This window comes from Novosphingobium sp. TK71, assembly GCF_055361505.1.
Window position 1 is genome coordinate 3,244,419 of the sequence record NZ_CM143962.1, and the last position, 109,767, is coordinate 3,354,185.

Below are 109,767 nucleotides of genomic sequence, written 5' to 3' on the forward strand. Positions count from 1 at the left end.
CAGGTTCAGCAGAATTCGTTCAGGTTTGTACGAGTTTGTATGAACTCAGCACACCTTTTCCGGTCGGCGTTTTCGGCCTGCCCCATCCTGCTCCTCGGCTCGGCGCAAGACCGGCAACTAAAGCGGCGCTCCAGTCTTCGGGGAAGGCAAGACACGAATAGTGACAGGGATATTATCATGAAAACGCTACGCTTTCTCACGTCGGCGGTGAGCCTCGCCGCTGCCGCCGCGGCTCTGCCCGCCATGGCGCAAGAGGATGCCGCCGCGCCGATGGCGACTGACACGCCCGCACGCAACAGCCATTTCGACGGTCCTTACATCCAGGCCTTCGGCGGTCTTTCCGCTCGTGGAAACGATCGCGGCGACAGCCTGCGTTTCGATACCGATGGCGATGGCCGCTACGACAACACCGTGAATACGGCGGGCGGCGCCAATGCGTTCAGTCCGGGCTTCTGCAATGGCCGTGCGCGCGGCGCCACTCCGACGGATGGGTGCCGCAGTGACAAGGACGGTGCGGAGTACGGCGTCCGTTTCGGATATGACAAGCGCATGGGCAACTTCGTGCTCGGCGGCCTGGTCGAGGGCGTCAAGAGCGAAGCAAAGGACGCGACCTCCGGCTTCAGCACGACGCCGGCGAGCTACTCGATCCAGCGCAAGCTCGACTACGGTGTCTCCGGTCGTCTGCGGGCAGGCTATACGCCCGGCGGCGGGGCGCTGTTCTATGTGACCGGCGGCGGCGGGATGGCCAAGATCGACCATCAGTTCCAGACCACCAATGAAGTGAATTCGTTCGATCCGCAGCGCAACAACAAGATGGTCTGGGGTTGGCAGGCCGGCGGTGGCGGCGAGATCATGGTCGCCCGCAATGTCAGCCTCGGCCTCGAATATCTCTACAATCGCTACAACGACAACAAGTACAATGTCGAAGTGGGTCCGGGCACTGCCCCGGCAACCAATCCATTCCTGATCGATTCGGGCTCGACCCGGATCAAGGGTTCGGACAAGAACTTCGACTATCACTCGCTCCGCGCGACCCTTGGCTTCCAGTTCTGACCATCTGACGAGATTGGGAGAGAGCCGAAAACGGCAACGGGCGGCAACCTCGCGGTTGCCGCCCGTCATGTTTCCGGATCCGGCTTTCAGATCCTGTTCGATCCCGGCACCAGGGCGCCGAGAGATCAGGCGTCCTTCTTGCGGCTCTGCTTCTTGCGCTCGTTCGGGTCGAGGTAGGCCTTGCGCAGACGGATCGACTGCGGGGTCACTTCGACCATTTCATCGTCGTCGATGTAAGCGATCGCCTGCTCCAGCGTCATGACGCGGGGCGGGGTGAGGCGGATGGCGTCGTCCTTGCCGGTCGAACGGAAGTTCGTCAGCTGCTTCGACTTCATCGGGTTCACTTCGAGATCGTCGGGCTTGGCGTTTTCGCCGATGATCATGCCTTCGTAGATCTTTTCCTGCGGCTTCACGAACAGGATGCCGCGATCTTCGAGGCTGTTCAGCGCGTAGCCCACGGCCTCACCGGTGCCGTTCGAGATCAGCACGCCGTTCTGGCGGCCTTCGATCGGACCCTTGTGGCTGTCGTACTTCTCGAACAGGCGGTTCATGATGCCGGTGCCGCGGGTGTCCGAGAGGAACTCGCCGTGGTAGCCGATCAGGCCGCGCGAAGGAGCCGAGAAGGTGATGCGGGTCTTGCCGGCGCCCGAAGGACGCATGTCGGTAAGCTCGGCCTTGCGGCGCTGCATCTTCTCGACGACCGTGCCCGAGAATTCGTCGTCCACGTCGATCACGACGGTTTCGTACGGTTCGGTGCGGCCACCCTTCTCGTCCTTGCCGAACAGCACGCGCGGACGGCTGATGCCCAGTTCGAAGCCTTCGCGGCGCATCGTTTCGATCACGACGCCCAGCTGAAGTTCGCCGCGACCGGCCACTTCGAAGCTGTCGCGGTCGGCCGATTCGGTGACGCGGATGGCGACGTTGGTTTCCGCTTCGCGCATCAGGCGGTCGCGGATCATGCGGCTGGTGACCTTGTCGCCTTCACGGCCCGCGAGCGGCGAGTCGTTGACGGCGAAGCGCATCGCCAGGGTCGGCGGATCGATCGGCTGCGCCTGGATCGCGGTGGAAACCGAAGGATCGGCGATGGTGTTCGACACGGTGGCCTTTTCGAGGCCGGCCAGCGCGATGATGTCACCGGCGCGGGCTTCTTCCACGGGAACGCGGTCAAGGCCACGGAACGACAGCACCTTGGTGGCGCGGCCGACTTCGATGACCTTGCCGTCCATGTCGATGGCGCGGATCGGATCGTTGACCTTCAGCGTGCCCGACTGGACGCGGCCGGTGAGGACGCGGCCCATGAAGTTGTCGCGATCAAGCAGGGTGGCGAGGAACGAGAACGGCGCGTCCTGATCGAGGTCAGGGGCCGGAACGTGCTCGACGATCTTTTCGAACAGCGGGGTCAGGTTGCCTTCGCGGGCATCCGGATCGTAGCTGGCGTAGCCGTTGCGGCCCGAAGCGTAGAGGGTCGGGAAGTCGAGCTGTTCGTCGTTGGCGTCGAGGCTGACGAAGAGGTCGAACACTTCGTCCAGCACTTCGGCGTGACGGCCGTCGGGACGGTCGATCTTGTTGACGACGACGATCGGCTTCAGGCCGAGGCCGAGCGCCTTGCCGGTGACGAACTTCGTCTGCGGCATCGCGCCTTCCGACGAGTCCACCAGCAGGACGACGCCGTCGACCATCGAGAGGATGCGTTCCACTTCGGCGCCGAAGTCGGCGTGGCCGGGAGTGTCGACGATGTTGATGCGGTAGCCGTTCCACTCGATCGAAGTCGGCTTCGCAAGGATGGTGATCCCGCGTTCCTTTTCGAGGTCGTTCGAGTCCATCGCACGTTCTTCGATGCGCTGGTTGTCACGGAAGGTGCCGGACTGGCGGAAAAGCTGGTCGACGAGGGTGGTCTTGCCATGGTCGACGTGCGCAATGATCGCAATATTGCGCAAGGGAAGCGGGGCTGACATGCAGTGCCTATCGGTTCGAGGAGTTGGCCAGCAGCGCATGCTGCGCCGCAAAATTGGCGCGCCCTTACCTGATATGCGCGTTTGCGGCAAGCGCTGAGCCGATGCGCGCAACCGTTGCCTGTCTGCCACAGCTGCCCGGAAGACCTGCCGGAACCCTTTTGAGTGATTGTTCAGGCCGCACAAATCGCCTAATGTCCTCCCTGTAATCAAGGCGAGACGGCGCGAACAAAAAAAGTGCCGCCGCATGGAGAGAGGAATGCCGAGGCTCCCCCACACAGGGCGTTTCGCCAGACCTGGTTGAACAAGAATCCAGTCGTGCCTTCTGGGCGCGGCGGCGCGTTGCCGGCTAAAGCTCGGAACGCGAAAGCGCGGTCCTGAGCGGCAGGGAGGAGACGCAAGGGATCGCAAACTCAGCCAGGGGCGCCGGGCTTTGCCTGAGCGCCCCTTTTCCTGTGGCATCTGCCCGGATCGGCTGAAGCGGTCTTTTCGGCAGGTAAACGTGTCATAACATTTGCAATTTTGGCTTCGTCATCGCGGTTTCGATGGCTACGCTGTTTCAGGGCGGCCGTGTCTTGCGGCCGGCAAACATCGTGCTTCGAACAAGGGGATAGCGAAGATGGTGCCATACGGTGGATTCTGGTGGCGGGTTCTCGCCTACTTCATCGATTATTTCATCGTGAACATAGGCATCGGGATTCTCGGCATGTTTACCGGCTTCGGGATCGGTTCGATCATGAGCGGGGGCGCGAACGCCGACATGGCCGCGGGGCTTTCCATGCTGCTGGGGGCCGGCCTCGGGCTCGTCTGTTCCTGGCTTTACTTCGCGGTTCTCGAAAGCTCGCCCTGGCAGGCGACTGTCGGCAAGCTGGCGGTGGGTGTGATCGTTACCGACATGCACGGAAACCGTATCAGCTTCCTGCGCGCGACGGGGCGCTATTTCGGCAAGATCCTGTCGGGGCTGCTCCTCGCGATCGGCTTTATCATGGTGGCTTTCACCGAGCGCAAGCAGGGTCTGCACGACGTGCTGGCAAGCACGCTCGTCTATCGGACCCGCGATCCGCACGAAGTCCGCCAGATCGAAAACAGCGTTTTCGCCTGAACGCTCGATCTGCCGCTGGGGAGGGCTCTACAACTCCCGTAGAGCCCTTGCGGGTTTCGCCCGCAGCAGCGGCAGCGAACCGGCCAGGGCAAAGCTCACGATCAGCACCAGTCCGGCGCCGAGCACGGCCAGGATGCGCGGCCAGTCCGGCAGCCACTCGAATTCGAAGAGCTTGACGATGACCGCCCAGGCCATCGCGCTTCCCGTGGCCAGCGCGATGACTGCCAGCACCCCGGCGATCAGTCCGTATTCGGTGATTTGCAGGAGCAGGAGCTGCCCCCGGCTCGCGCCGAGCACGCGCAGGATCACGTTGTCGTAAGTCCGGCTGGCGCGGGCGGCGGCGATGGCGCCAAGCAGCACGGCCAATCCCGCCAGCACGGCAACAGAAGCGGCGGCGAGAATGGCCAGCGTCATCTGGTCCAGCAGGTCGCGGGCGTCGCGCAGCAGGGTTCCGGTCTCGATCACCGAACTGGAGGGAAAAGCGCGGACGAGCATGGGCAACAGGCCTGCCGTGGCCTTGCCGCGCGGAAGCTCGATGGTGGCGGCAAGGTTGTGCGGCGCATCGGCGATGGCATTGGGCGAAAACACGAGGACGAAGTTGAAGCCCAGCGTATCCCAGTCGATCCGGCGCAGTGCGGCGATCCGGGCAGTGCGCTCCACGCCGAGCAGGCCGACGGTCACATAGTCGCCGACTTTGAGGCCCACGGTCTGGGCGAATTTTTCATCGACGGAAACCAGCGGCTCGCCGCGGTGGATCTCGGGCCACCACTTGCCGGACGTGACGGTGCTGCCTTCGGGCACGCCGACCGAATATGTCAGGCCGCGCTCGCCCTTCAGGGCCCAGGCATCTTCGGGAATTTCCTTCAGGTCGGCCACGCGGGTCATGTGATCCCTGGGGCCATAGGCGAGGATGCGGCCGCGCAGGTTGGGAACCATGCGGACAACCGCTCCGGGGACCTGGGCCTTGACCGTGTCGCGAAATGCCCCGGCCTTGTCCTTCGGAACGTCAAGCACGAAGAAGTCCGGCGCCCGGGCGGGGACGGTCCTGCGGATATTGGCGTCGAGGCTTGTCTGGACGGCAGCGATCAGCACGAAAGCGGAGAGACCGAAGCCCAGCGCGGTGACGAGGGCGCCGGTCTGGGCTCCCGGGCGGTGAAGATTGGCGAGCCCCGCGCGCAACATCGGGTCGCGAGGCCGGGGCAGGCGGGCCGCAAGAGTGCGGATGCCGGTGCCGATCAGTGCCAGCAGTCCGAGCAGGGCGGCGGCTCCGGCAAGGAACCCGAGCGTTACCAGCGGCTGCGCGGCATTGAGCAGCGCCAGCGCGACGATGGCGCAAAGGCCGAGGCATACCGGCAGCAGCCACGCCTTGGAATTGCCTGCAAGTGGAGAGACCCGCGCCCGCATGAGCGCCATCGCCGGAAAGCTGCGTGCCCGCGCAAGCGGCGGGGCAGCGAATACCAGCGCCACCAGCAGGCCATAGGCCATTGCCGTCAGCAATGCTGCGGGCGATATGGTGAAGCCGGTATCGACGGGCAGCAATGCGCCCAATGCCTGTGCCAGCAGCGGCGTTACCAGAACGCCCGCGAGCAGCCCGGCAAGGCTCCCGGCCAGCGCGGCCGCGCCGACCTGAAGCACGTAGATTCTTGCGATGTCGCCGCTGGTCGCGCCCAGCACCTTGAGCGTCGCGATCGAGGTGCGACGGGCTTCGAGATAGGAGGATACACCGCCGCCGATCCCGATTCCCGCGATCGCCAGCGCTGCGAGGCCGACGAGCGCGAGGAACTGGCCCATCCGGCTGACGAAGCGCTGGGTGGATGGCGATGCGGCGTTACGGGTGCGGGTTTCGAAGGCATCGTCTCCGAACTGCTTTGCCAGCGCATCGATCACGATTTCCGGGTCCCGCTGCGGATCGGCGAAGCGGACGCGCGTGGCGCTGCGGTACATCGCGCCTGCCGTGGTCAGCCCCGCGCGTTCGGGAAGATCGAGCGCGGAGATCGCCGAATCGCCCAGTGCGAAGCCTTCGGACAGCTTTTCGGGGTCGCTGGCGATGATGCCGCCGATCCGCTGGTCTACCCCGCCGAGCGATATCCTGTCGCCGGTCCGCGCGCCGAGCCTTGCGGCGGTTCCTTCGGAAAGCCAGACGCTGCCGCGGGGCGGCGCGCCGACCTTGCGGCCGTCCTGAAGCTCCAGCCGGCCATAGAGCGGCCAGTTGGTGTCCACGGCCTTGAGCGCGACAGGTGCCGTCAATTCGCCCTTGCGGGCGATGGCCTGCAGGCGCAGCCCCGGCGAAACCTTGCCGTAGCGGGCAAGTGCCTTGATCTCCTCCTGGGACAGACTGCGCTGCCAGGTCCTGAGTTCGATGTCGCCGCCGAGAACTTCCCTGCCCCGCGTCGTCAATTCGCGGTCGATGGAGCCGGTCAGGGTGCCGATGGCGGCGATCGCGCCGACGCCCAGGAACAGGCAGACCAGCAGAAGCCGCAGGCCCCTGAAGCGGGCGGAAAGATCGCGACGGGCGAGTGTCCATGCCGTTCGCCACGGCAGCGCGCGGTCAGGCAAGGACGGAATCCGTGCCGCGGGCTGCAAGCGTGTCTCTCGCGATCCTGCCGTCAGCCAGTGCCACCACCCGTTCGCAATGTCCGGCAAGGCCTTCGTCATGCGTGATGATGAGCAGGGTCGCTCCCGTCTCGGCGCGGCGGGCGAAGAGCAGGTCGATGATCGTGGCGCCGGTCGCCGCGTCGAGATTGCCGGTCGGTTCGTCCGCGAAGACCAGCGAAGGGCGGGGCGCCAGGGCGCGGGCAATGGCGACACGCTGTTGCTCGCCACCGGAAAGCTGGGCCGGGTAGTGCGAAAGACGGTGGCCGAGGCCGACCGCGACGAGTTCTGCCTCGGCTCGCTCGCGCGGATGGTCCAGCCCGGCAAGTTCGAGGGGAGTCGCCACGTTTTCGAGCGCGGTCATGGTGGGGAGAAGGTGGAAGGCCTGGAGCACGACGCCGATCCGCCCCCGCCTGGCGCGGGCCAGCGCGTCCTCGTCCATCGCCGCGAAATCCTGTCCGGCGATGCTCAGCGAACCGGAACTCGCCCGCTCCAGACCGGACAGCACCGCCATCAGCGAAGACTTGCCGGAACCTGAAGGCCCGAGCAGCGCCAGTGTCTGTCCTTGCGGGACGACGAGGTCGATGCCCTTGAGGATTTCGACCGCGCTTTCGCCGCTGCCGAGGGTGAGGCGCAGGTCCTGCGCACGAATTGAAGGGGCGGGGGGCTGGGAAGGATCGCTCACCTGCACCATATGGGTGGGCAAAGCCCCGTAGTTCAAGGAGAAAGCCTTGCGCGCTCACGCGAAAGTCCTGCTCGTCCCGTCGCTTCTGCTGCCGTTCCTGCTCAGCGCCTGCGACAAGGCGGCGCCTCCCGTGCCCGAGCAGACACGGAGCGCGGTCGATACGTCGCCCTCGATTCCCGTGATGGGACCGGAGCGACCGATCCTCGCCTTCGGGGATTCGCTGCTGGCGGGTTATGGCCTGGATGACGGCGAAAGCTACCCGGACCGGCTCGAACAGGCCCTTCGCGCACGGGGCGTGAACGCGAAGATCGCCAATGCGGGGGTTTCGGGAGACACGACGGCGGCCGGGCTGGAACGGCTCGATTTCACGCTGAAGAGCCAGTCTCCCAAACCGGAACTCGCGATCGTCAGCCTTGGCGGCAACGACATGCTGCGTTCGCTTCCTCCGGCAGAGACGCGCAGGAACCTCGAAGAAATCCTCAAGCGGTTGAAGGGGGACGGCATCCGCATCGTTCTGCTCGGGATGATGGCCGCACCGAACCTGGGCAAGGACTATGCGGCGAACTTCAATCCGATCTATCCGCAACTCGCACAGAAGTATGGCGCGGTTCTGGTGCCGTTCTTCCTTCAGCCGGTGATCGACAAGCCGGACCTCATGCAGAAGGACCATGTCCACCCGACCGCGATCGGCATCGATGCCATCGTCACCGCCACGGTGGACGACGTGGCGGACGCGCTTCCGAAGACTGCGGAGGCAAGTGCCGACCCTAGGTCGTAAACTCATAAACGGAACCATCGAGGCGCCCAAATGGCGAACGGCTTCGGCCCGAGATGGAAGCCATTTGGGCGTCCCTTCGGGATTTACCTTGCGGTGAACTACGTTTGACCAAAATGGCCCAGCGCCGCGTCAGGAAGGATTGAAATATCGACATATTCCAGCGCCTTCCCTTCTGGCGCTGAGCCATTTTGCCTCAAGCCTCGATGGTGTCGTTTATGAGTTTACGACCTAGTCCAGCCGGTGCACCGAACCCGAACTGACTTCCCACACGGCGGCCTCCCGGGCGATGGCATCGAAGGGGGCGAGTTCCGTGCCCGTCAGCCAGACTTGGGCCGATCCGGCGCGGAGACGGTCGAACAGAGCTTCGCGGCGAAGCGGGTCGAGATGGGCGGCAACTTCATCGAGCAGGAGCAGGCGAGGGCGTTGCTCCACACCGCTTTCCAGTAGCTGCGAATGAGCCAGCGTGATCGCGATCAGCATGGCTTTCTGCTCGCCGGTGGAGCATTCGGCGGCAGGCTGGCCTTTTCCTGCCATGGTTACGAGCATTTCGTCGCGGTGAGGGCCGGTCAAGGTGCGCTGGGCCGCGCGTTCGCGGGGGCGCCCATCGCGCAAGGCGCGGGCAAGGGCTTCGGCGTCGATCGGCCCGCCGGGCTGATAGGCGAGGGAAGGCCGCGCGAACGGCGATTCCGGTAGGGATGTGAGGGTTTCCTCAAGCCTTTGCACCAGTTCCGCGCGCGCTGCGGCAACCATTGCACCGGCTTCGGCCAGTTGCGTCTCGATTGCATCGAGCCAGCGCGGGTCGGGCGCGAGGTCGTCCGAGAGCAGGCGATTGCGTTCGCGCAGGGCATTGTCCAGCCGAGTGGCATGGCCGGCGTGATCCGGCCGGACCGCCAGGACCAGACGGTCGAGGAAGCGCCTGCGCGCGCCGGCCCCTTCCACGAAGATGCGGTCCATCGCGGGGGTCAGCCAGCCGATCGACAGCCATTCGGCAAGGCGCACCGCCGGAGCCTCGGCGCCGTTAATCTGCACGACCCTGCGGCCGGGACGTTCGGCCATGATGCCGGTTCCCAGTTGCACGGGTTCCTCCTCGGCCCCCGCCCCGGGCGTTGCCAGAGCGGCGCTTACCGCGAAGCCGCCGTCGAAGCCCTGCCCGGGCATGTCCGCCAGGCTCGCCCGCCGGAGTCCGCGTCCGGGCGAGAGCAGGGAGATGGCCTCCAGCACGTTGGTCTTGCCCGCGCCGTTTTCTCCCACGAGGAGGTTGAACTGAGCCGTGCCTTCCACCGCGGTCTCGCGGTGGTTGCGGAAACGGGACAGGAGGATGCGGTCGAGCATGGTCGCGCCGGACCTACCGGGGCGGGCCGGTCATGCCAAGCGGAAGGCGCGCTTTATTCGGGGGTTGCCGCGGTCTTGCGGGTCTTGGCGAAGGGCGAGAAGTCCACGTTGCTGTCGAACACGTCCACGCCTTCACGCTTTTTGAGCCAGCCGACGACCACGTAGGTCACGGGGGTCAGCACGACTTCCCAGCCCGTCTTGATGAGCCACTGGGTCAGCGCCAGCAGCGCGATGGAATGAGGGGTGAATCCGGCCACGCCAAGGAAGGCGAGCGGATAGAACAGCGCGCTGTCCACGCCTTCGCCGAACACCGTCGATCCGATGGTGCGGGTCCACAAGTGCTTGCCCTGCGTCATGACCTTCATGCGCGCCAGTACGAAGGAATTGACGAATTCCCCCGCCCAGAATGCGCAGACCGAGGCGAAGACGATACGCGGGGTCTGCCCGAAGATCGAATAGTAGGCCGCCTGATTGGGCGCGGTCACCTCCTTGCCGGCGACCGTATAGGTCGCCGAGGCGAGCGCCCATTCGGGGTTGGCGGGTATTTCCACCACGACCACGCTCATCAGTACCATGAACAGCAGTGCGAAGAAGCCCACCCAGATGCAGCGGCGGGCGTTGGCATAGCCGTAAACCTCGGTGAGCACATCGCCGATGATGTAGGAAACCGGGAAGAACAGCACACCGGCGCCGAATGTGACCGGCCCGATGAAGGGGAACGAGACTTCGGCCTGCTTGGCGGCGCCGATCAGGTTGGAGAGCAGCAGGATCACCACGAAGGCGACCAGCATATAGTCGAAATATCGGAAGTGGCGCCGGGCGCCGGCCATGCCGTCGATACGGGAAAGGCCTGAGCCCGAAATGCCGGGGCTTGAAGGGTCTGCTTCGCTCATCGGCTGTGCGTAACCTGCCACTGCAACGTCGCAAAGCACAACTTGCGCCGTCCATGCGGTTTGCGCCGGCGGCGAACCGCGCTATGGGGAGCCGGCGCGCGCCCGTAGCTCAGCTGGATAGAGCACGAGCCTTCTAAGCTTGGGGTCGCAGGTTCGAACCCTGCCGGGCGCGCCAATTCCCGCCAAAGTAGTCATTCCGCGCCGCGTAAGCGCGCTGCCGAGCCGGTGAACCCCTGCTCAGAGATGGCCGGTGCAATAGGCCAGCAGGAGAATGATCGGAATGGGCACGCCTATCAGCCACAAAAGTCCGGAACGCATGGTAGATCCTTTCCCGAGTTGTTGAGGAGATCAACCCGCCGCCGCGCGACTTGTTCCTCGCAAGGAGGCGCTTCGGGGGCTTTTGCCGGGCGCGGCAAGGCTTTAGAGAAGCGGGATGAATCGCCTGCTTTCGCGCCTGAACATCGACCCTTATCTTCTCCTGCTGGTCTCGACGGTGGGGCTGGCCTCGGTGCTTCCGGCGCGCGGGGTCTGGGCGGATGTGGCGGGCGGGGTGGCCGATGCGGGGATCGCGCTGCTGTTCTTCCTGCACGGCGCCAAGCTCTCGCGCGAGGCTATCCTCGACGGGGCGCGGGCGTGGAAGCTGCACCTGACGGTGGCCTGCCTGACTTTCGTGCTGTTCCCGCTGATCGGCCTTGGCGTGAGTGCCATTCCGGGCCTCGAACCCTCGCTGGCAACCGGGGTGCTGTTCCTGACCCTGCTGCCCTCGACGGTGCAGAGTTCGATCGCCTTCACCGCGATTGCCGGCGGCAACGTGGCGGCGGCGGTGTGCAGCGCCTCGTTCTCGAATCTTGCAGGCATTTTCCTGACCCCGGTGCTCACCGCGCTGCTCATCACCGGCAAGGCGCAGGGCTTCTCGACCGATCCGATCGTCACGATCTCGCTCCAGCTGCTGCTGCCGTTCGTGGCGGGGCACCTGCTGCGGCCGTGGATCGGGGGCTTCGTCCAACGGCACAAGAAGCTGCTGGGCTATACGGATCGCGGTTCGATCCTGCTGGTGGTCTATACCGCGTTCGGGGCCGCCGTGCTCGAGGGACTGTGGCAGAAGGTGACGCTTTCCGAACTGGCGCTCATCGCGGTGCTTTCGCTTGGGATTCTGGCGCTCGTGATGGTGCTGGGAAATGTGCTGGGCAGGCTGCTGGGCTTCAATCACGAAGACCGCATCGTCATCCTGTTCTGCGGCTCGAAAAAGAGCCTGGCGACCGGCGTGCCGCTGGCAGGCGTACTGTTTCCCGCCGCGCAGGTCGGCGCGATCATCCTGCCGCTGATGTTCTTCCACCAGATCCAGCTCATGGTCTGCGCCGTCCTCGCCCGAAGGCTCGCCGCCAAGGCCGAAGAGGGGAAGGGCGACGAGGCGCTTTCTCCGGCGTGATCGGGCCTTGCCACTTAAGGGTTGGTCAACCGGTTTGCGCCATAAGCAGACCATGAACCGCCCCTTCCTCCAGCGCCGCGCCGAACGACAGCCGATATCGCTGGCGGCACAATGCCGAGCGAACAATGGTTTGCACGATGGGGGGCTGCACGACGGGGGGGGCTTGCACGACGAGGGCGAGATTTCCGACCTTTCGACCGAGGGATGCTGCGTGCGAATCGCGGCGCCTTTCCTGTGTGTGGGCAGCCGTGTCGTAATCCGGCCCCAGGGTTTGGCAGGCATGACCGGCATCGTGCGCTGGCTCAGCGGCGACTTCGCCGGGATCGAGTTCGATCGCCCGCTCTTCGGCTCCGTGATCGAGCATCTGGTTCGGCTCCACCCCACGTTCGTGCCGGAGCGCCGCGCCATCGGCTGAGCGGTGCCTGGTTCGCCCCGGCGGTATCTTGCCGGGCCTCGGCCAATCTCCTCGTCAGCATCACAGGGCCACGTATCCTCCCCGGGACATAATGTCCGGCGCAAAGCCGGCACCTTCGTCTCTTGGGAGAGAGCCATGGCACATGCACCCGGTCAATCGCCGGATATTCCAAATCATCCGCTTGCCGTCCGCATGGGCGTGATCGCGGGCGTTTCGCACAATCTGGTGATCGGCACCGTGATGGGCTCCTTCGGGATCATGCTCGCTTCGGTGGAGCAACGGCTCGGTGTGAGCGCGGAAGCGGCGGCGGCCGGCATTCCGCTGGTGCTGGTCGGGTCCTGCCTGCTGGCGCCCTTCGTTGGCGTGCTGATGGCCCGGGTGTCGTTGCGGTTGCTTCTTCTGGCGGGCGCGCTGCTGACGGTGGGCGGCTACATGATGCTGGCCTTCACGCAAAGCTATGCTCTCTACCTCGTTGCCTACGGCCTGTTCTTCGGTCCGGCGCTCAGTCTGGCGGGCTCAGTCGGGCCGGCCACGCTCGTCACGCGCTGGTTCCACCGCAATCGCGGACTGGCGCTGGGCGTGGTGCATCTGCCGGTCGCCATCGCGATCATGCCCTGGCTGCTGCATGAGGCGCTCGACAGTTTCGCGCCTGGCACGCTCTATCTTGCCATCGGCCTCGTTGCGGGGGCCGTGATGATCCCGCTTTGCCTGTTGACGATCGACCATCCCCCCGGCCTCGAAACCGCTGCGCCCGTCTCGCCTGACCGTCGCACGTCGGACGGTTCGTTCAGCGTCGCGCAGCTGCTGGCCCGGCCGCGCTTCTGGGCGCTGTGCATCGCGGCGGTGGCGAGCATGACAAGTTCGGTGCTGCTGGGATCGCTTCTGGTGCCGATGGGCGAATCCTGGGGCTTCTCCCGTGCCGAATCGGCGCAGCTCCAGTCGATCATGTCGCTGGCCGGGATCGCGGGGTCGGTGCTGTTCGGCTGGCTTGCGGACAAGATCGGCGGCGGGCGTTCGCTGGCGCTGATCGGCTTCGATTGCGCGCTGCTCTGGGCGCTCCTGTTGCTGCACCCGCCTTTCGCCTTCACCGCCGTTGCGGTGGCGCTGATCGGAATGCATGGCGTCGGCGCGATCCCGACACTGGGGAGGGGGCTTTCCGACGCGTTCGGACAGGCGAGCTACAGCCGCGGGTTCGGCCTCAACTCCCTAATCAGTCTGCCCTTCGTTGCCTTTGCGGTGATCGGATCGGCAAAGGCTTTCACGCTGACCGGCAGCTACGATCTGGCGATCAAGGCGATGGTGGCCCTGTTCGTCCTGGCTATCGCTCTGGGGCTTTACGGGGCAAGTGGCCGCAAGATCGAGGGGCCGAACGCCTCGGCCGCGCCCGAGCCGGCCTGACGGGGCGAACCGGACCGGCGAGGTGCGCGGGGAACCTCGAGCCTTCCCTGCGCACCCTGCAGGTCAACCGCGATCGGCGCTGGCCTTGACCTGGCCCCGCACCGGATAGCCGTGGCCGTCCGGGATCATCAGCCATTCCTCGCCGTCCACCAGCTCTATCCGGGGATGGATGCGTTCGACCGGATGCCGGGCGATGTCCGCCAGCGCATCGTCGTGGTTCGCAAAGCGGGCCAGGCGCTCCAGATTGCGGCGCGTGGGGAATATGACCGAGATTTCCCCGCGATCCGCCATGTCGATGGCGTGGGAGGCGCTGGTCCAGAACAGGCGGGTGTTCTCCGTGGCATCCACGGTAACGTCCACCGCGCCGGTCCCGAGATCGGTGACGAAGAAGCGCGTATCGAAACCCTTGTCCCACGGCGGGCACCAGTGTGCATAGAGCGTGAGCCGCTCAGGCTCCAGCTCCCAGCCGAATTGGGCAAGGACCGGGGCGAGGCGGCCGTCCTTCAGCAGCATGTGCCGTGCTTTCGCCGCAGCCGGTGCGCTTACCGGTTGCCGGACCGCGACCATCAGGCCGGTCTCCTCCAGCGTCTCGCGGATTGCGGCGATGCGCGCGGCGGCCAGTTCGATGGGCGCGTCCGGCATGAGGTTTGCCGCCAGATCGCGGTCGGCCGGATCGACCCGTCCGCCCGGAAAGACGGCGGCGCCGCCGGCGAAGCGCATTTCGCGGGCGCGCTGGACCATCAGCAGTTCAGGCGGTTGTCCGGCTGCTTCCCCTGCGGGCCGGCGGAAGATCACGAGTGTGGCTGCTGGCACCACGCTGGGGCCGTCCGCCGGCATCGGTTCGTTGCTGGGAGTGTAGACCGTCATCCCATGGCATTCGCGCGGGGGGCCATGGGAGGCAAGCGGAATTGTCCTGCCGGCCGGGCGGCAGGATGTGTCGCTCAATTTTACAGTCATGCTGCTGGAGGATGGCCGGCCGTGCAGGGAAATCCCGGAATTTCAAGGAAATCGGGAACTGGCACGGGTCATGCTTTGTTTAAAAGGTACCTCGAGTAGTTTCGACCGAGGCGGGGCCGAAATGTCTCCCGGCCCCGCCTCCCCGAGCATTCGGTTCCCAACATCGCCAGGGCGAAGGCCTGCAACGGGCCGGACAAGGCGCCGGACGCGCGCCATGAACGGCAAAACGCCCGGGGTTTCCCCCGGGCGTTCGGAATGCCTGTTTCGCGGAAGCGCTGGAAGCGCTGGAGGCGCCCGGCGATCAGCCCTGGGTCGCGAGCCCGGTGTCGATGAAGAGCTGGTGCAGTTCGCCAGCCTCGTACATCTCCATCATGATGTCGCTGCCGCCGACGAATTCGCCCTTCACGTAGAGCTGCGGGATCGTCGGCCAATCGGAATAGGCCTTGATGCCCTGGCGGATTTCCATGTCCTGCAGAACATCGACGCTCTCGTAAGGGGCGCCGAGCTGTTCGAGGATGGCGATCGCCCGGCTGGAAAAGCCGCACTGCGGAAACAGCGGCGTGCCCTTCATGAAGAGGACGATGTCGTTGTTCTTTACAATCTCGCCGATGCGGGCGTTGACGTCGGACATTTCAGAGTACCTTCAAACTGTGCCAACAAGTCAGTTGGGAACGGCGGTGGTGAGTTGCAAGGCGTGAAGCACGCCGCCCATGCGGCCGCCCAGGGCTTCGTAGACCATCTTGTGCTGGGCGACGCGGGGCTTGCCCGCGAAGGCGGCGCTGGTCACGCGCGCGGCATAATGGTCGCCGTCTCCGGCAAGATCGGTGATCTCGACCGAAGCATCGGGCAGGGCGGCGCGGATCATGGCTTCGATTTCGCTGGCGGACATCGCCATGGCGGGGTTCCTTTTCGTTCGACTTACGCTTCGCCGAGGAAGGCGCGGCGGGCCTCGACCTGCTTGGCTTCGAGCGCGGCGCGGATTTCCCCTTCCGAAGCATCGACGCCCGCGGCGATAAGGTCGCCCAGCAGCTTGCGGATCACGTCCTCGTCGCCGGCTTCCTCGAAGTCGGCCTGGACCACGGCTTTGGCGTAAGCCTCGGTCTCGGCGGTGGAGAGGTCCATCCGGACGGCCGCCCATTCGCCCAGCAGGCGGTTGCGGCGCGCCTGGATGCGGAACTGGGTGTCGGCATCATGCACGAACTTAGCCTCTTCGGCGCGCTCGCGATCCTGGAAACTCGTCATTCGGACAACCTCGGTTAGGGCTTTATCCTGCCGATAGGGTGCGAAGCGGACGGGGGCAATGCCGATTTGCGTTACCGCGTCCCGGACCGGGTCCGGGACGACGGCCGCGTCACACGGTTGCGGGAGTTTTCGCCAGGAACGGCAGCTCGTTGCGCGCCTTGGCCTCGTGCGCCGAAATGGCATCGCCCTGCGCCATGGTCAGGCCCACTTCGTCGAGGCCGCCAAGGAGGCAGTGCTTGCGGAACGGATCGATCTCGAAGCTGTAGCGGTCCTGGAAGCGCGTGGTGACGGTCTGCGTTTCAAGGTCGATGTCGATCGGATCGGTTTGCGCCACTTCCATCAGACGGTCGATCGCCTCCTGCGGCAGTGCCACGGTGAGGATGCCGTTCTTGAAGGCATTGCCCGAGAAGATGTCCGAGAAGCTCGGCGCGATCACGCAGGTCACGCCCATGTCGAGCAGAGCCCAGGCGGCGTGCTCGCGGCTGGAGCCGCAGCCGAAGTTGTCGCCCGCGATCAGGATCGGCGCGCCCGCGAACTCGGGGTCCGCAAAGATGTTGCCCGGTTCCTTCTTCACCGCCTCGAACGCGCCCTTGCCCAGCCCTTCGCGGGTGATGGTCTTGAGCCAGTGCGCCGGGATGATGACGTCGGTGTCGACGTTCTTGCGGCCGAACGGGATGGCCCGCCCGGCGACGTGGGAGATCGCCTGCATCAATCGGTCTCGGGGGCCTGTTCGGGATGCAGCGGCTTTTCGTTCGCGCGGGCCTTGCGGCGCTTCACGAAGAGCAGGGCAGCGGCGATCGCGGCCGAGCCGATAGCGGCACCGGCGGCGAGAGCGGCCTTGCTGGCGAGGTTGTTTTCGGGATCGTTGGACATGTCGTGCTTATCCTACCAGTTCGCGCACATCGGTGAGCTTGCCCGTCACGGCGGCGGCGGCGGCCATGGCGGGGCTCATCAGGTGGGTACGGCTGCCGGGGCCCTGACGGCCGGTGAAGTTGCGGTTGCTGGTCGAGGCGCAGCGCTCGCCTGCCGGAACCTTGTCGGGATTCATGGCGAGGCAGGCCGAGCAGCCCGGTTCGCGCCATTCGAGGCCCGCGTCGATGATGATCTTGTCCAGCCCCTCGGCCTCGGCCTGCGCCTTCACGAGGCCGGAGCCGGGGACGACGATCGCCCACTTCACGTTGTCGGCCTTGTGGCGGCCCTTGAGCACTTCGGCAGCGGCGCGAATGTCCTCGATGCGGCTGTTGGTGCACGAGCCGATGAAGACGTTCTGCACTTCCACGTCCGTGAGCCGGGTGCCGGGTGTCAGGCCCATGTATTCGAGGCTGACCTTGACCGCGTCGCGCTTGGAGGCATCGGCGAAGTCTTCCGGTGCGGGCACGAAGCCGCCGATCGCCGACGTGTCCTCGGGGCTGGTGCCCCAGGTGACGGTCGGCTGGATATCCTCGGCACGGATCGAGACGGTCTTGTCGAAAGTTGCGCCTTCGTCGGTCGCGAGGCTCTTCCACCAGGCCAGGGCCTTGTCCCAGTCCTCGCCCTCGGGCGCGTAAGGACGGCCCTGGACATAGGCGAAAGTGGTCTCGTCCGGTGCGATCAGGCCGGCGCGGGCGCCGCCTTCGATCGCCATGTTGCAGACGGTCAGGCGGCCTTCGACGGACATTTCCTCGAAGACGTTGCCGCGGAATTCGATGACGTAGCCGGTGCCGCCCGCCGTGCCGATCACGCCGATGATGTGGAGCACCACGTCCTTGGGGGTGATCCCGGCGCCCAGCTTGCCGTCCACGCGGACTTCGAAGCTCTTCGACTGCTTGAGCAGCAGGGTCTGCGTGGCGAGCACATGCTCGACCTCGCTGGTGCCGATGCCGAAGGCCAACGCGCCGATGCCGCCGTGGCAGGCGGTGTGGCTGTCGCCGCAGACGATCGTGGCGCCGGGCAGCGAGAAGCCCTGCTCGGGGCCGACGACGTGGACGATGCCCTGCTCGGCATCTGTGGCGTCGATATAGCGAATGCCGAAGGCGGGCGCGTTCTTCTTCAGCGCGGCAAGCTGCTGCGCGCTTTCGGGATCGGCGATGGGCAGCACATGCCCTGCCGCGTCCTTGCGGGCCGTGGTCGGCAGGTTATGGTCGGGAACCGCAAGGGTAAGATCGGGACGACGCACCGGGCGTCCGGCCACGCGAAGGCTCTCGAAAGCCTGCGGGCTCGTCACTTCGTGGACGAGGTGCCGGTCGATATAGATGAGGTTGGTACCGTCGTCGCGCGTGTCGACGACGTGGGCGTCCCAGATCTTCTGGTAGAGGGTGCGCGGTTTCGTTGTCATGGTGAAAGCGCGATTAGGCGCGCCGGACCCGCAATTCAAGGGGAACCGGCGCGCCTTTTCGCGCAACATTATTCGCTGGGCGATCAACTGGAGCTATTTGCTCAGCGGCGATGACCGTTGCGATCGTTCCGTTCCGCGTGGAGCGCGGCGTGTACGCGATTGATCTTGCTTTCGAGCGTCTGCATCTCGCGGGGGTTCAGTCCGCCGCGCGCGTAGCTGGCGTGCAGGCGCTGGATTTCGGCGGCATCCCGGCGCAGGCCGGTCGCTTCGCGCTGGCTGATCGTGCGGCGCGCGGCGGCGCGGTCGATCTGGCTGCGCAGGCCGGCGATGTCCGAGCGGATCTTCGCTTCGCGATTCGGCGTGTAGCGGGCAGCTTCGTGGCGCGGTGCGGCTTCGGCGATGCCGGGTGCGATGGCCGAGATACCCAGCGCGGCGACGAGGGCGGGAGCGATGAAACGGGCGATCTTGCGCATGGGACTTTCCTTCTCTTTCCGGGTCTTGTTCCGTGCATTCAGATTTAGTGCTGCGAACATGAACGGGAGAAGACTGACACGTCACAGTCCTGTCGGCATTTGTAACTAAGTGTCGCGGCTCTGCTCCGGTAAGCGAGCCGGGCGACCCGAAGGGAGAGGGTAGCCTGAAAGACAAGAAGGAATGCAGGGCAGCCGCGATGGCCCCGCGCTCTCGCGGTTGCATCTGCATTCCGGACAGGCCGCCTGACGCCGGACCTGACCCCCGGGCCCGACGCCGGACCTGACAAGCGCGCGAGGACAGGCTAGAAGCCGGTCCATGTCCATTCTTGCCGCCTGCCTTGTCGTGCTTGCCGCCGCCGCCGCGATGGAATTCGTCGCCTGGGCGAGTCACAAGTATGTGATGCATGGCTTCGGCTGGGCCTGGCACCGCGACCACCACGAGCCGCACGACGGCTTTCTGGAAAAGAACGACCTTTTCGCGCTGTTCGGCGCGGCGATCTCCATCGGCATGTTCGCGCTGGGATCGCCGCTGGTGATGGGCGAGGGGGCTTGGGAGCCGGGGACCTGGATCGGCCTTGGCGTGCTGATCTACGGCGTGATCTACACGCTGATCCATGACGGGCTCGTGCATCAGCGCTATTTCCGGTGGGTGCCCAAGCGCGGCTATGCCAAGCGGCTCGTTCAGGCGCACAAGCTTCATCACGCCACGGTGGGCAAGGAAGGCGGGGTCAGTTTCGGTTTCGTGATCGCGCGGGACCCGGCCGTGCTGAAGCGCGAACTGCGCGAGCAGCGCCAGCGCGGCATCGCCGTGCTTCGCGAGGCCGTGGACGAACGCTGAAGGGTGGGGCTTCTGTCCGCGTACCATGCCGCCGGGCACCCTGTTAATCTGGCGTACACTATCGAAATCGGCGTTTTTCAGGGGCTCGCGCAATCCGGCGCGAAAGTGCCACTATTCGTCTCTGCGCTGGTGGCCGCGCTATTTCCCTGATTCGCAGTCCCGATAAGCGTGGCAGGGTGTCAACGGGAGCTGCGACAGTCCCGCCTCTCCCAAGCTCCGACACGGACACGAACCGGGAGGACATCGCATGAAAAAAGCACTCATCATTCTCGCCGCAGCGGGGGGCATCGCCCTGGCCGGATGCGCGAGCAAGAAGGAATCGCTTCCTCCGCCGCCGCCGCCCGGCGCCGTTTCCGGATCCGTCGCGGCCGACCGCGATGGCGACGGCATCATCGACGGTTACTACACATCCGACGGCATCTATCACCCGAACTACACGCCGCCGCCGCCTCCGCCGCCGCCCGCTCCGACCCGCACCGGTGAACGCGGCTGAGGGCGAAGCAAGCACACGATGAATTTCCGCCAGTTTCCCTGCGGCCAGACCGGGGCCGCGCTGTTCGGCCTGGCCATCCTGACCATCGGTCCGGGCTTGATATCGACGGCTCTGGCTGCTCCGGCCAGAACAGGCGTAAAGGCAGGTGCGGCGAAGCCCGCGTCGGTCAGGGCCACTGCCCCCGGAGCCGGAACCACCGGCGCCGGGGCCATGGCAACGGCGCTGGCGATCCGGCATGAAGCTGGCGGAAAGATCGCGAAGTTCTACCAGGGCCGCGGTTTCCAGCCGGTCTGGGTTAGCAAGGGCCGCATCGGCGCGGATGCACAGGCGTTCCTGCGTTATCTCGACGAGGCGCAACTGGATGGCCTGAAGCCTTCGCGTTATGGCCCGGACAAGCTGCGCGAGGCGATCTGGCAGGCCAATCGCGGCGGTCCGGAGGACCTGGCCACTGCGGAAGTTGCGCTGTCCAGCGCCTTTGCGCGCTATGTGCGGGACATGCGCAAGGCCGGGAACGTGGGCATGACTTATGTCGGCAAGGGGCTCGCCCCGGCGAAGCTGGCTGACGATGCGATCCTGCGGGTTGCGGCGCTGAACGATTTCGGCGCCTATGTCGGCGGGATGGGCTGGATGAGCCCGCATTACCTGCGCATGCGCGACCTGCTGCGCGCCGCCGAAAACAAGGGTGCCGACGAGCGCACGATCGAGGTCGTGCGGCTCAATCTGGAGCGCGCCCGCGTGCTGCCCTCGGCGGCGGTCCGGCATATCGTGGTGGACGCGGCGACCGCGCGGCTGTGGTATTACCAGAACGGCAGGATGGTCGGCACCATGCGGGTCGTGGTGGGAGCCGAAAAGACGCAGACGCCGATGCTGGCAGGCTACATCAACTGGGCGATCTTCAACCCCTACTGGAATATCCCGGACTACCTCACGCGTGACAACGTCGCCCGCAAGATACTCTCCGGCCGCACGCTCAAGTCCATGAACATGGAAGTCCTGTCGGACTGGAGCGCCAATCCGCAAGTCGTCGATCCGGCGACGATCGACTGGCGGGCCGTGCAGGACGGCAAGGTGGACCTGCGCATTCGCGAACTGCCCGGTCCTGCCAATTCGATGGGCAAGGTGAAGTACCTGTTCCCCAACGACGAGGGCATCTACCTTCACGATACGCCCAACCGCGACCTGCTGGTCAAGGAGGACCGCCATCTCAGCAACGGCTGCATCCGCCTCGACGATGCGGAGAAGCTCGGCCGCTGGATGATGGGCAAGGCCTTCGACCGGCACGGCAAGGGGCCGGAACAGCCGGTGGTGATGCCGGCGCCGGTCCCGGTCTACCTCACCTATCTTACGGCCACGGCGACCCGGTCCGGCGTGGCGCTGCTGACTGACGTCTATGGCAGGGACCGGCGCTAGCGCCGCGATCCTATTCGGCGCGCGTCCAGATCCACGGGCCGATCGTTGCCAGCACCGCCGCCGGGATCAGGACCCAGGGCCAGCCCACGGTGAACCAGGTGAACGGGATCGAGGCGCTCATCGCCAGGATCGCGGAGACCTTGCCCTTGCGGCTGATCGCCCGGCGGTCTCGCCATTCGCGCAAGTTGTGGCCGTAATGCGGGTGGTTGTAGAGGCGCTCGGCCCATTCAGGATGGCTCTTGCCGAAGCACGCCGCCGCCAGCAGGTAGAACACCACCGTGGGCATCACCGGCAGGAAGATGCCGATCGTGCCGAGCGCCACGAAGAACAGGCCCGCCGCCATCCACAGAGGGCGGCCGAGCCGTTTCAAGACTGCTGGGTCGCGTAGCGCGCCGCCGTCTCGCGGATCAGCGCGATCATGTTCGGCACGCCCTGGGTGCGGTTGGACGAGAGCTGGTTCTTGAGGTCGAACGGTTCCAGCGCGGCGGCGATGTCGGTTTCCGCCACTTCGGCGGCGGGCTTGTCCTGCACGGCGGAGATCACCAGCGAGACGATGCCCTTGGTGATCGCGGCATTGCTGTCTGCCAGGAAGTGCAGCGTGCCGTCGTCCTGCGCCATCGGATAGACCCAGACGCTGGCCGAGCAGCCGCGCACTTTGGTGGCGTCCGTCTTCAGCGCGTCGGGCATGGGATCGAGTTCGGCGCCGAGGCCGATCAGCAGGCGATAGCGTTCATCGCCTTCGGAAAACTCGTATTCTTCGCGGATGTCGTCGAGGCTGCGCATGACCTGCCATTTAAGCGCGGCGCGGGGGAGGGCAAGGGGAAGTTGCCTCTCGCTTCCGATCCTGTCAGGGATTTGCCCATGAGTGCACATCCCTTTTTCTCCCATTCATTCTTCTCGGCGCACGAACACGGCTTCGTGCGCGTCGCCACGTCCACGCCCAAGGTCCGCACTGCCGATGTCGCCTTCAATCGCGACGCCGTGCTGGCAGAGGCGCAGCGCGCGCATGAGGCGCATGTGGACCTCTTGGTCTTCCCCGAACTGTGCCTCTCTTCCTACGCCATCGACGACTTGCACTTGCAGGCGGCGATGATCGAGGCGGTGGAAGCGGCCGTGGCGGAAATCGTCCACGCCAGCGCCGATCTCTCGCCGGTGCTGCTGGTCGGCGCGGCGCTGCCGCACAAGGGGCGGCTCTATAACTGCGCGCTTGCCATCGCGCATGGGCGGCTGCTGGGCGTGGTGCCCAAGTCCTACCTGCCCAATTACCGCGAGTTCTACGAGAAGCGCTGGTTCGCCAGTGGCAAGACGCTGAAGGGCCAGACCATCCGCGTGAACGGGCAGGACGTGCCCTTCGGCGTCGATCTGGTCTTCGCGTCGGAAGTGCTGCCCAACTTCCGCTTCTTCATCGAGATCTGCGAGGATATCTGGGCCGCGACCCCGCCCAGCTCGCACGGCGCGCTCGCCGGGGCGACGATCCTGTGCAACCTCTCGGCCTCTAACATCGTCATCGGCAAGTCGGACGAACGGCACCTGCTCTGCCGCTCGCAGTCCGCCCGCGCGACGGCGGCCTATATCTACTCGGCGGCGGGTCACGGCGAGAGCACGACCGACCTTGCCTGGGACGGGCAGGGCATCGTCTACGAACTGGGCGACCTTCTGGCCGAGAGCGAGCGCTTCTCGTTGGAGGCGGAACTGTGCATTGCCGACGTCGATGTGGACCGCATCGTCATGGACCGGATGCGCGTGCCCACCTTCAACGACGCGGCCGAAGTGGCGGGCAATCCCGACGAGACTTTCCGCACCGTGCCTTTCCGCCATGCTCCGGCGGGCGGCGACATCGGGTTGATCCGCCCGGTCTCGCGCTTCCCCTTCGTGCCCTCGCGCGCCGACAAACTCGATGCCGACTGCTACGAGGCGTTCAACATTCAGGTCGACGGCCTGATGCGCCGGATCGAGGCTACCGGCGCGAAGTCGATGGTGATCGGCATCTCGGGCGGCCTCGATTCGACCCACGCGCTGATCGTCGCCGCCCGCGCCTGCGACCGGCTGGGCCTGCCGCGCACCTTCATTCGCGGCTACACGATGCCCGGTTTCGCCACCAGCGACGGCACCAAGTCCAACGCCTGGAAGCTGATGAACGCCGTTGGCATCACTGCCGAGGAGATCGATATCCGCCCCGCGGCGACGACGATGCTGCAGGACATTGGCCACGCTTTCTCGAACGGCGAGCCCGTCTACGACGTGACCTTCGAGAACGTGCAGGCGGGCCTGCGCACCGATTACCTGTTCCGCCTCGCCAACCAGCACGACGGTTTCGTGATCGGCACCGGAGACTTGTCCGAACTGGCGCTCGGCTGGTGCACTTACGGCGTCGGCGACCAGATGAGCCACTACACGGTCAACGCGGGCGTGCCCAAGACGCTTATCCAGTACCTGATCCGCTGGTGCGCGACGACGGACCAGTTCGGCGCGGAGACCGAGGAGGTGCTGCTCGCCATCCTCGGCACCGAGATCTCGCCGGAACTGGTGCCCGCAGGCGCGGACGGCGCGATCCAGAGCACCGAGGCGAAGATCGGGCCTTATGAACTGAACGACTTCTTCCTGCACCACATCGTGCGCTTCGGACAGAAGCCCTCGAAAGTCGCCTTCCTCGCGCTCCATGCATGGCGCGATGCGGCGGCGGGGACGTGGCCAGCCGGCTTCCCGGAGGATCGCCGGAACGAATACGACCTCGCCACGATCCGGTCCTGGCTGGAGAAGTTCCTGCGGCGCTTCTTCGCCTTCAGCCAGTTCAAGCGCTCTGCCGTGCCGAACGGGCCGAAAGTCTCTTCCGGCGGCGCGCTGTCCCCACGCGGAGACTGGCGCGCGCCGTCCGATGCCAGCGCGGCGGTGTGGCTGGCGGAACTGGACGCGCGGGTTCCCTGAGCGCGGCGGGCCCGGACCGCAGACCCGAACCGCAGGCCCGGACCGAAGACATGGCAATGCACCCGCTGGCGAATGCGGGGTAACGCCGGAAGGGGGAGGCCCCGTAAAGCCTGATGAACATCGGGCCGGCGAGGGATGCCCGTCTGTGGAAGACCGGGCGGGAGTTCTGCCTGCTCTTGCGAATGGCCGGATAGCGGCAATGCCAGTCCGGCTCGGCCCTGTCGGAACGGTTCGGGTGCGACGGCGCGGGGCTCGCGTCGGCCTCGACCCAGGGTGGTCCGGGAAACCGCTCCGGCTTGGGAGCGGCGGGCCGGGCACGCGGATGAACCGGTCCGGTCGGACGGAGGGGTGCCTGGCCGAGGCGGATGCCCGCGCCTTCCGGCTTCCCTGCGCCGACCCGATACACCGCTGGCCCTTGCGCTTCGGGCCGAACGGATGGGCTGGGGTTATAACCTATTTGGTTAAATTTGTCAAGATCGGCCCCGGATCGCCCGGCGGCGTCAATCCCGGCGGCGTCAATCCCGGAGCGCGTCGATCTCGCGCGCGAGATCCCTTTCGCGGCGGTCGTCCGTGGCGATGCGTTCGAGCACGGCGATGCGCTTGCGCAGGTTCTCGACCTCGCTCTCCAGTTCGTGTTCGCGCTCGCTGTGGTCGTCCAGTCGGAAGCCCGGCTTTTCGCCCCTCAGCTTCTGCGCGCGCAGCCACGTGACCGAGGCTATCGCGAAAATGACGACTACGGCAGTCCAGAAACTCATTGCGTCACCTCGTGGCCGATCCCGTTGCGGGCTTCCCGCAGGCCTTCGATCTGGCGCGCTACATCATAACCCTGATCCGTGACAATCCGTTCGACGCTGGCGAGGCGGTCCTTTATCGAGCCGATCTCGGCACGAAGCTGGGCGTTTTCCTGGGTGAGGAGCTGCACCCGCGCCTGCGCCTCGCCGTCGTTCTTGGGATAGATCGCCTTGCCCCAGGAGTTTTCCAGCGGATAGCCGTGGCGCATGCGCAGCCAGTTGTTGAAGATCCATCCGCCCACGCCCAGCGCGGTGGCGGCAACGATCACCGGGGAGAGCACTTCCAGGGTTGCATAGTCGAGAGCCATGTCCGTCAGGTTCCCTTGTTCAGTTCGCGCGCGGCTCGCCGTCGGCGGTGCGCAGGGATTCGATCTGGCGCGCGGTGTCCCATGCGCCGTCGGTGATGATGGTTTCGAGCGCGCGCAGGCGGTTCTCGATCCCGGCATTATGCGTGGCGTGGCGGGCGGCCTGTTCGGCGGCGATCCGGGCGGACTGCCCCGCAGCGATCTCCAGCTTGCGTTCGAGGAAGGCGAGCCGCCGCTTGTAGGCCCCGGCAAGGATCGCGGAGATCGCGATCATGCTGGCCATGACGGCGGCAAGCCCCATGAAGTCCCCGAAGCTCACTGGCGGGTCGCCTTATCGACGGCGGTCTTCTCCACATCGCGCTTTTCCACTTCGCGAATGTCGCGCAGCGCCTCGATCTGGAGCGCGGTGTCGTAGCTGCCGTCGGTGATGATCCGTTCGAGCACGCGCACGCGCTCTTCCAGTTCCTTCGAGTGCGAGGCGTATTGCGCGGCCTTCTCGGCGGTTGCCTGGACCTGCAGTTCGGCCATCTTGCGCTGGTGGCGCGTCCAGATCGCAAAGCCGCCGATGATGAACGGTGCCAGCGGGATGAGCGCCCAGATCGAGTCTTCCATAATCGTGTCCCTGTTGCCCGTGCGCCTGTCAGCGCAGGCTGTCGATTTCGGCGGCGAGGCGCGAATTGCTGCTGGTGTAGTGCGCTTCCATCTCGGCGACGCGGCGGTCGATGTCCGAGAGTTCGCTGCGCAAGTGGCCCGAACGGTTGAGGGCGGAACGGCCGGAGGTGCCGCGCATCAGGTTATGGCCGAAGCCCTGCCGGTTGCGGCGGCGTTCCATGCGGCGCAGCAGGCGCTCTTCCTCGTCCTCGCTGTAGAGGCTCATCGGCCGCTTGTCCGCCAGCACGGCGACCGCGATGTAGATCGGGATCGTCACGAAGGAGACGAAGAAGGTGAGCATCACGGCCGCGATGCGGATCCAGAGCGTGTCGACCCCGGTATAGTCGGCGATACCGGAGCAGACGCCGGCGAGCTTGGCGTTCGACTTGTCGAGATAGAATTGTCCGCGTGACACTGGTTTTCCCTTTCCCCTTGCGGCTGACCCCGGACCTGGCCGGGCCGCCGCCGATGACGCTGGTGAGGCCTGCCGTCCCTTCAGGTCCGGCTGTCCCCGTTTTCCCGGTCATGGCCCTTCGCGGGCGGCATGCACCTGCCGGGATGCCAGGTGCGCCGCTGTTATTCCGATGTCGCCTTGCCGGCGCCCATGGCGCGCTTCATCTCGGCGAGTTCGGCATCGATCCTGTCGCCATCCTCGAGCGCGGCGATTTCATCGGCGAGCGAGGGCTGGCGCTTGTCGGACAGGCTCATCGCCTCGGCGCGGCCTTCGGCATAGTCGACGCGGCGTTCGAGCTGTTCGAAGCGGACCAGCGCCTCGTCCACGCGCTCGCTGGACAGCAGGGTGCGCAGCTTGACGCGATTCTCGGCGCTCTGCAAGCGGGCGGCGATCGAGGACTGGCGGCTGCGGGCCTCGCGCAGGCGGCTCTGGAGCTTCTCGATGTCCTCTTCGTAAGCGCGCAGGGCATCGTCGAGCACGGCAATCTCGGTGCGGAGCTGTTCGGCCATCTCGGCGGCCTTCTTGCGTTCGAGCAGGGCGGCGCGGGCAAGGTCCTCGCGGTCCTTGCTCAGCGCGAGCTGGGCCTTGTCGCCCCAGTCGGCCTGGAGCTTGTCGAGCTTGCCGACGTGGCGGCGCAGTTCCTTCTGGTCGGCGATGGTGCGCGCGCTGCTGGTGCGGACCTCGACGAGGGTTTCCTCCATCTCCAGGATGATGAGGCGGATCATCTTGCCCGGGTCTTCCGCCTTGTCGAGCATGTCGTTGAAGTTGGCGGCGATGATGTCGCGAGTGCGGGAGAAGATGCCCATCCTGGCGGTTCCTTTGATCGAGGCGGCATTGAATGCACGATTGAAACTGGCGGCCCTGTAACCCGGGCCCGAGGAGCCCTGATCGAACCGGTAAGCGCGTCCGGCGCCGAATGCCGGTGCGTCCGGTGCCGGGTTCTGCAGGATTTCGATTTCCGCGTCGAGCCTGCTCACTGCAGCGGAACTCCGCAGATCGGCGCCGCGGCGTGAGCCTTGGTGGCGAACTGGTCGCTCATGACGGCGAGGTTCAGCGTGCCCATGGCGAGCACGGCGGCGATGACCGCCCAGTCAAGCTTGCTGCGTGTCCCGGAACCGGCCTGCTGGAAGCTGGCCTGCTTGCGGTCGGCGATGCTGGCTTCGTGGAAAGGCATGTTTTCAAGTCCTTGCTTCGGGTCGCGTTGAATTTGTCCTTCACATCGCAAGGGGCGTGCCAAATTGCGCAGAGGGCGGATTTCCGCGATTTCAGGGACTTGCAGCGCGCGCCTGCAAAAGATGAATTGCCAATGAATGGGAAATTTCGCTAATATTCGGGAATGGAACGCGACGTTCAGTTCATCGGCCAGTCCACGGCCTTTCTCGATGCGGTGGAGCGCGCCAGCCGTGCGGCCGCGGTGCGGCGGCCGGTGCTCGTCATCGGCGAGCGCGGCACCGGCAAGGAACTGATCGCCCAGCGCCTCCACCACTTGTCCCCCCGCTGGGGGGAGCCGCTCATCACCATGAACTGCGCGGCCTTGCCGGAAACCCTGATCGAGGCGGAACTGTTCGGGCACGAGGCCGGGGCTTTCACCGGGGCTGTCCGCGCGCGGGCCGGACGGTTCGAGGAGGCCGACCGGGGCACGCTGTTCCTCGATGAGCTGGGCACGCTTTCGATGGCCGCGCAGGAGCGGCTGCTGCGCGCGGTCGAATATGGCGAGATCGCGCGGATCGGCGCCTCGCGGCCGGTGCAGGTCGATGTGCGGGTGGTGGCGGCCACCAATGCCGATCTCCCGCGGATGGCCGAAGAGGGCAGGTTCCGTGCCGACCTGCTGGACCGGCTCAGCTTCGAGGTCATCAACCTGCCGCCGCTCCGGGCGCGGGAAGGGGATGTCTACGAACTTGCCGACTATTACGGGCGGCGCATGGCAAGCGAGCTGGAGTGGGAGGCGTGGCCCGGTTTCACGCCCGGCGCCGTCGCCGTGCTGGAAGCCCATGCCTGGCCGGGAAACGTGCGCGAACTGCGCAATGTCGTGGAGCGTGCGGTCTATCGCTGGGGCAATGAGCATGAACCGATCGCCCGGATCGTGTTCGACCCCTTCGAGAACCCGTGGCGCCTGCCTTCGGCCGAAGCGCGGCCGTCCGCCGCTCCGGTGGCGGATGGGGATGTTGGCAAACCCGTGCTTCCGCTCCCGCCTTCGTTTTCGTCCCCGCCTTCGTCTTCGCTTTCGCCCTCATCCGTGCCTTCGGGGGCGGGGTTGCGGGCCAGTGTCGAGGCATACGAGCGCGGGCTGCTTGTCGAGGCGCTGGAGCGTCATCGCTGGAACCAGCGGCGCGCGGCGAGTGCGATCGGGCTGACTTACGACCAGTTGCGCCATTGCATGAAGAAGCATCGGCTTGCTGAGCCCGCCAGGACGCAGGACTAATCTCGCCCGGGACCGAATCGCACCAGTCCTCGTGCGGCGGCGAAGGTGAATCCGCCAGTTGATATTAAGTCGGATAATTCCCAACTTCACGGCTAATGTAATTTTACCTATAGATAAGTTCAGTATAGTGCGCCGAATGCGCAAATTGAGGGCAAACGTGCACGACGTAGCCGACGCTTCCGAAGCGACAGGGTTGTTGGAAAACTTGACGGCGAAGCAGGTCGAGGTGCTCGATCTGCTGGCGATGCACCGCACGACCAAGGAAATCGCGAGGGAACTGCGCATCGCCCCCAATACCGTGGACCAGCGCATCGCTGCGGTGCGCGACAAGTGGGGCACCGTCAACCGCAAGGATACCGCCCGCCTTTATGCCCGGCTCGTGGAGCTATGTGGCAAATCCACATATGACTTTTCCCGTATCGACGCAGGAGGCGGCGAGGAGGATGACGATGAACAGGATCTGCCGATCGATCCGGTTTTCGTCCTTTCCGATGCCAGGCCCATGGCCCGTCACCCGGACTGGTTCGATACCCGGATGCCAGAGCCGGTGGGACTGGAGGCTTTCGATGCGAAATTCGGAAGGGTGGGGCGCGTAGCGGCGGTTTTCGTACTGGCCTTGATGATGGCGGTGACCCTGGCGGCGACGCTGGCGATCGCCCAGGCTCTGGGAAAACTGCTCTGACACGCTCCGGCTGACCGGCTTTCGGGAAAGCCTTCGTTTTTCCGACAGCCGTTTTCCGACAGTGGGCCCCGAGGCCCGAGGAGCTTGATCGATGACACCCGAAATTGCCAGCTTGCGGATCGCGCGCAGCATCCGGTCGGTTGAGGACGACATGGACGAACTGCTCGCCAAGGCGGGTGAACTTCTCGCCGAAATCGCCCGTGCCCGCGTGGCCACCGATAACGTGGCGCATCTCGGCCAGCGCCCGATGGCGCGCGTCGCCAACATGCAGCGCAGCCTGATCGAGGCGCGCTCCGAACTGGTGCGGGCGCACGGCGACCTCTCGAAACTTGCCGAGACGATGGACATCCCCATCCGCTGCCCGGAAAAGAATATGATCGACACGGATGAATCGGCCCGGACCGCTGCGATGGCGGCGGCCTGATCGCTGGCGGGGGTGCATTTGGAGAATACGGAACAGCAGGCATTCTTCCTGGTGCTCGTCCTGGCGGTTTCCTTCTCGTTGTGGAGGGGCGGCGGGCCGGAGCGCTGGGGCGCCGGAGTGATCCTGGCGATGGTGCTGTTGCAACTGGGCGGGGAAAGCCTGTTGCCCAGTGGTTTCACCAGTGTGGACCCGCTTTCGTTTCTGACGGATGCGGTGGGGGCAGCCGGCTTCGGCGCCCTTGCCCTTCAGGCGCGGAGAGTCTGGCCGATATGGGCAGCGTCGTTGCAGCTTCTGAGCCTGAGCGCGCATTTCGCGCGGTGGGCGGATATCGGGGTTCCTCCCACGGTCTACGCCGTCATGCGCGGGACTCCGACGTTCCTGGTCTTGCTGGCGATGGCGATCGGTACGATCCTCCATGCCTCTCGCAAGCGGCGGAATGGCAGCGATCCCTCGTGGCAGGACTGGTCCCGGGTTGCAGCCGGGTCCGTCCGTTATCGCGGCGGTTACTCGAAACCCTGGTGACTCATCTGGGCTGCCTGCGCAGCGAAGTGATGCTGGAACTGCCGTTCGGGGAAGACGGGCGGCTGATCGGGCAGGTGGTCTGCACCGCCGGCGGCGTGGCCGCGATCCGCGCCGCCTGCCGGCCGCTGCTGCGGCGAACGCAGGCTTGCGGGGCAACGGGGCTGCTGCTGGTCCACAACCATCCTTCCGGCGATCCCCGCCCGAGCCGGGCGGACGTGATCGCGACGCGGGGGCTGTCGATGCTGTGCCGGAGCGCGCGAATCGAATTCTACGACCATCTCGTGATCGGCGGGCGCCGCGCGCTCTCGATGCGGCGGGCGGACCTGATGAACCGCGAGGTGGCATGACATAGGCGTTTCCGGCGGGCGGCCCTCCCCCCGCCGGACGCAGGCCGGGCGGGTCCCCCCCCCACCCGAAACTCGCCCGGCCTGCACTTTCATGTACTTGCCGTCCCGCTCCCCGGGTGAGGGGCCATGGCGGCTGGGCCGCGTCCGCGAAATCCCGCAAGAGGCGGATTTTTCCGCCGCCGCCGGGGGCGCGTGCAGGGCCAAGACTCTCTCTTGCATTTTTCCGGCGATGGGCTTATCTGCGCCTCATCCCGACATTGGTGAAACAAGGTTCGGGCTGGCGCCGGAAGGGGCCGGCGCGAAACTGCGTGGCACCTGATGTCGCTTTGATTATCGCGAATCTTACCGGAGAACTGGGCTTGGCCGACATTGCACGCATCACCGAAGTCATCGAGCCGGAGGTAAAGGCCCTCGGATTCGATCTCGTGCGCGTGCGAATCTTCGGCAAGAGCGAAGTGGGCGATGACGAGATCGCGCTCCAGATCATGGCCGAGAACCCGGCGACGGGCCAGCTCGTGATCGATGACTGCGTGAAGCTCTCGCACCGCGTGTCGGACCGCATGGACGCGCTCGAGGAAGCCGGTGAAGTCCTGATCAGCGAAGCCTACCGCCTCGAAGTCAGCTCGCCGGGCATCGACCGTCCGCTCACCCGTCCGCAGGACTATGTGAACTGGGCCGGGCACGAAGCCAAGGTCACGCTGACGGCGCCGGTGGAAGGCAATCGCAAGACGCTCCAGGGCGATCTGGTGGGCCTCGAAGGCGAAGTGGTGACGCTGGACGATCGCAAGTCGGGCCGCGTGACCTTTCCGCTCAGTGATATTCATTCCGCAAGGCTTGTCCTCACCGACAGGCTGATCGCAGCAACCCGCCCGCTGGACGACAGCGGGGCCGACGAGATTGTCGAGGAACAGGAAGACTAAGCCATGGCCAGTGCGATTTCCGCCAACCGCGCCGAGCTGCTCGCGATCGCGAACTCCGTCGCTTCGGAAAAGATGATCGACAAGTCGATCGTCATCGAGGCGATGGAAGAAGCCATCCAGAAGTCGGCCCGCAACCGCTACGGTGCGGAAAACGACATTCGCGCGAAGCTCGATCCGCGCACCGGTGACCTGCGTCTCTGGCGCGTCGTCGAAGTGGTCGAGAACGTCGAGGACTACTTCAAGCAGGTCGATCTCAAGCAGGCCGACAAGCTCCAGAAGGGCGCGCAGCTCGGCGACTTCATCGTCGATCCGCTGCCCCCGGTCGATCTCGGCCGCATCGACGCCCAGTCGGCCAAGCAGGTGATCTTCCAGAAGGTCCGCGACGCCGAGCGTGATCGCCAGTACGAGGAATTCAAGGATCGCGCGGGTGAAGTCATCACCGGCGTCATCAAGTCGGTCGAATTCGGCCACGTGATCGTCAATCTCGGCCGCGCCGAGGGCGTCATCCGCCGCGACCAGCAGATCCCCCGCGAAGCCGCCCGCGTCGGCGAGCGCGTCCGCGCGCTGGTCATGCGCGTCGAGCGCCAGAACCGCGGTCCGCAGATCTTCCTTTCCCGCGCGCACCCGGACTTCATGAAGAAGCTCTTCGCGCAGGAAGTGCCCGAAATCTACGACGGCATCATCGAGATCAAGGCCGCTGCCCGCGATCCGGGCTCTCGCGCCAAGATCGGCGTGATCAGCAACGATCACTCGATCGACCCGGTCGGCGCCTGCGTCGGCATGAAGGGCAGTCGCGTGCAGGCCGTCGTGCAGGAACTGCAGGGCGAGAAGATCGACATCATCCCCTGGAGCGAGGACACCGCGACTTTCGTCGTCAACGCGCTCCAGCCCGCGACCGTCAGCCGCGTCGTCATCGACGAGGAAGAAAGCCGCATCGAAGTCGTCGTGCCCGATGACCAGCTTTCGCTGGCAATCGGCCGCCGCGGCCAGAACGTGCGTCTGGCCTCGCAGCTGACCGCTTCGCAGATCGACATCATGACCGAGGCCGAGGCTTCGGAAAAGCGCCAGAAGGAATTCACCGAGCGCTCCAAGATGTTCGAGGAAGAGCTCGACGTCGACGAAACCCTCTCGCAGCTGCTGGTGGCCGAAGGCTTCAGCGAGCTGGAGGAAGTGGGCTACATCGAGCTGAACGAACTGGCCGCGATCGAGGGCTTCGACGAGGAACTCGCCGAGGAACTGCAGAGCCGCGCCCTCGAAGCGCTCGAGCGCCGCGAGGAAGCGAGCCGCGAGGAACGCCGCGCGCTCGGCGTCGAGGACGCACTGGCCGAACTGCCGCACCTCACCGAGGCCATGCTGGTGGTTCTGGGCAAGGCGGGCATCAAGACGCTGGACGACCTGGCCGATCTCGCCACGGACGAGCTCATCGCCAAGAAGCGCTCCGAGCAGCGCCGCCGCGACGGTTCGGTGAACCGCCGCGCGCGTGACGAAGACAAGGGCGGCGTACTCGGCGAGTACGGCCTGAACGAAGAACAGGGTAACGAAATCATCATGGCAGCTCGCGCCCACTGGTTCGAGGACTCGGAAGAGTCCGAACCGCAGACCGAGGAGGCCGCCGATGCGGAATCCTCGCAATGAGCGCGTAAGCTCCGACATTGACGGCGCCGGCCCGGAGAGGAAATGCATTCTCTCCGGTGAGATCGGTGCGCGTGAGGACTTCATCCGTCTGGCGATCTCGCCGGACGGATTGGTCCTTCCCGACATCCACGCGCGTGCCCCCGGGCGCGGCGCGTGGATTGGCGTTTCTCGTTCGGACCTTGAAAAATCGCTCGAGAAGGGCAAATTGAAAGGGGCGATGGCGCGTGCCTACAAAGGCGCGCCGCTGGCCATCCCCGAAGACCTTGCCGATCGGATCGAACAGGCGCTTGTCCGCGCACTGGCCGACCGGCTGGGCCTCGAACTGAAATCGGGCAGGCTGCTCATGGGCTCGGACCGCATCGCGCAGAACGCGCGTGAGGGCCGGGTCGCTTGGCTTGCCCACGCCGCCGATGCGAGCGAAGACGGCTCGCGCAAGCTCGACCAGGCCTGGAGAGTCGGGAGCGAGGCGGAAGGAAGCGGTCTAAAGGGCATACGCTTGCCTCTGGACCGGGAGACGCTGTCTGTGGCATTGGGCCGCGACAACGTCGTTCACCTGGCGCTGAACGATCGCGGAGCGGCTCAACGAGTCGCATCGCTGCTGCAGCGCCTTCTGCATTTCCAGGGGCAGCCCCGCACCGAGACGGACGGGGACGGTATGGATGGTGGCAACGGGCCGGCACGCAGCGCCGCGCCCGAGGCGACGAATTGAGACTGAAGGGCACGACGAGAGATATGAGCGAGACCGACAACAAACCGACCCTGGGCCGCAAGCCATTGGGGCTTAAGCGTTCCGTGGAAGCCGGTGAGGTCAAGCAGACCTTCAGCCATGGCCGGACCAACAAGGTCGTGGTCGAGGTAAAGCGCCGCAAGGTGCTCGGCAAGCCGGGCTCCGAAGGCGCCGTCGAAGCCGCGCCCCAGGCCGCACCCGCACCTCAGGCCGCACCTGCTCCGCAGGCCGCCGCGCCTCAGCCTGCCCCGCAGCGCGCGGCTCCGCCGCCGCCGCGCAAGCCGATTCCCTCGAACGAGACTCCGCAGGAGCGAGTCGCCCGTCTTCAGCGCGAGGCCGAGGAAGCCCGACTCGCCGCGCTCGAGGAAGCGAACCGCCGTGAACACGAAGAAAAGGTTCGTGCTCACGAGGAAGAGAAGCGCCGCGCCGAAGATAATCGCCGTGCCGAGGAAGAAGCCAAGGTTCGCCAGGCAGAGGAACAGGCGGCCCAGTCCGCTACGCCCGAGCCTGCTGCTCCTGAGCCTGCCGCGGCCCCGGCGCCGGAAGCCCCGGCCGCAGCTGCTGCTCCGGTGGAGCCGGCTGTTGCCGCTCCGGTCGCCAAGGCTGCCGAAAGCGCGCCTGCCGAAGTGAAGGCACCGGAAGCCAAGGCTGCCGCTGCTCCGGCCCCGGCGCCGGTCGCAGCGCCCGTGGCCCCGGCCCCCGCGCCGCGTCGTTTCACCCCGGTGAAGCGCCCCGAACCCATCCGCAAGCCGGAACCCGTGGCTCCGGCCGCCGCCAGTGCCGCTTCGGGCAATGCCAATGCCGGCAACGCCGGTTCGGGCAATGCGCCTGCCGCAAACGCTGGTTCGGCGGGTGCCGCCTCGGGCAACACCTCTTCGGGCAACACCTCGGGCGGCAACACCGCCGCGAAGGGCCCGGCCGCGGCCAAGAAGGGCGCTCCGGCTCCCGCTCCGCGCCCCGGCGACCGCGACCGCAAGGGTGGCGATCGCCGCCAGTCGGGCAAGCTCACGGTCAACCGTGCGCTCAACGAGGACGAAGGCGCCCGCGCCCGCTCGCTCGCCGCGCTCAAGCGCGCCCGCGAGAAGGAACGCCGTGCACACTTCGGCGGCTACACGCAGCAGCGTGAAAAGCAGGTCCGCGACGTGGTCGTCCCCGAGGCGATCACCGTGCAGGAACTGGCGAACCGCATGGCCGAAAAGGGCGCCGACCTGGTGAAGGCGATGTTCAAGATGGGCATGATGGTCACCGTCAACCAGACGATCGACCAGGATACCGCCGAACTGCTCGTCACCGAATTCGGCCATAACATCCAGCGCGTGTCCGAAAGCGATGTCGACATCGACACTTCGGCCGACGTCGATGCGGTCGAGACCCTGAAGTCGCGTCCCCCGGTCGTGGCGATCATGGGCCACGTCGACCACGGCAAGACCTCGCTGCTCGATGCGCTGCGCGGTACCGACGTGGTTCGCGGCGAAGCGGGCGGCATCACCCAGCACATGGGCGCCTACCAGATCAAGACCAAGGGCGGCGATCTCGTCACCTTCCTGGACACGCCCGGCCACGCTGCCTTCACCCAGATGCGCATGCGCGGTGCGAACGTCACCGACATCGTCATCCTGGTGGTCGCCGCCGACGACGGCATCATGCCGCAGACGATCGAGGCCATCAATCACACCAAGGCCGCCGGCGTGCCGATGATCGTGGCGATCAACAAGATCGACAAGCACGAAGCCAATGCGCAGCGTGTCCGCGAGCGTCTGCTGGAGCACGAGATCGTCGTCGAGGCGATGTCGGGCGACGTGCAGGACGTCGAGGTTTCGGCCAAGACGGGCGCCGGTCTGGACGAGCTGATCGAGAAGATCCTGCTCCAGGCCGAACTGATGGAGCTCAAGGCCAACCCCGACCGCGAGGCCGAGGCGACCGTGATCGAAGCCAAGCTCGACAAGGGCAAGGGCCCGCTGGCGACCGTGCTGGTCAACCGCGGCACCCTGAAGGTCGGCGACATCCTCGTCGTCGGCACCGAGAGCGGCCGCGTGCGCGCCATGCTCGACGACAAGGGCCGTCAGGTGAAGGCGGCGCCGCCGTCGATGCCGGTCGAAGTGCTGGGTATCGGCGGTGTGCCGATGGCCGGTGACAAGCTGACCGTCGTCGACAGCGAGCAGCGTGCCCGCGAGGTTTCGGCCTACCGTCAGGAACAGGCGACCGCCAAGCGCACCGCCACGGCTCCCGCCAGCATCGACACGATGTTCTCGGCGCTTGCCGCCAAGCAGAGCGTCATCGAGTATCCGGTGGTGGTCAAGGCGGACGTGCAGGGCTCGGTCGAGGCGATCAACGCCGCGCTCCATGCCCTTTCGAACGACGAGATCAAGGTTCGCATCCTGCATTCGGGCGTCGGTGCCATCACCGAAACCGACGTGGCCCTGGCTTCGGCCTCGGGTGCGCCGATCGTGGGCTTCAACGTCCGCCCGAACGCCAAGGCGCGCGAGCAGATCGAGAAGACCAAGACGCCGATGATGTACTACGACATCATCTATGAACTGACCGCCGAAGTCGCCAAGCAGATGGCCGGCATCTGGGGTCCGGAACGTATCGAAACCGTCGTCGGCCGCGCCGAGGTCAAGCAGGTCTTCCCGGCCGGCAAGCGCGACAAGGCAGCAGGTCTGCTCGTTGTCGACGGCTTCATCCGCAAGGGTCTCAGCGCGCGTCTTACCCGCAACGATGTCATCGTTTCGGCGACCACGATCTCCTCGCTGCGCCGCTTCAAGGACGACGTGGACGAAGTGCGCGCCGGTCTGGAATGCGGTGTCGTGCTGGCCGATACGAACGACATCAAGGCGGGCGACCACCTCGAAGTCTTCGAAGTCAGCCACCGCGAGCGTACTGTCGGCTAAGGTCCGCAGGACCAGGCTTGCAGGGCTTCGGCTCCTGAGTATCGGACGGCCACCGTCGGGCATGAAGCCCGGCGGTGGCCGTCGGTCTTTGGGGAGCCGGGCCGCCGCAAGGCGCAGGGCGGAAATGCCGATGCTTCCCTTGCCGGTCTGTTTGAAACGTCGGGATGTGGGTGGATACCGGGGCCGCTCTTCGGCCTGCTGCCCGCATTCCCTGGCCATGATGGTGAACCGATGACCCGCTACTGCGCCTTTTTTGCCTCGCTGATCGTCGGCGGGGATCGCCTGTCGATGGCGGATCTGCGCTATGCCTTCGAGCGCGAGGAACTGGAGAATGCCGAAACGGTGATCTCCAGCGGCAATGTCCTGTTCGAATACGAGGAACGCCCGACCGAGGGGCTGGAGGATCTGCTCTCCTACCTGATGCGCGACCGCTTCGACATGTCGGCCTACACGGCCGTCCGCAATCGCGACGAAATTCGCGCGGCGGTGGAGGAAAATCCCTTCGTGGGAAGTGACGACGCCTTCGTCCATACCGTGCTGCTGGAACGGCAGCCGACCAAGCAGCAGTTCGGCCGTCTGGTCGGGGACCACGGCAGTATCGGCGCGGAGCGGCTTGCGCTCGGCGATCGCTGCCTGTTCGTGGATTTCGGCGGGCCGATGGGAGAAAGCCCGCTGACGATGGAATTCATCGAGAAGCGGCTCGGCTGCCGGGGCGCGGCGCGCAACGTGCGCACGCTGGCGCGGATCGTGACCAAGATGTGAAAAGGGGCGCCGTGCCTGGTCCGGCACGGCGCCCCGTCATTCGCGATCCGTTACGCGATCAGCGGAACATGCCGCTGGTCACGGCGGCGACGATGCCGCTGGTGATGCCCACCAGCAGCAGGTCATTGCCCGAGCGCACGTAGTGGTAGCCGCGCGGCGGCGCCTTCACGTTGCGGTACTTGCGATAGTCGACGACCTGGTAGTTCGAGGCGCGGTTGCGGTCGAACTTCTCGCCCTTGCGGAACTGGTGCGAACCCTTGTTCTGCTGCGGGGCCTTCCTGGCCGGCGCGTGGTTCGACTGCTGCGAATGGGCCTGCGAACGGTCAGGCTCGTGGCTGCCGGGGGCGGCCATGGCCGGCGCCGCCACGGTCGGCGCGAGCAGGGCGGCGGCGAGCAGGGCAGCGGTGAAATTCCTCATTCGGTAGCTCCTCGAAGTATGACTTGCAGGAGCTAAACCACACAAAGCGGCTTTCGAGCCGTAATCAATTGTTGCAAATTGTCGTCGTCAGCCCACATGGGACAAAGCCATGGTACGCCAGCAAGTAACTCCCGAGCAGCACGCCGTCCGCCTCCTGAAGGTGGGCGAACAGGTGCGTCACGTCCTTTCAGAGATTCTCACCCGCCAGCAGGTGCACGACCAGACGCTCAGCACGCATGCGGTGTCCGTTACCGAAGTGCGCATGACGCCCGATCTGCGACATGCGAACGTTTTCGTGAAGCCCCTGCTGGGCGAGGACGAGGAAGCGGTGCTCAAGGCGCTGCGCACGCACACCGCGTTCTTCCAGCGCGAGGTCGCCCAGCGGCTCAAGCTGCGCTACGCGGCGAAGATCCGGTTCCGCGCCGACGAGACCTTCGACGAGGCCAGCCGTATCGATTCGCTGCTGAACGACCCGCGCGTGAAGCGCGATCTGCAGGACAGCGCCGGCGAGGAATGACCTGGCCCGCCTGAGCGCGGGTATCCGGGATCGCCTCAGCCCGCCTCGAAAGTGAGTGCGACCTTGTCCCACCGGCCTTCGGCAAGGTCATGCGGGGCGATCCAGAACTGGTAGAGCCCAAGCTCGCCCCAGTTCCATTCCATCATGTCGTCATGGCCGAGCTGCAGCAGCAGCACGTCGCCGCGATGATCGTCGCGCGCGGCGTGGTGGCGGCTGCCGGGGCCGAAGACCTGGTGCTGGTGCAGGTTGGCGAGGCGGAAGCCCGCGTTGATCCGCGCCAGTTCCGCATCCGGTATCTGCGGCAGCGCTTCCGGCGGTCCCGAAACCATCGCCCGCAGTGAAAGCGCCGCCAGTTCCGCAGGGCTGCGGGGCGCGTGTTGCCGGACCAGTTCCCCGCAGTCCCGGTGGACGTGAGAGAGCACGTCCCGCACCACCGCCAGTTCCTCCGCGCCCAGCGGCGCCCAGGGATCGCGGCCATCGACGAAGCCGTCCATCGCGGCGATGACTTGCGGCAGGGCTTCGTACTGCGCCCGGATGGCCCGAAGCCGCGCATCTTCCCGATCCAGCGCGCGCCGCGCCGCTTCGAGCTGGAGCGGGGTGGTCGAGGGATCGTCTTCCAGCATGTCGAGATCGGCGCGGGCGGCGGCGGTGCGGTCCTCTCGCAATGCGATCAGGCGCGGGGCGCGGTCCATCGCGGCGCGGAACTCCGTGGCCAGATGGATCGCGCCGTGCCACCACATCCAGGTAACCGGCTCTTCCACCGTGAATGGCCCGGTCCGCAGGGGATAGCGGGCGCGCAGGCGATCCAGCATGGCCTGTTCGATCGCCTCGTCATTTCCGATCTCGCGGTAATCGCTCAGTTCGTCAGGCAGGGTGATGGCTACCGGCTCCACCGGCCAGTATGGAAAGAAGCTGTGGCCGAGACGGGCGGCATCAGCGGGAAGCGCATGGCCGCCTTCGTCATCCGCAGGAGGCAGCTGGGCAGGCGGGGCGGAGAAATCGCCGCTGCCCGGCGGCACCGGGATGACCGCGCCCGAACCGGCGAAGAAGGCAAGCGAACCCTGATGCGGCAGCGGGCTTTCCGGGCATGCCGCGGCGAGTTCCGCCAGATCGATCTGCGCGGCGAAGGGCAGCGGCACGCCGTTCTCGTCTCTCGGCCACGGGGTCTTGCCGAGCCGGGGCAGGCCGCCGAGCCAGCTTGCATCGCCGAACCAGTCGCGCCCGCGCTCGCGCGGCTTGCGGACAAGGACGACGGGGCGCGGCGGAGGAGCGAAGTCTCCGGGTTCGCCGGTGGTCGGCGGCGAGGGCGCGAACCGGCCGTGCGGCCCGGCGATGCGCTGTTCGTCGGTCAGCGGTTCGGGCCGCCAGACCGGACCGGGCGCGGGCTTGCGGCGCGCGAAGCGGGCGGCGAGGAGAACGGCCAGCGACAGCACGAGAGCCAGCGCGAGCGGTGCGATCAGCGCGCCGGTATGGCCAAGGAGCGAAACGAGATCGGCGGCGCGCTGGTCCAGCGTGTCCAGCAATTGCCGCAGCGAGCCGGTGGCATGGGCGGCACGCGGAGCGAGCGCCAGATACCCGGTGGTCAGCCCGGCCAGCGCGAAGATCACGATGACGGCGATCCATCTCTTCATGCCCAACTCCAACCACGGTTGTCGTTCGAGCGGGATTAGATAGCGGCGGAACAATTCATTCAAGCGGGGACAATCGCCGTGTGTGCCGTGCAGGCCGGGAATACGCATGTTATCCCCAGTCGCGATGGCCAAGCTCTATTTCTACTATGCCAGCATGAATGCCGGGAAGTCGGCGACTTTGCTTCAGGCGAATTTCAATTACCACGAACGCGGCATGCGCACGATGCTCTGGACCGCGGGGCTGGACGACCGCAGCGAGGCGCGCGGCGAGGATCACGCGATCGAAAGCCGCATCGGCCTCCATGCCGAAGCACGCCGTTTTCTGACCGATACCGACCTGGTGGCACACGTGAAGGCGGTCCACGCGGTGGAGCCGCTGTCCTGCGTGCTGGTCGACGAGGCGCAGTTCCTGACGCCTGGGCAGGCCTGGCAATGCGCCCATATCGCCGACCGGCTGAACATTCCGGTGCTGTGCTACGGGCTGCGCACCGATTTCCGGGGCGAACTGTTCCCCGGTTCGGCGGTATTGCTGGGTATCTCCGATGCCCTGATCGAACTGAAAGCCGTGTGCCACTGCGGCCGCAAGGCGACGATGAACTTGCGGGTCGATGCCGCGGGCGGCGCCGTCCACGAAGGCGCGCAGACCGAGATCGGCGGCAACGATCGCTATGTGGCGCTGTGCCGCAAGCATTTCGGCGAAGCGCTCGGGCGGTGACGGGCCCATTGCGGGCGAGCGCCTGCGCACCTAGATCACGGGCATGAACCAGACCCTGCTGCAGGCCGCGGCGCTCGTCATTCCCCTGATCCTTGCCATCGTCTTCCACGAAGTGGCGCATGGCTGGACCGCGCTCGCGCTGGGCGACCCCACCGCGCGGGAGCAGCGGCGGCTGTCGCTCAATCCGCTGCGCCACGTCGATCCTGTGGGCACGGTCATCCTCCCCGGTGCGCTGGCGCTGGCGGGCGCGCCGATCTTCGGATGGGCCAAGCCGGTGCCGGTCAACCGCTGGCGCCTGCGCGATCCGAAGCGGGGGATGATGGTGGTCGCGGCGGCGGGGCCGGTTTCCAATCTCGTGCTGGCGGCGATCGGCGCGGTGCTGCTGGGACTGCTGGTGAGGCTGGCGGGGTCGTCCGAGAGCGATGTGCTTCAGTTCGCCGGGCAGAACCTCAACAACTTCATCATGATCAACGTCTTCCTCGCGCTGTTCAACCTCCTGCCGATCCCGCCGTTCGACGGATCGCACATCGTCGAGGGACTGCTGCCGCGCGGGCTGGCGGAGCCCTATGCACGGCTTCGCCCCTATGGTTTTCCGCTGTTGATCGTGCTCCTGCTCGTCGTTCCCTACTTCTTCCCGCAGTGGGGGCTGGTCGGCCGCCTTGTCGTGCCGCCGGTCATGTGGGCGACGGGGCACTACTACGCCCTCGCGCAGTTCGTGGCAGGATACTGAGCCGCCGTTTCGGCGGACGATCGTTGACAAACCGGCCCGGCGCGACTTGGGGAGAGGGATGAATGCACCCGCCCAGACTCGCCCGGCTCCGCATGGCTGGATCATCCTCGACAAGCCGCTGGGGCTAGGCTCGACGCAGGCCGTCGCCGCCGTGAAGCGCAACTTGCGCGAGGCGGGCTATGGCAAGAAGGTGAAGGTCGGCCACGGCGGCACACTCGATCCGCTGGCTACCGGCGTGCTGCCGGTTGCGCTGGGCGAGGCGACCAAGCTGGCCGGGCGCATGCTCGATGCCAGCAAGAGCTACCTTTTCACCGTGCGCTTCGGTTCGGAAACCGACACGCTCGACCTCGAAGGCAAAGTGATCGCCACAAGCGACGTGCGCCCGGCGCTTGAGCAGGTGGAGGCGGTGTTGCCGCGCTTCACCGGCCCGATCGAACAGGTGCCGCCGATCTATTCCGCCCTGAAGGTCGATGGCGAGCGTGCTTACGACCTTGCGCGTGCCGGGCAGGAGGTCGAGCTGAAGACCCGCGCGGTCACTATCCTCGATCTGCGCCTCGAACGATTCGATCCGGAAGAGGGGGCGACATTGCTCGCCCACGTCTCCAAGGGAACCTATATCCGATCCCTGGCCCGGGACGTCGCGCAAGCTCTTGGAACGCGCGGAACAGTGACCATGCTGCGCCGCGTGAAGGCCGGCCCGTTCGACCTGTCTCACGCGATTTCGCTGGACAAATTGAACGAAATCGGCAAGGGCGCACCGCTTGAACAGATACTCTTGCCACTTGAGGTGGGGCTGGACGACATCCCGGCCATCGACCTCGGTCCGGAGCAGGCAAGGGCGGTCCGACAGGGCCGCGTTCTGACCGGACTGCCCCATGATGACGGGCTCTGCTGGGCGCGAGAAGGGATCATTCCCGTCGCGCTCATGGAGCTTTCGGGCGGCGAAGCCCGCGTTGTCAGGGGGTTCAACCTATCGGATGTCGCGGAGTAAAGTTTATGTCGGTTACCGCTGAAAAGAAGCAGGACATCATTTCGGACAACGCACGCGTCGCTGGCGACACGGGCAGCCCGGAAGTTCAGGTCGCGATCCTCACCGAGCGCATCCGCAACCTGACCGAGCACTTCAAGGCTCACCACAAGGACAACCACTCGCGTCGCGGTCTGCTGGCCATGGTCAACAAGCGCCGCTCGCTGCTCGACTACCTTAAGAAGAAGGACGTCGCGCGGTACAACGCCCTGATCCAGAAGCTGGGTCTGCGTAAGTAAGACTAACGGGAGGCGGCCCCTAGCGGGCCGCTTCTTGCATCAGGGGTCGGTCCGCAATTCGGCGGCAGACCCAGGGGCCCCACAGCGGCTCCATACCGGACCGGGACGGCATACCCGGCAGTAAACCCCGCCGTGCAATAGGGCCGGTGGGCTGAGGAAAACCTCTTATGTTCGACGTCAAAACCGTAAGCATGGAGTGGGGCGGCAAGACGCTCACTCTGGAAACCGGCCGCGTTGCCCGTCAGGCTGACGGCGCGGTCCTCGCCACCTATGGCGAAACGGTCGTGCTCTGCGCGGTTACCGCCGCCAAGTCGGTGAAGGAAGGCCAGGACTTCTTCCCGCTGACCGTGCACTACCAGGAAAAGTTTTCGTCCGCAGGACGCATCCCGGGTGGCTTCTTCAAGCGCGAACGCGGCGCCACCGAAAAGGAAACGCTGACCAGCCGCCTGATCGACCGTCCGGTCCGTCCGCTGTTCCCCGAAGGTTTCTACAACGAAATCAACGTCATCTGCCAGGTCCTGAGCTATGACGGCGAAACCGAGGCCGACATCGTTGCGATGATCGCCGCTTCGGCCGCTCTCACCATCTCGGGCGTGCCCTTCATGGGCCCGATCGGCGCCTGCCGCGTCGGCTTCGTCGACGGCGAATACACGCTGAACCCGAAGCAGACCGCCGCGCTGGCCGATGGCCGCCTCGATCTCGTCGTCGCCGCTACCGGCAACGCCGTGATGATGGTGGAATCGGAAGCCAAGGAACTGACCGAGGAAGAGATGCTCGGCGCCGTCATGTTCGCGCATGACGAATGCCGCAAGGTCGTGAACCTTGTCATCGACCTCGCCGAGCAGGCCGCCAAGGACCCCTGGGAAATCGACCTGTCGGACAATACCGCCGACATCAAGGCGAAGCTCAAGAAGGCCGTCGGCAAGGACGTTACCGCCGCCTACAAGCTGACCGACAAGTCGGCCCGCGCCAATGCGCTGAACGCCGCCCGTGCCAAGGCCAAGGAAGCCTTCTCGGACGAAACGCCGCAGACGCAGATGGTCGCCATCAAGACCATGAAGAAGCTGGAAGCGGAAATCGTTCGCGGCGCCATCCTCAAGGACGGCAAGCGTATCGACGGCCGCAAGCTCGACCAGGTCCGCCCCATCGAATCGATGGTCGGCTTCCTGCCGCGCACCCACGGTTCGGCGCTGTTCACCCGCGGTGAAACGCAGGCGATCTGCACCACCACCCTGGGCACAAAGGACGCCGAGCAGATGATCGACGGCCTCGAAGGCCTGTCGTACTCGTCGTTCATGCTGCACTACAACTTCCCGCCCTACTCGGTCGGCGAAGTGGGTCGCTTCGGCGCTCCGGGCCGCCGCGAAATCGGCCACGGCAAGCTGGCATGGCGCGCGCTGCACCCGGTGCTGCCCGCCAAGGAAGACTTCCCCTACACCATCCGCATCCTGTCGGACATCACCGAGTCGAACGGCTCGTCCTCGATGGCGACGATCTGCGGCGGCTGCCTTTCCATGATGGACGCGGGCGTTCCCGTGATCCGTCCGGTTTCGGGCATCGCCATGGGCCTGATCCTGGAAGGCGAAGACTTCGCCGTCCTCTCGGACATCCTGGGCGACGAGGATCACCTCGGCGACATGGACTTCAAGGTTGCAGGCACCGAACTCGGCATCACCACGATGCAGATGGACATCAAGATCGCCGGCATCACCAAGGAAATCATGGGCAAGGCGCTCGAGCAGGCGAAGGCCGGCCGCGCGCACATCCTGGGTGAAATGACCAAGGCCCTCGGTTCCTCGCGTACCGAACTGTCGGCTCACGCCCCGCGCATCGAGACGATCCAGATCGACAAGTCGAAGATCCGTGACGTCATCGGCACCGGCGGCAAGGTCATCCGCGAGATCGTCGCCGAAACCGGCGCCAAGGTCGACATCGACGATGAAGGCGTGATCAAGATCTCGTCGTCCGACATCGCCCAGATCGAGGCCGCCAAGAAGTGGATCCTCGGCATCGTCGAGGAAGCGGAAGTCGGCAAGATCTACAACGGCAAGGTCGTCAACATCGTCGACTTCGGCGCTTTCGTGAACTTCATGGGCGGCAAGGACGGTCTCGTCCACGTCTCCGAAATGAAGAACGAGCGTGTCGAAAAGCCGACCGACGTCGTGAAGGAAGGCCAGGAAGTCAAGGTCAAGGTCCTCGAGATCGATCCGCGCGGCAAGGTTCGCCTGTCGATGCGCGTCGTCGACCAGGAAACCGGTGCCGAGCTGGAAGACACCCGTCCGGCCCGCGAACCGCGCGAACCGCGCGGCGATCGTGGTCCCCGCGACGATCGCGGCGGTGACCGTCGTGGTCCGCGCCGTGACGGCGGCCGTGGCGGCAACGATCGTGGCCCGCGCGGCGATCGCGGTCCCCGTGGTCCGCGTGATGGCGGCAACGGCGGCGGCGATCCCGACCACCTGCCGGCGTTCCTCAAGGAGGACTGATCGCGGCGCGATCGGCCTTTCAGGACCCGAAAAGACGAAGGGGCCGCAGCGATGCGGCCCCTTTTTCGTGTCCGGCACAGGACCGGGCGGCGGCTTTCAGTTGGTGGCTATCAGGCCGAGGCGGTCAGGCGCAGGGCGCTCTTGTCCTCGGCCTTGCCGCGGCGGGAGGCGATGACGACGCGGTTCTTGCCGGCCTGCTTGGCGGCGTAGAGCGCATTGTCGGCCATGGGTACGAGGTCGGCGGCGCCGGTTGCCGTTTCGGGCACGGCGGCCACCCCGAAAGAGGCGCTGATCTGCGCGGCATGGATTTCCGAAAGCCCCTCGATCCGCTTGCGCAGGATTTCGGCCTTGGCGGCGGCATTGTCGATGCTGCACTTGGGCATGATCACCAGAAGTTCCTCGCCGCCGTAGCGTGCCACCACGTCGGACGGTCGCAGCGTTCCCACCAGTTGTCCGGCAACGTCGCGCAGAACCGCATCGCCCTTGGCGTGGCCGTAATCGTCGTTCAGGCGCTTGAAGTTGTCGAGGTCGATCATCAGCACCGAAGTTGCCGTGCCGGTGCGCTGGGCGAGGCTGATGTAGCGTTCGAGCGCGTCTTCCATGTAGCGGCGGTTGTAGAGTCCCGTCAGCGGATCGCGCAGGGACTGCGTGCGCAGCTTTTCGCGCAAGGTGATGTTGGACAGCGCGAGCGACATCGAATCCGCCAGCGCGCGTGCCACGCGGAGCAGGTCCGTCAGCCGTTCGAGCGCGTCCGGCGCCTCGCTGGCGAACACCAGCAGCCCGAATACCTGCCCCCGCGCCATCATCGGCACTTCGATGGTGGAGCTGCCGCCGATCGGATGGAGGCAGCATAACGTGCCGCTGCGCGCGTCGTTGATATGGGGCTTGCCACGCTTGAGTGCCCAGCAATTGTCAGGGAACAGCGTGCAGGGCGGCTCGAAATCCTCGCTCCGGCTCCATGACTTGGCCAGGTCCAGCCGGTCTCGGGAATTGTTGAAGACGTAAAGCGCGCCGCTGAAGCCGGGCAGCAGGCGTTCCGCGCTTGCCCGCAGGACGGCGCCGGCATCTTCGTGGTTTTCCGCCGCCTGGAGCATGTCGGTCATCGCGAAGAGTTCCTCAAGCTGGCGCCGGGCCTCTCCGGCTTCGTCGATCAGCTTGAGGTGGGAATCGAGTTCGGCCACCGCGCGGCGTCCGTAGCGGATGCCGACGGCAAGAGTGGCAATCGCGCCGATCGCCGCAACGGCGGCGAAGCCATGCGACACCGCGCCTTCGGTGAAGATGCTGGCCACGGCACCGGCCGCGCTTGCCGCCTGAACGAGATGAACCGAGGCGCGGCGAGCGCTTGTCAGTTTTCTGTTCGGCGAAAGTATACTTTCAATCGGCACCATGGCCCGCGCCCCCTGTGACGGGATGAAAGAGTACCGCCTGCGTACTAACAAACGATAACGGGTAGGGTTACGACGGGGTAAACACGCCGCTTATTCAACAATATATCACGGAATCTGCTTGTTAAATTTGCGCAATCGCATCGATAGCGCCGCCGCATCGACAAATTCATCGCCGGGGCATTCGTGCGCTCGCCCGGCCTCGTGGCCTCGGCGCGGGGCGGCGAGACCCGGGCCGGACATGTCGTGGAAAATGCGGCGTGGTAAAATGAGAATGCGATTGACTCGCAATATCGATGAAATCTATGCCCCCGCGCGAAGGAACAGGGGGTTTCATGTTCAGGTTTTCCGCATTGCTTTCGAGCGTCGCCATGGCTGCGCTCGCCGTTCCCGCCCACGCGCAGGGCGCTCCGGTCGACGAGGTTTCCGGGCCTGACGACATCATCGTCACCGGCGAGAAGAGCGCCCGCACGCTTAAGGAGACGCCGACCAGCATCGCCGTCACCACATCCGAGAAGATCGAGCGGGAAAACCTGATCACCATTCAGGACGTCTACAACCGCACCGCGAACCTTTCCGAGACCTATGGCTCGTCGGGCTTCACCATTCGCGGCGTCAGCAATACCGGCGTGGGCGCCGGCGGGCAGGCCGATGCGGCGAGCGTCTACGTCGATGGCGCGCCGATCCCCAAGTGGGCGCTCTATGGCGGCCCGACCGACATGTGGGACGTGCAGCAGGTCGAAGTCCTGCGGGGGCCGCAGTCCACCATCCAGGGGCTCAATGCGCTGGCGGGCGGTATCGTCATCACCAGCAAGAACCCTGCTCTCGACCGTTGGAGCGGCGATGCGCGCGTGCTCTGGACCGAGCATGACGATCGCACTTTCTCCGCCGCGATCGGCGGTCCGATCATCAGGGACGAACTGGGCGTGCGCCTTTCGGCCGAGCGGCGGGCGGATCGCGGGCTGGTGCGCAACGTCACGCGCGGCGGTTATGACGACGCGCTGAAGTCGCTGAACCTGCGCGGCAAGGTCATGTGGACGCCGAGCGCGATTCCCGGTCTCGAAGCGGTGGCCAGCTATAACCGCGTGCGGCGCGACGGTGGCTATCTCTACGAATATTCGCGGACCGACGTGCCGGACTACTTCGATCACCGCATCTCGACCGGCGATCAGCCCAGCCGCGGCAAGATCGACAGCGATCTGGCGGTGCTGAACCTCAGCTATCCGCTGGCAGGCGGGCTCAAGCTGTCGAGCGTGACTTCGTGGAACCGTTCCAAGGTCCACTCAGTGATCGACACCGACGGTACGCCGGAAGATATCCAGGCGATCGACAACCGCTACCTCTACAGGACGCTGACGCAGGAACTGCGCCTCAATTACGAGGACGAGCGGCTGAGCGGGCTGCTGGGCGCGTGGTACTATCGCCGCACCGGCACGATCGATCAGAACAGCCGCGTCAACATCGCCACGCCGACCGCGACGATCGCGGGGCTGCTTCAAGCCAACGGTTTCAACGCGGCGACCGCGCAGTCCATCGCTACGGCTTATGCGGCCCAGCTTCCGGTCATCCCGGTTGCCTATAGCGCCGAGCAGCCCGAGAAGGTCGAGACGATGGCCCTGTTCGGCGATGCCCGCTTCAAGCTGACCGACCGGCTGACGCTGATCGGAGGCTTCCGCTTCGATCACGAGCGCAACCGTTACGCGGCGGAGACCGTGGCCGCCTTCAACGGCACCCTGCCGGACGTGAACTTCATGGGCACCGCCTATGCGCCGGTCATCTCGGTCATCAACCAGGGCGTGCTCGGCCTCGTTTCCGATGCTTCCTCGCCGCTGGCCTCCAACAGCCGCACGTTCAACGCTTTCCTGCCCAAGGCCGGGATCAGCATGGACTGGACGCCCGACCTCACCACCGCCTTCACCGTGCAGCGGGCCTACCGCTCGGGCGGGTCGAGCCAGAACCCGGCGCGCGCCGAACTGGTGCCCTACGATCCCGAATTCAGCTGGAACTACGAAGGCTCGCTGCGCTCCAAGTGGCTGGGCGGCCGCCTGACGCTTAACGCCAACCTCTTCTACATGGAGTGGAAGGACCAGCAGGTCACCGCCTACTTCGGGCTGAACGCCTATGACTACAACACCGTCAACGCAGCGGGATCGCACCTCTACGGGTTCGAGGTGGAGGCGAACGCCGCCGTGGCGACGGGTATCGATCTCTATGCCTCGGTCGGGCACGTTCGCACCCGGTTCGACGATTTCACCCTGCCGACGGGCGCCACCAGCACGGTCGATCTCCAGGGCACGCAGTTCCCCTATGCCCCGCGATGGACGCTTTCGGGCGGCGCGAACGCGCAGTTCGGCGGCGGGTTCACCGCGAACGTCAACGCCAATTACCGCACCTCGGTCTATACCGGGGTCGGGCAGGACCAGGCGCAGTACAAGGTTTCCGCCCGTACCGTGGTGAACGGCAAGCTCGGCTACGAGACCGGGAACTGGTCGCTCTTCGTCTTCGCCCGCAACATCTTCAACGAGAAGTACAAGCAGTACGAATATGCGGCGATCCACCAGGCGATCCTGGGTGAGCCGCAGACCTTCGGCCTGGGCGCCGGGGTCCACTGGTGATCTGGCCGGCAAGCCTCCTGCTGATGGCGGGGGGCGCGTCCGGCGCCTTCCTGCTGCGGCGCTCGTGGCTGCGGCGTGACGGTTCGGCGCTCGGCCTGGTGGCCGGGGGCTGGTTCGTCCTGCTCGGCCTCCTGCTGGCGGCGGCATTCGCGATCGGCCCGGTGAAGGGAACCGCGCTGGCGCTCGTCATGGAAGGCATCGGGGCGCTCGTCGTGATCTGGCTGGGCCGGGTCCGGCGCAAGGCCGCGCGCCTGCGCGAGGCGGACACCGCGCCCGAACCGCTGGAGGAACCGGGCCGCTTCTGGCGCGGCGTCCTGCGCACGCTGCTGGCCGGGCCGCTCGGCATGACCGCGGCGATGGCGGTGGCCTTCTGCGTGACCGTCTACCTGCCGGGCGATCCGCGCACCCGGATCGTTCTGGGCGGGCTGCTGATGCCGGTGCTCTGGGGCCTTGCCATGACCTGGACCCTCGCGGACCGCCGCATCCTGCGCGCCGCGGCGGTGCTGGTGGGCACCAGCGTGATCGGCTTCGGCCTTGCCCATCTGGGAGCCTCGTGATGAGCAATACCCGCAAGAAACAGTGGCGCTGGCCGATCTCGCCCGAGACGGTGCGTTCGGTGCTCAGCAGCCATTCGATCCTCGGCCTCGCCTTTGCGGCGGTGATCTATCTCGTCTGCGTGACCGGGACCGTGGCCGTCCTTGCGCCGGATCTCGAACGCTGGGAAGTTCCCGCCACGCCGGTGGCGCGGAGCCTGAGCGATCGGGCTGCCGCACGCGCCATCGCCGAGGGCGCGAAGGAGACGCCCGCCGACGCCGCGTTGTACCTGACCCTGCCGAGCGCCGCCAGCGAGGGGGCCACGCTGGTCGCCTATAGCCCGACGTTCGAGCGCAAGTGGGCGGTGGCGCAGGACGGTTCGCTTTCGCGGCTCGAAGCGGTCTGGACCGAGTTCCTGATCCACCTTCACGTCAACCTGCACCTGCCGCGAAGCTGGGGCGAGTTCATCGTCGGGCTGACCGGCGTGGCGCTGCTGTCCTCCCTCGTTTCGGGGATTCTCGCCCATCCGCGGGTGCTGCGCGATGCCTTCCATTTGCGCCTCGGCGGTTCGCGGCGGCTGCAGGAGGCGGATCTGCACAACCGGCTCGGGATCTGGGCGCTGCCGTTCCACTTCACCCTGGCGCTGACCGGGGCGCTGCTGGGCCTCAGCACCATCATCGTCGCGGTGCTGGCCCTGCTGCTTTACCCGCAAGGCGGGATGAAGAAGGTCTACGAACTGTTCCTCGATGCGCCGCCGCCCGTCGATACGCGCGCCGTTCCGCTGCCGGATATCGCTGCCCTCATGGCCGAGGCGCGCGCGCATTCGCCCGAGGCCCGGCCGCAGAGCGTCGTGGTCGAACGGCCCGGCCGCGCCGACATGCGCATTGCGGTTCACGGCGGACGGGACCGGCTTCTGGTCCAGCAGGACGAGACCCGTTTCGATGCCGCCGGCAAGGCCATCGCGCAGGAGCATCCCGAAGACATCGCCACCGGAACCCGCATCCTTGGCGGTATCGGCCAGTTGCACTTCGGCTGGTACGGCGGACTGCCGGTGCGGATCGCCTATGCCTTGCTGGGCGCGGCGCTTTGCGTGGTGACGTCGAGCGGGGTGACGATCTGGCTCGCCCGCCGCCGCGACCGGGGCCGCGCGGCCCCGCAGTGGGAGCGGATCTGGGCTGCCGTCTGCTGGGGGCAGCCCGCGATCCTCGCCATGACCGCGCTGCTGGCGAGATTCGCACCCGAAGCGCCGCTTCCGCAGGCATGGCTGGGGCTCACCGTCCTGTCGATAGTGGCCTCGGCGCTGGCAAGGTCGGTTTCCGGACCCCGGCTCGCACGGGGCTGGCGCTGGGCCTTGGCGGGGTTGCTGGCGATGCTGGCCCTGATCCACGGCGCGGCGGCCTTGCCCGGCGGCGGATCGCTGCTGATCGATGTCCTGCTGCTGGCGGGCGGAGCGGGCCTGCTGGCCTCGCTCCTGCGCGGCCGCGCGGCCTAGGCACCTCGCCCCCCGGGACGCCCCTCGGGAACAGTTGATCATGAGCCCCGTTCATGACGGCATGCGATTTAGCGCAGTGCCGTTTGGCGCGCCTGTGCGTTATCGTGCCAGATGGACGGTCATGCGTCCCCATGGTGCGAAAAGGACGGGCAATGAGCGAAACGGCGCATTTCGAGGTATCCAGACGGGCGGTTCTGGCGGGCGGCGTGGCAAGTGTCGGAATTTCCGCCATTCCTTCCGTCGCGGAAGGAGCGGCACCCATGGCACAGCAGCCCCCGTCGATGGCAGTCACGTTCAAGGTCAACGGCAAGCCGCAGGCGCTCATGCTCGATACGCGTACCACGCTGCTCGATGCGCTTCGCGACCATATCGGCCTGATGGGCACCAAGAAGGGCTGCGACCACGGACAGTGCGGCGCCTGCACGGTGCTGGTGGGCGGCACGCGCATCAATTCCTGCCTGAGCCTGGCGGTCATGCACGAAGGCGACGAAGTCACCACGATCGAAGGGCTCGGCACGCCGGATGGCCTGCATCCGATGCAGGCGGCCTTCGTCAAGCACGACGGTTTCCAGTGCGGTTATTGCACGCCGGGGCAGATCTGCTCGGCGGTGGCGGTGCTGGAGGAGATCAGGGCGGGGGTTCCCAGCCATGTGCAGGCCGATGTCGGCAGCGCGCCGGAGATTACCGCGCTTGAAATGCGCGAACGCATGAGCGGCAATATCTGCCGCTGCGGCGCCTATTCCAACATCGCCGAGGCCATGGCCGAAGTGGCGGGCGTGCGGATCGCCGAAACCCACGGCGCGGAGGTCGAAGCATGAGGGCCTTCACTTATGAGCGGGCGCGGACGCCCGCCGCTGCCGCCGCTGCCGTCGCCGCGAACAAGGGCGCGAAGTTCATCGCGGGCGGCACCAACCTGCTCGACCTGATGAAGCTGGAGATCGAGACGCCGACCCATCTGGTCGACGTGCAGGACCTCGGGCTGGACCGAATCGAGGAGACGAAGGACGGCGGCCTGCGCATCGGCACGCTGGTCAGCAATACCGCGCTGGCATCGGACCGCAGGGTGCGCAAGGACTACGGCGTGCTGACGCGGGCCATCGTCGCGGGGGCATCGGGCCAGCTTCGCAACAAGGCGACCACCGGCGGCAACCTGCTCCAGCGCACGCGCTGCCCCTATTTCTACGATACCAACCAGGCCTGCAACAAGCGCCGGCCCGGCTCGGGCTGTGCCGCGATCGGCGGCGTCAACCGCCAGCTCGGTGTGATCGGCACGAGCGACGCCTGCATCGCCACGCATCCCAGCGACATGGCCGTGGCCCTGCGCGTGCTCGATGCCTCGGTGGAAACCGTCGATGCGGGCGGCAAGACGCGCAGCATTCCGGTGGCGGAATTCCACCGCCTGCCCGGCGATACCCCGCATGTGGAGAACGCGCTCCAGCCCGGCGAGCTGATTACCGCCGTGACCCTGCCCGCCCCGATCGGCGGCAGCCACTTCTACCACAAGGTTCGCGACCGTGCTTCCTATGCCTTCGCGCTCGTCTCGGTAGCGGCGGTGCTGAAAGCGGACGGCAGCGGCCGGGTCGCCTTCGGCGGCGTTGCGCCGAAGCCGTGGCGGGTGGAGGCTGCCGATGCGCAATTGCCTGCCGGTGCCGGCGCGGCGGCACGCGCGGCTTTCGCAGGCGCTCGCCCCACGCACGAGAACGCTTTCAAGATCACGCTGGCCGAGCGCACGCTGGCGGCTCTCATCGCGGAGAACAGGGCATGAAGTTCGAAACGCCCGCAGGCACCAATCCCATCGATGCGATGAAGGTGATCGGCAAGGCCGTCGACCGCGTGGACGGCAGGCTCAAGACCACCGGACAGGCGCCCTATGCCTATGAGCACCGGGAGGTGCCGGGCAAGCCCGCCTATGGCTTCGTGATCGGTGCCGGGATCGCCAAGGGCCGTATCGCCACGTTCAACGCGGACGATGCGCGGCGGATGCCGGGCGTTCTGGCCATCGTGTCGGCGGAGAACGCGCAGCCGCTGGGCAAGGGCAGCATGAACACCGCCAAGCTGCTGGGCGGGCCCAATATCGATCATTACCACCAGGCCCTTGCCGTGGTGGTGGCGGAAAGCTTCGAACAGGCGCGCTCTGCCGCCAATGCGGTGCGGATCACGTATGAGCGCGCGGCGGGACGCTTCGATCTCGCCAAGGAGAAGCCGGGCGCCCAGCCGCTGACCGGCAACGATGCCGATACCCACACCGGAGACTTCGCGGGTGCTTTCGCCGCGGCTCCCGTGCAGATCGACCAGACCTACACCACGCCCGATCACAACCACGCGATGATGGAGCCGTTTGCCACGATCGCCTGGTGGGAAGGCGATGCGCTCACGCTCTGGACCTCGAACCAGATGATCGCCTGGAACAAGCGGGAACTGGCGGCGACGTTCAAGATGCCGCCGGAGAAGGTGCGCGTGATGTCTCCCTATGTCGGCGGCGGCTTTGGCGGAAAGCTGTTCCTGCGCGCCGATGCGGTGATGGCCGCGCTGGGCGCCAAGGCTTGCGGAAGGCCGGTTAAGATCGCCTTGCCGCGCCCGTTCATGGTCAACAATGCCACGCACCGTCCGGCGACGATCCAGCGTATCCGCCTCGGCGCGACGAAGGACGGCAAGCTGACCGCCATCGGCCACGAAAGCTGGTCCGGCGATCTGCCCGGCGGCGGGCCGGAAGGGGCGACGCAGCAGACCAAGCTGCTCTACGCCGGTGCGAACCGCCTCACCGCCCTGCGGCTGGCCGAACTCGACCTGCCCGAAGGCAATGCCATGCGCGCGCCGGGCGAGGCGCCGGGGCTCATGGCGCTGGAGATCGCGGTGGACGAGATGGCCGAGAAACTGGGTATGGACCCGGTGAAGTTCCGCGTGCTCAACGATACGCAGGTCGATCCCGAGCATCCCGAGCGGCCGTTCTCGCAGCGCAACCTGGTGCGCTGCCTCGAGGACGGCGCGCGGCGTTTCGGCTGGGACCGGCGCAGCGCCAGACCGGCGCAAGTGCGTGACGGGCGCTGGCTCGTCGGGCTCGGCGTGGCGGCGGCGTTCCGCAACAACATCAACATGACTTCGGCGGCGCGCGTGCGCCTGTCGGGTGACGGCATGGTCACGGTGGAGACCGACATGACCGACATCGGCACCGGCTCCTACACCATCATCGCCCAGACCGCGGCGGAGATGATGGGCCTGCCGGTGGAGAAAGTGCGCGTGAAGCTGGGCGATTCCTCGTTCCCGGCCTCGGCGGGCTCGGGCGGGCAATGGGGCGCCAACAGCGCGACTTCGGGGGTCTACGCGGCCTGCGCGAAGCTGCGCGAGATGGCGGCGCAGCAACTCGGCATGGACCCGCAGGCGGCCGAATTCGCCGATGGCGAGATTCGCGCGGGCAACCGTTCGGCACGGCTGGCCGATGCCGCGAAATCGGGCGAACTCGTTGCCGAAGAGACGATGCAGTGGGGCGATCTCGCCAAGAAGTTCCAGCAATCGACCTTCGGCGCGCACTTCGTGGAAGCGGCAGTGGATTCCTATACCGGCGAAGTCCGCGTGCGGCGGATGCTGGCGGTCTGCGCGGCCGGGCGCATCCTCAACCCCAAGACCGCGCGCAGCCAGGTGATCGGCGCGATGACCATGGGCGTGGGCGGCGCGTTGATGGAGGAACTGGCGGTGGACAAGCGTTTCGGCTTCTTCGTCAACCACGACCTTGCCGGATACGAAGTGCCGGTCCACGCCGACATCCCGCATCAGGAAGTGGTGTTCCTGGACGAGGCGGACGACAAGGTCTCGCCGATGAAGGCCAAGGGCGTGGGCGAACTCGGGCTTTGCGGCGTGGGGGCGGCAGTGGCCAACGCGGTCTACAACGCGACGGGCGTCCGCATTCGCGATTATCCGATCACGCTGGACAAGCACCTCGCGAAGCTGCCGGCGATTGCCTAGCCGAAAAGTGCCGCGATCAGTTCCGGCGCCGACGGAAAATAGAAGTGCATGTAGCTCGCAGTGAGCGAGCCCTGCCGGAAAATCCGCTCGCCCTTGCGCCCGTCCGGCGTGCGGGCGAGCGCTGCGGGTTCAAGGCCGGTTTCCAGCCTGGAGTAATGGAACGTGTGGCCGCGGACTGCGTGGCCGCCGAGTTCGGCTTCCTGCATGCCCAGTGCGGCAAGCCGGGGCTGCATCCTGGCCTGCGCAGGCAGCAGGCCCAGCATCGGCGCACTCGTGCCTGATGCGTCCTCCAGCCGTTCGCAGGCGTAGAGCATGCCGCCGCACTCGGCGAGGATCGGGCGTTCGGCCAGGAAATGCTCCCGTATGGCCCCGATCATCGTCCGGTTCGCGGTGAGCGCGCAGAGGTGAAGTTCGGGATAGCCGCCGGGCAGCCAGAGCGCGTCGCATTCCGGCAGCGCCGTGTCGCGCAGGGGCGAGAAGAATGACAGCCGGGCGCCCGCGCTTTCGAGAAAGGCGAGGTTGGCCGGGTAGATGAACCCGAACGCCTCGTCCCGGGCCACGGCGATGCGCCGGCCCGCCAGCGAGGGCGGCGGAGCGGCGCAGCGGGGCGCGGCCGGAAAGGACACCGGTTCCGGCAGCCACAGGGCGCTTTCGGGCAGGAGATCGGCGGCGCGGTCTATCCGCGCTTCGATATCGGGGACTTCACCGGCCTGCACCAGTCCGAGATGACGTTCGGGCAGGCCGGCACCCTCGTCGCGCCGCATCGCGCCGAGCCATTGCACGCCTTCCTTCAGGCCGCGTTCCAGCAGTTCGGCATGGCGTTCGCTGCCCACGCGGTTGGCGAGCACGGCGGCGAGGGTCACATCGTCGCGGTAAGTCGCCAGACCGTGGACGAGCGCGCCGAAGGTCTGCGCCATGGAGGAACCATCCATCACCGCCATCACCGGCAGGCCGAAATGCCGGGCGAGGTCGGCGGAGGACGGGGTGCCGTCGAACAGGCCCATCACCCCTTCGACAAGGATCAGGTCGGCCTCCAGCGCTGCTTCGTGCAGCAGCGCGCGGCACTGGTCTTCGCCGCACATGAACAGGTCCAGCTGGTGGACGGGCGCGCCACTGGCGATCTCGTGGACCATCGGGTCGAGGAAGTCCGGCCCGCACTTGAACACCCGCACCCGGCGCCCGGCACGGACATGGCGGCGGGCGAGGGCGGCAGTCACCAGCGTCTTGCCCTGTCCCGAGGACGGCGCGGCGACGAGCAGGGCGGGGCAGGCGGTCATCGGGCAGCCACCGCGCGGAGGCACGGATATCGCCCGGACGGAAAGGCTCGGCAGTGGTGCATGATGGTTCGGTTCCCCCCTTCCGGCGGCCGGACCTATGGCACTTCGCAAGGCTGCGCAAGCAGCGCGCTCTTGCACGCCGGACCGCCACCCGATAGGGCCGCCGCTGCGACAGGTTCCCCGCGAGGGGATCAAAAGGGAACGCGGGTTCAAGACCCGGGCTGCCCCTGCAACTGTAAGCGGAGAGCCGTGCGGCCATTTCGCCATTGGGGGTGCAAATCCCTGAGAAGGCGGCCGAAACGGCATTGACCCGTGAGCCAGGAGACCTGCCTGCCGCAGTCGTTCTTCGACCGGACAGGGTGAGCCGGGCGAACGGGGCTATCCTCGCGCAACGACAGCCACTGCCGTGCCGGCTCCCGGCGCGAAAGGGCCTGTCGTCGCCTGCCGAACGACTGCCGCCTTTCGCGCGAGTGCCGACCCGGCCGGGTTCGACGCTCGCTTGAAGGATATGCCGTGAACTGCCGAATACCCGCCGCCAGCACCCTTGCTCTTGCGCTGGCCTGTCACCCTCTCCCGGCGCTGGCCGAGGCGGCCGATGCCGCGTCCTCCGGCGAGCGCATCGTCGTTACCGCGCTGCGCACGCCGGTTGCGGCCGACCGGGTGGCCGACACCGTCACCGTGCTGGACGAGGCGCAGATCGTTGCCGCCCAGCCCATTGCACTGACCGACGCGCTGCTGCGCACGCCAGGCATCAGCCTGTCGCGCAACGGTGGCTACGGCACCACCACCTCGCTGCGCATTCGCGGCGCCGATGCCGGGCAGGGCGTCATGGTGATCGACGGGATGCGCCTGTCCGATGCCTCCTCGACGGCAGGGGGATACGGTTTCGCCAACCTGTTCGTCGACGATATCGACCGCATCGAGATATTGCGCGGGCCGCAGTCTATCCTGTGGGGCAGCGATGCCATCGGCGGGGTCGTCAATGTCAGCACCCGCCGTCCCACCGAGCCGCTGGAAGGCAGCTTCGCGCTGGAGGCCGGAACCCACGATACCGTTTCGGCCCGCGCCGGGGTGGGAGGCACCTCCGAGGCGATCGACTGGCGGATTTCCGCCTCCCGCTTCACCACCGACGGCATCTCGGCCCGCTCCAACGGCACCGAGGACGATGGCTACCGGCGCAGTTCCGCAAGCGGCACCATGACCTTCCGCGTCGCGCCGGGCGTCTCGCTGGACCTGCGCGGCTACTGGTCGGATTCGAAGAACGATTTCGACGGCACCTCGGGCGATTCACGGGCCTATGGCCGGACCGGGGAATGGTCGGGCTATGCCGGGCTCAATTTCGAACTGGCGGGCGGCAGGCTGGCCAACCGCGTCGCCCTGCTCCAGACCGAGACCGACCGCGAGAACTACGACCCCGCGCGGACGATCCGCCCCATCACCTTCGACGCCCATGGCCGGGTGCGCCGCTTCGAGTACCAGGGCACTTACGCGTTCTCGGACAAGGTGCAGGCCGTGTTCGGCGCCGAGCGCGAGGAGCAGCGGATGACCACCGCCTCGCCCTCCAACAGCACGGCGGCCTATGTTCTCACGCCCACCACGGCGGATACGGACAGCGTCTACGGCGAACTGCGCCTGACACCGCTGGCCGGGCTGACGCTCAACGGGGGCGCGCGCTACGATCACCAGTCGCGCTTCGGCGGCAGCACGGTGTTCAGCGCGGGCGCGGTCTATACGCCCAACGCCGGCGCCACGGTGCTGCGCGCCAGCTATGACGAGGGTTTCAAGGCGCCCTCGCTCTATCAGCTGTTCAGCCTCTATGGCGCGGCGGATCTCAGGCCCGAGAAGGCCCGGGGCTGGGAAGTGGGCGCGGAACAGGGTTTCGGCGAAGTGCTGCGCCTTTCCGCGACTTGGTTCGAGCGGGACACCGACAACCTGATCGATTTCGCCTATTGCCCGACCAGCGGCGCCCTGCCGGACGTGTGCTACGTTCCCGGCACCACGACATCGCGCTTCGGCTATTACGCCAACGTCAAGGCGAGCCACGCGCGCGGGCTGGAACTGGCGGCTTCGGCCAGATGGGGCATCCTCTTCGCCCAGGGCAACTACAGCTTGATAGAGGCAGAGGACCGCACAGCGGGCAGCAGCACTTACGGCCGCCAGCTCCAGCGCGTGCCCCGGCACCTCGCCAATGCCGAGGCCGGCGTGGACCTGCCGCAGGGCCTGCGCGCCAGCGTTGCCGCGCGCTATTCGGGCGAGAGCTACAACGCCGCCACCGGCACCGCCATGCTCGGCGACTACTGGCTGGTGGACCTGCGCGCGCAGTGGCAGGCCAGGGAAGGCCTGATTCTTCAAGGACGTATCGAAAACGTGGGCAACGAGAATTATGAGACCGTGAGCGGCTACGGCACGCTCGGCCGCACCTTGTACCTCGGGCTGAGGAGCCGGTTCTGATGCTGCGCCCCGTCGAACCCGGTCCCGCCGTGCTGGTGTGCAGCACATGCCGCCACTCCGCCGAGGCACGCGATGACGAAAACGGCCAGCGCGGCGGTGCGCTGCTGGCCGAGGCCATGCGCGACGTGCAGGCAGCGGAGCCCGACCTGCAGGGCGTTGCCGTTCACGAGATGCCCTGCCTCTTCGCCTGCCAGCGCCATTGCACCGTGGCGATCCGGGCGCCGGGCAAGCTCGGCTATGTGCTGGGTGACTTCGCGCCGGACGAGCAGGCTGCCCGTGCGATCCTCGAATATGCCGTGCGCCATGCCGCCAGCGAGGAAGGCCAGGTGCCTTATCGGGAGTGGCCGCAGGGCGTGAAAGGCCACTTCATCACCCGCACCCCGCCTGAAGGTTTCATCTGCTCATGATCCGTTTCGCCGATCCTGCCGCCTTCGCGGCGTCACTCGCCCGGCTTCCCGCGCCCGATGCGGCGGCTACCGAGGCCGCCCGCGCGCGCCAGTCGGAACTGACCAAGCCGCTGGGCTCGCTCGGCCGGCTGGAGGAGATCGCGGTGTTCATGGCCGGCTGGCAGGGCCGGGAACGTCCGCGCGCCGATCTGATCCGCGCCGTGATCTTCGCAGGCAACCACGGCGTCGCCGCACGCGGGGTGAGCGCCTATCCGCCCGAAGTGACGGTGCAGATGGTCGCCAACTTCCGAGCCGGAGGCGCGGCGATCAATGCGCTGACCGCGGCCTGCGGGGCCGAACTTGCGGTGGTTCCGCTCGATCTCGACCGACCGACCGGCGACATCACCTGCCTGCCCGCCATGAGCGAGGGGGATTGCCTGGCCGCGCTCAACGCCGGTGCGGCTGCGGTAGCGGCGGATACCGAACTGCTGTTCGTGGGAGAGATGGGCATCGGCAACACCACGCCTGCCGCCGCGCTCGCCGCGCAGGTCTTCGGGGGCGAGGCGGCGGACTGGATCGGGCGAGGCACCGGGCTCGACGATGACGGGCTGGCGCGCAAGGCGGCGGCGGTGGCGGCCACGCTTTCGCTGCACGGCCGGCATTGCGGCACCGCCTTCGAGACCCTGCGCCGTCTCGGCGGACGGGAGATCGCCGCCATGGCGGGCGCGGTGCTGGCGGCGCGGCACTTGCGGGTGCCGGTCCTGCTCGACGGGTTCATCACTTGCGCGGCGATGGCGCCGCTGCTCGCCGACAATGACGCGTTTCTGGCGCACTGCCTTGCCGCGCACTGTTCGGCGGAAGCGGGCCATGCCCGCCTGCTCGATCGTTTCGGCCTCGATCCGCTGCTTCAACTGGGCATGAGGTTGGGCGAAGGCTCGGGCGCGGCGGTGGCGGCGCAGATCGTGCGTTCGGCGATCGCCGCGCACAATGGCATGGCGACGTTCGCCGAAGCGGCGGTTGCGGGCAAGAATGCGGGCAGGGACGCGGAAACGGCGCAGGCGTGAGCGGGATCCTCGTCCACCTGATGCGGCATGGGGCGCCGCAGGAGCCGGGCCTGCTGCTCGGCCACCGCGACGATGCGCCGACCCCGGCGGGCGTGGCGCGCTGCGTCACGCGTTCGGGCGGGCTGGCGTTCGATCGGGTGATCTCTTCGGACTTGCGCCGGTCCAGCATTCCTGCCGCGCAGATCGCGGTCAGCCGCCGCCTGCCGCACGAACGCGATCCGCGCTGGCGCGAGATCGATTTCGGTGAATGGGACGGCCTTGCCCCCCAGCAGCTCGATCCGGCGGTGCAGGCGCGGTTCTGGGACGATCCGGAAGCCCATGCCCCGCCCGGCGGCGAGCGCTGGTCGCAGCTTTGTGCCCGCGTCGGCGAGGCGCTGACCGGGATCGACGGCGCCAGCCTGATCCTCACGCATGGCGGCGCCATGCGGGCGGCTCTTTCGGTGCTTTTCGGGTTCGACCATCGGCAGGTCTGGGCATTCGAACTGCCCTATGGCGCGCTCGTCAGCCTGCGCATCTGGCCGGGGGAGAACCTGCCCGCCGCGCAGATCATCACGCTCGACAGCGGCAAGCCGGCATGAGGGGGCTGGTCCTCGCGCTCCAGTTCCTGACCCGGCTGCCGCTTCCGGCGGTCCAGGCCGATGCCGGTGATTTCGCGCGGTCCATGCGCTGGTTCCCGGTGGCGGGGCTGGCGGTCGGCGCGGCGGTGGCGGCGGCGTGGCGGCTGGGCATGTACACCGGCGACACCTGGCTGGCGGCGCTGTTCGGCCTGGCCGGCTGGGCCGCGATAACCGGCGCGCTCCATCTCGACGGCCTTGGTGACGTTGCCGACGGCGCGGGCGCAGCGCACAAGGACCGGGCGCGCATTTCCGCCGTGATGGCGGACCCTCATGTCGGCAGCTTCGCGGTGGTCGCGGTGGTGCTCCAGCTGCTTACCAAGCTGGTCCTGCTTCACGCGCTGGCGGCAGGGCACATGGCGGGGCAGATGACGGGGCAGGTGGGCGGAGCGGTGTGGGCGCTGGTGCTTGTCCCGCCGCTTGCGCGTATCGCACCGCTGGTGTGGACGCTCACGCTGCCGCCGCTGCACGAAGGGCTCGGCAGCCGGTTTCGCAGCGCCGTCGGCTGGGGGCATGTCATCGGCTGGAGCGTGGCGGCATTGGCCGCCGGGCTGCTGGTCGCGCCCGCACTGCTGGCGGTGTTCCTGGCGGTTCCGGCGTGGGGCTGGTGGCTGAAACGCCGGATCGGCGGCATTTCCGGGGACGGGCACGGGGCCGGGATCGAAGTGGTGGAAACCGCCTTGCTCCTCGCACTGGTGGTGGTGCGATGAGCGGCGCCTTCATGTTCCACGGCGGCCGGGTGAGCGAGGCCGCCAGGCTCTACGGCGGCGCGCCGGAGGACTGGCTGGACCTTTCCACGGGCCTCAATCCATCGCCCTGGCCCGCGCAGGCCCCGGTAGACTGGACCGCCTTGCCCGATCCCGATGCGCTGGCCCGCCTCGAAGCTGCCGCCGCCCGCCATTTCGGCGTGGAGCCCGGCCTGTGCTGTGCGGTGCCGGGCAGCGAAACCGCGCTGCGCCTGCTCGGAAAGGCGCTGGCGCTGCCGGGCCGGGCGCTGGTTCCGGCCTATCGTACGCACAAGGAGGCGTTCTTCCCGTCGCGTCCGGCACACTTCGGCGAAGTGCCACGGGGGCAGGAAGTCTTCGTCATGGCCAATCCGAACAACCCTGACGGCGTGCTGCGCGCGCCCGAAGCGGTCATCGAATGGGCGAGGCACATCCACGAGGCGGGCGGATTCCTGATCGTGGACGAGGCTTTCGCGGATTGTCAGCCCGAGGCCAGCGTAGCCGGCGCGGTGGCACCCGGCTTCAGGATGATCGTGCTGCGCTCGTTCGGGAAGTTCTTCGGGCTTGCGGGATTGCGGCTCGGCTTCGTGCTCGGCCCGCCCGCGCTCATGATGCTGCTGCGCCAGATGCTGGGTAGCTGGCCGGTGCATTCGGCCGCGCTGGCGCTGGGCGAGGCGGCCTATGGCGACAGTGCGTGGATTGCCGAGACGCGGCGCCAGCTTCCGGTCCGCGCCGCGGCGCTCGATACGGTGCTGCGCCGTCACGGCCTTTCGCCCGAGGGTGACTGCCCGCTATTCCGGCTGGTGACGGGATGCGAGGGCAAGGCGCTGTTCGAGCGGCTTGCCCGTGCGCGCATTCTCGTGCGGCCCTTCGCGGAACATCCCGACTGGGTGCGGCTGGGCGTGCCCGCCGATCCCGCCGCGCTTGACCGGCTTGGCGAGGCGCTGGCGTGATCGAGCCGGTCGCCTTTGCGGCCATGGTGCTGGAAGGCGGGCTGGGCTGGCCGGGGTGGATCTACGGCCTGATCGGCCATCCCGTGGGCCTTTTCGCAAGGGTCATCACCGGCTGCGAGCGGAAGCTGAACCGGGCGGACTGGTCCGACATGGCGCGCCGGATCGCTGGGCTTGCGGCGATGCTCGGCCTGATCGGCATGGTATGGGCGGGCACCGCGTTCGTCGTCTGGATCGTGCGCGGCATGGCGGGCGACTGGGCCTGGCTGCTGCTGGCTATCCTCGCATGGCCGGCACTTGCAGCGCGCAGTCTTGACGATCACGTTCGCCCGGTTCTCTCCGCGCTGGAGGCAGGGGATCTGGCCGAGGCCCGCCATGCGGTCGGCATGATCGTCGGCCGTGATACCGCAGGGCTCGACGAGGCGGGCGTGGTTCGCGCCGCGATCGAGAGCCTTGCCGAGAGTTTCTGCGACGGTGTGGCCGCGCCGCTGTTCTGGCTGCTGCTGGGCGGTGTGCCGGGGGGCTGGGCTTACAAGGCGATCAACACGGCGGACAGCCTGATCGGCCATCCCGAGCCGCCGCTGCGTGCCTATGGCTGGGCGGCGGCCCGGATCGACGATGCGGCGAACCTGATTCCGGCGCGGCTTGCGGGGGTGCTGATCTGCCTCGCCGGAGGCGGCGGGTGGCGGGTCATGGCGCGCGATCACGGCCGCCATGCCTCGCCCAATGCCGGGTGGCCGGAGGCGGCGATGGCGGGCGTGCTGGGCGTGCGGCTCGCCGGGCCGATCATCTACGACGGTGTGCTTGCGGCCAAGCCCTGGATCGGGGAGGAGGGCCGGGAAGCGGGCGCGCGCGATCTGCGCCGGGCGCTGGGCATTTATCGCAGGGCCTGCGCCTTGCTGGGAATTATCGCGTTGGGAGTGGCATGGCTGGCTTGATGTTGCAGGGAACCGGCTCGGACGTGGGCAAGTCGGTCATGGTGGCGGGGCTGTGCCGGGCGCTGGCTAACCGCGGGCTCAGGGTCCTGCCGTTCAAGCCGCAGAACATGTCCAACAATGCCGCCGTCACGCCGGAAGGCGGGGAGATCGGACGGGCGCAGGCGCTTCAGGCCCTGGCCGCGCGGGCGCCGCTCCATGTCGACATGAACCCGGTCCTGCTGAAGCCGCAGGCGGACCGGACCTCGCAGCTGGTCGTTCACGGCGCAGTGCGCGGCACGCTTGGCAGCGCCAATTTCCGGGAGGCGCGGCGGATCCTGCTGCCCGAAGTCATGGCAAGCTATCGCCGGCTTGAGGCGCGCTGCGATCTCGTGGTGGTGGAAGGCGCGGGCTCTCCGGCGGAGATCAACCTGCGCGCCGGGGACATCGCCAACATGGGCTTCGCGCGTGAGGCCGGGGTGCCGGTGGTGCTGGTCGGCGATATCGACCGGGGCGGCGTGATCGCGGCCGTGGCGGGCACGCGGGCGGTGATCGAGCCTGACGATGCCGCACAGATCCGGGGCTTCCTCATCAACAAGTTTCGCGGCGATCCGGCGCTGTTCGCAGATGGTTACGCCGCTATCGAGCGTCTTTCCGGCTGGCGCGGCTACGGAGTCATGCCCTGGGCCGGCGCGGTCGGCCGGTTGCCGAGCGAGGACGCCGTAGTGCTCGAACGCGGGCTCGGCGGCGCTGGGGGCAAGCTGCTCGTCGCCTGCCCGATCCTGCCGCGTATCGCCAATTTCGATGACCTCGACCCGCTTCGGCAGGAGTCCGGCGTGGACGTGGCGATGATCCCGCCCGGCACGCCGATTCCGGCCGAAGCGGCGCTCATCGTGATTCCGGGCTCCAAGGCGACGATGGCGGACATGGCATTCCTGCGGGCCGAGGGCTGGGACATCGACGTGCTTGCCCATCACCGGCGCGGGGGCATGGTCCTGGGGATCTGCGGGGGCTACCAGATGTTGGGGCGCAGCATCGCCGATCCGCTCGGTATCGAGGGCGCGGCGGGCGAGATCGCCGGTCTGGGCCTGCTCGACGTGACGACCGTGCTCGGGGATCGCAAGGCCCTGCGCGAGGTTTCCGGCACCGCGCTGGGCAAGCCGCTGACCGGGTTTGAAATGCACCTGGGGGTGACTGAACGACACCGGGCCGAACCTTTCGCCATGCTGGGCGGCAACCGGGCCGACGGCGCTGTCGATGCAAGCGGAATGGTGATGGGAACGTACTGCCACGGCCTGCTCGCCTCCACCGATCTGCGCGCCGAACTGCTTGCGCGCCTCGGCGCGAAAAGCGACCGGCGCGATCATGGAGCCGGTGTCGATGCCGCGCTCGACGAACTGGCAGCCGGGATGGAGCGCCATCTCGATATCGACGGCCTGCTGGCCCTTACGGAGTATCGCGCATGACCAGTACATTCGTTCTCGGGGGCGCGCGGTCGGGCAAGAGCCGGCACGGGCAGGCCCTGGTCGAGGGGGTTCCCGGCCGCCTGGTCTACATCGCCACCGGGCAGGCGCTCGATGACGAGATGGAGGCGCGGATCGCCCGGCACCGCGAGGATCGCGGTCCGCGCTGGTCGACGCTGGAGGCGCCGATGGAACTTGTCGAGGCGATCGGGAAGGCGGCAGGGGAAGCCGACGCCGTGCTGGTCGATTGCCTGACGCTCTGGTTGTCGAACCTCATGCTGGCGGAAGCGGCATTGCAGCCGCGGTTCGATGCGCTGTGCCGGGCTATCGCCGACTGTCCCAAGCCGCTGGTGCTGGTGGCGAACGAGGTCGGGATGGGGATCGTCCCCGAGACCTCGCTGGGCCGGCGTTTTCGTGACGAGGCGGGGCGGCTCAACCAGCAGGTCGCGGCAACCGTGGATCATGCCGTCCTGGTCGCGGCGGGGCTGCCGCTGGTGCTGAAGTAGCCGGCAAGGAAAAAGCCGCCCCTTTCGGGGGCGGCTTTCCGGTTTTCAGGCAGGCTTTTTAGAAGTCCATCCAGTCATCGGCGGTGGCGAGCGCTTTCAGCGGCTTTCGCGAGGCCATCGTCTGGATCGGCGCGCTGGCCGGGATGTTGGCCGAGCTGCTGACAGGCACGGGGCGGAGCGCCGGGCGCAGGCCCTGCGGTTCGTTGCCGATGCGGAACATCGCGGCGCGGTCCGACAGCGAGGTGACCTCGCTGTTGAGGTTGCGCGCCGCCGCGGAGGTCTCCTCGACCATCGCGGCGTTCTGCTGGGTGGCCTGGTCCATCGTGCCGATCGTGGCGCTGATCTGGGTGATCGTCGAGGACTGGGCCTGGTTGTCGCTGGCGATGTTGCTCAGCAGCGAGTGCACTTCGGTGACATCGCCCGAGATGTTCTGCAGGGCACCGTCCACGCGCTGGACCGCTTCCACGGCGGTGCCGATGTCGGTCTGGGTCGCGGTGAGCTGTTCGCGGGCGCGCTTGGCTTCCTCTTCCGAGCGCATGGCGAGCGCCGAGACGAGATCGGCCACGACCGCGAAACCGCGACCGGCATCGCCTGCGCGGCCCGCTTCTACAGCGGCGTTCATGGCAAGGACGCGGGTCTGGAAGGCGATCTTGTCGAGCCCCTCGATTACCGAATCGATGCCCTTGGCGCTTTCGCTGACGCGGCCCATGGCCTGCACCGCCTCGTCGGCGATGTCGCGGCCGGAACCGACCACGGTCATCGCCCCGTCGGCGCGCTGCACGGTGCGTCCGGCGGCGGCGGCGGTGGCGCGCAGGCGCTCGTCCATCTGGGTGATCGCGGCCGAAGTCTCTTCGAGGCTGGCGGCGTTGCTCTCGGTGCGGCGGGCGAGATCTTCGGATGCCTGGGCGATCTCGCTCGAGCCGGTGCGGATGGCGACGGCGCTTTCGGCGACGGCGCCGATGAGGTCGCGCAGGGCACCGAGGGCGGAGTTGAAGTTGCTCTTGAGTTCGCCGTAAGCGGGGGGGAACTCGGCGGAGATGGTCTGGGTGAGGTCGCCCTCGCTGATCGCCTGGAGGCTGCCGCGCAGGGTGGAGGTGACGACTTCCTGTTCGCGGGCGGCCTTGGCGTCGATCTCGGCGCGGGCCTCGGCGGCGGCGCGGAACTGCTCGACGGCGCCGGCGATCTCGCCGATCTCGTCATGGCGCTCGCGATAGGGAACATCGGCGCGCCCGCCTTCCGCCAGCGTCGTGGTGACATCCGCGATACGGCTCATCGGCGCGGCGACGGTGCGGTTGATGAGCAGCCAGATGAACACGATCAGGCCCATGCCGACAATGGCAAGAGTGGCCGAAAGGTAGATCGCCACGTCCGCGGTGTGCGCGCCTGCCTCGGCGGCAATCTTGGACCGCTGGCGCGACTTCTCGATCAGGCCTTCGGTCTGGGCGATCATGTCGTGCGAGGCGACTTTGCCCTCGTTCTTGATGAGGCCCATCGCACCGTCGAAATCACCCTTGGTGCGCGTTTCGAAGATATGGTCGTTGATCTTGTTGAGCGCCACGGCGCGTTCGCGCATCTGGTCGACGTCGGCCTTGAAATCGTCTCCGGCCACTTCGGCATAAGCGTTCACCGAGCCGATCAGCTTGTCTTCGCCTTCCTTGAGACGGTCGCGCAGCTTGGCGGCGTCCTCGGCGGAATTGGCGTTGTAGTAGCTGTAGACGACGATCCGCAGTTCCTTCACGTCGCTGATGAGATCGGCGAGGCGGGACATGCCTGCAAGACCGCGCTCGACATGCTGCTGCGCGATGGAATTGAGTTCACGGGTTGCGAAGAACCCGTTGATGCCGACCACGGCAATGATGATGTTGATGATCGAAAAGGCCGCCCACAACTTCTTGGGCAACCGCCAATTGTTCAGAAAATCAAGCATTTGTATTCCAGTTCCTGCTTGGGGGGTCGGTCCCGCCATGGGCGCGCCATTATCATTATAGTTCGGCGGGTGAATCGCTGGTCCCGGATTCCCGGAAAACTGCGGGTTCCGGGCTATCTCCAGGGTCCGCCTGGCTGCCTGTCCATGGTGTTTGCCGATCTCAGGAATTCTGGCTCCTGCGCTTTCGACCTCACCCCGGTTCATGCTCCCCGAAACGACAGAAGGCCGGGATGGTGAACCATCCCGGCCTTCCTGACGATTGGCCTCCCGGCGAACCGGGAGACCATCGATCCTCCGATTAACGGAAGAGCGACAGGATCGTCTGCGGCGCCTGGTTGGCGATCGACAGAGCCTGCACGCCCAGCTGCTGCTGGACCTGAAGGGCCTGAAGGGTCGCCGATTCCTTGGCGAGGTCGGCGTCGACGAGGTTGCCCACGCCGGTCGTGACCACGTCGGTCAGCTTGCTGTTGAAGGTCTGCTGACCTTCGAGCTGGCGCGAAGCTGCACCCAGATCGCTCAGGCTGTCCTTAACTTCGTCGAAGAAAGTGTCGAGCTTGGTCGAAAGGGCGGTGGCTGCGGCAGCGCCGGTTGCCGAGTCGGCATCGTTCAGGGCAGTGATGTCGGTGTCGGTACCGGACGCACCGAAGGCCGTGTCGGCCTTGGTGGTGAAGCCCTGGTTCGCAACCGTCAGGGTAGCTGCACCCGAAGCGATCGACTGGAGAGCGCTGACGTTGCCGTCGGTGGCTGCGGCAGTGCCCTTCAGCAGGTTGGTGCCGTTGAAGTCCGAACCGTCGATGATCGTGCCGATCTGGTTCTTCAGCGAAACCAGGTCCTTCGAGATCGCGGTACGGCTTTCGACGTCGAGACCAGTGTCCGAAGCCTCGAGGGTCTTCGACTTCATCTCGTTGAGCAGGTCGGAGATCTGCTCTGCACCGGCAACCGCAACGTCCGTGACGCTCTTGGCGTTGTTGAGCGAGGAGGTAACCGCGCTCAGCTTGCCGAGGTCGCCGCGAAGGGTCTGGGCCACGGTGTACTTCGCCGAGTCATCCTTGGTCGAAGCAACGTTCAGGCCGGTGTTGATGCGGCTCTGCGTGGTTTCCATGCCGCGGTTGGTCGAGTTGAGGCTCTGCAGAGCCGCCATTGCGCCAGCATTGGTGTTAACCGAAAACGCCATTGTATCATTTCCTTCTAGAATTACAGGCCGGTTCTGCGGCCAGACGGCAGATCACGCTGCCATGCGTGCAGCAGGAAATCTTCCGGCTGCGATTTCATTCTAGGAAGTTCGAAAACAACAGCGGGCGATGTGCCGAAAATATTTTCGGAGTTTACAGTGAATATAGGGTCGGTTTGAAAGCGTTATTGCAGATGTGCGAAAACCCCTCCGGCCAATGCCGGAGAGGCCATGTATTTTCGCAATGGACTGCGCTCAGAACGGGAAGAGCGCGTCGTAGATCTGTTGGCCCCAGCGTGCCTGCTGTGCATCGGTAAGCTGGCCGCGTCCGCCGTAGCTGATGCGGGCCTCGGCGATCTGGGAGTGCTTGATCGAATTGTCGCGCGCGATGTCCTCGGGCCGGATCACGCCGGTGACGACGAGTTCGCGCAGTTCGTAATTGACGCGCACTTCCTGCTTGCCGCGAATCTGGAGATTGCCGTTGGGCAGCACGCCGACGACGGTGGCGGCGACCGTCATGTTGATCTGTTCGCTCCGGGTGGTGTTGCCGATGCCGGTGGCGCTGGACTTCGAGTCCGTGCTGACGAGGTTCCCCGGATCGGGGCTGCCAGGCAGGATCTTGGGAATCTGGCTTTCGAGCCCCAGCAGCGCGGCGATCCCGCCGGTCTCGCTGCCGTTGCGGGTGCGGGTGGTCGAATTGGCGACCTGGGCGTTGTCCGCGATGTTGATGCGGATCGTCACGATGTCACCCACGCGGGAGGCGCGCTGGTCGCGGAAGAAGGCGCCGCCACCGGTGCGGAACAACGAGGCGCCGCGCGCCGCGTCCGCCTGCGGGGCATCGCCGCCCGCCAGCGCCCGGTCATCGACGGAGTGATTGCCGAGCGAGGGCTGGAGGCGCGGGGCGACCGGGCTTTCCGCTTCCGACATCTTCGGCGCCTTGCCGACGTTCTTGAGCCGTCCGATCGAACCGCAGCCTGACAGCAGGCTGGCGGCCAGCAGCGCGGAAACGAACGGCGTGAAACGCGATTTCATGAGCTTGCCTCCTTGGGCGCGGGGTTGGGTGCCGCTGCGCCGCTTATTGGACCGACATGCGGACATCGCCGCTGCCTTCGGCCACGGCATCCAGCGTGCGGTTGGTGGCGAGGTTGAGCACGCGCACCTGTTCGCCCTTGGCGCCGTCGCTGAGCGCGCGGCCCGCCGAGGTGATCTTGAGGCCGCCGGAAATGAGCGAGATCGTCACCGCCTCGCCGCGCCGCACGAGGTGCGGGGCGGTGAGATCGGTGGCGCGCACGGGCGCTCCGGCGTTGAGACGGCGCACCGCTTCCTGCCCCGCCGCTTCGGCCGGGCTCAGCGCGTTGCGGGCCACTGCCGGCAGCACCGGCGCGGTGACGAAGTCCGCCTTCGAGAGCACTTCGCCGCGCTCTACGGTGCGGGCGAGAACCGGCGCGGGTTCGCCGGCCGGAAGCGCCGGGGCACTGGCCAGCGCGGGGGCGAGGAGGAGAGCGGTGAGCATGGTCTCAGCTTATCTGCGTGGAGGTCTGGAGCATCTCGTCGGCGGTCTTGAGCACGCGGCTGTTCATCTCGTAGGCGCGCTGCGCGGTGATCAGCGAGGTGATTTCCGAGACCGGGTTGACGTTCGAGGCTTCGACGAAGCCCTGGCTCAGGGTACCGAATGCGGGCTGGCCCGGCGTCGAGACGGTCGGCTGGCCGGAAGCGCTGGTTTCGAGGTAGAGGTTGGAGCCGATGGCTTCGAGGCCGGCCTCGTTGATGAAGGTCGCCAGTTCGAGCTGACCGACAGTCTGCAGTTCGGTCTGCCCGGCGATCTTCACCTGCACTTCGCCCGACTTGGAGACGGTGACGCCCAGCGCGCCCTGCGGGATCGTGATGTCGGGCTGGACGCGGTAGCCGTCGGTGGTGACGAGTTCGCCCTGGTCCGAAAGCTGGAACGAGCCGGCGCGGGTATAGGACAGGTCGCCCGAGGGCATCATGACCTGGAAGTAGCCCGGGCCGTCGATCGCCAGGTCGTAGCTGTTGCCGGTGTTGGTGAGGGCGCCCTGCTCGGTGATGCGGTACACGCCGCCGGTCTTCACGCCGGCGCCGATCTGGATGCCCGAGGGAACCCGCGTGCCGTCGGCGCTGGTCGCCGCGCCGGGGCGCGAGACCTGCTGGTAGAGCAGGTCCTGGAATTCCGCGCGCTGGCGCTTGAACGCGGTGGTGTTCATGTTGGCGATGTTGTTCGAGATGACATCGACGTTGGTCTGCTGCGCGAGCATGCCGGTCGAAGCGATGGAGAGCGAACGCATGATGGCTCCTTCGTGAAAATGAGGTGGGACTGTGCGGGGGTCAGCTTACGCGGCTGAGCCGGTCGATCGCGCGCTTGCGCATGTCGTTGAGGTCGGCGGAGAGGCGCTGGCTGGTCTGGTACGAGCGGAGGATCTCGACCATGTTGGTGGTCTCCTTGATCGGCTCGACGTTGGAGGCCTCGACCCCGCCGGTCTTGAGCTTGGTCTGCGCGGCGGCGAGGAAGCGGCCGCCGGTGCCGGTGAGCATCCCGTCGCCGCGCGGTTCCAGCATGTTCTCGTCGGCGAAGCTGGTGACGGCGAGGCGGCCGACCTGGGCGCCCGCGGCCATGACCGAACCGTCCTCGGTGATCGACACCTGGTTCATCTGGTCGGCCGGGATGGTGATCGGCTGGCCGTTCTGGTCCAGCAGGCGCTGGCCGCCGGAACTGGCCAGTTCGCCGGTGCTCAGGATCTTCACGAAGCCTGCCCGCGTATAGGCGACGCCGCCTTCGGGCGTTTCCACGTTGAGGTAGCCCGGCCCGTCGATCATCACGTCGAGCGGGTTGCCGGTAGACTGGAACGCGCCTTGCGCGGTGTCGTGCACGGCGCCGAAGTCGAGCACGAACGAAGTCTTGCGCGCATCCTGGACGGGCGCATCCTTCACGGTCTCGACATATTCGTGGAACAGCGCCTGCTCACGCTTGTAGCCCACGGTATTGGTGTTCGCCATGTTGTTGGCGGTGATGTCGAGCTGCCGGCGCAAGGCCTGCTCGTGGCTCAGCAGAACGAAGGAGGATACGTCCATTCCAGCACCTTGCGAAAAAGTTCTCGATATTCGGCGCTAGGCAGATTTTGCCGCGCGGCTTTCCTATAATAGAGGCGAAATCGCGAAAGCGGATGCGCGGACACCATTTCGGTGAGGGGGCGCATCCCGACAGCCAAGGGGATGAAAGTGTCCAGCGACGACGTGATCGACGTGACGCCGGTCGATGTGCCGGAGCCCAGGAAGCCCGGGCGGAAAATGCTGGTGATCGGCGGAGCCGCGGTCCTGGCCCTGCTGGCCGGTGGCGGCGGGGCCTGGTGGTTCATGCGCGGCGGCGACGACGGCGCCGAACATGAGGCCGCCGCAGAGGCGCCGGCGGGTGAAGGCGGTGCTTCATCCTATATCGAAGTGCCGCCGATGATCGTGAACCTGCGCGGCGGAGACAGCCAGGCGCGCTTCCTCAAGCTGCGCTTCATCATCGTCGCCGCCGAGGGCAAGGCCGACAAGGTCAAGGAAAAGCTGCCGGTCGTGCTCGATGCGCTGCAACCGTTCCTGCGCGAACTGCGGCCTGACGATCTCAATGGTTCCGCCGCGGTGTTCCGCATCAAGGAAGAGATGATGACGCGTTCGACCCAGGCGCTTGGCGCCGGCATGGTCAAGGACGTGCTGATCCAGGACCTCGTTCAGCAATGATGGACGATTTCGACGACTTCATCCTGCCCGATCCGCCCAAGATGGGCGCGATCAACGACGATACTTTCGATCAGGCCGGCATCGACGCCCTGTTCGGGTTCGACGGTGACGCGCCGGTCCAGCCCAAGAGCGGGCTGAAGGCGGTGATCGAATCCAACGTCATCAGCCATGAACGGCTGCCGATGCTGGAAGTGGTCTGCGAACGCATGGTGCGCGCTTTCGCCACCAGCATGCGCAACCTCACCTCGGATGCGATCGACGTCAGCCTGGAGGAAATCACCTCCACCCGCTTCGGCGAGTTCATGAACCACGTGCCGCTGCCCGCCATGTTCGGCGTGTTCCAGGTGACGGAGTGGGAGAACTACGGCGTCGTCACGGTCGATTCCGGCCTGATCTACGCGGTCGTCGATGCCCTGCTGGGCGGGCGCAAGGGTACGCGCCCGATGCGGGTGGAAGGCCGCGCCTTCACCACCATCGAGACCATGCTGGTCTCGAAGATGGTGCAGCTCGCGCTTGACGACCTGTCGCAGGCGTTCGAGGCGATCGAGCAGGTGAACATGGTGGTCGAGCGCATGGAATCGAGCCCGCGCTTCGCCGCCATCGCCGGACCCAGCAACATTGCCGCGGTCGCCACTTTCCGTGTCGACATGGAAGGGCGCGGCGGCAAGTTCTCGGTCCTGCTGCCTTATGCCACGATCGAGCCGGTCCGCAACAAGCTGCTCCAGCGCTTCATGGGCGAAAAACTCGGCCGCGATCGCATGTGGGCCACGCATATGGCCAGCGAGCTCTATAATACCGAAGTCACCGTCGATGTCGTGCTCGGCGAAAAGCTGATGAGCCTGCGCGACGTGATGAACCTCAAGGTGGGGCAGACGATCGCCCTCAGCCACAGCCCGAACGACGCGCTCCAGGTCCATTGCGGCGGCGTGCCGCTGGGCCGCGCTCACATCGGCCAACGTTCGAGCAATATCGCCATCCGCATGGCCACCGACATTTCCAAGGGGTATCCGAAATGACCTTCACCACCGTGATCAACGTCGCGCTGATCCTGCTCTGCGTCTCCGTGCTGGTGCAGAGCGCCCGCATGAGCCGCCGCCTGCGGATCATGCGCGATACCCAGCTTGCCGACAGCGTGACCCAGATCGACCGTGCGACCAACCAGGCCCGCATCGTTCTGGGCGATCTCAAGCGCGTGCTGGCGACCGACGGCAAGGCCCAGGCCAGCGCCATCGCCGCCGCCGAGGAAATTCGCGACGAGCTCTCGCTGATGGTGGGTATCGGCAATGCCGTGGCCGACCGTATCATGGATGCCGCCGCGCAGACCCCCAGGGTCGAGGAAAAGGCGCCGAAGAAGCGTGCGCCCGCCAAGCCGCGCACGGCCGCCAAGACCGCCGCCAAGCCGGCCAGCCGCGCCAAGGCCGCCGGTCGCACCGTCAAGACCGATGCCGAGAAGGTCGTTGCCGGCATCCTCGAGGCCGAGAAGATCGCGGCGCCCGCTCCGGCCCGCACGCGTTCGCGCCGCAAGGTTGCAGCGGCGGCCAACGATGCGGTTCGTGGCGACACCACCGGCGTGGTCCGCGACATCGCCACGGCGCGCGCTTCGCGTGAAAGCGCGGTTGCATGACGCTTTCCGCCCGGCTTGGAGGCGCGCTGTCGCCTCTTCGCTCGCTCACCCAGCCATCGCGGCTGATCTTCGCGGTCGCCGGGGCGGCGGCGGTGGCCAATGCCATCGCCCTTGCCGCGCCGCCGGCCGATGCGGGGAAGGGCGATTCCGGGCGTCTCGGCGCCTCGCTTCAGGACGCGACCTCGCAGCGCGACCGCGTGCTGGCGGCCGAACGCCGCAAGCTCGAAATGCGGGAGCAGGCGGTCAAGGCGGGCGAGACGCGCCTTGCCGGCCAGATGCAGCAGAACCAGGCCGGGCAGGCCGGGCAGCAACCCGCCGGGCGTAACGGCGCGGCCGAGCCCGACGTGCCTTACGACAATCTGGCGCGCATCTACCAGACGATGAAGCCCCAGCGCGCCGCGCCGATCCTCGAGAAGCTGGACATCGAGGTCCAGACGCAGGTGGCCAAGCGCATGCGCGAACGCGCCACCGCGCAGATCATGGCCTACATGACTCCCAGCGCGGCCGTGGAGCTTTCCATGGCGATGGCGGGGCGCAAGGTCATCAAGGCTCCGGCCGCCGCCGCCGCGCCGATGCGCGGAAAGCCGCGTCCGCAGGCGCTCGCTTCGGGCGGGAAGCCGCAAGGGGCGGGACCAGCCGCACAGTAGGACGGCGCCTCCCTTTTTCGAAAGCCGCTCCGAAACACGAAAGCCCCCGTCCGGTCTGACCGGGCGGGGGCTTTCGTTTGTGGGTCAGGCGGTGCGGCCGGGGGCGGGCTTCAGGATTCGGTGGCTGAAACCTTCACGATCAGGACCTTCTCGATCCCCGCGTCGAGCCGCTTGATCGGGGGGGACATCATCGCCGAGAGCCGCGCGACGTTGACGGGCGTGAACGGCGAGGCATGGAGCCGCGCGAATTCGATCGCCGCCGCCAGCGAGGCCGCACGCAGTTCCGGCATTCGCTTCGCCAGTTCGGCGGCGCTTTCCGCCGATTTGGTCTTCACCACGATCGAGACGTGCAGCACGCCGTCGATGCGGCCGCTGTCGATGATCGGGGCGTCGATGTCGTCCATCGCCAGGAACGAGGGGTCCGGTGGGGGGAGAGGATCGGCCTTCTTGTCCTCTGCATGAGCGGAGGCGGCAAGGCCGAGCGTCACCGCAAGCAGTGCCGCGAGGGTCGTTGCACTGCGGCAGGAGGCGGGACGGGGCATTCAGCAACTCCAGATCGGGTCCGGCGCGCGCGGACCGCCTTGCGGTTTGTCCTTCTATAATAGGATGAAACCTCAGGAGTCAGGTCCAGATGAGCAGCGATCAGCGTCCGGCCAAGGTCAGGGTGTTCTCTTCCGGCGTTCCGGAGCGCAATCCTGCGGCTGCGAACGCGCCGGGCGCCTCGCCTGCGCGCCGTCGGACGGACAATGTCCAGCTTGCCGGAGTAGACAGCGGCACGGCGGCCAGGCCGCGCGAGGGCGGCGGGCTGCTCTGGGCGGCCGGCGCGGCCCTACTGTTCCTGCTCGGCTGCCTGCTGGGCGGGGCCCTGTTCACGATGTCGGTCATGTTTCCCGGAGCCTTGATGTGATTCTTACTCGCCTGCTGGCGTCTGCCGCGCTCATCCCGGGCGCGGCGCTCGTGGCCGCGCCCACCGTGAACGCGCCCGTTACCAGCGCCACGGCCGCACCCATGCGCGTGCCCGAGCCCGCGCGGCCGGCACTGCCGCGCCCGCCGCGTCTGCCGGGCTTCGCCGCCGACCTCGCGCAGCAGCCCGCCATCGTCGGTCCCGCCGCCTGGGGCAGGATTTCGCAAGACGATGCGTGGATGCGCCTCTCCCGCGCGCCGCAGCCCGAGCGGCAGCAGGCGCGCTGGAACTATGCCCGAAGCCTGATCGGGCAGGAGCGCGGGGCAGAGGCGTTCGGCGTGCTGGAAGTCATGCGGCAGGACGATCCCGACCTGGAGATGGTCGATACCTACCGGCTGGCGCAAGGGGCGGCGCTGACCCTGCTCGGCCGTTATCCCGATGCGCTCGCCTCGCTCGGCGCGGCGGGGCTCGGCACCAATCCCGAAGCCTGCGCCTGGCGCCTGAGGGCGCTGGCGCAGAGCGCGCTGGCCGATCAGGCGCTGGCGCAGCTCGACTGCGCGCGGGGCGCGCTGACCACGCCCCGGCCCAAGGCTTTCGTGCTTGCCGCCGCCCGTGCCGCAGTCGAGGGCGGGGCACCGGCCAAGGCGATGCAGTGGCTTGCCCCGCTGCCGGATCGCGATCCGGCGGCGAACCTCTACCGTGGCCGTGCCGAATTGGCGCAGGGCCATGCCGACGAGGCGCGGCTGCGCTTCGCCCGTGTCGAGAAATCGGGCACGATGGAGCAGCGCATGGATGCGCGGCTGAGCGAGGTGGAAGCCGAAGTGGCGCACCACACCGTCGGCCCCGAGGCGGCGCTCAAGCGGCTCGATGCGATCCGCTATGCCTGGCGCGGCGATGCTATCGAGGAGCGGGCGCTGCGGCTCACCTACAAGCTCTACGATGCGCGCGGAGACCTTACCGGGGCGCTGGCGGCGGGTTCGGCCCTGTTCCGCTATCATGATGCGGGGCAGCAGGGCGCGGACTTCCTTCCCGGCCTGCGCGCCAAGCTGGCGACCGCGCTGGACCCTGCGCGCAAGCTCCCGCTCGACAAGGCGGCCGGGCTTTACTGGGACTATCGCGACATCGCGCCGGGCGGAGCCGAGGGCGACCTCATGGCCAGCCACCTGGCCGAGCGGCTCCAGCAGGCAGGGCTTTACGAGCGCGCGGCGGACCTGCTGTCCTACCAGCTCTTCGTCCGTGCCGGCGATCTGGCGCGCGGCCCGCTCTCGGCCCGCGTGGCGACGCTGTTCATCCTTGCCGGACGGCCCGACCGTGCGCTCGATACCCTGCGCAAGTCCGAGGATCCTTCGCTGCCGGATGCCATGATCGCCGCCCGCAAGCGCGTGGAGGCCGCGGCGCTCAGCCAGATCGGCCGCATCGACGAGGCCATGGCGGTGCTTCAGGACGTGCCTTCCGCCGATACCCTGCGTGCCGAGATCCTCTGGAAGCAGCGGGACTGGGCCCGTTATGCCGAGGCTTCGGCGGGCTCCCTGCCAAGCGGCCGGGCGCTGGACACAGTGGGCCAGGCGGTGGTGCTGCGTCATGCGATCTCGCTGGCCATGCTCGGCCGCGAGGAAGGGCTTGCCGGGCTTCATGCACGCTATGCGGCGGCGTTCCGGGGCCTGCCCGCCGCGCCGGTCTTCGAGATGCTGACAGGGCGCCCGGAGGAGGCAACCGGGCCGAACCTCGCGCGGGCCATGGCCGCCATGCCTTCGGCCAGTCCGGCAGGCGAGTTCGCCGACCTGCTCGAACGCGCGCCGGGAAGCGCGACCAAGGGATAGGGCGCGCCGGTCTTTCCGCGTGACGTTGATCGCGCAGGACGGGCAAACGAAAAAGGGCGCCGGGATCGAAATCCCGGCGCCCTTTTTGCTGTCCGCGTTCCTGCCCGATCAGGTCAGGAATTTCGCCAGGGACATGCTGGAGAGCTGCGCGAAGACCGAGTAGCTCGCTTCCAGGATCGTCTGGCGCTGGGTGATGTCGATCGCCACCTGGCCGAGGTCGGCGTCTTCCACCGAGCCGATCACTTCGGTCAGGAGGTTGGCGCGGTCGACGGCGCGGTCGTTGAGGGTTTCCACCTGGTTCTGCTTGCGGCCGTTCTCGGCATTCACCGCGCGCACGCTGACAAGCCCGGTGTCGAGCTGGTCGATCGCCTGCTGGATCGCCACTTTCTGCGCATCGGTGAGCTTGTCGCCATAAGGCCCTGCTTCGGCGAGCGTGCGGAAGGCGGGGATCAGGCCGGTGCCTACGTCGCTGGCGACGATGCCGTATTCCACGTCCACGCCGTCACCCATGCGGCTGGACTGGCGGACCTGGTCGTTGGTGAAGGCGTCGGCCGCGTCGAGGCCGATGGTGTCGTTCAGCGTCTTGGGCGCGAAGGGCTCGTCCGAGGTCTGCGACCCGGCGAACAGGGGCACGCCTGCCTCCTTGGCGTTGAGCGCGGTGCGCACGTCGTTGAAGGCGCCTTCGATCATCGACTGGATGCCGGGGGAATCGCCGGTGCCGATCGCCGTCATCAGCTGTTCCTGAAGGTCGGAAAGCGAGCTGTCGATCTGGTTGAGGTTGGCATCGTACATCTGCAGCGTGGTGGTCACGCGGCTGGAGATGTTCTTGTAGGACTGTTGCTGCGCCAGCATCGAGCGGGCCGAGAGCGTGCGCACCGCGTCGAGGCCGAGGCCGGCGTAGTCGGTGGCCTTCTTGGTCGATGCGAGCTGGAGCTGGCTGTTTGCAAGGCTCGCCTGCGAGCGCTGGATCGCGCCCGAAAGCGTTCTCTGCAGGGGGATGGTCGCAACGCGGGTCATCTGGAGGTCCTTATCTCAGCATACCGATCAGGGTATCGTACATTTCCGAGGCGGTGGTCATCACGCGCGCCGCAGCAGAATAGCTGTTCTGGAGGATGACCATCTGCGCCAGTTCCTCGTCGACGTTGACGCCGGAGTAGCTGTCGCGGCGGTCGAGCGCGTCGCTCAGGCGCGCGGAGGCATCGGTTGCGGCAGTCTTGGCCAGCGAGGCTTCGGAGCCCGCGCTGCCCAGCAGGCGATTGGCGAAAGTGTCGATCGTCGCGCTGCCGTTCTTGCCGAAATCGACAAGGCCGGAAAGCGCGTCGACGAAGGCGGTGGCGCCGCGGATATCGCCCGAACCGATCGCCTTTTCGCCAACGGCCGCATCGAGTTGCAGGCGCGCCAGCGGCAGCTTGGTGGTGTCGGACAGGACGCCGGGGCTGACTTCGGCCTTGTTGAGGCCGCTGGCCGCGCCGGTCAGCCCGGACAGCGCCGAGAAGGACAGGCCGGTGCCGTTGCGGTTGGTCGAATCCGAGGGGATCGAGATCGTCGAGCCCGAAGCGCTGGCGGTCGGCGTGAAGGCCATGCGGCCCTTGTCGTCGAGCGCGAAGCTGCCGAATGCCGCGAGCGGGCTGGCATTGAGTTCGGTCACGAGGTCGCCGAACGTCGAGCCGACCGATCCGGTCATGGTATAGTTGGCGAGGATCTTGCCGGTCGGGTCGCGCAGCACGATCTGCGCGGTTTCGCCGGTGCCGAAGCCGTGGGGATCGCTTTCGGTGAAGCCCGAAGGCGCCAGTGCGCTGCTGTCCGAGCGGACCAGGTTGTTGAGCCCGAAGAACTGCGAGAAGCCCACGCCCGCACGGTCGCTGGGGGTGTCGGCATCCTGCGCCACTGCCACGCCGTTGGCGCTCGATGCGGCGCTGAACGAAAGGACGCCGTTCACGAAGCTGGCGGTGGCATCGGGCGAAAGCTGGGCGTTGATGGCGGCAACCGCGTCATCGACGGTGGCAGTGGGGCCGAGCGCGTCGAAATCGATCGTCGTCTTGGAAACGAGCGTGCCGTCCTTGGCGACCACCGCGAAGGTCGCCTTGCCGGTGAAGCCGAGCCGGTCGGTGCCGATCAGGCCGTTCTTCTCGCCGGTCAGCGTCTGCGGCGGCGGCATCGTCGTGCCTTCGTTCGAGGCCTTGTTCAGCGTTTCGGCGAGGCCGGAGAACAGCTGTCCGAGCTGTTCGGAGAAATTGGGAAGCGCGCGGTCGCGCATGTCGATGAGGCCGCCCAGCTTGCCGCCGATCGCGGTGGAATCGATCTTTTCGCCGGTGGAGGCGCCCATGGTGCCGTTGTCGGAGGCGAAGCGGATGTCGATCGCGGGGTAAGTCGCCTGCGAAGCGCCTGCGCCGGAGGGGTAGCTGAGCTGGCGCAGCCGCTTGTCGAGCAGGACCTGGCCGGATGCGGTGTCGATGGTGACGCGTCCGTCCGACTGCTCGCGCACGGTGACGTTCATCAGCCCGCTGAGTTCTTCCAGCGCCGACATGCGCTGGTCCGCCGGACCCGCGGTGCTGCGCCCCAGGCCCTGAAGGCTGGCGACTTCGTTGTTGAGGTCGTGAATGCTCTGGAGCAGCACGTTCACGCGGTCGACCGTGTAGCCGACTTCGGTCTCGACATCGCCGCGCAGGTTCGAGACATCGTCCTGCAACTGGTTGAGGGTGTCGATCGTGTCGGCGACATTGCCGGTGAACAGCGCGACCGATTGCGCCGAGCCCTGCAGGCCGGCGATCTCGTTCACCGAGGACGTGATGGCGCTGAGGCGGGCGGAAAGTCCGGACGAGGAATCGGAAGAGCCGAGCAGTGCCTGCAGGCGGTCGAGATAGCCCGACACCGCTTCGGTGCGACCGGCATTGCCCGCGCGCTGGTAGACCGCGTTCTCCAGGAACTTGTCCGCCACGCGCGAAGGCTCGCCGATGATGACGCCGCTGACACGGCCGCCGGCCACGCCGGTGCTGAGCGAAACCGCCTCGCGGGCATAACCGGCCGTGCCGACGTTGGCGACGTTGTTCGAAACCGAGCGCATCCCCGCCTGAGAGGCCGCAAGACCGGACATGGCGGAATTGAGGATTTCATTCAGGGACACTGGCTCGGTTTCCTATCAAGTCGTCGTTCTGGGATTATGGGGCGCCGGAACCCGGCGCGCCCGGTCAGCGCTTCAGGTTGCTGACTTCCTGGAGCATGTCGTCGACCGTGGTGATGATCTTCGACGAGGCGCTGTAGGCGCGCTGGAACAGGATCATGTTCGAGAATTCCTGCGCCAGGTCGACGTTGGAAGCTTCGAGCACGCCCGAGGAGATGTTGCCGCCGCCGAATGCGCCGGGCTCGTTGATGGCCACGTTGCCCGACTGCTGCGAGGCGACGTAGGCATTGCCGCTGACGCGGGTCAGGCCGTCCGGGTTCTGGAAGGTGGCGATCGGAAGCTGGTAGATCGCGCGCGTGGTGCCGTCATCGAAGACGGCGCTGACGATACCGGTGTCCGAGATGTTCACCGAGGCCACCGTGCCCAGCATGCCGCCGTCCACGCTGGAGGAGAGCAGGGCGGAATCGCTGCCGAACTGGGTCAGGCCGTCAAGCCCGTCATCCGAGCCGAGGTTGAGGCGGATCGGGCTCGAACCCGCGCCGTTGGTCCAGCCGATATCGAGGTTGGAGAACAGCGAGGCGTCCGAACCGGCAAGGTCGAGGCTGCCGTCGGCGTTGAACTTCACCGTGCCGCTGGCCAGCAGGCCGTCGGTGACGGCGGCGCCGCCGATGGTGGAGATCTCGGACGGATCGCCCGAGATTTCGGCGGCCCATTCGTTGGCGGCGGTCTTGACGAAGTTGAACGTCAGGGTGTGCGAGGTGCCCTGAGCGTCGAAGACTTCGACCGAGCGCGAGAACTGCGGCGAAAGCGCGCCCGAGGTCATCGAACCGGCGACATAGGTGCCGGTGATCGGTTCCGCGGTCGACTGCAGGTTGGCGCGCAGCTGGATCTTGGTGGTGGCCTGCGCCGCGCCGGTCAGCGCGCCGGGACGGATTGCCTCCATCGCGCCGGTGCCGCCGTTGTTGACGTAGTTGCCGTCGGAATCGAGCGGCCAGCCCATCAGGTAGTAGCCTGCGGTGTTGCGCAGGTAGCCGTCCGAGTCCGGCGTGAACGAACCGGCGCGGGTATAGGCGATGGCGCCGCTGGCGTCGGCGCTCGAACGCACGACGAAGAAGCCGGCGCCGTCGATGCCGATGTCGGTCAGGCTGCTCGAAGCCTGGAGCAGGCCCTGCTTGGAAATGAGAGCCTTGGGGGCCGCGGTGACGCCGCCCGCCGAATAGCTGCTCTTGATGTTGCCGTCGGTGACGAGGGTCTGGAACTGTGCCGAGACGCCCTTGTAGCCGATGGTGTTCACGTTGGTGATATTGTCCGCAACGGTCGCCATCGCGCTCGCCTGCGCGCCGAGGCCCGATACGCCTGCATAGAGAGCGGAATAAAGGCTCATGTCATTCTCCTGTGCGTGTCGGCCGGGAGGTCAACGCATTGGACCGGCCACCGAACAGTGCCATTGTAGGAAGAAATGGAGGGGCAACCGTGCGTGATGGCGTGAAAAATTGTGCCGACTGCCGCCGTACTGTCGCAGGTCATCCTATAACGGAGAAAGATGTCACGGGGGCTTTCGGCATGACTCTTCGCATTTCGCTTCGCAATGGCGAGCCGGTTATCGTCAACGGCGCGGTTCTGCGCGCGGTTGGCCGTACCGATCTCATGGTCGAGAACGGGGCGACGATCCTGCGCGGGCGCGACGTGATGAAGCCCGAGGAGGCAGACACCCCGGCGCGCCAGCTCTACTTCGCCTGCATGATGGCCTATATCGACCAGGCCGATCTGCCGCGTCACCAGCAGGCGCTGCTGGAGCGGCTGGAGACGCTGATGGACGCCTTGCAGTCGCACGAGGCTAAAGCGGTGTGCATCCGTTTCGCGCAGAAAGTGGCGACCGGGCAGTTTTATGCGGCGCTGGCCGACTGCCGTTGGCTGATCGGCTACGAGACCGACGCCCTGGCGCGGCTCGAATCGACGGCGCAGGCCGCCGCCGAGCCCGTTTCCGTTTCCGCCGCCTGACCGGCGCAGGACCCGCCCCATGGCCAGTCTTGCCGCCGCCGCCGCCGGTTTGCGCCTGCTCACGCCTGACCAGCGCTATGGCCGCGTGGTTGCCGTGCGCGGGGCGCTGATCGAGGTGGAGGGGCTTTCCGGCGCCGCCCAGATCGGTTCGCGCGTCACTCTGAATTCGCCCACCGGCACGGTCGAGGCGGAAGTGACCGGGCTCGACCGCGGGATCGCCCATTGCATGCCTTTCAGCGAGCCGCAGGGCATCGCGTCCGGTTCCCGCGCGGACCTTTCCGCCAGCCAGTTTGCCCTGCGTCCCTCCAGCCAGTGGCTCGGCCGCATGGTGGACGGGCTCGGCCGGCCGATCGACGGCAAGGGGCCGCTGGAACAAGGGGCGATGCTGCGCAAGATCAAGGCCTCGCCGCCCCCCGCCTCTGCGCGCGCGCGCGTGGGCTCGCGCCTTTCCACCGGCGTTCGCGCGCTCGATCTGTTCGCGCCGCTGTGCCGGGGCCAGCGCCTCGGACTTTTCGCCGGTTCCGGCGTCGGCAAGTCGGTGCTGCTCTCGATGCTGGCGCGCTGGACGGAATGCGATGTCGCGGTGATCGGCCTGATCGGCGAGCGCGGCCGCGAGGTTCAGGAATTCGTGCAGGACGATCTCGGCGAGGAAGGCCTTGCCCGCAGCGTCGTCGTCGTCGCCACTTCGGACGAGCCTGCGCTGATGCGCCGCCAGGCCGCATGGACCACGCTGACCGTGGCCGAGCATTTCCGCGATCAGGGGCTCAACGTGCTGTGCCTGATGGACTCGGTTACCCGCTTCGCCATGGCGCAGCGCGAGATCGGCCTGGCCAGCGGCGAGCCGCCCGCGACCAAGGGCTATACGCCCACCGTCTTCGCCGAACTGCCGCGCCTGCTGGAGCGCGCCGGGCCCGGACTGCCGGGGCAGGGCGCGATCACCGGCCTGTTCACCGTGCTGGTGGACGGCGACGATCATAACGAGCCGGTCGCCGATGCCGTGCGCGGCATTCTCGACGGGCATATCGTCATTACCCGCAAGATCGCGGAGCGCGGTCGCTATCCGGCGATCGACGTGCTCAAGTCGGTCTCGCGCACCTTGCCGCACGCGCTGGGCGATGAGGAAAATCGCATCCGCCTTGCCGCGCGGCGCGAAATGGCGACGTATAACGACATGGAGGAAATGGTCCGGCTGGGCGCCTACCGCGCCGGATCGAGCGCCGAGGTGGACCGCGCCGTGGCGGTTGCCCCGATGATCGAGGAACTGCTCAAGCAGGGCAAGGGAGAGCGGGGCTTCGCGCAGGAGAGCTTCGAGATGCTGGCATCGCTCATGGCCCCGCCCGGTGAAGCCTCCGAAGACGCGCCCGAGGAAGAAATCGCATGAAGACCCCCTACGACGCCGCGCTGCGCGTGCAGCAGCGCGAGATCGACGAGATGAGCAGGGCGATCAGCACCCAGGCCGGCGCGCTCGGCGAAGTCGAACAGGCGCGCGAGCGGGTCTCGGTGTCGATGCGGCGCGAGGCCGATCTGGCGGCGGGTGACCTTGGCGTCTGTTCGCACGCCTATCTCCAGCGCATGCGCGGCGAGCGGCGGCAGCTTTCCGTCAGGCAGGCCGAACTGAAGGCCCGGCTCGAACAATTGCGCGACATGGCGGTGGATGCCTATGGCACGTTCCGCGCCATCGAGACGGCGGCGGACGGCTATCGTCAGGATGCCGAGCGCGTGATCGCCAATGCCGAACAGGCCGGGATCGACGATTTCTCCGCGATTTCGTTCATCAAGGCCCGGCGGCGCGGGCGTCCGGCATGATCGAAGGTACGGCGCTTCAGGGGCTCACGCCCGCGCAGAAGGCGCAAGTGATCTATACCCAGGCCCGCAGCGAACTGTCCGGCCGGCTCTGGCGTGCGGCGCTGGGCGGCGGCGACGACGAGAAGGCTGCCGGCCTTGTCGACAAGCGCTCCGATCCATTGGGTCTCGACGGGCTTCTGGCCCTGCTGGACGAACGCACGAAAGCGGCGACGCAGCCTGTGGCCGTGCCTGCTGCGGAGCGGCAGCCTTCCTGTTCCGGCGCTTCCGAAGACTGGCAGGACGGGGAGCGCGGCCCGCGCCGCGATGGCGGCGGGGACGGCGCGGATGCGGGTTCCGACGGCGGCGGCCCGCTGGCGATGCAGGGCGGACCGAACGCCCGATATTCCGGTATTCTCGGGGCGGCGGCATCGCGCACCGGCATACCGGCGGCGGCGCTCGCCACGATCGTCAACGCCGAAGCGGCCAAGGGCGCGGACGGGCGCTGGTTGCCCTATTCCCGCAATCCCCGCTCCAGCGCGGCCGGTCTCGGGCAATTCCTGAATGGTACCTGGGAGGGGCAGGCCGAACGCGAAGGGACCTGGCTCCATGCCATGGCGCAGCAGAACGGCTGGCTCAACGAGCGGGGCCATGTGCGCGGCGAAAGTCGCGGCGCGCTGCTGGCGCTGCGTTACGATCCGCAGGCCGCGATCGAGACGACGGCGGACTATGCGCGGGCCAACCTGGATGCCCTGCGCGGCTCGGGCGTGCGCATCGGCGGCAGCGTCGTGGAACTCGCACAGTCGGCCTATCTCGGCCACCACCTGGGGCTGGGTGACGCGGTTCGTTTCCTCAAGGGCGGCCTCGATCCCGAGCGTGCGCGCAAGCTGCTCAATGCCCAGGTCGGCACGACCAGCGCGACTCACCGAATCGAGATGGCCGGAAGCGCGGTTGCCGCGCACCGTTCGTGGTTAATGGATTATGTAGGGCGCAACATCAGGCCGGAAAAGTTTGCCGGTTGACGCCTTTCCCGGCTGCGCCGTGCTCCGGTTGCGGCAGAAAATATAGGAAATATAGGAAAACTGATATAGGATTAACCTCTCGTTCAGAAATTCACGAGACAACGGTCTCGTTGAAGGGGCAGCGGCGGCGATGGGCGCCCGGCGCTTCCCGACTGACCGGGGGTTCACCATGTCGAAGATCACTGTTGCTCTGGAAGCCGCGGTTGCGACCGTCCGGGACAATATGCCGGCCGAGGGCGAGGCGCAGTCACCGCGCCAGCGGGTCGTCGTCGATCGCGCCTTCGGGCGGATCATCAAGCTGATCGCACCGCGCATCCGCCACTTCATCCGCCAGTACGGGCTCGTCGCTCACTGGGACGATGCCGAACAGGTCTGTGCCATCGCCGTTCACCGCGCGATCCAGGCCTATGAACCGGAAAAGGCGCAATTCACCACTTTCGTGAACTGGCAGATCCGGGGCGAACTCCAGAGCCTGCGCTTCCGCCTGATGACCGACCAGCGCCCTTCGGCGCGGAAGGTGGAGGCGACCACGGTTTCTCTCGACGCGATCAGCGTGGGCGAGGACGGCGAAGGCCAGTCGATCGTCGCCTCGATCGAGGACGAGGATGCGCTGAACCGCACCGAAGCCGGTGCGTCGGACTATCTCGCGCGTTCGGCCATGGCCTCGCTGACGGAAAGCTACGTCGAGCATCTGCGCAATATCGGCATCGAGCGCATCCAGCGCCGCGCCCAGCCGAAGAAGGCGGTGCGGGCAGAAGCGGGCACCCGGCGTTCGGTCTGGCGCACGGGCAAGGCGGCGATCGATCCGGTGGAACTGGCAGAACTCGAGGAACGTCTGGAGCACAACCGCAAGGTCGTGGAAGGGCGCCTGTTCGACATCGCCACGCTGGACATGATCGAGGACGAGACCGGCGTTGCCAAGGAGCGTGTCCGCCAGATCGCCAAGCGCGCGGCCAAGACCATGAGCGACCTTGCCGGCGCTGATCCGCGCTTCCTGATGATGGCGGAATACCGCCAGTCCATGGTGGCACCGGCTTCCGCGCACTGATGGATTTCCCGCGAGATCCGGCAAGGCCGGATCTCGCCGCCGCGCAGAAGTGCGGCCTTGTACGGGGCGCTTACGCCGCCTGCAAACTATTGGTTCCATGCAAGTAACTGGGATCAGGCCGGAATTTCGGTTCTATACTCAGACCTTCCATGGATCGGGACAAAATTGCGCTTTCCAGCCCGGTAGATGATCGTCCATTCTCTATAATGGACCGCAAGTATCGGGAGGTTTTTCATGATTTTCGGTTTCCCCGACCCGGTCCGCAAGGGCCGGGTTTCCTTTCTGCTGTCCGGGGCCGGCCGCACTGCGCTGGCGGTGGTCGGCGGCGGTGTGCTGCTGGCCGGGAACGCCGGTGCCGCGCTGGCGCAGGGGTGGCTGGAAACGGCGCTCGGTGCGCCCGAAGGGCTGACGGTCAAGGGCGAAGTGCGCGCCCGCGTCGAAGGGATCGACGGGCAGTTCCGCCCCAACGCGGCGCAGGACGATGCGCTGCTCGCGCTCAAGACCACGCTCCAGGTGGAATATGACGGCGGCCCATGGCGTGTTGGCGGGGAACTGTGGGATGCGCGCGCCTATGGCGAAAAGTCGAACTCTTCGGCGGGCACCAACGAAGTCGATGCGATGGAACTGGTTCAGGCCTATGTCGGGCTGGACTTCGATATGGCGGGCGGCACCAAGGGACAGTTGACTGCCGGGCGCTTCACCATGAACGTGGGTTCGCGCCGGCTGGTTGCGCGGCAGGCCTTCCGCAACACCACAAATGCTTTCACCGGGGCGAACTTCCAGTGGAAGGGCCACGGCGGCGATCAGTTCACTGCATTCTGGGCGATGCCGCAACTGCGCCTGCCCGATGATCGCGAAGGTATCCACGACAATTCGGTCAAGTGGGACAAGGAGACCACCGGCCTCCAGTTCTACGGCGCCAGCTTCACCAAGGGCGGGGTTCTGGGCGGTACTCTTGAAGTCTACGCCTATGGCCTCGACGAGCGCGACGGAGCCGACCGGCCGACCCGCAACCGCCATCTCTACACGCCCGGTCTGCGGGCATGGCGCAAGCCGACCGCCGGCAAGTTCGACTACGACCTGGAAGGCGCCTACCAGTTCGGCTCCACCCGCCTGACGACCTCCGGCGCCGACGTGACCGACCTCGACGTTTCCGCCTACCTGATCCATGCCGAGTTCGGGCGCACCTTCGGCGGCGGCTGGCAGCCGCGCCTTTCGGCGGACTTTGACCTGGGCAGCGGCGACAAGGCGGGATCGAAAAGCTACAACCGCTTCGACACCCTGTTCGGCGCGCGTCGCTTCGATTTCGGCCCCACCAGCCTCTATGGCGCGATCGGCCGCTTCAACCTGATGTCGGGCGGCGTGCGCGGCGAAGTGAAGCCGGACAAGGTTTCCGATATCATGGTCATGTATCGTGCGCTCTGGCTGGATTCGAAGACGGACAGCTTTTCCTCGACAGGCGTGCGTGACGCGGCGGGAGAGAGCGGTCGCTTCGGCGGGCATCAGATCGAGGCGCGCTATCGCCGCACCCTGATCCCCGATGTGCTGCGTGTGGATACCGGTGTGGCCTATCTCGCCAAGGGGCGTTTCCTGAAGGAGGCGCCCAATGCACCGAAGAGCGGCGACACGAAATATGGCTACGTCGATCTCTACTTCGATTTTTGACCTATAATAGAACCGTACCCCGAGCATTGCTCCGCCCGTCACTCTCCTGAGCCGGGCGGAGCAGGCGCTTCCGCGGTTCCTCTTGAGCCGGCGCTGCCGTCTCAGTCCATCGGTACGAGCCCGGCCGCGAAAGCGATACGGAGCACTTCGGACAGGCTGCGCACCTGGAGCTTTTCCATCAGCTTGGCGCGGTAGATTTCCACCGTGCGCGGACTGATGTCGAGATCGTGGGCGATGACCTTGTTCGACTGACCGTCGATCAACCCCTTGAGCACGTCCAGTTCGCGCGGTGAAAGCTGCTCCAGCAGGGAGATCGCCTTTTCCTTGCGGCGCTCCTCCACAGTGGAGGCCGCCTGCTGGGAGAATGCCGATTCCACCGCCCCCATCAACTTGAGATGGTCACAGGGCTTCTCGATGAAGTCGACCGCACCCAGCTTCATGGCCTGGACCGCCACCGAGACGTCGCCTTCCCCGGTGAGCACGATCGGCACGAAGCGCGTGGGGCGCCCGCCCACGGTGCTCAGGACCTGGATGCCGGTGGTGCCCGGCATGTGCAGGTCCAGCAGCAGGCACCCCGGTTCGAGCGTGGCCGCCGCCTCCAGAAAGGCGTCGCCGGAATCGAAGCTGGTGATCCGGCTGTTGCCGATCATCGACAGCAGGTATTCGAGCGAGGTCCTTACGGCGAGATCGTCGTCGACGATGTAGATGCGTCGCGACGTCATCCGGTCTTCAGCTCCAGCTCTGAATAAGTGGGCAGGGTGAAGTCGACCGCCGCGCCGCCGCCCGCGACATTGCGCACCGAAAAGCGCCCGCCATGCGCTTCCACGATACGTCGGCAGATCGAAAGCCCCAGTCCCATGCCGTTGGCCTTGGTGGAGGCAAAGGCTTCGAAGGGGCGGCTGATGATGGCCTCGGGCATTCCGGGGCCGTTGTCGGCTACACTGACCATGATGTGGCCATCATGCAGTTGGCGGGTGGATATGGTGATTTCGGGCGACTCGTTGTTATGGCCTTCGAGGGCGTCGAAGGCATTGTTGATGACGTTGACCAGAACCTGCTGAATCTGGATGCGATCGGCAAGGATGCAAGGTGCCGCGCCGAGAGGAAGGTAGTGCAGGCGAACGCCCGGCGCACGGCTACGGGCCCGGGCGAGCTGGAGCGTCTCGGCTATCACGTCCTCCAGCGGTTCGGCGCGGATATCCAGTTCTCCCCGCGTGACGAAGGCGCGCATGCGGCGGATGATCGCGCCGGCGCGCAGCACCTCCTGCCGTGCGAGGTCGAGCATGTAGCGAAGCTGCCGGGGATCGCCGTCACGCTCCATCAGGAGGTCCACGGCGCCCAGCAGGTTAGACGTCGCGGTCAGCGGCTGGTTGAGCTCATGCGCAAGGCCGGCCCCCATCTCTCCCATCGCACTGACCCGCGAGGCGTGGAGGAACTGTTCGCGCAGTTCGTTCAGGCGCGCCTGTGTCGCCAGCTGCTCACGCAGGTTGCGGATGAAGGCGATGGCGATGCGCTCGTTGCCGATGTTCGCGGCGCCGACCGCGATCTCGATCGGAAGTTCGTTGCCTTCGCGGTCCAGCCCCGCGGTGATCCGGGGCGGCGTCGGGGGCGTGAGGCTGCGCAGCGCCGGTTCGGGCGAAGGACGGACATATTGCGGCAGCAGCATCCGCACATCCTTGCCCAGCACCTCATGCGCGGCATAGCCGAAAAGTGTTTCCGCCGTGGCCGAGAAGGAGCGGATCTGCCCGTTCCCGTCGATGGTGATCATCGCTTCCGGCACGGTCTCCAGGATCGAGCGCAGCTCGGATTCGCGGGAGCGGAGCATTTCCGCATGCCGCTCTCGCTCGCTGGCATCCATCACGATGCCGATCATCGAAACGTCCCATGCCGCTTCGCCCCGGTGGATGTGGACAGTGCCCTCCACGATGTCGGGCATGTCCGGCCGGATCGAGCGGAAGCGGAAGGCGTGGCGTCCCGGTTGCCAGTGCTCGGGCGTGGCGGGCGGCAGGAATGTCGTGTCGAACGTGGTGGCGAGGTGGCCGATCCAGTCCGACATGCCGCCCTGGAAGGCGCCGGGCTCCACTCCGAACAGGCGTTCTGCATGGCCGTGGAAGACGAAGGAATCGGATTTGCTGGACCATTCGAAGATGCCCAGCTCATGCAGGTCCACCGCCAGAGAAAGGCGGGCATCGCTGGCCAGCATGGCATCCTCGGCCTGCTGGCGGGCGGTGATGTCGGTCATCGACAGGACCACCATTGCCGGCAGGTCCGAGCGGGGCTGCACGGCCTGACGCCCCAGCAGGATGCGCAGGGATGTGCCGTCCGCGTGGAAGGCGTTGATTTCGCACTCCTGCCGCTGGCCGCCTAGCAGGCTCTCCTCTTCCCCGGGCGAAAGCGGGGGCGCGCCGGTCAGCTCGTGTTCGAGGCGGCCGAGCGCCTGTTCGGACGACCAGCCGTAGAGGCGCTCGCAGCCGCGCGACCAGCGCAGGATCTTGCCGTCAGGATCGGTGATCGCGATCGGGGCTTCGTCCAGCGCGAGATTGACGGCCCAGCGCGCTCCGCTTTCGCGCGCGATCCGCATCCAGGCCCAGGCGATCAGCGCGCAGGACAGCGTGACTTGCGCCACGACCTGGACGATCTGGGCAAGCTCCGGCCCGATCTGGCCCGAGCGTTCCCCCCAGAAGCGGAGCAGCGCGGAAATTACCGGCACCGAGACGCACAGGATCAGGCACCACTGGAGCGTGCCCGAACCGAACCCGCAGGCGGGGTTGCGGGGCCAGGCGTACTGGCGCCGCAGCGCGATGATGCCGATGGCCAGCATGCTGAGGGCAAGAGCAGTCGGGATCGACATGAGCGCATGGCGGGTGGCGGGCGCGAGGTTGCTGATGCCCAGCGGGACCAGGCTTCCGGCGATAGCGGCGATGGCGATCGCCACGCAGGCGAACGTGACGGTCATCCGGCGGAACATGCCGCTGCGGGAGGCCACTGCCATGGCGGCCAGGCAGACCAGCACGATCGTGATGGCGGGCAGCATGCCGGGGCGGCCGGGGAAGGGGCGCAGCTGGTGGCGGATGCTCTCCGGGAAGAGCAAGGGGTCGGTCCCGAAGGAGTACCCTGACAATTCCTGTACGAGGGCCGCCGATCCTATAAGCAGGGGAAGCACCAGAACCCAGCGGCTGGCGTCGCGCCTGCCCAGGCCGGCGAGAATAACGGATATGCCGATGACAAGGCAGGAAACCGCCGTCTGCGGCTGCATCAGGAAGTCGCTTCCGCCCAATCCGGCAAGGCCCGGTTTCCCGAGATACCAGCCGGACAGGACGATCACGCAAACAAGGTGCGCCACGGCGACGAAGACGGGAACGGCCGGAACCATCCTCACAGGAAGCGACCCGCCCATGCGCTGTGGCGGAGGATTCAATTCCTGCATTCCGACCCGCTTATTGCGCCCTGACTTTCCAGTATCAGGACGTTCGGGCCATTAAGGGTTTGGACGTGTTTGTAAATAGACGGGGTAGACGGTCCTCGGCCAATCTCCCCGGGGCAGCCAGTAAGCGATTGATAATCTTTTCGAAAAAATTACTAACCGCGGATAAGTATGATTCCTTAGTTGCCGGTCCCGTTCTCGTTTGCAAGTCCTTCGATAATCGCGCGATTAACGACAATGAGATCGTCGATGGTATCGCGGCCGGTAATGACCTGCGATGTGTACTTCTCTACCCACATTCCGATAGAAATGATCCGGGCGCGCAAGTCATCGGGAAGTTGATTGCCTTCGGTTGCACACATCGTCGAAAACGTGGTCCACGCCTGACGGTTGCGGTGCAGGGACGGCGCGAGCGCCGCGCCGCGAAGGCCGGCATCGCGCGCGGCGATCATCTCGCCGGTGATCTGGCTCATCAGCCGGTATTCGTTCCGGCGTGGCGTGGCCGCGATCTGCTGCACGCGCTGATAGGCATTGAGTGACATGTTGGCTCCCGCGAGGACGACTGCCTTCTCCATATAGGACGAAGCGGGGCAAAACGGTCGCGGGTTTGCGGTGAGCCGCATGGCCTCGGGAAAATCCGGTGGTGTGGCACCGGCCCCGGCGCAAGCATCCTATAACTAACGCAAGGCGAGAGCCTCCTAACCTTTTGCGGCCACCATTCGCGGACCTTTTTCATGCTCAACGCCATCGGCCTCGTCGTCATCCTGCTGTGCGTATTCGGCAGCTTCCTGATGTCGGGCGGCAATATCATGGTCATCTTCCATGCCTTGCCGCACGAAATGCTGGCGATCGCCGGCGCGGCGGTCGGCGCCTTCATCCTGGGCAATTCGATGACCACGGTGAAGAAGACCTGGGCCGGCGTGAAGCGCGTGTTCCAGGGCGGTCGCTGGACCGAAGTGGACTTCCGCGACCTGCTGGCGCTGCTGTTCGCGCTGCTTGCCACCTTCCGCAAGGAAGGCGCGAACTCGATCGAGAAGCATCTCGACGCGCCGGAGGAAAGCCCGATCTTCATGCGCTATCCCCGTCTGCTGGACGACCGGGGCCTCATTGAATTCACATGCGACTACCTGCGCATGATGACGGTCAACTTCGAGGACCCGCACCAGCTTGCCGAAGCGATGGAAGGCGATATCGAACGTCACCACGCCGAGGAAATGGCGCCGCAGCACGCGCTCCAGATGATGGCTGACGGCCTGCCCGCGCTGGGCATCGTGGCCGCCGTTCTCGGCGTCATCAAGACCATGAGCTCGATCGACCAGCCCACCGAGATCCTCGGCGCGATGATCGGCGGCGCCCTGGTCGGCACCTTCCTGGGCGTTCTTCTGGCCTACTGTCTCGTCGGCCCGATCGCGCAGAAGCTGCAGCAGATCATCGATTCCGATTTCAAGCCATATCTCATCGTCAAGACCGCCATCGTCGGGCACGCGCAGGGCCAGCCTACGGAAGTCGCCATCGAACTGGCGCGCCGCATGACCCCTTCGCCTTACGCGCCCTCGTTCACGCAGCTCGAGACCGCGCTCGACGAAGTGAAGGATCAGCTCAATGCCAAGCCTGCCTGAAACCGTCAGCCCCGAAGCCGGGCTGGCCAGCGAGGATCGCTCGCTGCAACTGCCTGTCCATGGGTCCACCGTGACCGCGGAGGACCTGCGGGTCCGCATGGTCCTTGCCTGCGACTTCGATGGCGCGATGCACATCGATGCGAGCCAGGTCGAGACCGTGGGACAGGCGGTGCTTCAACTGCTTGTCGCCGCCCGCGCCGAAGCGCGCGAGGCCGGCCATGAATTCGAGATCGTCAATCCCAGCACGGCCTTCGTCGAGCGCGTGCAGGCCTGCGGACTGGCAGAAGCCGTCGGCCTTTCTGAAGAGGAATTTCCGTCGTGAGCAAACTCATCCTGACCGTCGATGACTCCGCCTCGATGCGGATGCTTCTAAAGGCCTCGCTGGCTGCGCAGGGCTTCCAGGTCGAAGTCGCCGATGACGGCGAGCACGGCCTCGAGCGCATGCATGAAGTGAAGCCGGACCTGCTCATCACCGATATCAACATGCCCAAGATGGACGGCTTCGAACTGATCGAGGCGGTGCGCGCGGTGCCGGAATTCCGGGGCACCCCGATCCTGGTGCTGTCCACCGAATTCTCGGACGAGAAGAAGACCCGTGCGCGCGAAGCAGGGGCCACCGGCTGGATCACCAAGCCGTTCGAAGCGGCCAAACTGGGGGCGGCGGTGCGCCGCGTCTGCCCGTGAGCGACGAACTCGACGAAATCCAGGGCATCTTCTTCGAGGAGTGTGTCGAAGGTCTCGCCGTGGCCGAGCAGGGCCTTTCGGCCATGGCCGAGGGCGATGTCTCGTCCGAGACGATCGCCGGCGTATTCCGCGCGGTCCACTCCATCAAGGGCGGTTCGGGCGCCTTCGGCCATGCCGCGCTGCTCGCCTTCTCGCACCGGTTCGAAAACGTGCTCGACGAAGTGCGCGGCGGGCGCATCCCGGCCAGCGCCGAAGTGACCCAGATCATGCTGGGCGCATTCGATATCCTGTCGGACCACGTTACCGCCGCGCAGAGCGGCACCGAGCCGCCGGCGGACGCCGCGATGCTCGAGCAGCTCGACGCGGTGCTGGAAAGCAAGGGTGCGGTCGCGGCGGCAGAGCCGGTCGCGGCACCCGTTCCCGCCGCGGAGGCGGATGATTTCGGCTTCACCCCGGTTGCAGCAGTGATCGAGGACTTCGATCCCTTCGGCTTCGAGCCGGTGGCGGTCGACCTTGAGGACTTCGCCCCGGCCGAGCCCGCCGAACCCGCCGGATGGACGGTTCGCTTCGGCCCGTCGCGCGGCGCGCTGGCCAATGGCGGCGAGCCGATGCTGGTGATCCGCGAACTGGAGGACATGGGCGCTGCCGTTACCGGTGTCGAGATGGACACGCTGCCCGGCCTGCGCGACCTCGACCCCGAGGACAGTTATTTCGTCTGGACCCTGCACGTTCCCGGTACCGTGGGCGAACAGGACATTCGCGACTGTTTCGACTTCGTGGCACCGGACTCGCTGATCGAGATCGAGCGCGAGGAAGCGGTCGTTACCATGGTGGTGGTGGAACAATCCGTCGCCGATGAATTCGACGGCTTCGGCGTGTTCGAACCGCTGCCCGCTCCGGAAGAGCTGCTGACGCTCGTGCCGGTCGAACCGGCCCCCGTGGTGGCTGCTGCGGTGTCTCCGGCGGCGGCGGTTTCGCCGGCGGCAGCGCCGGGGAAGCCGAAGGCGGAAGCGCGGCAGGCCAGCGTCGAAGTGGCGCAGTCCATCCGCGTCGATCTGTCCAAGCTCGACCAGTTGCTGAACCTCGTGGGCGAACTGGTGATCCGGGGATCGATCCTGTCGGACCGGCTTTCGCCCGCCGACCAGGAACGTGTCGAGCTTCCCGAACTGTCGCGCCTGACGCGCCAGATCCAGGACAACGTCATGTCGCTGCGCGCGCAGCCGATCAAGCAGGCGTTCTCGCGCGTGCCCCGCATGCTGCGCGACCTTTCGGCCGAAACTGGCAAGAAGGTCGTGCTCGAAACCATCGGCGAGATGACCGAGGTGGACAAGGGTGTGATCGAGAAGATCGGCGATCCGCTGACTCACATGATCCGCAACGCGGTGGACCACGGCATCGAAAGCGCCGAGGAGCGCCTCGCCGCCGGCAAGCCCGCCGAAGGCACCATCCACCTTTCGGCCGAGCAGAAAGGCGCGCGCATCATCGTGCGCGTGCGTGACGACGGGCGCGGCATCAACCGCGAACGGGTGCGCGCCAAGGCGATCGAGCGCGGTATCATCGCGGCGGACGCCCAGATCTCCGACGAGGAGATCGACGGCCTGATCTGCGCGCCGGGGTTCTCCACGGCGGAGACGATCTCGAACATCTCGGGTCGCGGCGTCGGCATGGACGTGGTCCGCTCGAACGTCGAGGCGCTGGGCGGCCGTCTGGAAATCCACTCGGTGCCGGGAGAGGGGACGACCTTCTCGATGGGCCTGCCGCTGACGCTGGCGATCCTCGACGGCATGATCGTGCGCCTGAGCGACCAGCGCTTCGTGCTGCCGCTCGCCAACGTGGTGGAAACCGTCCAGCCCGAACCGGGACAGGTGCAGGCGACCTCGCCGACCTCGGAGGTCATCGAACTGCGCGGCCAGTACCTGCCGGTGCGCCGGGTCGGAGAGATGTTCGGCGTCGGTTCGAACCGACCGCCCGAGGAATCGCTCGTCATCATCGTCGAAAGCGAGACGGCCGGGAACGTCGGCCTCATGGTCGACACGATCGATAACCGCCGCGAAGTCGTGATCAAGAGCCTGGAGGACAACCTCCACCCGATCCGCGGCCTCGGCGGCGCCACCATCCTCGGCGACGGCTCGATCGCGCTGATCCTCGACATCGATGCCCTGGTCGCGCCGACCGGCGGCTCTTCCAAGTATGCGCTGAAAGGAATGGCAGCATGAGCACCGAAGACACCGAACTCGACGAACGCAAGATCGTCACCTTCACGCTGGGCAGCCGCCTGTTCGGCATCGACATGCGTTCGCTGCTGGAAATCCGCGAGTGGGAAGAACCGACCCCGCTGCCGAGCGTCCCGCCTTACGTGAAGGGCGTGACCAACCTGCGTGGTTCGGTGGTTCCCGTGGTCGGCCTGTCCGAGCGCCTGGGCTGGGCGCCGAGCGAACTGCATTCGCGCTCGTGCATCCTCGTCGTCACCATTGCCGGTCGTCACGCCGGCTTCCTGGTGGACGAAGTGCAGGACATCGTCGTGATCCAGGGCAGCGAGATCCAGCCTGCGCCGGATGTCGAGATCAACGAGCAGGGCGCCATCGCCGGTCTCGTCAAGATCGAGCGCCGCACGCATGACGCGGCCAATGCCGAAGCCATGTGCCTGCTGCTCGACCTCGACGCGCTGAGCCTGACCCGCCAGGTCCCGGACTTCGTGGCCTGATGAGCACGCTGGCTGCCCCTGAAGGAATGAGCGGGAGCGCACTGTCCGGCACGGCCGAACTGCGTCCCGCGCAGTTCCGCGACATCGCCGCGATCATGCAGCGGGAGGCGCGCATCCATCTGGTCGAGGCCAAGATGACGCTCGTCCACTCGCGCCTGAGCCGCCGCCTGCGCGAGCATGGGTTGTCCAGCTTCGTGGACTACGTCGCGCTGGTCCAGCGCGATGCCGTGGAACGTCATGCCATGGTGGTGGCGCTGACCACCAACCACACGCATTTCTTCCGCGAGAACCACCACTTCGACCACTTGCGCCGCGAAGTCCTGCCGATGCTGCAGGACCGCGCGCGCCGGGGCGAAAAGGTGCGCATCTGGTCGGCCGGCTGCTCCAGCGGTGAGGAAGTCTATTCCATCGCCATGTGCCTCGCCGGAGACGGCCCGACCAGCGCGGCATGGCTGCGGCAGGGCGATGTGCGCCTGCTGGCCACCGATATTGCCCCGCATGTCGTGCAGTCCGTGCAGGAGGCGCGCTATCCCGCCGCCACGGTCGAGCCGATCCCGGAAACCTATCGCAAGCGCTGGATGCGCGAGGAAGCCGGCGGCGAGCACGTCGTGGTCGAGCCGCTGCGCGAGCTGGTGGCGGCCCGCGTGCTCAATCTGTTCGAGCCCTGGCCGATGCGGCGCAAGTACGACGTGATCTTCTGCCGTAACGTGATGATCTATTTCGACGATACCGCCAAGGCCGAGCTGGAGGCGCGCTTCGTCGAGATGCTGGCGCCCGGCGGCTATCTCTATATCGGCCATTCGGAACGCCTGATCGGTCCCGCCGCGCGGCTGATGAAGCCTGTCGGCCAGACGATCTACGCCCGCAACGACGGAGGCGCCGCATGACGGTTGCGCCCGAAAAGACCCGTGTCCTCATCGTCGACGACAGCGCCGCGATGCGCGCGCTGCTGAACAAGCTGCTGAGCCAGGATCCGGGCATCGAGGTCGTGGGCATGGCGCCCGAGCCCCATGCCGCGCGCGAGATGATCAAGTCGCTCAATCCCGACGTGGTCACGCTCGATATCGAGATGCCGGGGATGGACGGCCTGTCCTTCCTCGAACGCATCATGCGCCTGCGCCCGATGCCGGTGGTCATGTGTTCGACGCTGACCGCGCGCGGGACGGAAGCGACCATCGAGGCCATGCGTCTCGGTGCGGTGGACTGCATCGCCAAGCCTTCCGGCAATCCGCTGGAAATCGCGCAGGACGGTGCGCTGCTGCGCAAGATCGTCAAGGCCGCGGCGCGCTCCTCGGTGCGCCGCACGGCGAGCCCGCCCACGCCTGTCAACGCGGCGCAGGGCAGCTTGCGCGATGTGGTGATCGCGGTGGGTGCCTCCACCGGCGGCGTGGAAGCGCTGTTCTCGATCATCGGCGCCCTGCCGCCGGATTGCCCGCCGGTGCTGGTGGTCCAGCACATGCCCGCGATCTTCACCGGCAGCTTCGCCGTGCGCCTGGACAAGGCAGCGCGCGTGCAGGTCGTCGAGGCCCAGAACGGCATGAACCTGCGCCGGGGCACGGTCTACCTCGCCCCGGGCGGCGGTCAGCACATGGAACTGCTTGGCGGCACCAGCGGCCAGGTCAAGCTGGTCGCGGGGGATACCGTCAGCGGTCACCGGCCTTCGGTCGACGTGCTGTTCCGGTCGGTTTCGCGGCTCGGTTCGCGCGCGGTCGGGGTGATCCTCACCGGAATGGGATCGGACGGCGCCCTTGGCCTCAAGGCCATGCGCGACGCCGGGGCCCGCACGCTCGGCCAGAGCCGGGAAACCTGCGTGGTCTACGGAATGCCGCGCGCCGCCTTCGAGGCGGGCGCGGTCGAGAAGGAATTCAGTTTGTCCGCCATGCCCGAGGCTATCCTCGGCGCGTGTCGGCGGTAAATGGAGCGGTTCATGCCGGCAGCGTCTGCAATAAAAGTAATGGTGGTCGACGATCAGACGAGTATGCGCGCGATGATCCGTCGCACGCTTCAGGATCTGGGTTTCAAGGATATTCGCGACAAGGCGGGGCCGGCGGAAGCGCTGGCCGCGATCAAGTCCGACCGGGTTCACCTCATCATCTCGGACTACAACATGCCCGACATGGACGGGCTGGAGTTCCTGGAAGCGGTTCGTCAGGACCCGGTGATCGGCAAGACGGTGTTCATCATGCTCACCGGCTCGGCGGACAAGGAAGTCGTCCAGAAAGCCGCGGCGCTGGGCGTGAACAACTACGTCGTGAAGCCTTTCGCGCCTGCCGCGCTGAAGGAAAAGATCGAACGCGTCTTTGGTGAACTGGTCTGACCGACATGCGCCGCGTTGCCATCGTCCAGGGTGAATATCATGTCGTCAACCAGCCCGGCGTCGTCATCTCGACGCTGCTGGGATCGTGCGTATCGGCTTGCCTGCAAGACCCGGTCGCGCGGGTGGGCGGCATGAACCACTTCCTGCTGGGGGAGCCGGGCGCCGATGCGCCGGTGAATCCGGCGGACATGCAGCGCTATGGCGTTCATGCGATGGAACTGCTGATCAATGCCCTGATGAAGCGCGGCGCACAGCGTTCGCGCCTGCGGGGCCACCTTTACGGCGGCGCCAACATCGTGGCCGGACTGGGCGGGATCGGCACCAAGAACGGGCAGTTCGCGCGGAACTTCATGCAGACCGAAGGGATCGCGCTCGATCACTGCGATCTTGGCGGCACGCAGGCGCGCAAGGTGGAATTCATGCCTTACGAGGGCCGCGTACGCGCGACGCTGGTGAAGGACCAGCCGCTGCCGCCGGTCGTCCGTCCCAAGCCCATGCCGGTCTTCCAGCCGACCGGCGAACTGGAGCTGTTCTGACCATGGCACAGCGGACGGAAATTCAGGGGGAAGCAATGACAATGGATAATCAGGGGCTGGCGGCAGGATCGGTCGAAGGGCCGGCCGCGCCACTCTGGCAGGCCCTGGCGCGCGAGATGCGCGTGGCCCGCGAACTGCTGGAGCAACTGGCCGGGGTGCTCGTGACCGATGAGCGTTTCGTCCTCGACTATATCGACCAGCTGCAGGCCTTCGACCTGATCGCCCAGCACGTGGACGAGAGCGCCGCGCTGCTCGACCGCGTGGCGGGCGGGCAGAGCGTGGGCGACGCGGTTGGCCAGGTACGCCTGAGCGTGATGCAGGACCGGCTTCGCGCCGCTCTCGACTGAGGAATTCGGAGCGTGGCACGGGGCAACGACGAACATCCCACTATCGTCATCCGCAAGGTCAAGAAACACGCGCATGCCGGCCATCACGGCGGTGCGTGGAAAGTCGCCTATGCCGACTTCGTGACCGCGATGATGGCCTTCTTCATGCTGCTCTGGCTGCTGGCCAACCCGGACAAGGAGCAGCTCAAGGGGCTGGCGGAATATTTCTCGCCCAATGCCGAAAAATCCTCCCCGGCCACGACGCTGACCAGCCTTCCCGGTTCGCAGGCCGGGCTGGGCGGGCACAGCCGCCGCAACCAGTCCTCCGACAGCGAGGCCTTGGGCGAACCCTCGGCCGAAGCGGGCACCAAGGGCGCGGCCCGCGGCGGCACCGCCGACATTCCCGAGGCGGCGCTGCGCGTCATGGCCCAGGAAATGCAGCTCTCGCTCGACCCGCCGGTCGATCCTTCGCAGGGCAAGCGCAACATCGACGTCGAGCCTGATCGCGACGGTTTCCGCATCCACCTCATGGACAATGCCAACCGCTCCATGTTCAAGGGCGGCACTGCCGAGCTCAACGACTATGCCCGCAACCTGCTTGGCCGGATCGCCCGCAAGCTCGCCGGAACCGGCGCTCAGGTCGCGATCGAGGGCCATACCGACAGCACCGGCGGCCAGAGCGAGGCCAACTGGACCCTTTCCGCCCAGCGCGCGCTATCGGCGCGCGCGGCGATGGTCGCCTCGGGACTGCCGGCGGATCGCTTCGCCGAAGTGGTCGCCAAGGCGGGGACCGAGCCGGTCTATCCCGACCGTCCGGACCGCCCCGAAAACCGCCGCATCACCATCGTCGTCATGGCCGAGCCTTCCGCGCTTCCGCGCGATGCGAGCTTCAAGTTCTGACGTGATGGGCAAAGACTGGAGATTACCGTGATCAAGCGGATCGTGATCGGCCTCGTCGCCCTTGTCGTGGGCACCGGGGTCGGCGTGGGCGGCGCCTATGCCGCCAGACAGTTCCTCCCGCAGGTCATGCCCGATCTCGGCCCGGTGAAGGTGGAGACCGAATTCGTGCCCACCGGCACCATGCTTGCGCCGCTCACTTTCCCGGATGGCCGGCTCGCCGGCTATGTCTCGTTCGAGTGCCAGGTGGAAGTCGTCAAGGGCAAGGCCGAGGATGTGACGGGCCAGCTTCCGCTCCTGCTCAACGCGGTCAACATGCGGACCTACCGCACGCCGCTCGCCAGCGGGCCGGACGGCATGATCCCGAGCGTCGACGCTTTCCGCCGGGTGGTGATGGATGCCGCCGTCGAGGTCTATGGCAAGGATCTGGTGCGGCGCGTCGTCGTCACGCAGGCCGCGCCGGTCTGAGGGGGAAGCGGAAATGCCGAATTCGTCCTTCGCGCTGTCGCCATCGGCGGGCGCGGCGAACCCGATTGTTCCACGTGGACCACGCGTCACCACGATCCTGCTGATCGGCAAGCTCGCCAGCGAGAACGGCGAGACGATCTGCCGTATCCGCAACATTTCGGACAACGGCCTCATGGCCGAGGTTCATGGAGTCTACGCGGCAGGCCAGGCCGTGGCCATCACTCTCAAGGCGGGCGACGTGCTGCGCGGTGAGGTGCGCTGGTCGCTGAACGGACGGATCGGCGTGGAGTTCGGCGAAGTGGTCCATGTCAGCGCGCTTCTTGCCCATGTCGCCAACCGCATGGGGCCGGAAGGCGTGGCCCGTGGCCCGCGCTTCGATGTCGATTGCGGCGCGGAAGTCTTTGCCCGGCACCAGTGGCACGAGGCCCGCCTGCAAGACCTTTCGCAGGGCGGTGCACGCCTTTCCTGCGCCGCGCCGATGGAGCGAGACAGCCTGATCGCCCTTGCCGTGCCGGGACTGGGCGAACGCAAGGCCGCGGTGCGCTGGGTAGGCGAGGGCGCCCACGGCCTTTCGTTTCTGGAGCCGCTGTCCTTCGCCGAATTCGGCCCGTGGCTGATCGACCATCGTCAACGCTACCGCGCGTGACACGAAAAAGGGCGCGCCCGGTTTCGGACGCGCCCTTCCAGCGTTGCCGGGGGAAGAAGGAATTACCCCGGCCCGCCGAAACTCTTCACCAGCGATCCGGCGATCAGCGCCCAGCCATCCACCAGAACGAAGAAGATGATCTTCATCGGCAGCGAGATCGTCGCCGGTGGCAGCATCATCATGCCCATGGCCATCAGCACTGCCGCCACGGCCAGGTCGATCACCAGGAACGGAAGCAGCAAGAGGAAGCCGATCTCGAAGGCGCGGCGCAGTTCCGAGATCATGAAGGCCGGCATCAGCGTGGTCATCGGCAGTTCCGCGCGCGAGGCGGGAACTTTGCCGGAAAGCTGGACGAACAGCTTCACGTCGTCGTCGCGGACCTGCTTGAGCATGAAGGTGTGGAACGGCTTGCTGGCCCGCTCCAGCGCCTGCGTCTCGTTGATGCGGCCCTGGTTGTAAGGAACCATCCCGTCCTTCCAGGCGGCGTCGAAGGTCGGCGCCATGACGAAGAAGGAAAGGAACAGCGCAAGGCTGATGACCACCGGGTTCGGCGGCACGCCCTGCACGCCGAGGCCCGAGCGCAGCAGCGAAAGGGCGACGATGATGCGCGTGAACGAGGTGATCGTCATCAGGATACCCGGCGCGAGGCTGAGCACCGTCATCAGCAGGACGAGCTGGATCACCCGGCCCGACATCGCGCCTTCGCCAAGCGGGCCGGCGGCGGCCTTTTGCGCCATGGCCGCTTCGGGCAACACGGCAAGAATTGCCGCCCCGGCCAGTGCGGCGAGGACTGCATAACGCTTAGGCATCAGTGGGAGCTTTCGGGTTTGCGGGGGCGATGCAGGGCGCTGAATCGAGCAGGACCACGCCTTCGGGCGAGATGAGCAGGCTGAACTCGCGGTAGTCACGCCGGATCAGGACGACGGAGCGGCGCGGATCGATGGCGAGGCGTTCCACCAGTTCGAGGCGGCGCTCCGAACCCGATTGGCCAAGCCCTGCGAAAAGCTGGCCGTTCAGCCACTTCTGCGGAAGCCGGAGATCGTAGCGGCGCACGACCCAGAGCGCGCCGACCAGCATGCCGAGCACCACGCCCAGCGCGCCGATCGTGCGCAGGAGGGAAAGCAGGTCCATGGCCTCAGCGCTCTCGCTCGACGACCCGGGTGATTTCCAGCGACATGATCTCGCCGTCCACCAGGATCTTGCCTTCGGCAACGAGCTGGTCGTTGACGTAGATGCGGGTGGGATCGCTGTGCCCGGTGTCGAGCGGGATCATCGCGCCGCGGCTCATCTTGAGGACCTGCCGGATGGGGATGCTGGTCGATCCGAGAACGATCGACAGCTCGATGGGAATGCCTTCGAGGACGGACATGGCGCGTCTCCTTTCAAGCCTGCTTATAGGAATTAAATTTATAGGATCATGCCGCCGCTAGGCAAAAAATGCCTATAAGGATGCTGTCCCCCGCAGAGGCGGGGCAGGAGCAGACTTGATGGAACTTCAGAATTCGATCGGCGTCTCGGCCTCGGGCCTTCGCGCCCAGTCGCTGAGGATGCGCGTGATCGCGGAAAACCTCGCGAACTCCGATTCCGTGGCGACCACGCCGGAAGGTGATCCCTATCGCCGCCGCGTCGCCACTTTCACCGCCGAAGTCGACCGCGCATCGGGCGCGACGCAAGTGGCGGTCAAGTCCATCGAAGGCGACAAGAGCCAGTTCCCGCGCATCTACCAGCCGGGAAGCCCCGCTGCCGACGCGCAGGGCTATGTCGACCAACCCAACGTCAATCCGCTGATCGAGGCGGCCGACATGAAGGCGGCGCAGCGCTCCTACGAAGCCAACCTCAACGCCATCGAATCCGCGCGCGGCATGACCATGCGCACCATCGACCTGCTCAAGTAAGGAAACACTTCATGGCAATCGGAGCACTCGACGCCGCGGCCGCCTATGGCCGCGCGATGAAGACGGCTGGCCCCTCGATGGGCGGTCTGGGCGACATGGCGAGCGCCGGTTCGGGCGCGGCTGGCGGCGCTGGCGGCAGCTTCGGCAGCATGGTGGAATCCATGGTGACCGATGCCTCGTCCTCGCTGCGCACGGCGGAAGCCGAAAGCGCCAAGCAGGTGGCCGGCAAGGGCGACCTGATCGACGTGGTCACCGCGATGGGCGCCGCCGAGACCGCGCTCGATACGGTCGTTGCCGTGCGTGACCGGGTGGTGAGCGCCTACTCCGAAATCATGCGCATGCAGATCTGACGGGAGCCGCGCGTCATGACCTCCTCCGAAGCCATCGAGATCGCGCGCGCCGCGCTGGTACTGGTTCTGACCATCGCCGGCCCGATGCTGATGGCGGCGCTGATCGTCGGCGTCGTCATCGGCCTGTTCCAGGCGCTTACGCAAGTGCAGGAAATGACGCTGACTTTCGTGCCCAAGATCCTGGTTCTCGGCGTGGTCATGCTGTTGTCCCTGCCGATGATCGGCCATGCCCTCGGTGCCTTCATGGACCGCATCGCCGACGCCATCGTTTCCGGATAGCGTCATGAACGCCGCCGCTCTGGACATGGCTGCCCTGGCCGCACTGCCGATCGATGCGGCGACGTTCCTGATCCTGTTCTGCCGGGTCGGGGCGGTCATCATGCTGCTGCCGGCCTTCTCCGAGGATTCGGTGCCGCCGCAGATCCGGCTGGTGATGTCGCTGGGCTTCACCGCGGGGCTTTACGGCATGTTGCAGGGCCACGTCGCACCGGCGGTGAAGTCCGACGTTTCCCTGCCGTTGCTGGTGATCGGCGAAACGCTGGTGGGCATCGCCATGGGCATGATCGTGAAGATCCTGTTCAGCGCGGCTGCCATTGCCGGCTCGATCGCCAGCCAGCAGGTCGGCCTTGCATCCGCCCTCGTTTCCGACCCGTCGATGGGCGGGCAGGCCCCGCTGCTGTCGCGCCTGTTCGGCATCGTCGCGGTGATCGTCTGCATGAGCCTGGGCGTGCATCACTTGTGGATCGCCTCGATCTTCCAGTCCTATGGGGTGTTCCCGGTGGGCGGGCTTCCGCCCTCCGCCCAGTTCGCGGATCTTGCCGTGAAGGTGACCAGTCAGGCGATGTCGCTGGGCGTCAGCCTTGCTGCGCCGCTGATCCTTTACGGAGCGCTGTTCAACGTCGGGCTCGGCCTTGCCGCCCGCGTGGCGCCTTCGATCCAGGTCTTCTTCATTACCCAGCCGCTCAACCTGCTGCTCGGCCTCTCGGTGCTGGCGATGACGCTCGGCACGATGCTGACGGCCTTCGCCACCGCCATGGGCACCTTCATGCAGAACGGATGGAGCTTCTGAGCCATGGCCGAGAGCGACAAGGACCAGCGGACCGAAGAGCCCACCCAGAAGAAGCTGGAAGATGCCCGCAAGCGCGGCGAAGTGGCGATGGCGCCGGAGGTGCGCCACGCCACGATGATGACCGGCGCGCTGATTGTCACCGGCTGGCTCGGCATTACCGCGATCCGTCATCTCGGCACCATGCTCATGCGGCTCTGGGGCAGTGCCGAGGACTATCCGCTCGATTCCGGCGGCGCGCAGAACCTGATTACCGGCGTGATGCGCCATGCCGCCTTTTCGTTGCTGCCGATCTTCGGCGTGCTCCTGCTCTGCGCGCTGGCCACGATCTTCCTGCAGAGCCGCGCCACGCTGAGCTGGTCGCGCCTGGCGCCCAAGTGGTCGAAGCTGTCGCCGGCAAGCGGGCTCAAGCGAATGTTCGGGCAGCGCGCCCTGGTGGAATTCGCCAAGACGCTCGCCAAGTTCAGCGCCATCGGCATCGTGGTCTTCATGGTCCTGAAACCGCGCCTCACCGGGTTCGACCAGCTTGTCGGCTATGCGCCGGGGGCGGTGGGGGCGGCGGCGGGGCAGATGGCCTACGAGGCGATCCGCGCCGTCGTGCTGCTGGTGGTCGCGCTGGCGCTGTTCGACTTCATCTACCAGCGGCGAGCCTTCCTCCAGCGCATGCGCATGACGCTTCAGGAGGTGAAGGACGAGCACAAGCAGAGCGACGGCGATCCCAAGATCAAGGCGAAGATCCGCCAGATCCAGATGCAGCGCTCCCGCAAGCGCATGATGGCGGCGGTTCCCGAGGCCAGCGTCATCATCACCAACCCCACGCACTATGCCGTCGCGCTCAAGTACGACCACGGCGCCATGGCCGCGCCGGTCGTGGTGGCCAAGGGGGTGGATGCTATCGCGCTGCGCATCCGCGCGATCGCCACCGAATCCAACGTGCCGATCGTGGAGAGCCCGCCGCTGGCGCGTGCGCTGTTCGCCGCCGTGGAGATCGACCGCCCGATCCCGATCGAGCATTACGCCGCCGTCGCCGAGATCATCGGCTACGTCATGCGCCTGGCGCGCGGCGCCCGGAAGTAGCGCGAAAATGCCTGCCCGCACCGCCGCCCGCAGCCTCTTTCTTCCTATAAGGACAGTGATGCCCAAGCCTTTGAAATCGAGGATGCAAGGTCCGATTTTCGCCTCCGCGCTCGCTTTCGCGGCGGGGCTGGTCCTGCTGTCGCCCACGGCGGCGCTCGCCGGGCCGCAGCCGCGCATCAAGGACATCGTCGATGTCGAGAACGTGCGGACCAACCAGCTGGTCGGCTACGGTCTGGTCGTGGGCCTTCAAGGCACGGGCGACCGTATCCGCAACATCCCCTTCACGGAGGAAACGCTTCAGGCGATGCTGGAGCGCATGGGCGTGAACATTCGCGGCACCCAGATGCTGACCCAGAACGTCGCGGCGGTAACGGTGACGGCGACGATGCCTCCTTTCGCGCGCGCGGGCTCCACCATCGACGTGCAGGTTTCGGCCCTGGGAGACGCCTCCAGCCTTCAGGGCGGCATCCTGCTGGTTTCCTCGCTGCGCGCGCTAGACGGCGAGATCTATGCGGTGGCGCAGGGCCCCGTCGCGGTTTCCGGCTTCAAGGCGCAGGGCGCGGCGGCGAAGCTCAGCCGGGGCGTGATGACGACGGCGCGGATCGCGGGCGGGGCCATCGTCGAACGCGAGGTGGCCTATGACCTGCGCTCGGCGCAAAGCCTCAAGCTGGCGCTGAAGAACCCGGATTTCACCACCGCCCGGCAGATCGCGGCGACCATCAACCGCGAGGCGCCCGGCTCGGCGCAAGTGCTCGATCCCGGCACCGTCGAACTCACCCCGAACGGCGGTACGGTGATCGATCTCGTCACCCGAGTGGAGAACCTCCCCGTGCAGGTGGATCAGCCCGCGCGGATCGTCATCAACGAGGCGGCGGGCACCGTGGTCATGGGGGCGGACGTGCGCGTCAGCCCGGTGGCCATCGCACAGGGCGGGCTGACCATCAGCGTCACCGAAACGCCCGTGGTTTCGCAGCCCGCTCCGCTTTCCAACGGCCAGACGACGACCGTGCCGCGCACCCGCATCGAGGCGGACGACGGCAGCGGCGCCTCGCTGGCCCTGCTCACCGGCGGCACCTCGCTGCAAACGCTGGTTGCCGGCCTCAACGCGCTGGGCGTCAGCCCGCGCGATCTCATCACCATCCTCCAGGCGCTCCGCACGGCGGGTGCGCTCCAGGCGGAAATAGCGGTACAGTGACGATGGCAGATTCCGTTCTTCCCAAGGGCCCGGCCTCGCTGCCGGCGCGAACGACGGTCCAGACACCCGATCGCAGCCCGGCTGCTGTCGCACGCCAGTTCGAGGGTGTCTTCGCCGGGCAGGTCACCAAAATCATGCTCGAAACCGTGGAGCAGGGGGAAGAGTTCTCCGGCGGCCACGGTGAGGAGATGTTCCGCGGCGTGCTGGCCGAACAGATCGGCAACCAGATCGCCAATGGAAAGGGCCTCGGCATCGCATCCGCCGTCGAGGCGCAGATCATCCGCCTGCAGGGAGGTAGCGGCCGTGCCGAATGAAATGATCGAGATCATGACCTCGCTCTCGATGGTGATGCGCGAGGAGACGGAACGGCTGGAAGGGCGCGAGCGGGCGCTTGACCTTGCTGAACTGGCGGCGGCCAAGGCCCGTCTGGTCGGCTCGCTGGAGGAAGTTCTGGCGCGCCGGAACCGGCTAGAACCCGAATGGACGGATCAGATGGACGACGAGACGCGGGAGCGTTTCGCAGAAGCGCTGGGCGAACTGCGCGCCGCGTCGCTGGTCAATTCGGCCCTGCTCGAACGTCAGATCGAACTTTCGATGGAAATGATGGGGGCCATCGCCAACGAGGCCAAGCGGCTCTCGGGCAACCGTGCCTACACTTACGGCGCCAAGGGCGATCTCGCGCGGATCGACCTGACGACGCCGATCTCGTTCAACACCGAATACTGATCGGCCGAGATCGAAAAAGAGGGGGGGAGGGGCCATGCGCTCCTGCCCCCTTTTCCATGCCCGCCGCAGGGGCGGAAAGCGAATTCAGGACGCTATGGCGAGCGGGGCTGCCCCGGCCAGACGCGCGGCCAGCGATGCCGGTGCGGCGCGGCCGAACAGGTAGCCCTGACCGAAGATGCAGCCGATCTCGTTCAGCAGGCGCGCCTGCCGCGGGGTCTCGATGCCTTCGGCGGTGACCGGCATGGAAAGGCTCTGCCCGAGGTCCACGACCACCTTGACCAGCTTGCGCCCGGCGTCGGTATCCAGCGACTGGATCAGCGAACGGTCGATCTTTATCATGTCGAGCGGTAGCTGGCAGATGCGGCTGAGGCTGGTGTAGCCGGTGCCGAAATCGTCCAGTGCGATGCGGATGCCCGCTTCGCGCAAGGTGGATACGGTCTCCTGCGCGGCGACGACATTGTGCATCATCGCATCCTCGGTGATCTCCACCGTGAAGCGATCCGGTCGCATGCCGCTGGCAAAGACGATCCGCAGCAGGCGCAAGGCCACGGTGGGGTCGCAGACCTGACGGGGCGTCATGTTGATCGACAGGCCCAGCCGGCCCTCCCATTCGCCCGCGTTGCGGCAGGCCTGGCGGACCATCGAGAACAGGAGATCGTCGTCCAGCCCGGCTTCCTCGGCGATCGTCAGGAACTGGTCCGGTCCCAGCAGGCCGCGATGGGGGTGGTGCCACCGCACGAGCGCCTCGAACCGCGCGATCTTCCGCGAGCCGAGCGACACGATGGGCTGGTAATAGGGAAGCAGCTCTCCGCGCAGCAATCCGCCGCGCAAGTCGTCTTCCAGCGTCGCCCGGTCGCTCAGGTCTGCGAACATGGCCGGACAGAAGCGCTGCACCGTGCCGCCGCCCGCCTGCTTGGCGTGGGACAGTGCGATCGACGCGCCGCGCAGCAGTTCCTCGGGCGAAAGCGTTCCGAAACGGTCGGTGGCGATGCCGACGGACGCTGTGGGGTGGACGATGTGGCGGCCAAGGCTGACCGGATCGCCGACCGCTTCCTGAAGTCGCTCGGCGATCCTGTCAGCGATGCGGTCTCCCTCGCCGGAATCGAATGCGGTGACGGGGAGCAGGCAGGCGAATTCGTCCGCGCCGATATGAATGACCTGAAGGTTCCGGGAAGACCGCGCGCAGCGATCGCGGATGTGCTCGATCAGGCGATCACCTGCGGCATGTCCGCACAAGTCGTTGACCAGCTTGAAGCGATCGACGTTCACGATCAGCAAGGAGATCGGCAAGGCACGGTCGCGGCCGGCCTGTGCCCGAAGATGCGCGATTGCATGCTCGATGAGACGCAACGGGGGGACGCGCATGGAGGCTGCGCGGGACGGGCCCGCTCGCTTTCCGATCGATTTCACAAGGCTGGGTATGAGCATCCTGCCTTCCGGGCATATTACTCATACCA

At 66.6% G+C, this 109,767-nt stretch carries 117 protein-coding genes, 1 tRNA gene and 1 riboswitch; of the genes, 75 read left to right on the forward strand and 43 right to left on the reverse strand.

The annotated features are described in order from the left end of the window. The first annotated feature begins 177 nt into the window (after positions 1-177). Positions 178-1,053: an outer membrane protein gene (locus tag ACXJ16_RS15335; RefSeq protein ID WP_463920902.1), complete on the forward strand. Its 876-nt coding sequence runs from the start codon at positions 178-180 to the stop codon at positions 1,051-1,053. A 125-nt stretch (positions 1,054-1,178) separates the two neighbouring features. Here the strand turns inward: ACXJ16_RS15335 and typA are convergent, their stop codons facing one another. Beyond that, positions 1,179-3,008 carry a translational GTPase TypA gene (gene typA / locus ACXJ16_RS15340; RefSeq protein ID WP_054439562.1) on the reverse strand — a complete coding sequence of 610 codons (1,830 nt, stop codon included), beginning with the start codon at positions 3,006-3,008 and terminating at the stop codon, positions 1,179-1,181. 616 nt (positions 3,009-3,624) lie between these two features. On the opposite strand from typA, the gene ACXJ16_RS15345 reads away from it, so the two are divergent. Beyond that, positions 3,625-4,107, forward strand: a complete 483-nt coding sequence (locus ACXJ16_RS15345) for an RDD family protein (RefSeq protein ID WP_054439564.1) — start codon at positions 3,625-3,627, stop codon at positions 4,105-4,107. Positions 4,108-4,134: 27 nt separating this feature from the next. Here the strand turns inward: ACXJ16_RS15345 and ACXJ16_RS15350 are convergent, their stop codons facing one another. Continuing rightward, positions 4,135-6,663, reverse strand: a complete 2,529-nt coding sequence (locus ACXJ16_RS15350) for an ABC transporter permease (RefSeq protein ID WP_463920903.1) — start codon at positions 6,661-6,663, stop codon at positions 4,135-4,137. Then, positions 6,656-7,393, reverse strand: a complete 738-nt coding sequence (locus ACXJ16_RS15355) for an ABC transporter ATP-binding protein (protein WP_324699078.1) — start codon at positions 7,391-7,393, stop codon at positions 6,656-6,658. The genes ACXJ16_RS15350 and ACXJ16_RS15355 overlap by 8 nt, the downstream gene beginning before the upstream one ends. A 37-nt stretch (positions 7,394-7,430) precedes the next feature. Here ACXJ16_RS15355 and ACXJ16_RS15360 point away from each other — a divergent pair, with 37 nt between their 5' ends. Then, on the forward strand, positions 7,431-8,162 hold the full coding sequence (locus tag ACXJ16_RS15360; RefSeq protein WP_420719848.1) for an arylesterase: 732 nt from the start codon (positions 7,431-7,433) through the stop codon (positions 8,160-8,162). A gap of 228 nt (positions 8,163-8,390) precedes the next feature. Here ACXJ16_RS15360 and recF read toward each other — a convergent pair whose 3' ends face one another. Together recF and ACXJ16_RS15370 are read right to left on the reverse strand one after the other, a co-directional pair. Continuing rightward, positions 8,391-9,494 (reverse strand): DNA replication/repair protein RecF, encoded by a 1,104-nt coding sequence (recF, locus tag ACXJ16_RS15365; RefSeq protein WP_324696897.1) that lies wholly within the window; start codon positions 9,492-9,494, stop codon positions 8,391-8,393. A 53-nt stretch (positions 9,495-9,547) separates the two neighbouring features. Then, a complete protein-coding gene (locus ACXJ16_RS15370; RefSeq protein WP_185998650.1) occupies positions 9,548-10,387 on the reverse strand; it encodes a queuosine precursor transporter in 840 nt (279 codons plus the stop codon). A 98-nt stretch (positions 10,388-10,485) separates the two neighbouring features. Here ACXJ16_RS15370 and ACXJ16_RS15375 point away from each other — a divergent pair. The 4 genes from ACXJ16_RS15375 to ACXJ16_RS15390 all read left to right on the forward strand — a co-directional run bounded on the left by ACXJ16_RS15375 (position 10,486) and on the right by ACXJ16_RS15390 (position 13,629). Further along, a tRNA-Arg gene (locus tag ACXJ16_RS15375) sits at positions 10,486-10,562 on the forward strand. Positions 10,563-10,820: 258 nt separating this feature from the next. After that, positions 10,821-11,816, forward strand: coding sequence for a bile acid:sodium symporter family protein (locus tag ACXJ16_RS15380; RefSeq protein WP_463920904.1), 996 nt, complete (start codon positions 10,821-10,823; stop codon positions 11,814-11,816). A 52-nt stretch (positions 11,817-11,868) separates the two neighbouring features. Continuing rightward, positions 11,869-12,231 (forward strand): CAP-Gly domain-containing protein, encoded by a 363-nt coding sequence (locus ACXJ16_RS15385; RefSeq protein WP_243692639.1) that lies wholly within the window; start codon positions 11,869-11,871, stop codon positions 12,229-12,231. A gap of 135 nt (positions 12,232-12,366) precedes the next feature. Next, positions 12,367-13,629 carry an MFS transporter gene (locus ACXJ16_RS15390; RefSeq protein ID WP_324696890.1) on the forward strand — a complete coding sequence of 421 codons (1,263 nt, stop codon included), beginning with the start codon at positions 12,367-12,369 and terminating at the stop codon, positions 13,627-13,629. A 63-nt stretch (positions 13,630-13,692) separates the two neighbouring features. On the opposite strand, the gene ACXJ16_RS15395 is transcribed toward ACXJ16_RS15390, so the two are convergent. From ACXJ16_RS15395 to ACXJ16_RS15430, 8 genes are all read right to left on the reverse strand, one after another. Beyond that, entirely contained in the window at positions 13,693-14,496 is an 804-nt protein-coding gene (locus ACXJ16_RS15395; RefSeq protein WP_132469151.1) for an NUDIX hydrolase, read from the reverse strand. Positions 14,497-14,887: 391 nt separating this feature from the next. After that, complete coding sequence (gene grxD / locus ACXJ16_RS15400; RefSeq protein WP_054434738.1) at positions 14,888-15,217, reverse strand: Grx4 family monothiol glutaredoxin; 330 nt, start codon at positions 15,215-15,217, stop codon at positions 14,888-14,890. A 30-nt stretch (positions 15,218-15,247) separates the two neighbouring features. Then, complete coding sequence (locus ACXJ16_RS15405) at positions 15,248-15,481, reverse strand: BolA/IbaG family iron-sulfur metabolism protein (RefSeq protein ID WP_054434740.1); 234 nt, start codon at positions 15,479-15,481, stop codon at positions 15,248-15,250. A gap of 23 nt (positions 15,482-15,504) precedes the next feature. Continuing rightward, a complete protein-coding gene (locus ACXJ16_RS15410) occupies positions 15,505-15,828 on the reverse strand; it encodes a DUF1476 domain-containing protein (RefSeq protein WP_185998654.1) in 324 nt (107 codons plus the stop codon). A 109-nt stretch (positions 15,829-15,937) separates the two neighbouring features. Further along, positions 15,938-16,537 carry a 3-isopropylmalate dehydratase small subunit gene (leuD, locus tag ACXJ16_RS15415; protein ID WP_132469150.1) on the reverse strand — a complete coding sequence of 200 codons (600 nt, stop codon included), beginning with the start codon at positions 16,535-16,537 and terminating at the stop codon, positions 15,938-15,940. Then, positions 16,537-16,701 carry a hypothetical protein gene (locus ACXJ16_RS15420; RefSeq protein ID WP_165913233.1) on the reverse strand — a complete coding sequence of 55 codons (165 nt, stop codon included), beginning with the start codon at positions 16,699-16,701 and terminating at the stop codon, positions 16,537-16,539. The genes leuD and ACXJ16_RS15420 overlap by 1 nt, the downstream gene beginning before the upstream one ends. A 7-nt stretch (positions 16,702-16,708) precedes the next feature. Continuing rightward, positions 16,709-18,142: a 3-isopropylmalate dehydratase large subunit gene (gene leuC / locus ACXJ16_RS15425; protein ID WP_054434744.1), complete on the reverse strand. Its 1,434-nt coding sequence runs from the start codon at positions 18,140-18,142 to the stop codon at positions 16,709-16,711. Between the two features lie 101 nt (positions 18,143-18,243). After that, on the reverse strand, positions 18,244-18,615 hold the full coding sequence (locus tag ACXJ16_RS15430; protein WP_054434780.1) for a hypothetical protein: 372 nt from the start codon (positions 18,613-18,615) through the stop codon (positions 18,244-18,246). 316 nt (positions 18,616-18,931) lie between these two features. Between ACXJ16_RS15430 and ACXJ16_RS15435 the strand changes: the two genes are divergently transcribed. The 3 genes from ACXJ16_RS15435 (at position 18,932) to ACXJ16_RS15445 (ending at position 21,356) form a co-directional block, all read left to right on the forward strand. Continuing rightward, positions 18,932-19,453: a sterol desaturase family protein gene (locus ACXJ16_RS15435; protein WP_054434746.1), complete on the forward strand. Its 522-nt coding sequence runs from the start codon at positions 18,932-18,934 to the stop codon at positions 19,451-19,453. Between the two features lie 247 nt (positions 19,454-19,700). Beyond that, complete coding sequence (locus tag ACXJ16_RS15440) at positions 19,701-19,946, forward strand: hypothetical protein (RefSeq protein WP_463920905.1); 246 nt, start codon at positions 19,701-19,703, stop codon at positions 19,944-19,946. 18 nt (positions 19,947-19,964) lie between these two features. Further along, positions 19,965-21,356, forward strand: coding sequence for a L,D-transpeptidase family protein (locus tag ACXJ16_RS15445; protein WP_463920906.1), 1,392 nt, complete (start codon positions 19,965-19,967; stop codon positions 21,354-21,356). Positions 21,357-21,366: 10 nt separating this feature from the next. Here the strand turns inward: ACXJ16_RS15445 and ACXJ16_RS15450 are convergent, their stop codons facing one another. Further along, complete coding sequence (locus tag ACXJ16_RS15450; protein WP_054434752.1) at positions 21,367-21,726, reverse strand: YbaN family protein; 360 nt, start codon at positions 21,724-21,726, stop codon at positions 21,367-21,369. Further along, positions 21,723-22,139, reverse strand: a complete 417-nt coding sequence (locus tag ACXJ16_RS15455) for a SufE family protein (protein WP_054434754.1) — start codon at positions 22,137-22,139, stop codon at positions 21,723-21,725. Before ACXJ16_RS15455 ends, ACXJ16_RS15450 begins: the two co-directional genes overlap by 4 nt. A 78-nt stretch (positions 22,140-22,217) precedes the next feature. Between ACXJ16_RS15455 and ACXJ16_RS15460 the strand changes: the two genes are divergently transcribed. Beyond that, complete coding sequence (locus ACXJ16_RS15460; protein WP_463920907.1) at positions 22,218-24,281, forward strand: NAD(+) synthase; 2,064 nt, start codon at positions 22,218-22,220, stop codon at positions 24,279-24,281. A 515-nt stretch (positions 24,282-24,796) separates the two neighbouring features. Here ACXJ16_RS15460 and ACXJ16_RS15465 read toward each other — a convergent pair. The 7 genes from ACXJ16_RS15465 to ACXJ16_RS15495 form a co-directional block, all read right to left on the reverse strand. Continuing rightward, positions 24,797-25,036, reverse strand: coding sequence for a hypothetical protein (locus tag ACXJ16_RS15465; protein ID WP_185998657.1), 240 nt, complete (start codon positions 25,034-25,036; stop codon positions 24,797-24,799). Further along, entirely contained in the window at positions 25,033-25,380 is a 348-nt protein-coding gene (locus ACXJ16_RS15470; protein WP_054434782.1) for a hypothetical protein, read from the reverse strand. Before ACXJ16_RS15470 ends, ACXJ16_RS15465 begins: the two co-directional genes overlap by 4 nt. A gap of 19 nt (positions 25,381-25,399) precedes the next feature. Further along, positions 25,400-25,696, reverse strand: coding sequence for a hypothetical protein (locus tag ACXJ16_RS15475; RefSeq protein WP_132469149.1), 297 nt, complete (start codon positions 25,694-25,696; stop codon positions 25,400-25,402). Further along, positions 25,693-25,989 (reverse strand): hypothetical protein, encoded by a 297-nt coding sequence (locus ACXJ16_RS15480; RefSeq protein ID WP_463920908.1) that lies wholly within the window; start codon positions 25,987-25,989, stop codon positions 25,693-25,695. The genes ACXJ16_RS15475 and ACXJ16_RS15480 overlap by 4 nt, the downstream gene beginning before the upstream one ends. A gap of 28 nt (positions 25,990-26,017) precedes the next feature. After that, positions 26,018-26,443 (reverse strand): PspC domain-containing protein, encoded by a 426-nt coding sequence (locus tag ACXJ16_RS15485; RefSeq protein ID WP_054434762.1) that lies wholly within the window; start codon positions 26,441-26,443, stop codon positions 26,018-26,020. A 161-nt stretch (positions 26,444-26,604) separates the two neighbouring features. Then, on the reverse strand, positions 26,605-27,459 hold the full coding sequence (gene pspA, locus ACXJ16_RS15490) for a phage shock protein PspA (protein ID WP_463920909.1): 855 nt from the start codon (positions 27,457-27,459) through the stop codon (positions 26,605-26,607). Beyond that, a complete protein-coding gene (locus ACXJ16_RS15495) occupies positions 27,456-27,656 on the reverse strand; it encodes a hypothetical protein (protein ID WP_054434766.1) in 201 nt (66 codons plus the stop codon). The genes pspA and ACXJ16_RS15495 overlap by 4 nt, the downstream gene beginning before the upstream one ends. Positions 27,657-27,818: 162 nt before the next feature. On the opposite strand from ACXJ16_RS15495, the gene pspF reads away from it, so the two are divergent. The 10 genes from pspF to ACXJ16_RS15545 all read left to right on the forward strand — a co-directional run bounded on the left by pspF (position 27,819) and on the right by ACXJ16_RS15545 (position 37,814). Further along, entirely contained in the window at positions 27,819-28,904 is a 1,086-nt protein-coding gene (pspF, locus tag ACXJ16_RS15500) for a phage shock protein operon transcriptional activator (protein ID WP_463920910.1), read from the forward strand. A gap of 205 nt (positions 28,905-29,109) precedes the next feature. Continuing rightward, positions 29,110-29,586, forward strand: coding sequence for a LuxR C-terminal-related transcriptional regulator (locus ACXJ16_RS15505; protein ID WP_463920911.1), 477 nt, complete (start codon positions 29,110-29,112; stop codon positions 29,584-29,586). Positions 29,587-29,677: 91 nt separating this feature from the next. Beyond that, positions 29,678-30,010, forward strand: coding sequence for a hypothetical protein (locus tag ACXJ16_RS15510; RefSeq protein ID WP_463920912.1), 333 nt, complete (start codon positions 29,678-29,680; stop codon positions 30,008-30,010). Between the two features lie 18 nt (positions 30,011-30,028). After that, a complete protein-coding gene (locus ACXJ16_RS15515) occupies positions 30,029-30,532 on the forward strand; it encodes a hypothetical protein (protein ID WP_463920913.1) in 504 nt (167 codons plus the stop codon). Then, positions 30,529-30,879 carry a JAB domain-containing protein gene (locus ACXJ16_RS15520; RefSeq protein WP_243692637.1) on the forward strand — a complete coding sequence of 117 codons (351 nt, stop codon included), beginning with the start codon at positions 30,529-30,531 and terminating at the stop codon, positions 30,877-30,879. Before ACXJ16_RS15515 ends, ACXJ16_RS15520 begins: the two co-directional genes overlap by 4 nt. A gap of 359 nt (positions 30,880-31,238) precedes the next feature. Then, positions 31,239-31,799 (forward strand): ribosome maturation protein RimP, encoded by a 561-nt coding sequence (gene rimP / locus ACXJ16_RS15525; protein WP_054438005.1) that lies wholly within the window; start codon positions 31,239-31,241, stop codon positions 31,797-31,799. Positions 31,800-31,802: 3 nt separating this feature from the next. Next, positions 31,803-33,434 (forward strand): transcription termination factor NusA, encoded by a 1,632-nt coding sequence (gene nusA / locus ACXJ16_RS15530; protein ID WP_132469146.1) that lies wholly within the window; start codon positions 31,803-31,805, stop codon positions 33,432-33,434. After that, on the forward strand, positions 33,415-34,143 hold the full coding sequence (locus ACXJ16_RS15535; RefSeq protein ID WP_132469145.1) for a DUF448 domain-containing protein: 729 nt from the start codon (positions 33,415-33,417) through the stop codon (positions 34,141-34,143). Before nusA ends, ACXJ16_RS15535 begins: the two co-directional genes overlap by 20 nt. Before the next feature lie 23 nt (positions 34,144-34,166). Further along, positions 34,167-37,052, forward strand: coding sequence for a translation initiation factor IF-2 (gene infB, locus ACXJ16_RS15540; RefSeq protein ID WP_463920914.1), 2,886 nt, complete (start codon positions 34,167-34,169; stop codon positions 37,050-37,052). A gap of 231 nt (positions 37,053-37,283) precedes the next feature. Next, the gene (locus ACXJ16_RS15545) at positions 37,284-37,814 is read left to right on the forward strand and encodes a DUF1697 domain-containing protein (protein WP_054437985.1); all 531 of its coding nucleotides are present in this window, start codon (positions 37,284-37,286) and stop codon (positions 37,812-37,814) included. 58 nt (positions 37,815-37,872) lie between these two features. On the opposite strand, the gene ACXJ16_RS15550 is transcribed toward ACXJ16_RS15545, so the two are convergent. Further along, positions 37,873-38,232 carry an RcnB family protein gene (locus ACXJ16_RS15550; RefSeq protein ID WP_463920915.1) on the reverse strand — a complete coding sequence of 120 codons (360 nt, stop codon included), beginning with the start codon at positions 38,230-38,232 and terminating at the stop codon, positions 37,873-37,875. A 109-nt stretch (positions 38,233-38,341) separates the two neighbouring features. Here ACXJ16_RS15550 and rbfA point away from each other — a divergent pair, with 109 nt between their 5' ends. Continuing rightward, on the forward strand, positions 38,342-38,749 hold the full coding sequence (gene rbfA / locus ACXJ16_RS15555) for a 30S ribosome-binding factor RbfA (protein WP_054437981.1): 408 nt from the start codon (positions 38,342-38,344) through the stop codon (positions 38,747-38,749). Between the two features lie 35 nt (positions 38,750-38,784). Here the strand turns inward: rbfA and ACXJ16_RS15560 are convergent, their stop codons facing one another. Further along, positions 38,785-40,380: a DUF1963 domain-containing protein gene (locus ACXJ16_RS15560; protein WP_463920916.1), complete on the reverse strand. Its 1,596-nt coding sequence runs from the start codon at positions 40,378-40,380 to the stop codon at positions 38,785-38,787. Between the two features lie 124 nt (positions 40,381-40,504). On the opposite strand from ACXJ16_RS15560, the gene ACXJ16_RS15565 reads away from it, so the two are divergent. The 5 genes from ACXJ16_RS15565 to pnp all read left to right on the forward strand — a co-directional run bounded on the left by ACXJ16_RS15565 (position 40,505) and on the right by pnp (position 45,574). After that, positions 40,505-41,095, forward strand: coding sequence for a thymidine kinase (locus tag ACXJ16_RS15565; RefSeq protein ID WP_054437978.1), 591 nt, complete (start codon positions 40,505-40,507; stop codon positions 41,093-41,095). Between the two features lie 43 nt (positions 41,096-41,138). Beyond that, positions 41,139-41,825 carry a site-2 protease family protein gene (locus ACXJ16_RS15570; RefSeq protein WP_454797726.1) on the forward strand — a complete coding sequence of 229 codons (687 nt, stop codon included), beginning with the start codon at positions 41,139-41,141 and terminating at the stop codon, positions 41,823-41,825. A 58-nt stretch (positions 41,826-41,883) separates the two neighbouring features. Then, the gene (gene truB, locus ACXJ16_RS15575) at positions 41,884-42,816 is read left to right on the forward strand and encodes a tRNA pseudouridine(55) synthase TruB (protein ID WP_324696843.1); all 933 of its coding nucleotides are present in this window, start codon (positions 41,884-41,886) and stop codon (positions 42,814-42,816) included. A gap of 5 nt (positions 42,817-42,821) precedes the next feature. Continuing rightward, positions 42,822-43,091, forward strand: coding sequence for a 30S ribosomal protein S15 (gene rpsO, locus ACXJ16_RS15580; RefSeq protein ID WP_021232261.1), 270 nt, complete (start codon positions 42,822-42,824; stop codon positions 43,089-43,091). A gap of 167 nt (positions 43,092-43,258) precedes the next feature. Further along, positions 43,259-45,574: a polyribonucleotide nucleotidyltransferase gene (pnp, locus tag ACXJ16_RS15585; protein ID WP_054437972.1), complete on the forward strand. Its 2,316-nt coding sequence runs from the start codon at positions 43,259-43,261 to the stop codon at positions 45,572-45,574. A 110-nt stretch (positions 45,575-45,684) separates the two neighbouring features. Here pnp and ACXJ16_RS15590 read toward each other — a convergent pair whose 3' ends face one another. Continuing rightward, on the reverse strand, positions 45,685-46,962 hold the full coding sequence (locus ACXJ16_RS15590; RefSeq protein WP_054437969.1) for a sensor domain-containing diguanylate cyclase: 1,278 nt from the start codon (positions 46,960-46,962) through the stop codon (positions 45,685-45,687). Between the two features lie 332 nt (positions 46,963-47,294). On the opposite strand from ACXJ16_RS15590, the gene ACXJ16_RS15595 reads away from it, so the two are divergent. The 6 genes from ACXJ16_RS15595 (at position 47,295) to paoC (ending at position 55,560) form a co-directional block, all read left to right on the forward strand. After that, a complete protein-coding gene (locus ACXJ16_RS15595) occupies positions 47,295-49,574 on the forward strand; it encodes a TonB-dependent receptor (protein WP_463920917.1) in 2,280 nt (759 codons plus the stop codon). Further along, on the forward strand, positions 49,568-50,131 hold the full coding sequence (locus tag ACXJ16_RS15600) for a hypothetical protein (RefSeq protein ID WP_185998943.1): 564 nt from the start codon (positions 49,568-49,570) through the stop codon (positions 50,129-50,131). The genes ACXJ16_RS15595 and ACXJ16_RS15600 overlap by 7 nt, the downstream gene beginning before the upstream one ends. Then, a complete protein-coding gene (locus ACXJ16_RS15605; RefSeq protein WP_054437965.1) occupies positions 50,131-51,600 on the forward strand; it encodes a PepSY-associated TM helix domain-containing protein in 1,470 nt (489 codons plus the stop codon). The genes ACXJ16_RS15600 and ACXJ16_RS15605 overlap by 1 nt, the downstream gene beginning before the upstream one ends. 152 nt (positions 51,601-51,752) lie before the next feature. Beyond that, complete coding sequence (paoA, locus tag ACXJ16_RS15610; protein ID WP_463920918.1) at positions 51,753-52,418, forward strand: aldehyde dehydrogenase iron-sulfur subunit PaoA; 666 nt, start codon at positions 51,753-51,755, stop codon at positions 52,416-52,418. Then, positions 52,415-53,365 (forward strand): FAD binding domain-containing protein, encoded by a 951-nt coding sequence (locus ACXJ16_RS15615; protein ID WP_324696831.1) that lies wholly within the window; start codon positions 52,415-52,417, stop codon positions 53,363-53,365. Before paoA ends, ACXJ16_RS15615 begins: the two co-directional genes overlap by 4 nt. Continuing rightward, positions 53,362-55,560 (forward strand): aldehyde oxidoreductase molybdenum-binding subunit PaoC, encoded by a 2,199-nt coding sequence (gene paoC, locus ACXJ16_RS15620; RefSeq protein WP_324696829.1) that lies wholly within the window; start codon positions 53,362-53,364, stop codon positions 55,558-55,560. Before ACXJ16_RS15615 ends, paoC begins: the two co-directional genes overlap by 4 nt. Here the strand turns inward: paoC and ACXJ16_RS15625 are convergent. After that, positions 55,557-56,837, reverse strand: a complete 1,281-nt coding sequence (locus ACXJ16_RS15625; RefSeq protein WP_463920919.1) for a cobyrinic acid a,c-diamide synthase CobB — start codon at positions 56,835-56,837, stop codon at positions 55,557-55,559. The genes paoC and ACXJ16_RS15625 overlap by 4 nt on opposite strands. 156 nt (positions 56,838-56,993) lie before the next feature. Then, positions 56,994-57,185, forward strand: a riboswitch (cobalamin riboswitch). Positions 57,186-57,350: 165 nt separating this feature from the next. Between ACXJ16_RS15625 and ACXJ16_RS15630 the strand changes: the two genes are divergently transcribed. The 9 genes from ACXJ16_RS15630 to cobU are packed head-to-tail and all read left to right on the forward strand — an operon-like array spanning position 57,351 to position 65,910. After that, positions 57,351-59,288, forward strand: coding sequence for a TonB-dependent receptor plug domain-containing protein (locus ACXJ16_RS15630; protein WP_463920920.1), 1,938 nt, complete (start codon positions 57,351-57,353; stop codon positions 59,286-59,288). Continuing rightward, entirely contained in the window at positions 59,288-59,695 is a 408-nt protein-coding gene (locus ACXJ16_RS15635; protein WP_054437954.1) for a DUF1636 domain-containing protein, read from the forward strand. Before ACXJ16_RS15630 ends, ACXJ16_RS15635 begins: the two co-directional genes overlap by 1 nt. Continuing rightward, positions 59,692-60,738: a nicotinate-nucleotide--dimethylbenzimidazole phosphoribosyltransferase gene (gene cobT, locus ACXJ16_RS15640; protein ID WP_463920921.1), complete on the forward strand. Its 1,047-nt coding sequence runs from the start codon at positions 59,692-59,694 to the stop codon at positions 60,736-60,738. Before ACXJ16_RS15635 ends, cobT begins: the two co-directional genes overlap by 4 nt. Next, positions 60,735-61,316, forward strand: coding sequence for a histidine phosphatase family protein (locus ACXJ16_RS15645; RefSeq protein ID WP_324696818.1), 582 nt, complete (start codon positions 60,735-60,737; stop codon positions 61,314-61,316). Before cobT ends, ACXJ16_RS15645 begins: the two co-directional genes overlap by 4 nt. After that, a complete protein-coding gene (locus ACXJ16_RS15650) occupies positions 61,313-62,062 on the forward strand; it encodes an adenosylcobinamide-GDP ribazoletransferase (protein WP_463920922.1) in 750 nt (249 codons plus the stop codon). The genes ACXJ16_RS15645 and ACXJ16_RS15650 overlap by 4 nt, the downstream gene beginning before the upstream one ends. Then, complete coding sequence (locus tag ACXJ16_RS15655; protein ID WP_324696814.1) at positions 62,059-63,030, forward strand: threonine-phosphate decarboxylase; 972 nt, start codon at positions 62,059-62,061, stop codon at positions 63,028-63,030. Before ACXJ16_RS15650 ends, ACXJ16_RS15655 begins: the two co-directional genes overlap by 4 nt. Then, positions 63,027-63,965 (forward strand): adenosylcobinamide-phosphate synthase CbiB, encoded by a 939-nt coding sequence (gene cbiB / locus ACXJ16_RS15660; protein ID WP_463920923.1) that lies wholly within the window; start codon positions 63,027-63,029, stop codon positions 63,963-63,965. Before ACXJ16_RS15655 ends, cbiB begins: the two co-directional genes overlap by 4 nt. Continuing rightward, positions 63,953-65,407: a cobyric acid synthase gene (locus ACXJ16_RS15665; RefSeq protein ID WP_463920924.1), complete on the forward strand. Its 1,455-nt coding sequence runs from the start codon at positions 63,953-63,955 to the stop codon at positions 65,405-65,407. The genes cbiB and ACXJ16_RS15665 overlap by 13 nt, the downstream gene beginning before the upstream one ends. Beyond that, entirely contained in the window at positions 65,404-65,910 is a 507-nt protein-coding gene (gene cobU / locus ACXJ16_RS15670; protein WP_324696808.1) for a bifunctional adenosylcobinamide kinase/adenosylcobinamide-phosphate guanylyltransferase, read from the forward strand. The genes ACXJ16_RS15665 and cobU overlap by 4 nt, the downstream gene beginning before the upstream one ends. 58 nt (positions 65,911-65,968) lie before the next feature. Here the strand turns inward: cobU and ACXJ16_RS15675 are convergent, their stop codons facing one another. From ACXJ16_RS15675 to ACXJ16_RS15700, 6 genes are all read right to left on the reverse strand, one after another. Beyond that, entirely contained in the window at positions 65,969-67,837 is a 1,869-nt protein-coding gene (locus ACXJ16_RS15675; protein ID WP_324696805.1) for a methyl-accepting chemotaxis protein, read from the reverse strand. Positions 67,838-68,135: 298 nt separating this feature from the next. Then, positions 68,136-69,011, reverse strand: coding sequence for a flagellin (locus tag ACXJ16_RS15680; protein WP_054437935.1), 876 nt, complete (start codon positions 69,009-69,011; stop codon positions 68,136-68,138). A gap of 252 nt (positions 69,012-69,263) precedes the next feature. Further along, entirely contained in the window at positions 69,264-70,040 is a 777-nt protein-coding gene (flgH, locus tag ACXJ16_RS15685; RefSeq protein WP_054437934.1) for a flagellar basal body L-ring protein FlgH, read from the reverse strand. 43 nt (positions 70,041-70,083) lie between these two features. Further along, on the reverse strand, positions 70,084-70,521 hold the full coding sequence (gene flgA, locus ACXJ16_RS15690; protein WP_054437932.1) for a flagellar basal body P-ring formation chaperone FlgA: 438 nt from the start codon (positions 70,519-70,521) through the stop codon (positions 70,084-70,086). A gap of 4 nt (positions 70,522-70,525) precedes the next feature. Next, positions 70,526-71,311 (reverse strand): flagellar basal-body rod protein FlgG, encoded by a 786-nt coding sequence (flgG, locus tag ACXJ16_RS15695; RefSeq protein ID WP_054437930.1) that lies wholly within the window; start codon positions 71,309-71,311, stop codon positions 70,526-70,528. Positions 71,312-71,351: 40 nt separating this feature from the next. After that, positions 71,352-72,095 carry a flagellar hook-basal body complex protein gene (locus ACXJ16_RS15700; protein ID WP_054437928.1) on the reverse strand — a complete coding sequence of 248 codons (744 nt, stop codon included), beginning with the start codon at positions 72,093-72,095 and terminating at the stop codon, positions 71,352-71,354. A 141-nt stretch (positions 72,096-72,236) separates the two neighbouring features. Between ACXJ16_RS15700 and ACXJ16_RS15705 the strand changes: the two genes are divergently transcribed. Genes ACXJ16_RS15705 through ACXJ16_RS15720 form a run of 4 tightly spaced genes read left to right on the forward strand, consistent with a single transcriptional unit; the run spans position 72,237 to position 75,017 of the window. Further along, positions 72,237-72,746: a flagellar basal body-associated FliL family protein gene (locus ACXJ16_RS15705; RefSeq protein ID WP_132469137.1), complete on the forward strand. Its 510-nt coding sequence runs from the start codon at positions 72,237-72,239 to the stop codon at positions 72,744-72,746. After that, positions 72,743-73,762: a flagellar motor switch protein FliM gene (fliM, locus tag ACXJ16_RS15710; RefSeq protein ID WP_054437926.1), complete on the forward strand. Its 1,020-nt coding sequence runs from the start codon at positions 72,743-72,745 to the stop codon at positions 73,760-73,762. The genes ACXJ16_RS15705 and fliM overlap by 4 nt, the downstream gene beginning before the upstream one ends. Then, the gene (locus ACXJ16_RS15715; RefSeq protein WP_054437923.1) at positions 73,759-74,370 is read left to right on the forward strand and encodes a DUF6468 domain-containing protein; all 612 of its coding nucleotides are present in this window, start codon (positions 73,759-73,761) and stop codon (positions 74,368-74,370) included. Before fliM ends, ACXJ16_RS15715 begins: the two co-directional genes overlap by 4 nt. Continuing rightward, the gene (locus ACXJ16_RS15720; protein WP_463920925.1) at positions 74,367-75,017 is read left to right on the forward strand and encodes a MotE family protein; all 651 of its coding nucleotides are present in this window, start codon (positions 74,367-74,369) and stop codon (positions 75,015-75,017) included. The genes ACXJ16_RS15715 and ACXJ16_RS15720 overlap by 4 nt, the downstream gene beginning before the upstream one ends. A 110-nt stretch (positions 75,018-75,127) precedes the next feature. Here ACXJ16_RS15720 and ACXJ16_RS15725 read toward each other — a convergent pair whose 3' ends face one another. Continuing rightward, the gene (locus ACXJ16_RS15725; protein WP_231635891.1) at positions 75,128-75,559 is read right to left on the reverse strand and encodes a flagellar basal body-associated FliL family protein; all 432 of its coding nucleotides are present in this window, start codon (positions 75,557-75,559) and stop codon (positions 75,128-75,130) included. Between the two features lie 89 nt (positions 75,560-75,648). Here ACXJ16_RS15725 and ACXJ16_RS15730 point away from each other — a divergent pair, with 89 nt between their 5' ends. Continuing rightward, on the forward strand, positions 75,649-75,924 hold the full coding sequence (locus ACXJ16_RS15730; protein WP_054437921.1) for a hypothetical protein: 276 nt from the start codon (positions 75,649-75,651) through the stop codon (positions 75,922-75,924). After that, a complete protein-coding gene (locus tag ACXJ16_RS15735; protein ID WP_132469136.1) occupies positions 75,921-77,741 on the forward strand; it encodes a hypothetical protein in 1,821 nt (606 codons plus the stop codon). The genes ACXJ16_RS15730 and ACXJ16_RS15735 overlap by 4 nt, the downstream gene beginning before the upstream one ends. Before the next feature lie 108 nt (positions 77,742-77,849). Here the strand turns inward: ACXJ16_RS15735 and ACXJ16_RS15740 are convergent, their stop codons facing one another. The 3 genes from ACXJ16_RS15740 to flgE form a co-directional block, all read right to left on the reverse strand. Continuing rightward, positions 77,850-78,758: a flagellin family protein gene (locus tag ACXJ16_RS15740; RefSeq protein ID WP_185998681.1), complete on the reverse strand. Its 909-nt coding sequence runs from the start codon at positions 78,756-78,758 to the stop codon at positions 77,850-77,852. 10 nt (positions 78,759-78,768) lie between these two features. Beyond that, positions 78,769-80,865, reverse strand: a complete 2,097-nt coding sequence (gene flgK, locus ACXJ16_RS15745) for a flagellar hook-associated protein FlgK (protein ID WP_463920926.1) — start codon at positions 80,863-80,865, stop codon at positions 78,769-78,771. 64 nt (positions 80,866-80,929) lie between these two features. Beyond that, complete coding sequence (gene flgE, locus ACXJ16_RS15750; protein WP_132469135.1) at positions 80,930-82,246, reverse strand: flagellar hook protein FlgE; 1,317 nt, start codon at positions 82,244-82,246, stop codon at positions 80,930-80,932. A gap of 179 nt (positions 82,247-82,425) precedes the next feature. Between flgE and ACXJ16_RS15755 the strand changes: the two genes are divergently transcribed. The 6 genes from ACXJ16_RS15755 to ACXJ16_RS15780 all read left to right on the forward strand — a co-directional run bounded on the left by ACXJ16_RS15755 (position 82,426) and on the right by ACXJ16_RS15780 (position 88,380). Beyond that, on the forward strand, positions 82,426-82,863 hold the full coding sequence (locus tag ACXJ16_RS15755) for a flagellar biosynthesis repressor FlbT (RefSeq protein ID WP_132469134.1): 438 nt from the start codon (positions 82,426-82,428) through the stop codon (positions 82,861-82,863). Between the two features lie 19 nt (positions 82,864-82,882). Further along, entirely contained in the window at positions 82,883-84,244 is a 1,362-nt protein-coding gene (gene fliI, locus ACXJ16_RS15760) for a flagellar protein export ATPase FliI (RefSeq protein WP_054437913.1), read from the forward strand. Next, a complete protein-coding gene (locus ACXJ16_RS15765) occupies positions 84,241-84,669 on the forward strand; it encodes a hypothetical protein (RefSeq protein WP_054437911.1) in 429 nt (142 codons plus the stop codon). The genes fliI and ACXJ16_RS15765 overlap by 4 nt, the downstream gene beginning before the upstream one ends. Beyond that, a complete protein-coding gene (locus ACXJ16_RS15770; RefSeq protein ID WP_463920927.1) occupies positions 84,666-85,667 on the forward strand; it encodes a peptidoglycan-binding protein in 1,002 nt (333 codons plus the stop codon). The genes ACXJ16_RS15765 and ACXJ16_RS15770 overlap by 4 nt, the downstream gene beginning before the upstream one ends. Positions 85,668-85,836: 169 nt before the next feature. Beyond that, positions 85,837-86,715: a sigma-70 family RNA polymerase sigma factor gene (locus ACXJ16_RS15775; RefSeq protein WP_054437908.1), complete on the forward strand. Its 879-nt coding sequence runs from the start codon at positions 85,837-85,839 to the stop codon at positions 86,713-86,715. 234 nt (positions 86,716-86,949) lie between these two features. Beyond that, complete coding sequence (locus ACXJ16_RS15780; protein WP_463920928.1) at positions 86,950-88,380, forward strand: alginate export family protein; 1,431 nt, start codon at positions 86,950-86,952, stop codon at positions 88,378-88,380. 101 nt (positions 88,381-88,481) lie between these two features. Here the strand turns inward: ACXJ16_RS15780 and ACXJ16_RS15785 are convergent, their stop codons facing one another. The 3 genes from ACXJ16_RS15785 to flaF all read right to left on the reverse strand — a co-directional run bounded on the left by ACXJ16_RS15785 (position 88,482) and on the right by flaF (position 92,346). Further along, complete coding sequence (locus ACXJ16_RS15785; protein WP_054437906.1) at positions 88,482-89,102, reverse strand: response regulator transcription factor; 621 nt, start codon at positions 89,100-89,102, stop codon at positions 88,482-88,484. Then, on the reverse strand, positions 89,099-91,753 hold the full coding sequence (locus ACXJ16_RS15790) for a PAS domain S-box protein (protein WP_463921806.1): 2,655 nt from the start codon (positions 91,751-91,753) through the stop codon (positions 89,099-89,101). Before ACXJ16_RS15790 ends, ACXJ16_RS15785 begins: the two co-directional genes overlap by 4 nt. A 230-nt stretch (positions 91,754-91,983) precedes the next feature. Then, positions 91,984-92,346 (reverse strand): flagellar biosynthesis regulator FlaF, encoded by a 363-nt coding sequence (gene flaF / locus ACXJ16_RS15795; protein WP_132469174.1) that lies wholly within the window; start codon positions 92,344-92,346, stop codon positions 91,984-91,986. Between the two features lie 192 nt (positions 92,347-92,538). On the opposite strand from flaF, the gene motA reads away from it, so the two are divergent. From motA to ACXJ16_RS15860, 13 genes are read left to right on the forward strand one after another with little or no spacing between them, the layout of a single operon-like run. Then, on the forward strand, positions 92,539-93,423 hold the full coding sequence (gene motA / locus ACXJ16_RS15800; RefSeq protein ID WP_054437902.1) for a flagellar motor stator protein MotA: 885 nt from the start codon (positions 92,539-92,541) through the stop codon (positions 93,421-93,423). Next, positions 93,407-93,745, forward strand: coding sequence for an STAS domain-containing protein (locus ACXJ16_RS15805; RefSeq protein ID WP_185998687.1), 339 nt, complete (start codon positions 93,407-93,409; stop codon positions 93,743-93,745). Before motA ends, ACXJ16_RS15805 begins: the two co-directional genes overlap by 17 nt. After that, on the forward strand, positions 93,742-94,107 hold the full coding sequence (locus ACXJ16_RS15810) for a response regulator (protein ID WP_054437898.1): 366 nt from the start codon (positions 93,742-93,744) through the stop codon (positions 94,105-94,107). Before ACXJ16_RS15805 ends, ACXJ16_RS15810 begins: the two co-directional genes overlap by 4 nt. Further along, on the forward strand, positions 94,104-96,323 hold the full coding sequence (locus tag ACXJ16_RS15815; protein WP_132469133.1) for a chemotaxis protein CheA: 2,220 nt from the start codon (positions 94,104-94,106) through the stop codon (positions 96,321-96,323). The genes ACXJ16_RS15810 and ACXJ16_RS15815 overlap by 4 nt, the downstream gene beginning before the upstream one ends. Further along, complete coding sequence (locus ACXJ16_RS15820) at positions 96,320-96,811, forward strand: chemotaxis protein CheW (protein WP_054437897.1); 492 nt, start codon at positions 96,320-96,322, stop codon at positions 96,809-96,811. The genes ACXJ16_RS15815 and ACXJ16_RS15820 overlap by 4 nt, the downstream gene beginning before the upstream one ends. After that, a complete protein-coding gene (locus ACXJ16_RS15825; protein WP_324696775.1) occupies positions 96,811-97,698 on the forward strand; it encodes a CheR family methyltransferase in 888 nt (295 codons plus the stop codon). Before ACXJ16_RS15820 ends, ACXJ16_RS15825 begins: the two co-directional genes overlap by 1 nt. After that, positions 97,695-98,726, forward strand: coding sequence for a protein-glutamate methylesterase/protein-glutamine glutaminase (locus ACXJ16_RS15830; protein WP_132469132.1), 1,032 nt, complete (start codon positions 97,695-97,697; stop codon positions 98,724-98,726). The genes ACXJ16_RS15825 and ACXJ16_RS15830 overlap by 4 nt, the downstream gene beginning before the upstream one ends. Before the next feature lie 12 nt (positions 98,727-98,738). Continuing rightward, positions 98,739-99,128: a response regulator gene (locus ACXJ16_RS15835; RefSeq protein ID WP_054437997.1), complete on the forward strand. Its 390-nt coding sequence runs from the start codon at positions 98,739-98,741 to the stop codon at positions 99,126-99,128. A gap of 5 nt (positions 99,129-99,133) precedes the next feature. Further along, positions 99,134-99,664, forward strand: a complete 531-nt coding sequence (locus ACXJ16_RS15840; RefSeq protein WP_054437892.1) for a chemotaxis protein CheD — start codon at positions 99,134-99,136, stop codon at positions 99,662-99,664. Positions 99,665-99,699: 35 nt separating this feature from the next. Continuing rightward, positions 99,700-100,011: a hypothetical protein gene (locus ACXJ16_RS15845; protein WP_231635889.1), complete on the forward strand. Its 312-nt coding sequence runs from the start codon at positions 99,700-99,702 to the stop codon at positions 100,009-100,011. A 12-nt stretch (positions 100,012-100,023) separates the two neighbouring features. Further along, entirely contained in the window at positions 100,024-100,890 is an 867-nt protein-coding gene (locus tag ACXJ16_RS15850; protein ID WP_054437888.1) for a flagellar motor protein MotB, read from the forward strand. A gap of 27 nt (positions 100,891-100,917) precedes the next feature. Then, positions 100,918-101,355, forward strand: coding sequence for a hypothetical protein (locus ACXJ16_RS15855; RefSeq protein ID WP_324696765.1), 438 nt, complete (start codon positions 100,918-100,920; stop codon positions 101,353-101,355). 13 nt (positions 101,356-101,368) lie between these two features. Then, a complete protein-coding gene (locus ACXJ16_RS15860; protein WP_054437886.1) occupies positions 101,369-102,001 on the forward strand; it encodes a PilZ domain-containing protein in 633 nt (210 codons plus the stop codon). A 62-nt stretch (positions 102,002-102,063) separates the two neighbouring features. On the opposite strand, the gene fliP is transcribed toward ACXJ16_RS15860, so the two are convergent. Genes fliP through ACXJ16_RS15875 form a run of 3 tightly spaced genes read right to left on the reverse strand, consistent with a single transcriptional unit; the run spans position 102,064 to position 103,370 of the window. Beyond that, positions 102,064-102,810: a flagellar type III secretion system pore protein FliP gene (gene fliP / locus ACXJ16_RS15865; protein ID WP_054437884.1), complete on the reverse strand. Its 747-nt coding sequence runs from the start codon at positions 102,808-102,810 to the stop codon at positions 102,064-102,066. Continuing rightward, the gene (locus ACXJ16_RS15870) at positions 102,803-103,132 is read right to left on the reverse strand and encodes a FliO/MopB family protein (protein WP_454797706.1); all 330 of its coding nucleotides are present in this window, start codon (positions 103,130-103,132) and stop codon (positions 102,803-102,805) included. Before ACXJ16_RS15870 ends, fliP begins: the two co-directional genes overlap by 8 nt. A gap of 4 nt (positions 103,133-103,136) precedes the next feature. Then, on the reverse strand, positions 103,137-103,370 hold the full coding sequence (locus ACXJ16_RS15875) for a FliM/FliN family flagellar motor switch protein (protein ID WP_054437881.1): 234 nt from the start codon (positions 103,368-103,370) through the stop codon (positions 103,137-103,139). Between the two features lie 118 nt (positions 103,371-103,488). On the opposite strand from ACXJ16_RS15875, the gene flgC reads away from it, so the two are divergent. The 8 genes from flgC to ACXJ16_RS15915 all read left to right on the forward strand — a co-directional run bounded on the left by flgC (position 103,489) and on the right by ACXJ16_RS15915 (position 108,310). After that, complete coding sequence (gene flgC, locus ACXJ16_RS15880) at positions 103,489-103,896, forward strand: flagellar basal body rod protein FlgC (protein ID WP_054437879.1); 408 nt, start codon at positions 103,489-103,491, stop codon at positions 103,894-103,896. Positions 103,897-103,907: 11 nt separating this feature from the next. Continuing rightward, positions 103,908-104,246, forward strand: a complete 339-nt coding sequence (gene fliE / locus ACXJ16_RS15885) for a flagellar hook-basal body complex protein FliE (protein WP_054437877.1) — start codon at positions 103,908-103,910, stop codon at positions 104,244-104,246. 15 nt (positions 104,247-104,261) lie between these two features. Next, positions 104,262-104,525, forward strand: coding sequence for a flagellar biosynthetic protein FliQ (locus ACXJ16_RS15890; protein ID WP_054437876.1), 264 nt, complete (start codon positions 104,262-104,264; stop codon positions 104,523-104,525). A gap of 4 nt (positions 104,526-104,529) precedes the next feature. Further along, positions 104,530-105,315, forward strand: coding sequence for a flagellar biosynthetic protein FliR (gene fliR, locus ACXJ16_RS15895; RefSeq protein WP_324696754.1), 786 nt, complete (start codon positions 104,530-104,532; stop codon positions 105,313-105,315). Positions 105,316-105,318: 3 nt separating this feature from the next. Beyond that, a complete protein-coding gene (flhB, locus tag ACXJ16_RS15900; protein WP_185996708.1) occupies positions 105,319-106,389 on the forward strand; it encodes a flagellar biosynthesis protein FlhB in 1,071 nt (356 codons plus the stop codon). Between the two features lie 82 nt (positions 106,390-106,471). After that, on the forward strand, positions 106,472-107,584 hold the full coding sequence (locus tag ACXJ16_RS15905) for a flagellar basal body P-ring protein FlgI (RefSeq protein WP_324696751.1): 1,113 nt from the start codon (positions 106,472-106,474) through the stop codon (positions 107,582-107,584). A gap of 2 nt (positions 107,585-107,586) precedes the next feature. Continuing rightward, positions 107,587-107,898, forward strand: coding sequence for a rod-binding protein (locus tag ACXJ16_RS15910; protein WP_324696749.1), 312 nt, complete (start codon positions 107,587-107,589; stop codon positions 107,896-107,898). Beyond that, positions 107,888-108,310: a flagellar biosynthesis protein FlgN gene (locus ACXJ16_RS15915; protein WP_054437868.1), complete on the forward strand. Its 423-nt coding sequence runs from the start codon at positions 107,888-107,890 to the stop codon at positions 108,308-108,310. Before ACXJ16_RS15910 ends, ACXJ16_RS15915 begins: the two co-directional genes overlap by 11 nt. Positions 108,311-108,394: 84 nt before the next feature. On the opposite strand, the gene ACXJ16_RS15920 is transcribed toward ACXJ16_RS15915, so the two are convergent. Next, on the reverse strand, positions 108,395-109,675 hold the full coding sequence (locus tag ACXJ16_RS15920) for a putative bifunctional diguanylate cyclase/phosphodiesterase (protein ID WP_324696747.1): 1,281 nt from the start codon (positions 109,673-109,675) through the stop codon (positions 108,395-108,397). Positions 109,676-109,767: the final 92 nt, after the last annotated feature.

Coding starts and splice junctions, on each gene's coding strand:
- ACXJ16_RS15335 (WP_463920902.1), top strand. CDS start 178: ATGAAAACGCTACGCTTTCTCACGTCGGCGGTGAGCCTCGCCGCTGCC.
- typA (WP_054439562.1), bottom strand. CDS start 3,008: ATGTCAGCCCCGCTTCCCTTGCGCAATATTGCGATCATTGCGCACGTC.
- ACXJ16_RS15345 (WP_054439564.1), top strand. CDS start 3,625: ATGGTGCCATACGGTGGATTCTGGTGGCGGGTTCTCGCCTACTTCATC.
- ACXJ16_RS15355 (WP_324699078.1), bottom strand. CDS start 7,393: ATGGTGCAGGTGAGCGATCCTTCCCAGCCCCCCGCCCCTTCAATTCGT.
- recF (WP_324696897.1), bottom strand. CDS start 9,494: ATGCTCGACCGCATCCTCCTGTCCCGTTTCCGCAACCACCGCGAGACC.
- ACXJ16_RS15370 (WP_185998650.1), bottom strand. CDS start 10,387: ATGAGCGAAGCAGACCCTTCAAGCCCCGGCATTTCGGGCTCAGGCCTT.
- ACXJ16_RS15380 (WP_463920904.1), top strand. CDS start 10,821: ATGAATCGCCTGCTTTCGCGCCTGAACATCGACCCTTATCTTCTCCTG.
- ACXJ16_RS15385 (WP_243692639.1), top strand. CDS start 11,869: ATGAACCGCCCCTTCCTCCAGCGCCGCGCCGAACGACAGCCGATATCG.
- ACXJ16_RS15390 (WP_324696890.1), top strand. CDS start 12,367: ATGGCACATGCACCCGGTCAATCGCCGGATATTCCAAATCATCCGCTT.
- ACXJ16_RS15395 (WP_132469151.1), bottom strand. CDS start 14,496: ATGACGGTCTACACTCCCAGCAACGAACCGATGCCGGCGGACGGCCCC.
- grxD (WP_054434738.1), bottom strand. CDS start 15,217: ATGTCCGACGTCAACGCCCGCATCGGCGAGATTGTAAAGAACAACGAC.
- ACXJ16_RS15405 (WP_054434740.1), bottom strand. CDS start 15,481: ATGGCGATGTCCGCCAGCGAAATCGAAGCCATGATCCGCGCCGCCCTG.
- ACXJ16_RS15410 (WP_185998654.1), bottom strand. CDS start 15,828: ATGACGAGTTTCCAGGATCGCGAGCGCGCCGAAGAGGCTAAGTTCGTG.
- leuD (WP_132469150.1), bottom strand. CDS start 16,537: ATGCAGGCGATCTCCCACGTCGCCGGGCGGGCCATCCCGTTCGGCCGC.
- ACXJ16_RS15420 (WP_165913233.1), bottom strand. CDS start 16,701: ATGTCCAACGATCCCGAAAACAACCTCGCCAGCAAGGCCGCTCTCGCC.
- leuC (WP_054434744.1), bottom strand. CDS start 18,142: ATGACAACGAAACCGCGCACCCTCTACCAGAAGATCTGGGACGCCCAC.
- ACXJ16_RS15430 (WP_054434780.1), bottom strand. CDS start 18,615: ATGCGCAAGATCGCCCGTTTCATCGCTCCCGCCCTCGTCGCCGCGCTG.
- ACXJ16_RS15435 (WP_054434746.1), top strand. CDS start 18,932: ATGTCCATTCTTGCCGCCTGCCTTGTCGTGCTTGCCGCCGCCGCCGCG.
- ACXJ16_RS15440 (WP_463920905.1), top strand. CDS start 19,701: ATGAAAAAAGCACTCATCATTCTCGCCGCAGCGGGGGGCATCGCCCTG.
- ACXJ16_RS15445 (WP_463920906.1), top strand. CDS start 19,965: ATGAATTTCCGCCAGTTTCCCTGCGGCCAGACCGGGGCCGCGCTGTTC.
- ACXJ16_RS15455 (WP_054434754.1), bottom strand. CDS start 22,139: ATGCGCAGCCTCGACGACATCCGCGAAGAATACGAGTTTTCCGAAGGC.
- ACXJ16_RS15460 (WP_463920907.1), top strand. CDS start 22,218: ATGAGTGCACATCCCTTTTTCTCCCATTCATTCTTCTCGGCGCACGAA.
- ACXJ16_RS15465 (WP_185998657.1), bottom strand. CDS start 25,036: ATGAGTTTCTGGACTGCCGTAGTCGTCATTTTCGCGATAGCCTCGGTC.
- ACXJ16_RS15470 (WP_054434782.1), bottom strand. CDS start 25,380: ATGGCTCTCGACTATGCAACCCTGGAAGTGCTCTCCCCGGTGATCGTT.
- ACXJ16_RS15480 (WP_463920908.1), bottom strand. CDS start 25,989: ATGGAAGACTCGATCTGGGCGCTCATCCCGCTGGCACCGTTCATCATC.
- ACXJ16_RS15495 (WP_054434766.1), bottom strand. CDS start 27,656: ATGCCTTTCCACGAAGCCAGCATCGCCGACCGCAAGCAGGCCAGCTTC.
- pspF (WP_463920910.1), top strand. CDS start 27,819: ATGGAACGCGACGTTCAGTTCATCGGCCAGTCCACGGCCTTTCTCGAT.
- ACXJ16_RS15510 (WP_463920912.1), top strand. CDS start 29,678: ATGACACCCGAAATTGCCAGCTTGCGGATCGCGCGCAGCATCCGGTCG.
- nusA (WP_132469146.1), top strand. CDS start 31,803: ATGGCCAGTGCGATTTCCGCCAACCGCGCCGAGCTGCTCGCGATCGCG.
- ACXJ16_RS15535 (WP_132469145.1), top strand. CDS start 33,415: ATGCGGAATCCTCGCAATGAGCGCGTAAGCTCCGACATTGACGGCGCC.
- infB (WP_463920914.1), top strand. CDS start 34,167: ATGAGCGAGACCGACAACAAACCGACCCTGGGCCGCAAGCCATTGGGG.
- ACXJ16_RS15545 (WP_054437985.1), top strand. CDS start 37,284: ATGACCCGCTACTGCGCCTTTTTTGCCTCGCTGATCGTCGGCGGGGAT.
- ACXJ16_RS15550 (WP_463920915.1), bottom strand. CDS start 38,232: ATGAGGAATTTCACCGCTGCCCTGCTCGCCGCCGCCCTGCTCGCGCCG.
- rbfA (WP_054437981.1), top strand. CDS start 38,342: ATGGTACGCCAGCAAGTAACTCCCGAGCAGCACGCCGTCCGCCTCCTG.
- ACXJ16_RS15560 (WP_463920916.1), bottom strand. CDS start 40,380: ATGAAGAGATGGATCGCCGTCATCGTGATCTTCGCGCTGGCCGGGCTG.
- ACXJ16_RS15565 (WP_054437978.1), top strand. CDS start 40,505: ATGGCCAAGCTCTATTTCTACTATGCCAGCATGAATGCCGGGAAGTCG.
- ACXJ16_RS15570 (WP_454797726.1), top strand. CDS start 41,139: ATGAACCAGACCCTGCTGCAGGCCGCGGCGCTCGTCATTCCCCTGATC.
- truB (WP_324696843.1), top strand. CDS start 41,884: ATGAATGCACCCGCCCAGACTCGCCCGGCTCCGCATGGCTGGATCATC.
- rpsO (WP_021232261.1), top strand. CDS start 42,822: ATGTCGGTTACCGCTGAAAAGAAGCAGGACATCATTTCGGACAACGCA.
- pnp (WP_054437972.1), top strand. CDS start 43,259: ATGTTCGACGTCAAAACCGTAAGCATGGAGTGGGGCGGCAAGACGCTC.
- ACXJ16_RS15590 (WP_054437969.1), bottom strand. CDS start 46,962: ATGGTGCCGATTGAAAGTATACTTTCGCCGAACAGAAAACTGACAAGC.
- ACXJ16_RS15595 (WP_463920917.1), top strand. CDS start 47,295: ATGTTCAGGTTTTCCGCATTGCTTTCGAGCGTCGCCATGGCTGCGCTC.
- ACXJ16_RS15605 (WP_054437965.1), top strand. CDS start 50,131: ATGAGCAATACCCGCAAGAAACAGTGGCGCTGGCCGATCTCGCCCGAG.
- paoA (WP_463920918.1), top strand. CDS start 51,753: ATGAGCGAAACGGCGCATTTCGAGGTATCCAGACGGGCGGTTCTGGCG.
- ACXJ16_RS15615 (WP_324696831.1), top strand. CDS start 52,415: ATGAGGGCCTTCACTTATGAGCGGGCGCGGACGCCCGCCGCTGCCGCC.
- paoC (WP_324696829.1), top strand. CDS start 53,362: ATGAAGTTCGAAACGCCCGCAGGCACCAATCCCATCGATGCGATGAAG.
- ACXJ16_RS15625 (WP_463920919.1), bottom strand. CDS start 56,837: ATGACCGCCTGCCCCGCCCTGCTCGTCGCCGCGCCGTCCTCGGGACAG.
- ACXJ16_RS15635 (WP_054437954.1), top strand. CDS start 59,288: ATGCTGCGCCCCGTCGAACCCGGTCCCGCCGTGCTGGTGTGCAGCACA.
- cobT (WP_463920921.1), top strand. CDS start 59,692: ATGATCCGTTTCGCCGATCCTGCCGCCTTCGCGGCGTCACTCGCCCGG.
- ACXJ16_RS15650 (WP_463920922.1), top strand. CDS start 61,313: ATGAGGGGGCTGGTCCTCGCGCTCCAGTTCCTGACCCGGCTGCCGCTT.
- ACXJ16_RS15655 (WP_324696814.1), top strand. CDS start 62,059: ATGAGCGGCGCCTTCATGTTCCACGGCGGCCGGGTGAGCGAGGCCGCC.
- ACXJ16_RS15665 (WP_463920924.1), top strand. CDS start 63,953: ATGGCTGGCTTGATGTTGCAGGGAACCGGCTCGGACGTGGGCAAGTCG.
- cobU (WP_324696808.1), top strand. CDS start 65,404: ATGACCAGTACATTCGTTCTCGGGGGCGCGCGGTCGGGCAAGAGCCGG.
- ACXJ16_RS15675 (WP_324696805.1), bottom strand. CDS start 67,837: ATGCTTGATTTTCTGAACAATTGGCGGTTGCCCAAGAAGTTGTGGGCG.
- ACXJ16_RS15680 (WP_054437935.1), bottom strand. CDS start 69,011: ATGGCGTTTTCGGTTAACACCAATGCTGGCGCAATGGCGGCTCTGCAG.
- flgH (WP_054437934.1), bottom strand. CDS start 70,040: ATGAAATCGCGTTTCACGCCGTTCGTTTCCGCGCTGCTGGCCGCCAGC.
- flgA (WP_054437932.1), bottom strand. CDS start 70,521: ATGCTCACCGCTCTCCTCCTCGCCCCCGCGCTGGCCAGTGCCCCGGCG.
- flgG (WP_054437930.1), bottom strand. CDS start 71,311: ATGCGTTCGCTCTCCATCGCTTCGACCGGCATGCTCGCGCAGCAGACC.
- ACXJ16_RS15700 (WP_054437928.1), bottom strand. CDS start 72,095: ATGGACGTATCCTCCTTCGTTCTGCTGAGCCACGAGCAGGCCTTGCGC.
- ACXJ16_RS15705 (WP_132469137.1), top strand. CDS start 72,237: ATGAAAGTGTCCAGCGACGACGTGATCGACGTGACGCCGGTCGATGTG.
- fliM (WP_054437926.1), top strand. CDS start 72,743: ATGATGGACGATTTCGACGACTTCATCCTGCCCGATCCGCCCAAGATG.
- ACXJ16_RS15715 (WP_054437923.1), top strand. CDS start 73,759: ATGACCTTCACCACCGTGATCAACGTCGCGCTGATCCTGCTCTGCGTC.
- ACXJ16_RS15720 (WP_463920925.1), top strand. CDS start 74,367: ATGACGCTTTCCGCCCGGCTTGGAGGCGCGCTGTCGCCTCTTCGCTCG.
- ACXJ16_RS15725 (WP_231635891.1), bottom strand. CDS start 75,559: ATGCCCCGTCCCGCCTCCTGCCGCAGTGCAACGACCCTCGCGGCACTG.
- ACXJ16_RS15730 (WP_054437921.1), top strand. CDS start 75,649: ATGAGCAGCGATCAGCGTCCGGCCAAGGTCAGGGTGTTCTCTTCCGGC.
- ACXJ16_RS15740 (WP_185998681.1), bottom strand. CDS start 78,758: ATGACCCGCGTTGCGACCATCCCCCTGCAGAGAACGCTTTCGGGCGCG.
- flgE (WP_132469135.1), bottom strand. CDS start 82,246: ATGAGCCTTTATTCCGCTCTCTATGCAGGCGTATCGGGCCTCGGCGCG.
- ACXJ16_RS15755 (WP_132469134.1), top strand. CDS start 82,426: ATGACTCTTCGCATTTCGCTTCGCAATGGCGAGCCGGTTATCGTCAAC.
- fliI (WP_054437913.1), top strand. CDS start 82,883: ATGGCCAGTCTTGCCGCCGCCGCCGCCGGTTTGCGCCTGCTCACGCCT.
- ACXJ16_RS15765 (WP_054437911.1), top strand. CDS start 84,241: ATGAAGACCCCCTACGACGCCGCGCTGCGCGTGCAGCAGCGCGAGATC.
- ACXJ16_RS15770 (WP_463920927.1), top strand. CDS start 84,666: ATGATCGAAGGTACGGCGCTTCAGGGGCTCACGCCCGCGCAGAAGGCG.
- ACXJ16_RS15775 (WP_054437908.1), top strand. CDS start 85,837: ATGTCGAAGATCACTGTTGCTCTGGAAGCCGCGGTTGCGACCGTCCGG.
- ACXJ16_RS15780 (WP_463920928.1), top strand. CDS start 86,950: ATGATTTTCGGTTTCCCCGACCCGGTCCGCAAGGGCCGGGTTTCCTTT.
- ACXJ16_RS15785 (WP_054437906.1), bottom strand. CDS start 89,102: ATGACGTCGCGACGCATCTACATCGTCGACGACGATCTCGCCGTAAGG.
- ACXJ16_RS15790 (WP_463921806.1), bottom strand. CDS start 91,753: ATGGTTCCGGCCGTTCCCGTCTTCGTCGCCGTGGCGCACCTTGTTTGC.
- flaF (WP_132469174.1), bottom strand. CDS start 92,346: ATGTCACTCAATGCCTATCAGCGCGTGCAGCAGATCGCGGCCACGCCA.
- motA (WP_054437902.1), top strand. CDS start 92,539: ATGCTCAACGCCATCGGCCTCGTCGTCATCCTGCTGTGCGTATTCGGC.
- ACXJ16_RS15805 (WP_185998687.1), top strand. CDS start 93,407: ATGCCAAGCCTGCCTGAAACCGTCAGCCCCGAAGCCGGGCTGGCCAGC.
- ACXJ16_RS15820 (WP_054437897.1), top strand. CDS start 96,320: ATGAGCACCGAAGACACCGAACTCGACGAACGCAAGATCGTCACCTTC.
- ACXJ16_RS15825 (WP_324696775.1), top strand. CDS start 96,811: ATGAGCACGCTGGCTGCCCCTGAAGGAATGAGCGGGAGCGCACTGTCC.
- ACXJ16_RS15830 (WP_132469132.1), top strand. CDS start 97,695: ATGACGGTTGCGCCCGAAAAGACCCGTGTCCTCATCGTCGACGACAGC.
- ACXJ16_RS15835 (WP_054437997.1), top strand. CDS start 98,739: ATGCCGGCAGCGTCTGCAATAAAAGTAATGGTGGTCGACGATCAGACG.
- ACXJ16_RS15840 (WP_054437892.1), top strand. CDS start 99,134: ATGCGCCGCGTTGCCATCGTCCAGGGTGAATATCATGTCGTCAACCAG.
- ACXJ16_RS15845 (WP_231635889.1), top strand. CDS start 99,700: ATGACAATGGATAATCAGGGGCTGGCGGCAGGATCGGTCGAAGGGCCG.
- ACXJ16_RS15860 (WP_054437886.1), top strand. CDS start 101,369: ATGCCGAATTCGTCCTTCGCGCTGTCGCCATCGGCGGGCGCGGCGAAC.
- fliP (WP_054437884.1), bottom strand. CDS start 102,810: ATGCCTAAGCGTTATGCAGTCCTCGCCGCACTGGCCGGGGCGGCAATT.
- ACXJ16_RS15870 (WP_454797706.1), bottom strand. CDS start 103,132: ATGGACCTGCTTTCCCTCCTGCGCACGATCGGCGCGCTGGGCGTGGTG.
- ACXJ16_RS15875 (WP_054437881.1), bottom strand. CDS start 103,370: ATGTCCGTCCTCGAAGGCATTCCCATCGAGCTGTCGATCGTTCTCGGA.
- flgC (WP_054437879.1), top strand. CDS start 103,489: ATGGAACTTCAGAATTCGATCGGCGTCTCGGCCTCGGGCCTTCGCGCC.
- fliE (WP_054437877.1), top strand. CDS start 103,908: ATGGCAATCGGAGCACTCGACGCCGCGGCCGCCTATGGCCGCGCGATG.
- ACXJ16_RS15890 (WP_054437876.1), top strand. CDS start 104,262: ATGACCTCCTCCGAAGCCATCGAGATCGCGCGCGCCGCGCTGGTACTG.
- fliR (WP_324696754.1), top strand. CDS start 104,530: ATGAACGCCGCCGCTCTGGACATGGCTGCCCTGGCCGCACTGCCGATC.
- flhB (WP_185996708.1), top strand. CDS start 105,319: ATGGCCGAGAGCGACAAGGACCAGCGGACCGAAGAGCCCACCCAGAAG.
- ACXJ16_RS15905 (WP_324696751.1), top strand. CDS start 106,472: ATGCAAGGTCCGATTTTCGCCTCCGCGCTCGCTTTCGCGGCGGGGCTG.
- ACXJ16_RS15910 (WP_324696749.1), top strand. CDS start 107,587: ATGGCAGATTCCGTTCTTCCCAAGGGCCCGGCCTCGCTGCCGGCGCGA.
- ACXJ16_RS15920 (WP_324696747.1), bottom strand. CDS start 109,675: ATGCGCGTCCCCCCGTTGCGTCTCATCGAGCATGCAATCGCGCATCTT.